Origin of the sequence: Massilia aquatica (assembly GCF_011682045.1) — a bacterium.
GTDB classification, from domain to species: Bacteria; Pseudomonadota; Gammaproteobacteria; order Burkholderiales; family Burkholderiaceae_D; genus Telluria_A; species Telluria_A aquatica.
Genome location: NZ_VVIW01000017.1, coordinates 1 through 110,460, shown reverse-complemented (window position 1 = coordinate 110,460; position 110,460 = coordinate 1). Strand labels below are relative to the sequence as shown.

General features: G+C 65.6%; 118 protein-coding genes, 1 tRNA gene and 1 pseudogene (1 of these 120 only partly in view). 51 read left to right on the top strand and 69 right to left on the bottom strand.

What is annotated here, in order from left to right:
• Positions 1-1,029, top strand: the 3' portion of a protein-coding gene (gene dacB / locus F1609_RS24135) for a D-alanyl-D-alanine carboxypeptidase/D-alanyl-D-alanine endopeptidase (RefSeq protein WP_229422028.1). Its footprint begins 441 nt before the window's first position; the window shows 1,029 of its 1,470 coding nt (coding positions 442-1,470); its start codon lies off the left edge, out of view; the stop codon is at positions 1,027-1,029.
• 127 nt (positions 1,030-1,156) lie between these two features.
• Entirely contained in the window at positions 1,157-2,377 is a 1,221-nt protein-coding gene (locus F1609_RS24130; protein WP_370661664.1) for a Fic family protein, read from the top strand.
• A 1-nt stretch (position 2,378) separates the two neighbouring features.
• Here F1609_RS24130 and F1609_RS24125 read toward each other — a convergent pair whose 3' ends face one another.
• The 10 genes from F1609_RS24125 to F1609_RS24080 all read right to left on the bottom strand — a co-directional run bounded on the left by F1609_RS24125 (position 2,379) and on the right by F1609_RS24080 (position 12,143).
• Positions 2,379-2,780 (bottom strand): GNAT family N-acetyltransferase, encoded by a 402-nt coding sequence (locus F1609_RS24125; protein ID WP_167079198.1) that lies wholly within the window; start codon positions 2,778-2,780, stop codon positions 2,379-2,381.
• Positions 2,781-2,849: 69 nt separating this feature from the next.
• Entirely contained in the window at positions 2,850-3,485 is a 636-nt protein-coding gene (locus F1609_RS24120; RefSeq protein WP_229422027.1) for a M15 family metallopeptidase, read from the bottom strand.
• The gene (locus F1609_RS24115; protein ID WP_167079197.1) at positions 3,458-4,366 is read right to left on the bottom strand and encodes a LysR family transcriptional regulator; all 909 of its coding nucleotides are present in this window, start codon (positions 4,364-4,366) and stop codon (positions 3,458-3,460) included. Before F1609_RS24115 ends, F1609_RS24120 begins: the two co-directional genes overlap by 28 nt.
• Positions 4,367-4,374: 8 nt before the next feature.
• Complete coding sequence (locus tag F1609_RS24110) at positions 4,375-5,220, bottom strand: N-acetylmuramoyl-L-alanine amidase (RefSeq protein WP_167079196.1); 846 nt, start codon at positions 5,218-5,220, stop codon at positions 4,375-4,377.
• A gap of 167 nt (positions 5,221-5,387) precedes the next feature.
• Positions 5,388-6,278, bottom strand: coding sequence for an N-acetylglucosamine kinase (locus tag F1609_RS24105; RefSeq protein ID WP_167079195.1), 891 nt, complete (start codon positions 6,276-6,278; stop codon positions 5,388-5,390).
• Positions 6,275-7,840, bottom strand: coding sequence for a glycoside hydrolase family 10-like protein (locus F1609_RS24100; protein WP_229422026.1), 1,566 nt, complete (start codon positions 7,838-7,840; stop codon positions 6,275-6,277). Before F1609_RS24100 ends, F1609_RS24105 begins: the two co-directional genes overlap by 4 nt.
• Positions 7,841-7,925: 85 nt before the next feature.
• Positions 7,926-9,050, bottom strand: coding sequence for an acyltransferase family protein (locus tag F1609_RS24095; RefSeq protein WP_167079194.1), 1,125 nt, complete (start codon positions 9,048-9,050; stop codon positions 7,926-7,928).
• 10 nt (positions 9,051-9,060) lie between these two features.
• Positions 9,061-10,335, bottom strand: a complete 1,275-nt coding sequence (locus F1609_RS24090) for an MFS transporter (protein WP_167079193.1) — start codon at positions 10,333-10,335, stop codon at positions 9,061-9,063.
• Between the two features lie 90 nt (positions 10,336-10,425).
• On the bottom strand, positions 10,426-11,307 hold the full coding sequence (locus F1609_RS24085; protein WP_167079192.1) for an N-acetylmuramic acid 6-phosphate etherase: 882 nt from the start codon (positions 11,305-11,307) through the stop codon (positions 10,426-10,428).
• A 95-nt stretch (positions 11,308-11,402) separates the two neighbouring features.
• Positions 11,403-12,143 carry a GntR family transcriptional regulator gene (locus tag F1609_RS24080; RefSeq protein WP_167079191.1) on the bottom strand — a complete coding sequence of 247 codons (741 nt, stop codon included), beginning with the start codon at positions 12,141-12,143 and terminating at the stop codon, positions 11,403-11,405.
• A 361-nt stretch (positions 12,144-12,504) separates the two neighbouring features.
• Between F1609_RS24080 and F1609_RS24075 the strand changes: the two genes are divergently transcribed.
• Positions 12,505-13,740, top strand: coding sequence for a D-amino acid dehydrogenase (locus F1609_RS24075; RefSeq protein WP_167079190.1), 1,236 nt, complete (start codon positions 12,505-12,507; stop codon positions 13,738-13,740).
• Here F1609_RS24075 and F1609_RS24070 read toward each other — a convergent pair.
• The 3 genes from F1609_RS24070 to F1609_RS24060 form a co-directional block, all read right to left on the bottom strand.
• The gene (locus tag F1609_RS24070; protein WP_167079189.1) at positions 13,737-14,054 is read right to left on the bottom strand and encodes a hypothetical protein; all 318 of its coding nucleotides are present in this window, start codon (positions 14,052-14,054) and stop codon (positions 13,737-13,739) included. The two genes, F1609_RS24075 and F1609_RS24070, sit on opposite strands and share 4 nt — an antisense overlap.
• Positions 14,051-15,004, bottom strand: a complete 954-nt coding sequence (locus tag F1609_RS24065) for a zeta toxin family protein (protein WP_167079188.1) — start codon at positions 15,002-15,004, stop codon at positions 14,051-14,053. Before F1609_RS24065 ends, F1609_RS24070 begins: the two co-directional genes overlap by 4 nt.
• Before the next feature lie 95 nt (positions 15,005-15,099).
• Positions 15,100-15,333 carry a DUF2283 domain-containing protein gene (locus tag F1609_RS24060; RefSeq protein WP_167079187.1) on the bottom strand — a complete coding sequence of 78 codons (234 nt, stop codon included), beginning with the start codon at positions 15,331-15,333 and terminating at the stop codon, positions 15,100-15,102.
• 172 nt (positions 15,334-15,505) lie between these two features.
• On the opposite strand from F1609_RS24060, the gene F1609_RS24055 reads away from it, so the two are divergent.
• From F1609_RS24055 to F1609_RS24010, 10 genes are read left to right on the top strand one after another with little or no spacing between them, the layout of a single operon-like run.
• On the top strand, positions 15,506-15,931 hold the full coding sequence (locus F1609_RS24055) for a YchJ family protein (RefSeq protein ID WP_167079186.1): 426 nt from the start codon (positions 15,506-15,508) through the stop codon (positions 15,929-15,931).
• 12 nt (positions 15,932-15,943) lie between these two features.
• Positions 15,944-17,551, top strand: coding sequence for a carboxyl transferase domain-containing protein (locus F1609_RS24050; RefSeq protein WP_167079185.1), 1,608 nt, complete (start codon positions 15,944-15,946; stop codon positions 17,549-17,551).
• A gap of 9 nt (positions 17,552-17,560) precedes the next feature.
• Positions 17,561-18,346: an enoyl-CoA hydratase/isomerase family protein gene (locus F1609_RS24045; RefSeq protein WP_167079184.1), complete on the top strand. Its 786-nt coding sequence runs from the start codon at positions 17,561-17,563 to the stop codon at positions 18,344-18,346.
• Positions 18,347-18,359: 13 nt separating this feature from the next.
• Entirely contained in the window at positions 18,360-19,691 is a 1,332-nt protein-coding gene (gene bioA / locus F1609_RS24040; RefSeq protein WP_229422025.1) for an adenosylmethionine--8-amino-7-oxononanoate transaminase, read from the top strand.
• The gene (gene bioF, locus F1609_RS24035; RefSeq protein WP_167079182.1) at positions 19,692-20,873 is read left to right on the top strand and encodes an 8-amino-7-oxononanoate synthase; all 1,182 of its coding nucleotides are present in this window, start codon (positions 19,692-19,694) and stop codon (positions 20,871-20,873) included.
• A gap of 1 nt (position 20,874) precedes the next feature.
• A complete protein-coding gene (gene bioD / locus F1609_RS24030; protein ID WP_167079181.1) occupies positions 20,875-21,681 on the top strand; it encodes a dethiobiotin synthase in 807 nt (268 codons plus the stop codon).
• A gap of 16 nt (positions 21,682-21,697) precedes the next feature.
• Positions 21,698-22,726 (top strand): biotin synthase BioB, encoded by a 1,029-nt coding sequence (bioB, locus tag F1609_RS24025; protein ID WP_167079180.1) that lies wholly within the window; start codon positions 21,698-21,700, stop codon positions 22,724-22,726.
• Positions 22,727-22,763: 37 nt separating this feature from the next.
• Positions 22,764-24,806 carry an acetyl/propionyl/methylcrotonyl-CoA carboxylase subunit alpha gene (locus tag F1609_RS24020; RefSeq protein WP_167079179.1) on the top strand — a complete coding sequence of 681 codons (2,043 nt, stop codon included), beginning with the start codon at positions 22,764-22,766 and terminating at the stop codon, positions 24,804-24,806.
• Positions 24,807-24,833: 27 nt separating this feature from the next.
• Positions 24,834-25,763 carry a 2-hydroxyacid dehydrogenase gene (locus F1609_RS24015; protein ID WP_167079178.1) on the top strand — a complete coding sequence of 310 codons (930 nt, stop codon included), beginning with the start codon at positions 24,834-24,836 and terminating at the stop codon, positions 25,761-25,763.
• 24 nt (positions 25,764-25,787) lie between these two features.
• Complete coding sequence (locus F1609_RS24010) at positions 25,788-26,699, top strand: hydroxymethylglutaryl-CoA lyase (RefSeq protein WP_167079177.1); 912 nt, start codon at positions 25,788-25,790, stop codon at positions 26,697-26,699.
• A 135-nt stretch (positions 26,700-26,834) separates the two neighbouring features.
• On the opposite strand, the gene F1609_RS24005 is transcribed toward F1609_RS24010, so the two are convergent.
• Both F1609_RS24005 and F1609_RS34765 read right to left on the bottom strand, forming a co-directional pair.
• On the bottom strand, positions 26,835-27,128 hold the full coding sequence (locus tag F1609_RS24005; protein ID WP_167079176.1) for a LysR substrate-binding domain-containing protein: 294 nt from the start codon (positions 27,126-27,128) through the stop codon (positions 26,835-26,837).
• 31 nt (positions 27,129-27,159) lie between these two features.
• Positions 27,160-27,309, bottom strand: coding sequence for a type 2 periplasmic-binding domain-containing protein (locus tag F1609_RS34765; protein ID WP_229422024.1), 150 nt, complete (start codon positions 27,307-27,309; stop codon positions 27,160-27,162).
• A 47-nt stretch (positions 27,310-27,356) separates the two neighbouring features.
• Between F1609_RS34765 and F1609_RS24000 the strand changes: the two genes are divergently transcribed.
• The gene (locus tag F1609_RS24000; RefSeq protein ID WP_229422023.1) at positions 27,357-27,827 is read left to right on the top strand and encodes a cupin domain-containing protein; all 471 of its coding nucleotides are present in this window, start codon (positions 27,357-27,359) and stop codon (positions 27,825-27,827) included.
• 76 nt (positions 27,828-27,903) lie between these two features.
• Here F1609_RS24000 and F1609_RS23995 read toward each other — a convergent pair.
• A tRNA-Pro gene (locus F1609_RS23995) sits at positions 27,904-27,980 on the bottom strand.
• A 76-nt stretch (positions 27,981-28,056) separates the two neighbouring features.
• On the opposite strand from F1609_RS23995, the gene F1609_RS23990 reads away from it, so the two are divergent.
• Complete coding sequence (locus tag F1609_RS23990; RefSeq protein WP_167079174.1) at positions 28,057-28,716, top strand: hypothetical protein; 660 nt, start codon at positions 28,057-28,059, stop codon at positions 28,714-28,716.
• Between the two features lie 42 nt (positions 28,717-28,758).
• Here the strand turns inward: F1609_RS23990 and F1609_RS23985 are convergent, their stop codons facing one another.
• The 4 genes from F1609_RS23985 to rsmI form a co-directional block, all read right to left on the bottom strand.
• Entirely contained in the window at positions 28,759-29,763 is a 1,005-nt protein-coding gene (locus F1609_RS23985; RefSeq protein ID WP_167079173.1) for an alpha/beta hydrolase, read from the bottom strand.
• Between the two features lie 64 nt (positions 29,764-29,827).
• Positions 29,828-30,625, bottom strand: a complete 798-nt coding sequence (locus F1609_RS23980; RefSeq protein ID WP_167079172.1) for an alpha/beta fold hydrolase — start codon at positions 30,623-30,625, stop codon at positions 29,828-29,830.
• 95 nt (positions 30,626-30,720) lie between these two features.
• Positions 30,721-31,176 carry a MarR family winged helix-turn-helix transcriptional regulator gene (locus F1609_RS23975; RefSeq protein ID WP_167079171.1) on the bottom strand — a complete coding sequence of 152 codons (456 nt, stop codon included), beginning with the start codon at positions 31,174-31,176 and terminating at the stop codon, positions 30,721-30,723.
• A 209-nt stretch (positions 31,177-31,385) separates the two neighbouring features.
• Positions 31,386-32,297, bottom strand: a complete 912-nt coding sequence (gene rsmI, locus F1609_RS23970; RefSeq protein WP_167079170.1) for a 16S rRNA (cytidine(1402)-2'-O)-methyltransferase — start codon at positions 32,295-32,297, stop codon at positions 31,386-31,388.
• A 12-nt stretch (positions 32,298-32,309) separates the two neighbouring features.
• Here rsmI and F1609_RS23965 point away from each other — a divergent pair, with 12 nt between their 5' ends.
• The 5 genes from F1609_RS23965 to F1609_RS23945 all read left to right on the top strand — a co-directional run bounded on the left by F1609_RS23965 (position 32,310) and on the right by F1609_RS23945 (position 35,867).
• Positions 32,310-33,587 carry a penicillin-binding protein activator gene (locus tag F1609_RS23965; protein WP_167079169.1) on the top strand — a complete coding sequence of 426 codons (1,278 nt, stop codon included), beginning with the start codon at positions 32,310-32,312 and terminating at the stop codon, positions 33,585-33,587.
• Position 33,588: 1 nt separating this feature from the next.
• Positions 33,589-33,948, top strand: a complete 360-nt coding sequence (locus tag F1609_RS23960; RefSeq protein WP_167079168.1) for a YraN family protein — start codon at positions 33,589-33,591, stop codon at positions 33,946-33,948.
• An 81-nt stretch (positions 33,949-34,029) separates the two neighbouring features.
• Positions 34,030-34,626, top strand: coding sequence for a phosphoheptose isomerase (locus F1609_RS23955; RefSeq protein WP_167079167.1), 597 nt, complete (start codon positions 34,030-34,032; stop codon positions 34,624-34,626).
• Positions 34,619-35,257 (top strand): BON domain-containing protein, encoded by a 639-nt coding sequence (locus F1609_RS23950; RefSeq protein WP_167079166.1) that lies wholly within the window; start codon positions 34,619-34,621, stop codon positions 35,255-35,257. The genes F1609_RS23955 and F1609_RS23950 overlap by 8 nt, the downstream gene beginning before the upstream one ends.
• Positions 35,258-35,345: 88 nt before the next feature.
• Positions 35,346-35,867 (top strand): peroxiredoxin family protein, encoded by a 522-nt coding sequence (locus tag F1609_RS23945; RefSeq protein ID WP_167079165.1) that lies wholly within the window; start codon positions 35,346-35,348, stop codon positions 35,865-35,867.
• 6 nt (positions 35,868-35,873) lie between these two features.
• Here the strand turns inward: F1609_RS23945 and F1609_RS23940 are convergent, their stop codons facing one another.
• Entirely contained in the window at positions 35,874-36,764 is an 891-nt protein-coding gene (locus tag F1609_RS23940; RefSeq protein WP_167079164.1) for a DUF3034 family protein, read from the bottom strand.
• A gap of 213 nt (positions 36,765-36,977) precedes the next feature.
• On the opposite strand from F1609_RS23940, the gene F1609_RS23935 reads away from it, so the two are divergent.
• Both F1609_RS23935 and F1609_RS23930 read left to right on the top strand, forming a co-directional pair.
• Positions 36,978-37,562 (top strand): sigma-70 family RNA polymerase sigma factor, encoded by a 585-nt coding sequence (locus F1609_RS23935; RefSeq protein WP_167079224.1) that lies wholly within the window; start codon positions 36,978-36,980, stop codon positions 37,560-37,562.
• Positions 37,559-38,263 (top strand): anti-sigma factor, encoded by a 705-nt coding sequence (locus tag F1609_RS23930; RefSeq protein ID WP_167079163.1) that lies wholly within the window; start codon positions 37,559-37,561, stop codon positions 38,261-38,263. Before F1609_RS23935 ends, F1609_RS23930 begins: the two co-directional genes overlap by 4 nt.
• A gap of 113 nt (positions 38,264-38,376) precedes the next feature.
• On the opposite strand, the gene F1609_RS23925 is transcribed toward F1609_RS23930, so the two are convergent.
• The 4 genes from F1609_RS23925 to F1609_RS23910 form a co-directional block, all read right to left on the bottom strand.
• A complete protein-coding gene (locus F1609_RS23925; protein ID WP_167079162.1) occupies positions 38,377-38,808 on the bottom strand; it encodes a group I truncated hemoglobin in 432 nt (143 codons plus the stop codon).
• A gap of 363 nt (positions 38,809-39,171) precedes the next feature.
• On the bottom strand, positions 39,172-40,329 hold the full coding sequence (locus F1609_RS23920) for a branched-chain amino acid ABC transporter substrate-binding protein (RefSeq protein WP_167079161.1): 1,158 nt from the start codon (positions 40,327-40,329) through the stop codon (positions 39,172-39,174).
• 177 nt (positions 40,330-40,506) lie between these two features.
• Positions 40,507-42,801 carry a PAS domain S-box protein gene (locus F1609_RS23915; RefSeq protein WP_167079160.1) on the bottom strand — a complete coding sequence of 765 codons (2,295 nt, stop codon included), beginning with the start codon at positions 42,799-42,801 and terminating at the stop codon, positions 40,507-40,509.
• A gap of 120 nt (positions 42,802-42,921) precedes the next feature.
• Positions 42,922-43,347 carry a PaaI family thioesterase gene (locus F1609_RS23910; RefSeq protein ID WP_167079159.1) on the bottom strand — a complete coding sequence of 142 codons (426 nt, stop codon included), beginning with the start codon at positions 43,345-43,347 and terminating at the stop codon, positions 42,922-42,924.
• A gap of 124 nt (positions 43,348-43,471) precedes the next feature.
• Here F1609_RS23910 and F1609_RS23905 point away from each other — a divergent pair, with 124 nt between their 5' ends.
• Entirely contained in the window at positions 43,472-44,068 is a 597-nt protein-coding gene (locus F1609_RS23905; protein ID WP_196785482.1) for a DUF1287 domain-containing protein, read from the top strand.
• Here F1609_RS23905 and F1609_RS23900 read toward each other — a convergent pair.
• Positions 44,052-45,647, bottom strand: a complete 1,596-nt coding sequence (locus F1609_RS23900) for a mucoidy inhibitor MuiA family protein (protein WP_167079157.1) — start codon at positions 45,645-45,647, stop codon at positions 44,052-44,054. The genes F1609_RS23905 and F1609_RS23900 overlap by 17 nt on opposite strands.
• 86 nt (positions 45,648-45,733) lie before the next feature.
• Positions 45,734-46,660 carry a LysR family transcriptional regulator gene (locus F1609_RS23895; RefSeq protein WP_167079156.1) on the bottom strand — a complete coding sequence of 309 codons (927 nt, stop codon included), beginning with the start codon at positions 46,658-46,660 and terminating at the stop codon, positions 45,734-45,736.
• A gap of 150 nt (positions 46,661-46,810) precedes the next feature.
• Here F1609_RS23895 and F1609_RS23890 point away from each other — a divergent pair, with 150 nt between their 5' ends.
• Positions 46,811-47,791: an MBL fold metallo-hydrolase gene (locus F1609_RS23890; RefSeq protein ID WP_167079155.1), complete on the top strand. Its 981-nt coding sequence runs from the start codon at positions 46,811-46,813 to the stop codon at positions 47,789-47,791.
• A 75-nt stretch (positions 47,792-47,866) separates the two neighbouring features.
• Here the strand turns inward: F1609_RS23890 and F1609_RS23885 are convergent, their stop codons facing one another.
• Together F1609_RS23885 and F1609_RS23880 are read right to left on the bottom strand one after the other, a co-directional pair.
• On the bottom strand, positions 47,867-48,139 hold the full coding sequence (locus F1609_RS23885) for a hypothetical protein (protein ID WP_167079154.1): 273 nt from the start codon (positions 48,137-48,139) through the stop codon (positions 47,867-47,869).
• Entirely contained in the window at positions 48,136-48,855 is a 720-nt protein-coding gene (locus F1609_RS23880; RefSeq protein ID WP_167079153.1) for an alpha/beta fold hydrolase, read from the bottom strand. The genes F1609_RS23885 and F1609_RS23880 overlap by 4 nt, the downstream gene beginning before the upstream one ends.
• Positions 48,856-49,111: 256 nt before the next feature.
• Between F1609_RS23880 and F1609_RS23875 the strand changes: the two genes are divergently transcribed.
• Positions 49,112-49,411, top strand: coding sequence for a hypothetical protein (locus F1609_RS23875; protein ID WP_196785481.1), 300 nt, complete (start codon positions 49,112-49,114; stop codon positions 49,409-49,411).
• Positions 49,392-50,039 (top strand): YqhG/Tai3 family protein, encoded by a 648-nt coding sequence (locus tag F1609_RS23870; RefSeq protein WP_167079152.1) that lies wholly within the window; start codon positions 49,392-49,394, stop codon positions 50,037-50,039. The genes F1609_RS23875 and F1609_RS23870 overlap by 20 nt, the downstream gene beginning before the upstream one ends.
• A 23-nt stretch (positions 50,040-50,062) precedes the next feature.
• Here F1609_RS23870 and lipA read toward each other — a convergent pair whose 3' ends face one another.
• The 3 genes from lipA to F1609_RS23855 all read right to left on the bottom strand — a co-directional run bounded on the left by lipA (position 50,063) and on the right by F1609_RS23855 (position 52,342).
• On the bottom strand, positions 50,063-51,055 hold the full coding sequence (lipA, locus tag F1609_RS23865) for a lipoyl synthase (protein ID WP_166882293.1): 993 nt from the start codon (positions 51,053-51,055) through the stop codon (positions 50,063-50,065).
• Positions 51,052-51,795, bottom strand: a complete 744-nt coding sequence (gene lipB, locus F1609_RS23860) for a lipoyl(octanoyl) transferase LipB (RefSeq protein ID WP_167079151.1) — start codon at positions 51,793-51,795, stop codon at positions 51,052-51,054. The genes lipA and lipB overlap by 4 nt, the downstream gene beginning before the upstream one ends.
• Before the next feature lie 91 nt (positions 51,796-51,886).
• Positions 51,887-52,342: a Tgi2PP family T6SS immunity protein gene (locus tag F1609_RS23855; protein ID WP_167079150.1), complete on the bottom strand. Its 456-nt coding sequence runs from the start codon at positions 52,340-52,342 to the stop codon at positions 51,887-51,889.
• 170 nt (positions 52,343-52,512) lie between these two features.
• Between F1609_RS23855 and F1609_RS23850 the strand changes: the two genes are divergently transcribed.
• Genes F1609_RS23850 through F1609_RS23835 form a run of 4 tightly spaced genes read left to right on the top strand, consistent with a single transcriptional unit; the run spans position 52,513 to position 56,232 of the window.
• Complete coding sequence (locus tag F1609_RS23850; protein ID WP_167079223.1) at positions 52,513-53,382, top strand: TauD/TfdA dioxygenase family protein; 870 nt, start codon at positions 52,513-52,515, stop codon at positions 53,380-53,382.
• A 24-nt stretch (positions 53,383-53,406) separates the two neighbouring features.
• A complete protein-coding gene (locus F1609_RS23845; protein WP_167079149.1) occupies positions 53,407-54,411 on the top strand; it encodes an ABC transporter substrate-binding protein in 1,005 nt (334 codons plus the stop codon).
• A 1-nt stretch (position 54,412) separates the two neighbouring features.
• Complete coding sequence (locus F1609_RS23840; protein WP_167079148.1) at positions 54,413-55,342, top strand: ABC transporter ATP-binding protein; 930 nt, start codon at positions 54,413-54,415, stop codon at positions 55,340-55,342.
• On the top strand, positions 55,339-56,232 hold the full coding sequence (locus tag F1609_RS23835; RefSeq protein ID WP_167079147.1) for an ABC transporter permease: 894 nt from the start codon (positions 55,339-55,341) through the stop codon (positions 56,230-56,232). Before F1609_RS23840 ends, F1609_RS23835 begins: the two co-directional genes overlap by 4 nt.
• Before the next feature lie 30 nt (positions 56,233-56,262).
• Here F1609_RS23835 and F1609_RS23830 read toward each other — a convergent pair whose 3' ends face one another.
• The 7 genes from F1609_RS23830 to F1609_RS23800 form a co-directional block, all read right to left on the bottom strand.
• On the bottom strand, positions 56,263-56,634 hold the full coding sequence (locus tag F1609_RS23830) for a hypothetical protein (RefSeq protein ID WP_167079146.1): 372 nt from the start codon (positions 56,632-56,634) through the stop codon (positions 56,263-56,265).
• Between the two features lie 44 nt (positions 56,635-56,678).
• Entirely contained in the window at positions 56,679-57,089 is a 411-nt protein-coding gene (locus F1609_RS23825) for a hypothetical protein (RefSeq protein ID WP_167079145.1), read from the bottom strand.
• A gap of 5 nt (positions 57,090-57,094) precedes the next feature.
• Positions 57,095-57,361, bottom strand: a complete 267-nt coding sequence (locus tag F1609_RS23820) for a DUF493 family protein (RefSeq protein WP_166889378.1) — start codon at positions 57,359-57,361, stop codon at positions 57,095-57,097.
• A 152-nt stretch (positions 57,362-57,513) separates the two neighbouring features.
• On the bottom strand, positions 57,514-59,742 hold the full coding sequence (locus F1609_RS23815) for a DUF6600 domain-containing protein (RefSeq protein WP_167079144.1): 2,229 nt from the start codon (positions 59,740-59,742) through the stop codon (positions 57,514-57,516).
• A 118-nt stretch (positions 59,743-59,860) separates the two neighbouring features.
• Positions 59,861-60,505: a LysE family transporter gene (locus tag F1609_RS23810; protein ID WP_167079143.1), complete on the bottom strand. Its 645-nt coding sequence runs from the start codon at positions 60,503-60,505 to the stop codon at positions 59,861-59,863.
• 197 nt (positions 60,506-60,702) lie between these two features.
• A complete protein-coding gene (locus F1609_RS23805) occupies positions 60,703-60,987 on the bottom strand; it encodes an HU family DNA-binding protein (RefSeq protein ID WP_126074928.1) in 285 nt (94 codons plus the stop codon).
• 157 nt (positions 60,988-61,144) lie between these two features.
• Positions 61,145-61,357 (bottom strand): BrnA antitoxin family protein, encoded by a 213-nt coding sequence (locus F1609_RS23800; RefSeq protein WP_167079142.1) that lies wholly within the window; start codon positions 61,355-61,357, stop codon positions 61,145-61,147.
• A gap of 235 nt (positions 61,358-61,592) precedes the next feature.
• On the opposite strand from F1609_RS23800, the gene F1609_RS23795 reads away from it, so the two are divergent.
• Together F1609_RS23795 and F1609_RS23790 are read left to right on the top strand one after the other, a co-directional pair.
• On the top strand, positions 61,593-62,540 hold the full coding sequence (locus F1609_RS23795) for a DUF808 domain-containing protein (protein ID WP_167079141.1): 948 nt from the start codon (positions 61,593-61,595) through the stop codon (positions 62,538-62,540).
• A gap of 273 nt (positions 62,541-62,813) precedes the next feature.
• On the top strand, positions 62,814-65,270 hold the full coding sequence (locus tag F1609_RS23790) for a TonB-dependent receptor plug domain-containing protein (RefSeq protein ID WP_229422022.1): 2,457 nt from the start codon (positions 62,814-62,816) through the stop codon (positions 65,268-65,270).
• A gap of 249 nt (positions 65,271-65,519) precedes the next feature.
• On the opposite strand, the gene F1609_RS23785 is transcribed toward F1609_RS23790, so the two are convergent.
• The gene (locus F1609_RS23785; protein ID WP_167079139.1) at positions 65,520-65,759 is read right to left on the bottom strand and encodes a hypothetical protein; all 240 of its coding nucleotides are present in this window, start codon (positions 65,757-65,759) and stop codon (positions 65,520-65,522) included.
• Positions 65,760-65,832: 73 nt separating this feature from the next.
• Between F1609_RS23785 and F1609_RS23780 the strand changes: the two genes are divergently transcribed.
• Positions 65,833-67,125 (top strand): SDR family oxidoreductase, encoded by a 1,293-nt coding sequence (locus F1609_RS23780; RefSeq protein ID WP_167079138.1) that lies wholly within the window; start codon positions 65,833-65,835, stop codon positions 67,123-67,125.
• 14 nt (positions 67,126-67,139) lie between these two features.
• The gene (locus F1609_RS23775; protein WP_167079137.1) at positions 67,140-67,604 is read left to right on the top strand and encodes a DUF2269 family protein; all 465 of its coding nucleotides are present in this window, start codon (positions 67,140-67,142) and stop codon (positions 67,602-67,604) included.
• 72 nt (positions 67,605-67,676) lie between these two features.
• Here the strand turns inward: F1609_RS23775 and F1609_RS23770 are convergent, their stop codons facing one another.
• The 3 genes from F1609_RS23770 to F1609_RS23760 all read right to left on the bottom strand — a co-directional run bounded on the left by F1609_RS23770 (position 67,677) and on the right by F1609_RS23760 (position 70,420).
• Positions 67,677-69,083, bottom strand: coding sequence for a sensor histidine kinase (locus F1609_RS23770; protein WP_167079136.1), 1,407 nt, complete (start codon positions 69,081-69,083; stop codon positions 67,677-67,679).
• Positions 69,076-69,780, bottom strand: coding sequence for a response regulator (locus tag F1609_RS23765; RefSeq protein WP_187363120.1), 705 nt, complete (start codon positions 69,778-69,780; stop codon positions 69,076-69,078). Before F1609_RS23765 ends, F1609_RS23770 begins: the two co-directional genes overlap by 8 nt.
• A gap of 70 nt (positions 69,781-69,850) precedes the next feature.
• On the bottom strand, positions 69,851-70,420 hold the full coding sequence (locus F1609_RS23760) for a periplasmic heavy metal sensor (protein WP_167079135.1): 570 nt from the start codon (positions 70,418-70,420) through the stop codon (positions 69,851-69,853).
• 165 nt (positions 70,421-70,585) lie between these two features.
• Between F1609_RS23760 and F1609_RS23755 the strand changes: the two genes are divergently transcribed.
• Both F1609_RS23755 and F1609_RS23750 read left to right on the top strand, forming a co-directional pair.
• Positions 70,586-70,915, top strand: coding sequence for an ArsR/SmtB family transcription factor (locus F1609_RS23755; RefSeq protein WP_167079134.1), 330 nt, complete (start codon positions 70,586-70,588; stop codon positions 70,913-70,915).
• 158 nt (positions 70,916-71,073) lie between these two features.
• The gene (locus tag F1609_RS23750) at positions 71,074-71,298 is read left to right on the top strand and encodes a hypothetical protein (RefSeq protein WP_167079133.1); all 225 of its coding nucleotides are present in this window, start codon (positions 71,074-71,076) and stop codon (positions 71,296-71,298) included.
• Between the two features lie 23 nt (positions 71,299-71,321).
• Here F1609_RS23750 and bla read toward each other — a convergent pair whose 3' ends face one another.
• A complete protein-coding gene (gene bla / locus F1609_RS23745; protein WP_167079221.1) occupies positions 71,322-72,215 on the bottom strand; it encodes a class A beta-lactamase in 894 nt (297 codons plus the stop codon).
• Positions 72,216-72,403: 188 nt separating this feature from the next.
• On the opposite strand from bla, the gene F1609_RS23740 reads away from it, so the two are divergent.
• The 4 genes from F1609_RS23740 (at position 72,404) to F1609_RS23725 (ending at position 77,444) form a co-directional block, all read left to right on the top strand.
• A complete protein-coding gene (locus F1609_RS23740; RefSeq protein ID WP_167079132.1) occupies positions 72,404-73,483 on the top strand; it encodes a cache domain-containing protein in 1,080 nt (359 codons plus the stop codon).
• Between the two features lie 19 nt (positions 73,484-73,502).
• Positions 73,503-74,090, top strand: a complete 588-nt coding sequence (locus F1609_RS23735; protein ID WP_167079131.1) for a DUF8082 domain-containing protein — start codon at positions 73,503-73,505, stop codon at positions 74,088-74,090.
• An 84-nt stretch (positions 74,091-74,174) separates the two neighbouring features.
• Positions 74,175-74,948, top strand: a complete 774-nt coding sequence (locus tag F1609_RS23730) for a hypothetical protein (protein ID WP_167079130.1) — start codon at positions 74,175-74,177, stop codon at positions 74,946-74,948.
• Between the two features lie 75 nt (positions 74,949-75,023).
• Positions 75,024-77,444, top strand: coding sequence for a hypothetical protein (locus F1609_RS23725; protein WP_167079129.1), 2,421 nt, complete (start codon positions 75,024-75,026; stop codon positions 77,442-77,444).
• Between the two features lie 9 nt (positions 77,445-77,453).
• Here F1609_RS23725 and F1609_RS23720 read toward each other — a convergent pair whose 3' ends face one another.
• Genes F1609_RS23720 through F1609_RS23710 form a run of 3 tightly spaced genes read right to left on the bottom strand, consistent with a single transcriptional unit; the run spans position 77,454 to position 81,093 of the window.
• Entirely contained in the window at positions 77,454-78,569 is a 1,116-nt protein-coding gene (locus F1609_RS23720) for a glycosyltransferase family 4 protein (RefSeq protein WP_167079128.1), read from the bottom strand.
• Positions 78,566-80,791, bottom strand: a complete 2,226-nt coding sequence (locus F1609_RS23715) for a glycosyltransferase (RefSeq protein WP_167079127.1) — start codon at positions 80,789-80,791, stop codon at positions 78,566-78,568. The genes F1609_RS23720 and F1609_RS23715 overlap by 4 nt, the downstream gene beginning before the upstream one ends.
• The gene (locus tag F1609_RS23710) at positions 80,788-81,093 is read right to left on the bottom strand and encodes a hypothetical protein (RefSeq protein ID WP_167079126.1); all 306 of its coding nucleotides are present in this window, start codon (positions 81,091-81,093) and stop codon (positions 80,788-80,790) included. The genes F1609_RS23715 and F1609_RS23710 overlap by 4 nt, the downstream gene beginning before the upstream one ends.
• Positions 81,094-81,216: 123 nt before the next feature.
• Between F1609_RS23710 and F1609_RS23705 the strand changes: the two genes are divergently transcribed.
• Together F1609_RS23705 and map are read left to right on the top strand one after the other, a co-directional pair.
• Positions 81,217-81,804: a TetR/AcrR family transcriptional regulator gene (locus F1609_RS23705; protein ID WP_167079125.1), complete on the top strand. Its 588-nt coding sequence runs from the start codon at positions 81,217-81,219 to the stop codon at positions 81,802-81,804.
• 8 nt (positions 81,805-81,812) lie between these two features.
• Entirely contained in the window at positions 81,813-82,607 is a 795-nt protein-coding gene (gene map / locus F1609_RS23700) for a type I methionyl aminopeptidase (protein WP_167079124.1), read from the top strand.
• Positions 82,608-82,755: 148 nt separating this feature from the next.
• On the opposite strand, the gene F1609_RS35415 is transcribed toward map, so the two are convergent.
• Positions 82,756-82,932: an endo-1,4-beta-xylanase gene (locus tag F1609_RS35415; protein ID WP_370661667.1), complete on the bottom strand. Its 177-nt coding sequence runs from the start codon at positions 82,930-82,932 to the stop codon at positions 82,756-82,758.
• A gap of 32 nt (positions 82,933-82,964) precedes the next feature.
• Between F1609_RS35415 and F1609_RS23690 the strand changes: the two genes are divergently transcribed.
• Positions 82,965-83,315: a hypothetical protein gene (locus F1609_RS23690; protein WP_167079098.1), complete on the top strand. Its 351-nt coding sequence runs from the start codon at positions 82,965-82,967 to the stop codon at positions 83,313-83,315.
• A 265-nt stretch (positions 83,316-83,580) separates the two neighbouring features.
• Entirely contained in the window at positions 83,581-84,996 is a 1,416-nt protein-coding gene (gene gbpA / locus F1609_RS23685; RefSeq protein ID WP_167079123.1) for an N-acetylglucosamine-binding protein GbpA, read from the top strand.
• A 4-nt stretch (positions 84,997-85,000) separates the two neighbouring features.
• On the opposite strand, the gene F1609_RS23680 is transcribed toward gbpA, so the two are convergent.
• The 4 genes from F1609_RS23680 to F1609_RS23665 form a co-directional block, all read right to left on the bottom strand.
• Positions 85,001-85,546, bottom strand: coding sequence for a DUF2939 domain-containing protein (locus F1609_RS23680; RefSeq protein ID WP_167079122.1), 546 nt, complete (start codon positions 85,544-85,546; stop codon positions 85,001-85,003).
• 74 nt (positions 85,547-85,620) lie between these two features.
• Complete coding sequence (locus tag F1609_RS23675; RefSeq protein WP_167079121.1) at positions 85,621-86,064, bottom strand: hypothetical protein; 444 nt, start codon at positions 86,062-86,064, stop codon at positions 85,621-85,623.
• A gap of 8 nt (positions 86,065-86,072) precedes the next feature.
• Positions 86,073-87,278 (bottom strand): sensor histidine kinase, encoded by a 1,206-nt coding sequence (locus F1609_RS23670; protein ID WP_167079120.1) that lies wholly within the window; start codon positions 87,276-87,278, stop codon positions 86,073-86,075.
• Entirely contained in the window at positions 87,268-88,614 is a 1,347-nt protein-coding gene (locus F1609_RS23665; protein ID WP_167079119.1) for a sigma-54-dependent transcriptional regulator, read from the bottom strand. Before F1609_RS23665 ends, F1609_RS23670 begins: the two co-directional genes overlap by 11 nt.
• 204 nt (positions 88,615-88,818) lie before the next feature.
• Here F1609_RS23665 and F1609_RS23660 point away from each other — a divergent pair, with 204 nt between their 5' ends.
• The 3 genes from F1609_RS23660 to F1609_RS23650 all read left to right on the top strand — a co-directional run bounded on the left by F1609_RS23660 (position 88,819) and on the right by F1609_RS23650 (position 93,315).
• Positions 88,819-90,111: an efflux RND transporter periplasmic adaptor subunit gene (locus tag F1609_RS23660; protein WP_229422021.1), complete on the top strand. Its 1,293-nt coding sequence runs from the start codon at positions 88,819-88,821 to the stop codon at positions 90,109-90,111.
• Between the two features lie 68 nt (positions 90,112-90,179).
• Positions 90,180-90,860: an ABC transporter ATP-binding protein gene (locus F1609_RS23655; protein WP_167079118.1), complete on the top strand. Its 681-nt coding sequence runs from the start codon at positions 90,180-90,182 to the stop codon at positions 90,858-90,860.
• A 7-nt stretch (positions 90,861-90,867) separates the two neighbouring features.
• On the top strand, positions 90,868-93,315 hold the full coding sequence (locus F1609_RS23650; protein WP_229422020.1) for an FtsX-like permease family protein: 2,448 nt from the start codon (positions 90,868-90,870) through the stop codon (positions 93,313-93,315).
• Between the two features lie 13 nt (positions 93,316-93,328).
• On the opposite strand, the gene F1609_RS23645 is transcribed toward F1609_RS23650, so the two are convergent.
• Both F1609_RS23645 and F1609_RS23640 read right to left on the bottom strand, forming a co-directional pair.
• On the bottom strand, positions 93,329-93,760 hold the full coding sequence (locus F1609_RS23645) for a DUF3592 domain-containing protein (RefSeq protein ID WP_167079117.1): 432 nt from the start codon (positions 93,758-93,760) through the stop codon (positions 93,329-93,331).
• 16 nt (positions 93,761-93,776) lie between these two features.
• Complete coding sequence (locus tag F1609_RS23640) at positions 93,777-94,043, bottom strand: hypothetical protein (RefSeq protein WP_167079116.1); 267 nt, start codon at positions 94,041-94,043, stop codon at positions 93,777-93,779.
• A 121-nt stretch (positions 94,044-94,164) separates the two neighbouring features.
• On the opposite strand from F1609_RS23640, the gene F1609_RS23635 reads away from it, so the two are divergent.
• Entirely contained in the window at positions 94,165-94,662 is a 498-nt protein-coding gene (locus tag F1609_RS23635; protein ID WP_167079115.1) for a hypothetical protein, read from the top strand.
• A gap of 13 nt (positions 94,663-94,675) precedes the next feature.
• On the opposite strand, the gene F1609_RS23630 is transcribed toward F1609_RS23635, so the two are convergent.
• Positions 94,676-95,185: a GNAT family N-acetyltransferase gene (locus F1609_RS23630; RefSeq protein ID WP_167079114.1), complete on the bottom strand. Its 510-nt coding sequence runs from the start codon at positions 95,183-95,185 to the stop codon at positions 94,676-94,678.
• Between the two features lie 149 nt (positions 95,186-95,334).
• On the opposite strand from F1609_RS23630, the gene F1609_RS23625 reads away from it, so the two are divergent.
• Entirely contained in the window at positions 95,335-95,946 is a 612-nt protein-coding gene (locus F1609_RS23625; protein WP_167079113.1) for a DUF2238 domain-containing protein, read from the top strand.
• A gap of 52 nt (positions 95,947-95,998) precedes the next feature.
• On the opposite strand, the gene F1609_RS23620 is transcribed toward F1609_RS23625, so the two are convergent.
• Both F1609_RS23620 and F1609_RS23615 read right to left on the bottom strand, forming a co-directional pair.
• The gene (locus F1609_RS23620; RefSeq protein ID WP_167079112.1) at positions 95,999-97,279 is read right to left on the bottom strand and encodes an arsenic transporter; all 1,281 of its coding nucleotides are present in this window, start codon (positions 97,277-97,279) and stop codon (positions 95,999-96,001) included.
• Positions 97,280-97,298: 19 nt separating this feature from the next.
• Positions 97,299-97,778: an arsenate reductase ArsC gene (locus tag F1609_RS23615; RefSeq protein ID WP_167079111.1), complete on the bottom strand. Its 480-nt coding sequence runs from the start codon at positions 97,776-97,778 to the stop codon at positions 97,299-97,301.
• A 197-nt stretch (positions 97,779-97,975) separates the two neighbouring features.
• Here F1609_RS23615 and F1609_RS23610 point away from each other — a divergent pair, with 197 nt between their 5' ends.
• On the top strand, positions 97,976-98,713 hold the full coding sequence (locus tag F1609_RS23610) for a DNA-binding protein (RefSeq protein WP_167079110.1): 738 nt from the start codon (positions 97,976-97,978) through the stop codon (positions 98,711-98,713).
• A 4-nt stretch (positions 98,714-98,717) separates the two neighbouring features.
• Here the strand turns inward: F1609_RS23610 and F1609_RS23605 are convergent, their stop codons facing one another.
• The 9 genes and pseudogenes from F1609_RS23605 to F1609_RS23570 all read right to left on the bottom strand — a co-directional run bounded on the left by F1609_RS23605 (position 98,718) and on the right by F1609_RS23570 (position 107,748).
• Positions 98,718-99,218: a DUF2199 domain-containing protein gene (locus tag F1609_RS23605; RefSeq protein ID WP_167079109.1), complete on the bottom strand. Its 501-nt coding sequence runs from the start codon at positions 99,216-99,218 to the stop codon at positions 98,718-98,720.
• A 78-nt stretch (positions 99,219-99,296) separates the two neighbouring features.
• Positions 99,297-100,061, bottom strand: coding sequence for an SDR family oxidoreductase (locus F1609_RS23600; protein WP_167079108.1), 765 nt, complete (start codon positions 100,059-100,061; stop codon positions 99,297-99,299).
• A gap of 62 nt (positions 100,062-100,123) precedes the next feature.
• Positions 100,124-100,423, bottom strand: coding sequence for a hypothetical protein (locus F1609_RS23595; protein WP_167079107.1), 300 nt, complete (start codon positions 100,421-100,423; stop codon positions 100,124-100,126).
• 141 nt (positions 100,424-100,564) lie between these two features.
• Positions 100,565-100,693, bottom strand: a pseudogene (locus F1609_RS34760) (IS5/IS1182 family transposase); the annotation flags it as partial.
• Between the two features lie 215 nt (positions 100,694-100,908).
• Positions 100,909-101,259 carry an antibiotic biosynthesis monooxygenase family protein gene (locus F1609_RS35410; protein ID WP_167079106.1) on the bottom strand — a complete coding sequence of 117 codons (351 nt, stop codon included), beginning with the start codon at positions 101,257-101,259 and terminating at the stop codon, positions 100,909-100,911.
• A 226-nt stretch (positions 101,260-101,485) separates the two neighbouring features.
• Positions 101,486-101,899: a hypothetical protein gene (locus F1609_RS23585; RefSeq protein ID WP_167079105.1), complete on the bottom strand. Its 414-nt coding sequence runs from the start codon at positions 101,897-101,899 to the stop codon at positions 101,486-101,488.
• A 74-nt stretch (positions 101,900-101,973) separates the two neighbouring features.
• Positions 101,974-103,950: a hypothetical protein gene (locus tag F1609_RS23580; protein WP_167079104.1), complete on the bottom strand. Its 1,977-nt coding sequence runs from the start codon at positions 103,948-103,950 to the stop codon at positions 101,974-101,976.
• Complete coding sequence (locus F1609_RS23575) at positions 103,950-106,691, bottom strand: hypothetical protein (RefSeq protein WP_167079103.1); 2,742 nt, start codon at positions 106,689-106,691, stop codon at positions 103,950-103,952. The genes F1609_RS23580 and F1609_RS23575 overlap by 1 nt, the downstream gene beginning before the upstream one ends.
• Positions 106,692-106,833: 142 nt before the next feature.
• A complete protein-coding gene (locus F1609_RS23570; protein WP_167079102.1) occupies positions 106,834-107,748 on the bottom strand; it encodes a LysR family transcriptional regulator in 915 nt (304 codons plus the stop codon).
• Positions 107,749-107,926: 178 nt separating this feature from the next.
• Here F1609_RS23570 and F1609_RS23565 point away from each other — a divergent pair, with 178 nt between their 5' ends.
• Positions 107,927-108,793 carry an oxidoreductase gene (locus F1609_RS23565; RefSeq protein WP_370661663.1) on the top strand — a complete coding sequence of 289 codons (867 nt, stop codon included), beginning with the start codon at positions 107,927-107,929 and terminating at the stop codon, positions 108,791-108,793.
• 22 nt (positions 108,794-108,815) lie between these two features.
• Here the strand turns inward: F1609_RS23565 and F1609_RS23560 are convergent, their stop codons facing one another.
• From F1609_RS23560 to F1609_RS23550, 3 genes are all read right to left on the bottom strand, one after another.
• Positions 108,816-109,196: a MerR family transcriptional regulator gene (locus F1609_RS23560; protein ID WP_167079100.1), complete on the bottom strand. Its 381-nt coding sequence runs from the start codon at positions 109,194-109,196 to the stop codon at positions 108,816-108,818.
• 67 nt (positions 109,197-109,263) lie between these two features.
• On the bottom strand, positions 109,264-109,728 hold the full coding sequence (locus tag F1609_RS23555) for a carboxymuconolactone decarboxylase family protein (protein WP_167079218.1): 465 nt from the start codon (positions 109,726-109,728) through the stop codon (positions 109,264-109,266).
• A 265-nt stretch (positions 109,729-109,993) separates the two neighbouring features.
• Positions 109,994-110,460: transposase (locus F1609_RS23550; protein WP_167079099.1), on the bottom strand; the 467-nt coding region annotated here is incomplete at its 5' end.

Genomic DNA, 110,460 nt, shown 5'->3' with positions numbered 1-110,460 from the left:
AACCCGGCCCGGCCCGATATCGGCGCGCCGCAGTTCGACGAATCGCCCGAGGCTTACACCAACGTGATTCCGGACGCCTTGATGGTCAACAAGAACATGCTCGAACTCGACCTGCGCTCGGGCGCCGGCACGGTGGCGGTGGTAGCCTATCCGGCGCTGGAAGGCGTGACGGTGAGTTCGGCCATGACCCTGGTCGAGGCCGACTGCGGCAGCTGGGCCAACGGCTGGAAACAGCCGGACGTGCAGCGCGACCGGACCGGCAAGATCACGGTGCTGCTCAAGGGCAGTTTTCCCAAGCACTGCGCCAGGTCGTACCGGGTGAACGTGCTCGACCGCCAGGATTACCTCGACCGCCTGTTCCGCGCCACCTGGACCCGGCTGGGCGGGGTGCTGGTGGGCGAGACGGTGGAAGCGGCTAGCCCGCCGGCCACGCGCCTGCTGGCCGAGCACGTCTCGCGCACCTTGCCCGACATCGTGCGCGACTACAACAAAAGCTCCGACAACACCCTGGCGCGCACCGTGTTCCTGACCCTGGGCAGCCTGGAAGCCGATCCGGTGGTGGGCAGCCGCGCGCTGGCCACCATTCCCGGCGAAACCACGGTGGCGCGCGCCGACCGTACCGTGCGCGAGTGGATGCGCGCACGCGCCATCGACGATACCGGGCTGGTGCTGGAAAATGGGTCGGGCCTGTCGCGCATCGAACGCATCAGCGCGGTGCAGATGGGCGGCGTGCTGCAAGCGGCGCTGCGCAGCAACTGGTCGCCGGAATTTGTCAGCAGCCTGCCGATCGCGGCGGTGGATGGCACCCTGCGCCGGCGCCTGGCCGACAGCCCGGCGGCCCAGCGCGCACGCCTGAAAACCGGCACCTTGCGCAATGTGGTGGCGGTGGCCGGGTATGTGCGCGATGCCGGCGGGCAGCAATGCGTGGTGGTGGCGATGATCAACAGCGAATTGATCGGCAACGGCAAGGGCCGCGCGGTGCTCGATGCGCTGGTCGATTGGGTGGCGCGCTTCGGGGCTGCGAATTGATCTGAAGGGACTGGCGCGATCGCACCGATACCCTGGAAGTGCACCGATACTCTGAAAAGTGCACCGATACTCTGAAAAGTGCACCGATACTCCGAAAAGTGCACCGATACTGGTATTGAGCGGGCATGTGGAAATTACGGGCAAGGCACGCGCAACGCGATATCGCCTGCTGGCAAGCAATGCCCCTGTTGTCCCTGAACAGCCGGCAACACCGAAGCCCACCAGCGCCATCTCAACCGACGCCGGTCCGCGCTGGAGCGCCGCCAGCCGGCAACTCCGGCAGCAACTCACACGGCCTGTGATGGCCCGCACCCCCGTCACCTATCGCCGGGAGTTTGTCGATAACTACAAGCCCAACGAAACTTTCTTGCTGACTCCTGAACTTGCGGAAGAACTGGCTGGGCTCGGCCACTTGACGGGCCGGTTTCCGGCGGGGACGTTTGCCCGTAAGGTGCTGGAGCAATTGCTGATCGACCTGTCATGGTCATCCTCTCATCTTGAAGGCAATCGCTACACCCTTCCGGATACGGAAAAACTGTTCAAAAGCGGCGCTGCCGCGACCGACAGCGACGCCATCATGCTGCTCAATCACAAAGCCGCCATTGAGTTCATTGTGGAGGCGGTTCCCCTGCAAGGACTCAACGCCCGCCTTGTGTGCAATGTTCACGCCATCCTCATGCACGACCTCCTGGTTGACGCTACGTCACTCGGCACGATCCGCACGCAAGTCGTCAACATCAGCGGCAGTACGTATATTCCGCCCCAAGTTCCGGCAGTGCTGGAAGAAATGTTCGAGCGCATCATCGTGAAAGCGCAGCGAATCAAGAACCCGTTGGAGGCCGCCTTTTTCCTCTGGGTCAACCTGGCATATCTGCAGACCTTCGAGGACGGCAACAAGCGCGTGAGCCGGATCGCCGCCAATATCCCGCTGATACTGTATAACCAGGCGCCACTGTCGTTTCTGGATGTGGACCGTGAGGATTATGCGCTGGCGATGATGGGGGTGTATGAGGCGTGCGATGTGTCGATGGCGATCGACCTCTTCGAATGGACCTATCGGCGCTCCCAGACCAAATACGCGGCCGTGGCGGGAGCGCTGGATGCGCCAGATCCGTTCCGCGTGAAGTATCGCGACGCACTCAGCGAAGCGGTGGGCGCGGTGGTCCGGCGCCGTCAACCGATAGAGGAGGCAATTGCGGCGCTGGACTTGCCCGCGGAGGACGCGCCAAGGTTCCAGGAATTGCTGGCGCAGAAACTGAACATCCTTGCCGATTTTAACTGCGCGCGCTACCGCCTCGGCATGAAGGAAACCCAGGCCTGGATTGACGAAGGCCGCCCCATCCGGTAACTCAGTGCTCGGTACCGGCGTAAATCCACATCGGCGCGGTGCGGCCGGCGCGGGTGAAACCGAGCGACTCGTAGAAGGCGATGGCGTCGCCGTCGGCCGTCAGCATCTGCTGGTGAAAACCGGCGTAGCGCTCGCACAAGGCTTGCATCATCAGGCGCCCGATACCCTTGCGCTGGTGCGCCGGGTCAACCAGGAAATGCGGATAGTAGACCACCAGATGCCCATCCGAAATCGCGTTGCCGATGCCGACCAGCACCCCATCCTCGCGCGCGGTTACCAGGCTGTGCGAGTTGCGCAGCGCCGCCATCAGCTGCTCGGGCTTGTCGGCGGAGGACCATTCGTTGGCGCGGTACAAGGCAATCACTTCGGCTTCGCCGATCTGGTCGTTCAGGCTGATGTTCATGGCAGGGGGACGGGCATTGTTGAGGGTGGTTTATGGTAACAGTCTCGAATGCAACACGCTGGCGACGCCTTACAGCACGCGCTGGAAGGTTTGCCGGACCCAATCCCGGTCGCCGCAATCGAAGTGCCACCATTCGCTGGCAATGCCCGTGAAACCGGCCTGCGCCATCGCAGCGCGCAGCAGTTGTCGGTTTTGCACATGCAGCGGCGCCAGCTCGCCGCGCGCCAGCAGCAGGTCTTCACGCGCCGGATGCGAACGCTCGCTCATGTCGTCAAAACCCGTGCCCATGTTGAGTTCGCGCCCGTGTTCGTCGAGAATGGTGATGTCGAGCGCCATGCCGAAGGAGTGGATCGAACCGCGTTCGGGCGCGGCCAGGTACATGCGCAGGCCGGTACCGTCGAGCGCGTCCCACAGCGCTTCCTGCACCCGCTGCGGGCGCAGGGCATCCAATATCAGCGCGGTGCAGCCGGGACGCTCGCGCGCCAGCCAGACCACCACTTGTTCCAGCGCGGCGGCGGCATCGACATGCAGCCAGGCGCAGTCGAACGGCGAATACAGGTCGCGCCCGGTGAAGTTATCCACACCCGCGTAGCGCAGGTCGATCGCAATCCCGCCAATGCCCGACAGATGGCGGAAGTCGGCGCACTGGCTGACCTGTTCAATCGGCAAGCCCTCGATCATGACGGCGCTCCACGCAGCAGGCATTGGCGCGCCGCCGCACCGATGCAAGCGACCAGGGCGCGGGCGCCGTGCGACAGTGGCGCATTGCTGGCGGTGAGCAAAAACAGCTGCACCGGAATCGGCGGGGTCCAGGCGCGCCGCTGCACCCTGGCGTCCTGCGCGGACGCCGCCGTGAACGGGTCGACCACCGCCATGCCAGCGCCAGCCTCGACCAGCGAGCGGGCGATCTGGTAAGTCTGCACCACCGTGTGGAATACCGGGTGCACACCCTGCGCCTCGCAGGCGGCCACCAGCTGTTCGCCAAGCGGATCGTTGTCGGCGTGGCCGATCAGTTCGCCGCTGAGGCCGTCGGGGCCGACCGGCTGGCCGCACAGGTCCTCGCTCCAGCTCCCTGGCGGGGCGATGACGGTCATCACGCCCTCGGCCAGCGCTTCGGCCACGATGCCGGGGTGGTGCGGGTCTTGCAGCGACAGCGCCAGGTCGGCTTCGCCCAGGCGCAGGGTCTGGACGATTTCGCTGGTGTGGTGCGTGCCGAGCTCGCAGCGCGTGTGGGGAAACTCCTTGCGCCACACCGTCATCGCCTGCGGCAGCACGCTGACGGCAATCGTCGGCGTGGCCACCAAGCGGATGGTGTCGACCGCGCCGCCCTTGAGGCTGGCGGCGAGGCGGCGGATGCCTTGCAGGTCGCGGTGCAGTTTTTCGGTTTCGGCGAACAGGCGGTGCGCTTCGGGCTTGGGGTAAAGCTTGCCGCGCACGCGCTCGAACAGGGGCATGCCCAGTTGCAGTTCGCAATGCTGCAACACCTTGGTCACAGCCGGCTGCGAAATGTGCAGCACCTGGGCCGCGCCGCTGATCGTGCCCACCTGCATGATGGCGTGGAAGACTTCGATGTGGCGCAGGCGCATGGTGCTGCCTATGCCACGGGCTGCGCGGGTGCTGGCGGCGTGGGCGCCGCAGGTAGCGCCGGTGCCGCCGGTTTCACGGCGGGCGTGGTGAGGGCGTCGAGCAGGGCCGCCGTTTCGGCGTCGGGTGCGCCGTCGATGGTGAGCGGGCGGTATTTCATCTGGAAGGCGGCGATGACGTTGCGGGTCGCGTCGTCCATCAGTCCGGTCTGCGGCACCGCGTAGCCGACCGTGGCCAGGCGCGCCTGGAACCAGGCGACGTCGGGCAGCATCAGGTCGTACACGGGGCGCGCGGCGGCGACTTTGGCGGCGTCGGGCCAGGCCACCAGGCCGTGCCGGGCCAGCTGGCCCCATGGGAACAGCGGACCAGGGTCCTGCTTGCGCTGGGGGGCGATGTCGCTGTGGCCGAGGATGTTCTCGGGCGGGATGTTGTGGCGCTTGACGATGTCTTGCAGCAGCACGATCAGGCGGTCGACCTGGGCTTGCGGGAACGGGTACCAGACCCGCCCGGCCGGGGATTCGGTGAAGCCGGGGTTGACGATTTCGATGCCGATCGAGCTGCCGTTGAGCAGAGTGTAGTTTTTCCAGTTCGATACACCGGCGTGGTTGGACTGGCGCGTTTCGTCGACCAGGCCGTAGACGACCGGAATCGCTTCATCAGTCAGCAGGTAGTGGCTGCTCACCGTTTGCTCGGTCAATACCTTGATCGATTGCGGCAGGTTGATGGCCGTGTAGTGCAGGACCACGAACTTGACGCGGCTGCTCTGGCCTTTGGCCGAGTAGGTGTGGTCGATCACGGGGCCGGTGGCGCAGCCGGTGAGCAGGGCGATCAGGAGGGCGGCGAGCAGGGTTTTCATTGGCGAGTAGAAGGAAGATGGTAAATGTTCAAATACCTCCGTCGTTCCCGCGCAGGCGGGAACCTATAGCACCTTGGTTGATCGAAGGTGCTATGGACTCCCGCCGAGTGCTGCCTTGGCACGGGAGCGACGGAGGTGGCGCGGGCAACGGAGGCGGGCGCGGACTCTTATGCCGCGGCTAAACGCGCCGCTGCATGATGAGCGCGGGCTGTCGTTTGCGTCAAGCTTATCGTATCCGGCAACTCGGCGCGCATCGTGTTCACAATCAGCGCATGCAGCGTTGCCGCGCGGCCGGCCAGCACCACCGGGCGCGCGCCAAAACGCGCCGTCAAGGCCCGCGCCAGGCGCGCCAGTTCGCGTCCCGCTTGCGTCAAGATTGCCGCCGCGACCGGATCTTCCCCGGCACTGGCAGCCACCGCCAGCGCCAGCCGCCCGACCTCGCCGCGTTCCTGTCCATACATGAACTGGCGCGACAGGGCCCAGTCGTCGCCGCCAATCTGCGCAAACACGGCCTGCGCCATCGGCGACGAACGCCAGCGGCCCGGTTCTTCATCCTCGTTGCGCCAGATGTGGCGCAATGCCTCGCGTGCGATCCAGAAACCGCCACCGCCGTCGTCCAGGATCACCCCGCGTCCGCCGGCGCGGTGGAACACGCCATCGGCATCGATAAAGGCGCCGATCGAGCCGGTCCCGGCGTACACCAGATAACCCTCGCCCGGCGTAAAACTGGCCAGGTAAGCGATTTCGATATCACTGCTCAGCACCACCGCGTCGGGCGCCAAGCCGAGCGGCGCGGCCAGCCACTGCCGCAACTGCGCGTCATCGCCGCCGAAACCGGTCAAGCCGGCGCGCACCGCCTGCGGCTGGCCGTGCACCAGCACGCTAGCCGCCAGCGCGGCAAAACTGGCCTGCACCCTGGCGCGGCCGTCGCTACTGCCCATCTGCAAGGCCGACAGGCCGGCCTGCTCGCCCTCGGCCACAATGATGCCGTCAAGCCCCGCCAGCGCCCAGCGCGTGCTGGTGCCGCCGGCGTCGATGCCCAGGCCCAGTCCACTCATGGCTTGAGGACCGTCACGCGTTCGCTTTCGTTGCCGAGGCGGTCGACCGCGCTGACGAACACCGCGCTGGCCGGGCCGTTTTTGGCGTCGTCAAGCACGGTCCAGTCGGCACGCGAAGCCGGCACGACGGCAAAGCGCCATTCGCCACCGTGACGCGACCAGATCGCGTACTGCGCGTTCGACTTGCCGGCGGTGAGCTTGAGCGCGACGCCGTTGCCCTCGCGCCGCGCCGTCACCGTCGGCAGGCCGGGCGTCTCGTTGCCCAGCCAAGGCGAGGCCGGCACCAGCGCCGGGGCGACGTAGTGGCCGGCCTTGAGCTGGTCGGTCAGGCCCTGGCGGTTTTCCATCAGCGCCACCATGCTGAAATGCACGTGGCCGCCAGCGCCGGCGCGGCTGCGCGTGACACCGATCTGCTGCACGATTTCCCTGGCCGGAAAACTTTTGGTGGCGGCGCCGATGCGGCTGGTGAGCAGTCCCGGCCAGATATGGCGCCGCTTGCCGTTCTGCGCCACCCAGTAGTCGAGCAGTACGTCGTAGGCCTGCTGCGGCTGGGCGATCGACCAGTACAGCTGCGGCGACAGATAATCGAGCCAGCCGTTGGCGAGCCACAGTTCGGCGTCGGCGTAGAGCTTGTCGTACTGGCTAAAACCCACGATGCCTTTCGGACGGCGGTCCGGACGGCCGATGCCGAACGGGCTGATGCCGACCCGCACCCAGCTTTTTTCGCGGTGGATGCCGGTGTACATCGCTTCGATCAGCTTGTTGACGTTCTGGCGCCGCCAGTTGGCGCGGTCAAGCTTGCCGCCGGACAGCAAATAGCGCTGCCAGGCCGGCTGGTCGGGAAACTCCAGCTCGGCCTTGGGCGCCCAGGCGCCGTCCAGCGCGGCTGTCTCGGCACCGCTGGCGCCGGGCGCTTCGATCGGATACGGATAAAAATAGTCGTCCAGGTGCACGCCGTCGATGTCGTAGCGGCGCACCACGTCGAGGATCACGTCCAGCGTATGTTTCGACGCCGATTCTTCGCCCGGGTCCATCCACAGAAAGCGCCCGTAGGTCTTTACGGCCGCCGGATTGGATCTGGAAATATGGTCGTGCGCGGGCGGCGACTTGGCGGTGGCGTGGCGCGCGCGGTAGGGGTTGAACCAGGCGTGCAGTTCCAGCCCGCGCGCATGGGCTTGCGTGACCCAGAACTTGAGCGGGTCGTACCACGGCTGCGGGGCCTGGCCCTGGGTGCCGCTCAGGTACTCGGTCCACGGTTCCAGCTTGGATGGATAAATGGCGTCGGCGCTCGGCCGCACCTGCAGCACGATGGCGTTCAGGTTCATGGCCTTGGCGCGGTCGAGGATGGCGATGGCCTCGGCCTGCTGTTTCTCGGCCGACAGGTTGGCGCGCGAGGGCCAGTCGATATTGGCCACCGTCGAGACCCAGGCGGCCCGGAACTCGCGCGGCGCCACCGGCGGCACGGTCTCGGTGCCGCCCTGGATGGTGGCCGGGCTGGGCGTGACGCCATAGGCCCCTCCTGTCACCGGCGCGGCCGGCTTGTCCGTGGTGCACGCTGTCATCAACCCGCTCAGCGCCATGGCGCCGGCTACTCCTGCTCGCGCCAATGCGCGTCTTGTCCTGTTCGGCTGCAAACCATTCCCCAATTTAAACTTTTACAAACCACTTCTTGCGCCACATGCCCCATGCGATCAAGAACATTGCCGCATTAAACAGCAGAGCATAAAGCAAAGAGCTGTTGACCGGCGACACACCAAGCGCGCTCACCTGTGCATACAGGCGCGCCGCCAGCGGCACGCCGCCGGGCGCGATAAAACCCAGCATTTTAGACACCAGCCCGGAAAACGCGAAAATAAAGAGTGCATTCATGCCATAAATGAGGAGCGGCGTGCTCCAGCGCGCCGCCGCGCTGCGGATCGCCGCATGGGGATTAGCGTCGAGCAGCCAGTAAAAACTGGAAAACACGATCAGCGCCCAGCCGGTCATGAACAGGCAGAACGACGGTGTCCACAGGCTTTTGTTGATCGGCATGAGGATGACGTCGAGCATGGCGCCGATCCACAGCAGCGCCAGGCCCGCCAGCAGCATCCAGACGGTCTGTTCGGTGCGCGGGTGGCCAGACAGCAGCCAGCGCCCCGCCAGCACGCCCAGCAGCTGGCTGCACAGGGCGGGAATGGTCGATAGCAAGCCTTCGGGGTCCCAGGTTTTCGACTGCGGCCACAGGTGGCCGTCCAGCAGCAGGCGGTCGACGTACGCGCCGAAGTCCTGGCCCGGTTCGAGCACGCCGGCGCCGATGCCGGGCACGGGTACCAGCAGCATCAGCACGCTGTACAGCGCCAGCAGGCCGATGATCCACAGCACTTGCGCTTGCCAGGTGAAATACAGCACGATCGGCGCGGCCAGCAGGGTGCAGATGGCGATCCGTTGCAGTACGCCGGGAATGCGCACGGTGGAGAGGTCGAAACCCGGGATCAGGTTGAGCGCCAGGCCGATCAGGAAGATGATGCCGGCGCGTACCGCCAGTTTGCGCAGCAGGGCCGGTTTGTCGGCGCCGGCGGCGGCCAGGCGGCCCAGCGAGAACGCCATCGAAACGCCGCCGATGAACAGAAAAAACGGAAAAATCCAGTCGGTGAAGGTCCAGCCATGCCAGTGCGCATGCGCCAGCTGGGAATACAGATGCGCCCAGTCGCCCGGGTTGTTGACCAGGGTCATGGCGGCAATGGTGAAGCCGCGAAAGGCATCCAGCGAGGCGAGGCGGGCCGGCGCCGTCATTGATCTGCCATCATTGATCGACCCGCTTGCCGAACTCAGGGTCGATCTTCACCAGCGCCGCCATGATGAACGCGGGAATCGTCATCACGCAGACGTAGATGAAGAAGTGCTGGTACCCCAGGAATTCCTGGATTTTGCCGCTGAACATGCCAGGCACCATCATGCCGAGCGCCATCAGCCCGGTGCAGAGGGCGTAGTGGGCCGTCTTGTGCTCGCCGTCCGAGACCATGATCATGTACAACATCATGGCGGTGAAACCGAAGCCGTAACCGAACTGTTCCAGTGCGATGCTCGCTGCGATCAACACAAAGTCCTGCGGCAGCGCGGTGGCGAGGTAGACGAACACGACGTCGGGCAGGTGCACCGCGAACACCATCAGCCACAGGCAGCGTTTCAGGCCCCAGCGCGAAATCAGCAAGCCGCCCAGCAGCCCGCCCAGGGTCAGCGCGATGATGCCGATGGTGCTGTAGGCCAGCCCGACCTGCGCGGTCGTCATGCCGAGGCCACCCTTGATGAGCGGGTCCTTCATGAAGGGAATCGCCAGTTTCAGCAACTGCGATTCGCCCAGGCGGAAGGTGAGGATGAAACCGAGGATCAGCCAAATGTCGCGCTTGCCAAAAAATGAGGCAAAGGTCGCGAAGAACTCGGCCAGCTTGTTCTCGCTGCCGACCACGGCCTTGTCTTCGGCCGGCCGTCCCAGCACCACGCTGTGATAGGCGAACAGGCCGCTGAATACCGCCGCCAGCACGAAGAACACCACCGACCAGGCAAAGCCGACGTCGCCCGTGCTGGTGGTCAGCTTACCGGCCAGCATGGCCATGGCGCCGCCGCCGGCAATCGTGGCCAGCCGGTAAAAGGTACTGCGCACGCCGACAAAGGCGGCTTGCTGGTATTGCTTCAGGCCCAGCATGTAGAAGCCATCGGCGGCGATGTCGTGGGTGGCGGAAAAGAAGGCCATCACCCACAGCACGGCCAGGCTCATCTGGAACCAGCCCGGCAGGTGCATCGTGAAGCCGACCGCGGCCAGCGCGGCGCCGATGGCCAGCTGCAGCGAAACAATCCACCAGCGCTTGGTGCGCACCATGTCCACCAGCGGCGACCAGAGCGGCTTGACGACCCAGGGCAGGTACAGCCAGCTCGTGTAAAAGGCAATATCGTCGTTGCCGACGCCGCGATCCTTGTACATCAGGACCGACAGGGTCATCACCACCACATACGGAATGGCCTGGCCGAAATACAGGGAAGGCACCCACAGCCAGGGGCTTCTGTCTTGCTTGGTTTGCATCGCAGTTTGCATCGGAGTTCTTGTTGTACTTTCGTGATCATGCAGGCAGGGCGGGCCGCCCGCGCCGCCCGCGCATGTCACGGGATGGCGTCAGGCGGCCAGTGCCTGGCGCACGCTGCCGCGCGCGCTGTCAAGCAGGGCCCTGGCCTGGCCGATACTGGTTTTTTTGGTCAGGGCCACGATGGCGACCTTGACATGGAAATCGCATTGTTCCAGCACCGCGCGGGCGGCGGCCTCGTCGGCGCCGGTGGCAAACATCGTCAGGCGGACCGCGCGCAGCACCAGCTTGGCATTGGTTGGTTTCAAGTCTACCATCAGGTTGCCGTAGACCTTGTGTAAACGCACCATCAAGGCGCTTGAAAAGGTGTTCAGGGCGATTTTCTGGGAAGTGCCGGCTTTCAGGCGGGTGCTACCGGAAATGACTTCGGGGCCGGTGTCGAGCGTGATGCCGATCTGCGCGCCGCGCACCACGGGCGCATCCGGATTGTTGGCAAAGCCGACCGTGAGGGCGCCGGCCTCGGTGGCCGCTTGCAGCGCGCCCAATACGTACGGGGTGGCGCCGGAGGCGGCCAGCAGCAGCACCACGTCGTCGCGCCCGGGATTCAAGGCGCGCAGGTCGGCCGCGCCCTGGGCGGCATCGTCCTCGGCCCCTTCGACGGCGACGAACATGGCGTCGATGCCGCCGGCCAGCAGCGCCAGCGCGCGTTCGTGTGGCCAGGAAAAAGTGGGATACAGTTCGACGCTGTCGAGCACGCCAAGGCGGCCGGAAGTGCCGGCGCCCACATACATCAGGCGTCCGCCGGCGTCGATGCGCGGCAGGGCGGCCGTGACGGCGGCGGCGATCTGGCCTGAGGCCGCCTGCACCGCGCGCACGGCATGGAACTGGTCGTCGACCAGCGCGTTGACCAGCTCGGCGGTCGGATACTGGTCGAGGGCCGCATGCTGCCGGTCCGGGGTTTCGGTATTCAACATGGCCGCTCCGCTGCTGGGGATGCGGCTAGTGTAATGCCAAACGACTGGCGTTCAGTATGAAAAGAATAGAAGTAGAAGCGGCATCACGCGATGCATCAGGCCACCCTGCGCATCTCCGCCACGAAGTCGTAATGGTCGCTGCGGCAATACGAATGGGTCAGCTCGACCGCCTGGCCCGATTCCAGGTAGCCCACGCGGGTGATGTACAGCACCGCCTGGCCTTCCGGCACGCCGAGCTGGCCGGCCAGGACGGCGCCGGCATTCATGGCGCGGATGTGCTGCAGCGCGCGCACCGGGGTGTGGCCGGTGGTGGCCAGGTGCTCGTACAGCGAGTTGCCGACCGCTTCAGGGCGCGCCAGCACGCTGGCGGGAATCACGCTGACCTCGTAGGCCATGACCACGTCGTCGGCCAGGCGCAGGCGCTCGAGGCGGGCCACGCGGGAGTTCGGCGACAAGCCGAGGCTCAGTTGTTCGTCGGCCGACGCCACCACTACCGAGCGGCTGAGCCACTGCGAACCGGGGCGGTAGCCGCGCTGCTGCAACTGCTCGGAAAAACTCGACAAATTCGACAGCGGCTGCTCGATACGCGGCGCCACGTAGTTGCCGGAGCCGCGGCGGCGCACCACCAGGCCCTGTTCGACCAGCTGGTCGATGGCCTTGCGGGCGGTCACGCGCGACACGTCGAGCTGTTCGGACAGCAGCCGTTCGGACGGCAGGGCCTGGTCGACCTGGTAGCGCCCGTCGCGCACATCCTGGATCAGCTTGCGCGCCACTTGCATGTACAGCGGGGAGTTGTCGTTCGAATCGACCTTGAAATCGGTGTGGGTAGTGCTCATTACGGTTCCGCTCATGGTCATGGTCCTGTGCTGCTCCGTCATGCCGGCGCGCGCGATAGTGTAGCCGCAATGGCGCTGCCGGTCAGTATGCGCCAGTATGAAATTATTCACCGCACGCATGTCAGCACGTTATAGCGGGCGGCAAAATAATGTGGCGCTGATCGACCATTCTAGCCTGATTGGGTGGCCGGCTCCCGCGCCGCTACGGAAATTTTATGCCGTACTGGCAAAGGCGCCAGAATTCTTATTTCATAGACAAGACTCATGAGCGGCGGTTATGGGCGCGGCTGCAAGATTCATTGGCGCAGGCGGCGCCCTGTCCGTAAGCTGGGGGCGTCAAGGTAGCGGGAGGTGCAGCGGCATGCGCGAGGTAATCGTGATCGGCGGCGGGGTGGTGGGACTGGCGTCGGCCTGGTGGCTGCTCGAGGCCGGCTTCGGCGTGACCCTGCTCGAAGCCGAGGCCACGCTCGGCGCGGGCGCCAGTTTCCGCAATGGCGGCCAGCTCAGCTATCGCTACGTGGCGCCGTTTGCGGACGTTGGGGTGCCGCTCAAGGCGCTGCGCTGGCTGTTGCAGAAAGATGGTCCGCTGCGCTTCCGGCCCGAGGCCGACCGCCGCCAGTGGCGCTGGCTGGCGCAGTTCGTGGCGCACTGCAATGCCGACACGCACCGCCGCACCACCATGCGCCTGCTCCAGCTTGGCGAGCTGAGCCGTACGGCGATGGCGCGGCTGGATGGCATCCTGCCTAAAGAAGAGTTCGCCTGGCGCGAGGCGGGCAAGCTGGTGGTGTACCGCTCGCCCAGGGCCTTCGCCGCGGCGGCGCGCGCGGCGGCGGGCGGCGAGGTGCTGTCGGCGGCCGAGTGCGTGGCGCGCGAACCGGCGCTGGCGGCGGCGCAAGGCGTGCTGGCGGGCGGCATGTTCAATCGCGGGGAGGCGGTGGCGGACTGCCATGCGTTTTGTGCCGGGCTGGGGCGGCGCCTGCGCGCGCATCCGCGTTTTCGCGGGGTGGTGCGCGCCAACGCGCGCGGCTTTCTGGTCGAGCACGGCAAGGTGCGCTGGCTCGATACCAGCGCCGGCATGCTGGTGTTTGATGACTTCGTGCTGGCGGCGGGCATCCGCAGCCGGACTTTGGCGGCCACGGCCGGCATATACCTGCCCTTGTATCCGCTCAAGGGCTACAGCCTGTCCGCGCCGGTGCGGCCGGGCGACCGCGCGCCCGACATCAGCGTGACCGACTTCGAGCGCAAGGTGCTGTATGCGCGCATCGGCGCGCAGTTGCGGGTGGCGGCCATGGTCGACCTGGTGGGCGAGGACGCCGCGCTCGACGCGGGCCGGATCGCCGGACTGCTGCGCCAGGCACGCGCGGTGATGCCGCTGGCGGCCGACTACGGGCAGGTGAGCGCGTGGGCGGGGCTGCGGCCGGCCACGCCTAGCAGCGCGCCCATCATCGGGGCTACGCCACTCGCCAACCTGTGGCTGAACGTGGGGCACGGGCCGCTGGGGTTTACGTTTGCGTGCGGGTCGGCCAGCGTGTTGGCCGATGTGATGCGGGGGGAGGCGCCGTCGATCAGCCTGGAAGGGCTGGGGTTGCGGGTTTAGGCAGCATCGCTGAGCGCGGCGGGTGTCTCGCCGCCCTCGCATGCGCTTGGGTGTGTCAGCGCGAACATGCGGTCATAGTATGCCTGCACCTCAGGCGAGATGCGCCTGACCACGCTAGCCGCCAAACGTTCGGCAATATCGTCGTCGTTGAAGGCCCATTGATCCATCAGCATATCGTGCAAGCTGGCCCCGGCGCCGCTTGCATCAGGGCCGGAACGTCGGCGCTTTGCGCTGCGTTCCAGCTCGAAGGAATTGCCGGGAAAGCGCATCGATTGATCGGAAAGACGATTCTTGCGCAGCGATGTCTTTTTCATGGTCTCTGCTCCCAGAGCGCAGCCGGGTTGGCTTGCGAACTATAGCTGTGAACACTTGCCGGTCGACTTCCCATTGCCAGCGCCCCCAGCGAAGCCCACTGCACATCGTCTCCGGTCCCCGCGTCCATCCACGCTTTATAGTAATTTAAAACAGGATCGTTGGCATATCCATCGAAGATCATGCTGGGTGGAATATATCTCCCGGTATCCAGGAAGCGTAAAAGCGCCTGCCTGGTTGCTTGAGCGCGGTCCAGTAGCATTGTCGTCAAGTGAACCTGATAGCCGTGTACAAGAAATGATTGGCGTACAGCTTTTAGACGGCCTTCATCATTGCCAATGAGCGGAACGACAACGTTTAGTTTGTTCGAGGTACAGTACTCAGACAAGGACGGCGTGTCGGAGTTCGATGTTGCGAAAATAAGCATGCGTGATTCCTCATGAACCAGCATGGGGCCGGCCAGGGCATGCGCGAATTCGGGTAGTTTTCGCTTGGCAAAATCCGAGTCGAGCACCATGGCCCCCAGACGATTTGAAATGGCACTCACCAGAGCCGACTTGCCAGATGCCGGCAAGCCAGTCACCAGATAAACGCATGCTCCGGGCTCAGCCGGTCGTCCACACGGTTTGGCACCGCCATAACCCAATCGGATTTGCTCGTCAGACTCAAGCCTCTCGTAGGAGATGAGTTCATCGATAATTTGCCGGTGCAGGAGATCACGCACGCCATCGCTGCGATATGACGGCACACGATTGCGCCTGCTCGCCATCGTGGAGTCCGCCTGTATCGATTCCACGGCACTTTGCGCATCGCGGACGCGCTTGCAGAGTTCCGGCAATGACAGCGTGCCGCCATTGCCGAGCCGGAGTTCATGCTTCATCCCAAGGCAACGTTCTAGAAACAGTTCGATGCTCTCATGGTCCAGCAAGGGCCTGGCATAGTTCCTGGTCATGGGTCGCCTGTCAACGCACAATGTCAATCGAAGACATCAAACTTAACAGCGCCGCGTGACCAGGATCTGCGCGCACGCAAATGTGCGCGCGGCTGCTATGGCAAGACTTCGATGCCGACCAGGCGCCCGTCAACGAAGTCCATGAACACATCCGCGCCTTCATACTCCATGAGGTCGGACAAGCGCACCATGCTTGTTCCACGCATACCTTTTCCCGGATGGTCGGGAAGACTCAGGTAGGCGACCGGGAGGTCGACTTCAGGATCGTACTCAGGGTCCTCGTCAGGATCGGAATCGCACACCGTCAGCTCGAATTTTCCATTTGGCATAACAATCTTTCCAGCTGCAAGTCACAAGGATGGGGAGCCAGGCGCGTCCACTGCGCGCTGACAGCTTGCCAGCATACAATATCCTTTGGCGTTCGCACGCCAAGGCGCACGCCGTCCCAACGCCGCCGGCAATATGGCGGATAATTGCAAGATTCTGTTTCTGCAAACAACCATGCCCTCTCCCTCCACCTGCCCTTGCGGCGGCGCAACCTTTGCCACCTGCTGCGCTCCTTTCCTGGCGGGCGACGCGGTGCCGCCGACGGCCGAAACCCTGATGCGCTCGCGCTACAGCGCCTACACCCTCGGTAACGAAGCCTACCTGCGCGCCACCTGGCACCCGAGCACCGTCCCAAGCGAGCGTATCGTGGGCGAAAACGAGCCAACCCGCTGGCTGGGACTGGAGATTAAATCTGCTTTACGTTTACGTAAACGTCAAGCAAACCTGCTAGAATCGCCGGACGCCGATACCGTAGAATTCGTCGCCCGCTACAAGATTGGCGGGCGCGCGCACCGCCTGCACGAAGTGAGCCGTTTCGTTCGCGAGACCCACGACGGCGTGGCGCGCTGGTACTACCTGGACGGCAGTTTCCCGGACTAAAAAAGGATCGCAATGCCCCACATCGACAGCAAACTCAATCCGCGCAGCGACGACTTCAAGGCCAACGCCGCAGCCATGCAACGCATCGTCGACGACCTGCGCGCCAAGGTCACCGCGGCCGCCGCCGGCGGTGGCGAGGCCGCCAGCGCCAAGCATGTCGCGCGCGGCAAGCTGCTGCCGCGCGACCGCGTGCAGATGCTGCTCGATCCCGGCACGCCCTTCCTCGAATTGTCGCAACTGGCCGCGTACGAGATGTACGACGGCGCCGCACCGGCCGCCGGCATCATCACCGGCATCGGGCGCGTGTCGGGCCAGGAGTGCGTGATCGTCTGTAACGATGCCACCGTCAAGGGCGGCACCTATTACCCGATGACGGTCAAGAAGCACCTGCGCGCGCAGGAAATCGCCGACCAGAACAAGCTGCCGTGCATCTACCTGGTCGACTCGGGCGGTGCCAACCTGCCGAACCAGGACGACGTGTTCCCCGACCGCGACCATTTCGGCCGCATCTTCTTCAACCAGGCCAATCTGTCGGCCAAGGGCATCCCGCAAATCGCCGTCGTCATGGGTTCCTGCACCGCCGGCGGCGCTTACGTGCCGGCCATGAGCGACGAGTCGATCATCGTCAAGGAACAGGGCACGATTTTCCTGGGCGGCCCGCCGCTGGTGAAAGCGGCCACCGGCGAAGTGGTCACGGCCGAAGACCTGGGCGGCGGCGACGTGCACACGCGCCTGTCGGGCGTGGTCGACCACCTGGCGCAGAACGACCTGCACGCGCTGTCGCTGGCGCGCACCATCGTGTCGAACCTGAACCGGGTCAAACCGGCCCAGATGGCGCTGCGCGAGTCAAGCGAACCGAAATACGCGCCCGAAGAACTGTACGGCGTGATCCCGGTCGATACGCGCAAACCGTTCGATGTGCGCGAAGTCATCGCCCGCATCGTCGACGGCAGCGACTTCGACGAATTCAAGGCGCGCTACGGCACCACCCTCATTTGCGGCTTCGCCCATATCTACGGCGTCAAGGTCGGCATCATCGCCAACAACGGCATCCTGTTCTCGGAGTCGGCGCTCAAGGGCACGCACTTCATCGAGCTATGCTGCCAGCGCAAGATCCCGCTGGTGTTCCTGCAAAATATCACCGGCTTCATGGTCGGGCGCAAATACGAAAACGAAGGCATCGCCCGCAACGGCGCCAAGATGGTCACGGCCGTCGCCACGGCGGCGGTGCCGAAGTTCACGGTCATCATCGGCGGCAGCTTCGGCGCCGGCAATTACGGCATGTGCGGCCGCGCGTTCTCGCCGCGCTTCTTGTGGATGTGGCCTAATGCGCGCATTTCGGTCATGGGCGGCGACCAGGCGGCGTCGGTGCTGGCCACGGTCAAGCGCGACGGCATCGAGAACAAGGGCGGCCAGTGGTCGCCGGAGGAAGAAGCCGCCTTCAAGCAGCCGATCAAGGACCAGTACGAACACCAGGGCCACCCTTACTACGCCACCGCGCGTCTGTGGGACGATGGCGTGATCGACCCGGCCGATACCCGCATGGTGCTCGGCCTGGGTTTGTCGGCCGCCCTCAACGCGGAGATTCCGGACACGAAGTTCGGCGTCTTCCGCATGTAAAGGAACAGTATGCAATATCAAACTCTCGCCGTTGCCATCGCCGACAAGGTCGCCACCGTCACCCTGAACCGCCCGGAGGTGCGCAACGCCTTCAACGAAATCACCATCGCCGAATTGTCGCTGGCCTTCGATGAACTGGGCCGCAGCGACGACATCCGCGCCATCGTGCTCGATGCGAACGGCCCGGCCTTCTGCGCCGGCGCGGACCTGAACTGGATGAAGAAAATGGCCGGCTATTCGCACGCCGAAAACAGCGAGGACGCGTCCAAGCTGGCCGAGATGCTGCGCGCAATCTACCTGTGCCCGATACCGGTGGTTGCGAAGATCCAGGGCGACTGCTACGCCGGCGGCATGGGCCTGGTGGCCGCGTGCGACATCGCGGTCACCGTCAACAGCGCCAGCTTTTGCCTGTCCGAAGTCAAACTGGGCCTGATCCCGGCGACCATTTCGCCCTACGTGATCCGCGCCATGGGCGAGAACGCGGCGCGCCGTTATTTCCTCACGGCCGAAAAATTCAGCGCACAAGAAGCGCACCGCATCGGCTTCGTGCACGACATCGTGCCGGCCGATGCGCTCGACGCGCATGTGGCGGCGATCGTCAACGCCATCGTCACCAGCAGCCCGAACGCCGTGCGCGAAGCCAAGGTGCTGGTGCGCGAGATTACCGGCAAGGCGGTCGACGCGGCCATGGTGGTCGATACCGCCGAACGCATCGCCAAGGTGCGCGCGTCGGACGAAGGCCGCGAAGGCGTGGCCTCCTTCCTCGAAAAACGCAAGCCGTCGTGGCTGGTGTAAGGCGATGGCGGACATGTCCCAGGATTGGGTAGCGCGCAGCCTGCGCAGCGTGTGGCACCCGTGCACGCAGATGCAGCACCACGAAACCGTACCCCTGATCCCGGTCAGCCACGGGCGCGGTGCATGGCTGTACGACCATGAGGGCAAGCGCTACATGGACGCCATCAGTTCATGGTGGGTCAACCTGTTCGGCCACGCCAACCCGGTCATCAACGCGGCCCTGAAGGACCAGCTGGACCGGCTGGAGCACGCCATGCTGGCCGGCTTCACGCACGAACCGGTGGTGCGCCTGTCGGAGCAGTTGTCCGAGATGACCGGCAAGGTGCTCGGCCACGCGTTCTACGCGTCGGACGGCGCCTCGGCGGTCGAAATCGCGCTGAAAATGAGTTTTCATGCGTGGCGCAACGCGGGCCTCTCCGACAAGCAGGAATTCGTGTGCCTGCAGGGCAGCTACCACGGCGAAACCATCGGCGCGCTGGCGGTGACCGACGTGGCCCTGTTCAAGGATGCCTACGGCCCGCTACTGCGCGCCGCGCGCGTGGTGGCGTCGCCGGATGCGCGCAACGCGCAGGAAGGCGAAAGCGCGCAGGACGTGGCGCGCCGCGCCGCAGCGGACGTGGAAAAGCTGTTCGAAGAACGCGCCGGCCGGATCGCCGCCATCATCATCGAACCGCTGGTGCAGTGCGCGACCGGCATGGCGATGCACGACCCGCTTTATCTGACGCTGGTGCGCGAACTGTGCGACCGCTTCCAGGTGCACATGATCCTCGATGAAATCGCGGTCGGCTGTGGACGCACCGGCACCTTTTTCGCCTGCGAGCAGGCCGCCATCTGGCCCGATTTTTTGTGCCTGTCCAAAGGCATCAGCGGCGGCTACCTGCCGTTATCCCTGGTGCTCACGCGCGACGAGGTGTACCAGGCTTTCTACAGCGAAGACGTCACACGCGGCTTTTTGCATTCGCACTCGTACACCGGCAATCCGCTGGCCTGCCGCGCGGCGCTGGCGACCCTGCAGATCTTCCAGGACGACGATGTGTTGAACCGCAACCGCGCACGCGCCACGCGCCTGACGATGGCCCTGGCGCCGCTGGCGGAACATGACCGTGTGCGCAATTTCCGCCAGCGCGGCATGATCTGGGCCTTCGATGCGGTCGAACCCGATAGCGCGCGCGCCGCCACCTTCTCGCGCCGCTTCTTTGCCAGCGCGCTGGACAACGAACTGCTGCTGCGCCCCATCGGCCGCACGGTGTACCTGATGCCGCCGTATATCCTCAGCGACGAGGAAAGCGACGGCCTGGCCGAGCGCACCCGCGCCGTGTTCGACACCGTGATCGCGAGCAGCTAGATGAAACTGATCGACGCCATCGAGAACCAGCTGCGCCAGCTGGACGAGCAAAGCCTGACGCGCGAACGGCGCGTGGTGGAAACCCCGTGCAAGCCGCGCCTGATGGTGGGCGGGCGCGCGCTGCTGGCCTTTGCCAGCAACGATTACCTGGGCCTGGCCGCGCATCCGCGCGTGGTCGATGCGCTGCGCGAAGGGGCAAGCCTGTACGGCGCCGGCAGCGGCGCCTCGCATCTGATCTCGGGCCACAGCGTAGCGCACCAGCGGCTGGAAGAGCGGCTGGCCCACTTCGTCGGCCCGCACCTGGAATCGGCGCGCGCGCTGAGCTTTTGCACCGGCTACATGGCCAACCTGGCGATCCTGACCGCACTCGGCGCCGACGGCGACGCCCAGATTTTTTCGGAATCGCTGAACCACGCCTCGCTGATCGACGGCGCCAGACTGGCGCGCGCCTCGGTCAAGGTGTACCCGCATGCGGACCTGGCGGCCCTGGGCGCCATGCTCGCCGCCAGCAATGCCACCGCCAAGCTGGTGGTGAGCGACAGCGTCTTCAGCATGGATGGCGACATCGCCCCCTTGCCTGAACTGCTGGCGCTGTGCGAACAGCACGACGCCTGGCTGGTGATCGACGACGCCCACGGCTTCGGCGTGCTGGGCGCGCACGGACGCGGCGCGCTGGAGCACTTCAAGCTGCGTTCGCCGAATATCGTCTACATGGGCACCCTGGGCAAGGCGGCCGGCGTCGGTGGTGCGTTCGTGGCGGCGCATGCCAGCGTGATCGAACTGATGATCCAGCGCGGCCGGCCTTACATCTACACCACCGCCGCGCCGCCGGCGCTGGCGCATGCGCTCCTGACCAGCATCGACATCATCGGCGGCGACGAAGGCGCTTCGCGCCGCGCGCACCTGGCGTCCCTGGTCCAGGCCTTCGACCAGCAGCTCGATCTGCAACGCTGGCAGCGGGTGGCATCAAACACCGCGATCCAGGCGATCGTGATCGGCACCAACGAAGAAGTCCTGCGCATCGGCGCCGGCCTGCATGGCCACGGCCTGTGGGTGCCGGCGATCCGACCTCCGACCGTGCCCGAAGGGACTGCGCGCCTGCGCGTGACCCTCTCGGCCGCGCACACGCATGAAGAAGTCGCGCAGCTCGCCGCTGTGCTCAACGACCTGGAAAGGACGTGAGATGAGCTTGAATGACCCTATCGTACCCGTGGTGACAGAACCGGTGATCGATGCCGAACCTGTGCTGGTGGCCGAGCCGCAGCCGTCGCTGGCGGCCGAAGGCCTGCCGTCGCGCTTCTGCTGTTTTGTCACCGGCACCGACACCGAAATCGGCAAGACGCTGGTTTCGGCCGCGATCCTGCACACCCTGGTGGCCGGGGGTGTGCGCGCCTGCGGCATGAAGCCGGTGGCCGCCGGCGCCACCCTGCGCGACGGCGAACTGCATAACGACGACGCCGACATGCTGGTCGCCGAGAGCAGCGTGCACCTGCCGGTCAACATCACCACCCCCTACATGCTGCGCGAAGCCTGCGCGCCGCACATCGCCGCCAGGCTCGATGGCGTGACCATCGAACCGGTGCCGATCATCGCCGCCTATGCCGAAATCGCGGCCGCCTCCGATGCGGTGGTGGTCGAAGGCGTGGGCGGTTTCCGGGTGCCGTTCTCGGATCTTTTCGACAGTGCCCAGCTGGCCGAACAACTCAACCTGCCGGTGATCCTGGTGGTGGGTTTGCGCCTTGGCTGCATCAGCCATGCGCTGCTGACGGTCGAAGCGATTATCGCGCGCGGCCTGGTGCTGGCCGGCTGGGTGGTCAACGAGATCGATCCGGACATGCGCTTCGGCGACGAGAATGTCGAGGCGCTGGCCGAACGCATTCCGGCGCGCCTGCTCGGGCGCATTCCGTACCTCGACCAGCCGACGGCTGCCGAAGCGGCCAAATTTATTGATCTCGCGGGACTGCCTGGCTGGCCGTCCGCGCGCGACTGAACCTGAAGGAACCACGATGTCCCAAACTCTCTCTTTCCACCCGCCTGCGGCGGCAATCACCCTGCTTGACACGGCCACCTGGCCGCTGGCGGACGTGCTGGCCCTGTTCGAGCTGCCCTTCAACGACCTGATGTTCAAGGCCCAGACCGTGCACCGCAAGCAGTTCCCGGCGGGCGACGTCGAACTGGCCACGCTGTTGTCGATCAAGACCGGCGGCTGCGAAGAAGACTGCGGCTACTGCCCGCAGGCGGCGCGCTACGACACCGGCGTTGAAGCCAAGAAGATCCTCGGTATCGAGACGGTGCTGGACGCCGCGCGCCAGGCCAAGGCCAACGGCGCCACGCGCTTTTGCATGGGCGCCGCCTGGCGCAGCCCGAAAGAGCGCGACATGGAAAAGGTCGAAGAGATGGTGCGCGAAGTCAAGGCGCTGGGCCTGGAAACCTGCGCCACCCTCGGCATGCTCGAAGAAGGCCAGGCCGACCGCCTGAAAGAAGCGGGCCTGGACTACTACAACCACAACCTCGATACCGCGCCCGAGTTCTACAGCAACGTGATCTCGACCCGCGAATACCAGGACCGCCTGGACACCCTGGGCCGCGTGCGCAGCGCCGGTCTGAAGGTCTGCTGCGGCGGCATCGTCGGCATGGGCGAATCGCGCCTGCAACGCGCCGGCCTGATCGCGCAGCTGGCAAATCTGAATCCGTATCCGGAATCGGTGCCGGTCAATCACCTGGTGCAGGTCGAAGGCACGCCGCTGCACGGCATGGACCCGCTCGACCCGTTCGAATTCGTGCGCACCATCGCGGTGGCGCGCATCACCATGCCGGAGGCGCGCGTGCGCTTGTCGGCGGGCCGCCGCCAGATGGGCGAAGCGGTGCAGGCAATGTGCTTCCTGGCCGGCGCGAATTCGATTTTCTATGGCGACAAGCTGCTCACGACCGACAACCCGGAAGCCGAAGACGACCGCGTGCTGCTGGCCAAACTGGGCCTGGTCACGCGCGCGTCGACGCTGGAATCGGCGCCCAAGGCCAGCTGCGGCGGCTGATCCAACTTTTAGAACAACAATCGATCGAGACCCACGCATGTTCACAAAAATCCTCATCGCCAACCGTGGCGAAATCGCTTGCCGTGTCGCCGCTACCGCGCGCCGCATGGGCATCAGGACTGTCGCCGTGTACTCCGAGGCCGACGCGAACGCCAAGCATGTCGCGGTATGCGATGAAGCTGTGCTGATCGGCCCCGCCGCCGCCAAAGAGAGCTACCTGTGCGGCGACAAGATCATCGCCGTGGCGCTGGCCACCGGCGCCGAAGCGATCCACCCCGGCTACGGCTTCCTGTCGGAGAACGCGGACTTCGCCGACGCCTGCGCCGAAGTCGGCCTGGTATTCATTGGCCCGCCGGGTTCGGCCATGCGCGCGATGGGGTCCAAGTCGGCCGCCAAGTCGCTGATGGAAAAGGCCAACGTGCCGCTGGTGCCGGGTTATCACGGCGACGAGCAGGACCCGGACTTCCTGCAGCAGCAGGGCGACCGCATCGGCTACCCGGTGCTGTTGAAAGCCAGTGCCGGCGGCGGCGGCAAGGGCATGCGCGTGATCGAAAAATCGGAAGACTTCAAGGCGGCGCTGGCGTCATGCAAGCGCGAGGCGATCAGTTCTTTCGGCGACGACAAGGTCCTCGCCGAAAAATACCTGCTGCGTCCACGCCACATCGAAATCCAGGTGTTCGCCGACACCCACGGCAATTGCGTCTACCTGCACGAGCGCGATTGCTCGGTGCAGCGGCGTCACCAGAAGGTGCTGGAAGAAGCGCCGGCGCCGGGCATGTCGCCTGAACGCCGCGCCGCCATGGGCGAGGCTGCCGTGGCCGCCGCGCGCGCGGTCGGCTACGTGGGTGCGGGCACGGTCGAATTCATCGCCAACCAGGATGGTTCGTTCTACTTCATGGAAATGAACACGCGCCTGCAGGTCGAGCATCCGGTGACCGAAATGATCACCGGGACCGACCTGGTGGAGTGGCAGCTGCGCGTGGCCAACGGCCAGCGGCTGCCGAAAACGCAGATGGAGCTGGGCATCCACGGCCATGCGATCGAAGCGCGCATCTACGCCGAGAATCCCGAAAAAGGCTTCCTGCCGTCGATCGGCACCCTGCGCCATATGGATACTCCAAGCGCGGTCAGTTTCGAATTGGGCGGAACACCGGGCGGCTCGCCGGCGGCAGTGCGCATCGATTCGGGCGTGCGTGAAGGCGACGCCATCTCGCCGTATTACGATCCGATGATCGCCAAGCTGATTGTCTGGGGCGCGGACCGCACGCAGGCGCTGGCGCGCATGTCGCAGGCGCTGGCCGAGTTCCAGATCGTTGGCCTGGCCACGAATATCGCCTTCCTCAAGCGCCTGGTCGAAGGCACCGCGTTTGCGACGGCCGACCTGGATACGGGCCTGATCGAACGCAATGCGGACACCCTGTTCCCGCCACCGAAATCGGCCCCGGTCGGCGCACTGGCGCTCGCTGCGGTGGCCTTGACCGGCGCCGAGAAGCAGGCGTCAAACGGCCAGTCGCACAACCCGGCCGACCCGTGGGGCAATGCGCTCGGCTGGCGCCTGAACAGCGCCTGCCAGCGCCAGCTCTCGTTCACCGACGAGTATTCGGCGGCGAAAGAGAGCAAGGCTTACAAGGTCGGATTGACGTACCGCCCGCACGGCTGGGATTTGTCGGTCAATGGCATCGACGCCGAACTGGCGCTGACCGCGCAAGCGGGCGCGGAACTGTCGATCAAGCTGGGGGCGACCTCGATCCACGGCGCCGTGCGGCGTGACGGCGACACCTTCCACGTGTTCACGGGAGGACGGCACTTTGTGCTGGTCTATAACGACCCGATGGCGCACGCCGGCGAAGCCGAAGCCGCAGGCGGGCGCCTGACCGCGCCGATGCCGGGCAAAGTGGTGGCGGTACTGGCCACCAAAGGACAGCAAGTCAAGAAGGGCGACCCGCTCGTCATCATGGAAGCGATGAAAATGGAACATACCATCGGCGCACCAGGCGACGGGCTGGTGGAAGAAATCCTGTATCAGGTAGGGGACCAGGTCGCCGACGGCGCCCCGCTGTTGGCGTTCAAGGCTGCATAAAAATACAAAAACATAGTGGAGACAAGCATGCGCATTCTTCTACACCGGGCAGACGGCGTTACCGAGCCGTGGGTCCGCGATTTCGCCAGCGTGCTGCCGCAAGCCGAGGTGGTGGTCTGGCAGGAAGGCGTGCATTGCGCGCCTTGCGATTACGCGGTCCTGTGGTCGCCGCCGGCGGCGCTGCTCGACCACTTGGCGAAGGTCAAGGCCATTTTTCTCACCGGCGCCGGCGTGGACGCCATTCTCAAGTTCGGCGACGCGCTGCCGCCGGTGCCGATCATCCGCCTCGGCGACGCCGGCATGGCGGTCCAGATGGCCGAATACGTGGCGCATGCGGTACTGCGCTACTACCGCCGTTTCGACGAATACGAACGCCAGGCGCGCCGTGGCGTGTGGGCGCCGCTGCCGCAGTTCGACAAGGCGCAGTTCACGGTCGGCGTGATGGGCATGGGGATGCTGGGCAAGCGCGTACTCGATTCGCTGGCGCAGTTCGGTTTTCCACTGCGCGGCTGGAGCCGCGGCCACAAGGAAATCGCCGGCGTCACCTGCTTTGCGGGCGAAGAAGGACTCGATGAATTCTTGCGCGGCACACGGGTGCTGGTGTGCATGCTGCCGCTCACGCCCGACACCACCAACCTGCTGGCGCGCGCCAACCTGTCCAAGCTGCCCGAAGGTGCCTTCGTGATCAACGTGGCGCGCGGCGCGCACCTGGCCGAGCCGGATTTGCTGACCTTGATCAAGTCGGGCCACATCGCCGGCGCCACGCTCGACGTGTTCCGCAACGAGCCGCTGCCAGGGCCGCACCCCTTCTGGGACGAGCCGCGCATCACCATCACGCCGCACATCTCGGCGCTGACCTTGCGCAGCGAGAGCGTGGCGCAGATCGCCGGCAAGATCGGCGCGCTCGAACGCGGCGAGGCGGTGGCCGACGTGGTCGACCGCGCCCGCGGGTATTAATCGTTACATGAACAAGGAAACGCCATGAGCACCCTGCCGCAACAAGTCAAAATCGTCGAAGTGGGGCCGCGCGACGGTCTGCAGAACGAAAAAGAGTCGGTGCCCGCCGACGTCAAGATCGAGCTGGTCGACCGCCTATCGCGCGCCGGCTTTGCCAATATCGAAGCGGCGTCGTTCGTCTCGCCCAAGTGGGTGCCGCAGATGGCGACCAGCACCGAAGTCATGGCACGGATCACGCGCCGCGCCGGCGCCATTTATTCGGCGCTCACGCCGAACATGCAGGGTTTTGACGCGGCGCTGGCCGCCAGGGCTGACGAAGTGGTGATTTTCGGATCGGCCTCGGAAGCGTTCTCGCAGAAGAACATCAACTGTTCGATTGCGGAGTCGATCGCGCGCTTCGAGAGCGTGGCCAGGGCGGCCAAGGAACACGGCCTGCGCCTGCGCGGCAGCATCAGCTGCGCGTTCGGCTGCCCGTACCAGGGTGAGGTGTCTCTGGACGCCGTGGCGGACGTTGTAGGCCGCATGCGCGAGCTGGGATGCGACGAGATCGACATTGCCGACACCATCGGCGTGTCGACCGCGCGCAAGACGCAGGCGGTGATGCTGCGCGCGGCGCAGGAGTTTCATCTGGACCGGATCTCGGGGCACTTTCATGACACCTACGGGCAGGCCCTGGCGAATATCTATGCCAGCCTGGAAGTGGGCGTGTCGATCTTTCATTCGTCGGTGTCGGGGCTGGGTGGCTGCCCCTACGCCAAGGGCGCGACCGGGAACGTGGCGACCGAGGATGTGCTGTATCTGATGCAGGGATTGGGGATTGAGACCGGGATCGATCTCGATATGGTGGTCGATGCGGGGCAGTTCATTTCGCAGCATTTGGGACGCAAGGGATCGAGCCGCGCGGGCAATGCGCTGGCGGCCAAGCGCGCGGGCTGATTCAGCGGTCAAGACCCCTACACTCAAAACCGTCCTTCCCGCGAAGGCGGGAACCCATACCATCTATACTCAAAGGTGCTATGGATCCCCGCCTTCGCGGGGACGACGGATCTATGTATAGCGGTTTTGACTTCATTAATTGCCGATGAACTCGCGCAAAAAGGCGATGAACATGCCGACCTTGGCCGGCAGGTGACGCATGTTCGGGTAGACCGCATACACGCCCTGTTCCGGCAGCGCGTACCCTGGCAGCAGCCGCAGCAAACGGCCCGCAGCCAGATCATCCCTTACCAGCGACTCCGGCAAAATCGCCACGCCCGCACCGGCCAGCGCAAAGCTGCGCATGCCGGCGGCGTTGTCGGTAACGATGCGCTGCCGTGAATGGGTGGTGGCGACGCTATCGCCACTGGCCGTCTGGGTCCAGCTCAAGGGCCCTTCAAAGCGCGCATGGAAGATGCCCTCAAACGCCTGCAACTGCGCTGGCGTTTCCCAAATGCAGCGCGAGGTCGAAGCGGTCCGACACCAAATCCGCCAATCCGGGCGAAGCCGAAAAATCCACCTTTAACCCGGCATGCTCGCGCGCGAACGCGGCCAGCGCGGGCACCACCATGTGCGCCCCATGCCGTCATCAACCTCGACCAACTGGAACCGCAAGCGTTGCCGCCGCAGCACACGGCCACCGGTGCGGCGGCAGAGCGGTTTGCGCCGCGCATGGCCATGATTGGCGAACTGATCGGCATGCGCGCGCTGGACTGCAACCTGACGGCGCTGGCGCCCGGCAAGCGCGCCTTCCCTTTTCATAACCATCGGGTGAACGAAGAGGTGTTCATCGTTGTCCAAGGAAGTGGAACGATCAGGATCGGGGCCGAAAGCTATGCGCTGCGGCAGGGCGATATTGTTGCGTGTCCGGCGGGCGGGCAGGAAACCGCACATCAGATTATTAATACAGGGGAGGGAGAGTTGCGCTATCTGGCGCTGAGTACAAACCAGTCGCCTGAAGTGGTGGAATTTCCCGATTCCGGGAAGTATGCGACACTGCTGCAGGGTGCAGGTGGCGGTGCAAACACCTTGCCACAACGGACAGTAGGCCACATTGGCCAATCGGTCGACTACTGGGAAGGAGAATGATGTTGCTGGAAGAGATGCTGCCGGGGGAGTATGACAGGCTGATGAGGTGTTCTTCATCAGCCTGCATATCAAATCATGGTCGGAGTACAAGGATTCGAACCTTGGACCCCCTGGTCCCAAACCAGGTGCGCTACCGGGCTGCGCCACACTCCGAGGACAAGAATCATAGCGGAGGGAATGCACTTGGTCAAGGGTCAGTATGATTTTTTCGCATTTTTCCAGGAAATAGATGAATTTTTACGCACCTGAGTACGGTCCGGCCGTGAATGACCGTGTTTTGCTGCGGATTGGCGCCGGCATCGCAGTGTCGCTTGTCTTACATGGCCTGTTGCTGTTCGCGTATCGGCACGGCGTGGCGGCGCCGTGGCGGGACAATGCCGACCAGCCGCGCGAGGCCATGGTCGTGATGCTGCGCGCGCCGACGCCCGAGGTATTGCCTGAACCGCCGCCGAAGGCTGAACCCGAGGTGAAACCGAAGCCCGATTCGACACCGAAGCCAGCGGTCAAATCGAAAATGGAGAAAACAGCGCAGGCGGGGCCGGCGACAAAGGCGCCAGCTAACAGGATCGTGGCGCCTGATGTAATTGCCTTACCGGAGACGGAAGCGGCTGCACCGGGAGCATTCACGGTGGGACCGCCGTCCGGTGCGCCGCAGTTCGATCTGGACGCGGCCCGCAAGTTTGCACGCGAGATCGCCACCAAACCGGACCCGGCGCGTGCCGGCATGGCGGTGGCGCAGATTCCGCCCAAGCCGTACGCCACCGACACCAAGGCGGCTCGCGTGATTGCCCAGGCCAAACGGGCGGACTGCAAAGATGGGATTCCCGGCGGACTGCTGGCCCCGCTCGTCCTCCTGCTCGACAAGAAGGACAGCGGGTGCAAGTGGTAACAAACGACAAGGCCTGCATTGCGCAGGCCCGGGAACAACTGCTTATTTGAGGCGCAGTTTCAGCTCCTGCGATGCCTGCTCAAGTGCGCTGCGGGTGGCTGGCAAGGTGGCCAGCGCATTGAGCAGCCCGAAGTCGTGGATCATGCCGTTGTAGCGCACGCTTTTCACATCCACCCCAGCCGCGTCGAGCTTGCGGGCATAGGCTTCGCCTTCATCGCGCAGCACGTCGAATTCGGCGGTCTGGATCAGGGTCGGCGGCAGGCCTTGCAGCTGCGCATTGCTCGCTTGCAGCGGCGACGCGTAGATCTCTTTACGGGCGCTGGCATCCCTGGTGTAGTGGTCCCAGAACCAGACCATCAGGTCGCGGGTCAAAAAGTGGCCGTCGGCGAACTGCTTGTACGACGGCGTATCGAAGTTGGCGTCGGTGACCGGCCACATCAGCACCTGGGCCCGCAGCTTGGGAGCGCCCTGGTCCTTGGCCATCAGGCTGACCACCGCCGCCATGTTGCCGCCTACGCTGTTGCCGGCCACCGCCAGGCGCTTGCCGTCGACGTTAATCGCGTCGCCGTTCTCGGACACCCAGCGCGTTGCCGCATACGCCTGCTTGACCGCCACCCCGTAGCCCGCTTCCGGCGACGGCGTGTAGTTGACGAACACCGCCGCCGCACCGGAACCGGCCACCAGGTCGCGCACCAGGCGCTCGTGGGTCGGATAGTCGCCCAGCACCCAGCCGCCGCCGTGGAAGAACATGAAAGCCGGGATCTTGCCCTTGACGCCAGCCGGACGCACGATGGTCAGCCTGACCGGCTTGCCGTCGAGGGTGACGGTTTTTTCGCTCACGTCGGCCGCCGCCAGCTTCACCTTGGACCCAGCCTGGGCACCGACCAGCACGGCGCGCGCTTCGTCAGGCGTCATCTGGTTGAGCGGCGTGCCGCCTTCGATCGCTTTCAGGAACTGCGCGGTGTTGCGTTCGACGCCGGGGAGGCTGGCGGCGTGGGCGGTCGAGAGGGAAGCGGCGAGCAGGGTCAGGGCGAGAGCGGATTTCATGATGGTTCCTTTAGTTTGATGTCTATTAAATAGCGCGCTATATATTGGATCGGCTTATTTGGTCTTATTTGCCCTGAGCGGCGTCTTCGATCAGGCGGGCAACGGCAGCCGGGTTCGAGGTCATCACGACGTGCGAAGCGCCTTTGATCTCGACCGTTTTATGCGACTTGGCGCGTTCCGCCATGAAGCCGAGGGCGGCGGCCGGAATGTTCTTGTCGCCGGTGCCGTAGATGAAGTACGACGGCAGGTTTTTCCACGCTGGGGCGCCGGACGCTTCGGTCAGCGCGGCTTCGGCGATCGGGCGCTGGGCCACGGCCATCAGCTGGGCATCGGCTTTTGGCACGTCCGCGGCGAACTGTTGATGAAACTTGTCTTGCTGGATGTAGAAATCCTTGCCGCCGCCAGCGATGGCAACCGGCTCGGCCAAGGCCTGGCCGAGGGTGCCGCCGGGGAAGCGGCCGGACAGTTCAAGCGCTGTCTCGCCCTGTTCCGGAGCGAACGCTGCGACGTAGACCAGGCTTTTGACGTTCGGGTTGCCGTTGGCGGCGGTCGAGATCACGGCGCCACCGTAGGAGTGACCGACCAGCACCACCGGCCCCTTGACGCTCTTGACGATCTCGGACACCACGTTGGCGTCGCCCTTGACGCTGCGCAGCGGGTTGGCCGCGCCGATCACGCTGTAGCCATCGGCGCGCAGCTTGGCGGCAACACCATTCCAGCTGCCTGCATCGGCAAAGGCGCCGTGCACCAGGATGACGGTTGGCTTGACCGCAGCTACCGACGCTGGCGCTGCCAGTGCCGGGGTTGCTGCGGCTGCTGCGGTGATCGACAGGGCGAGGGCGATGGTGTTGATGGCTTTCATGATGTTTCCTTTTAAGAGATTAACTTAGTGAGCGATTATATAGTGCACTACATTTTTATTCCACCGGGGCAGGCGGCACTTGTCCACCCCGTGCATTACGTATTCTTGTTCAGCTTACTGCGCAGTTCATCGAGCTGCTGCTTCAAGCTGACCACCTGGTCCAACTCACAACCGAAGGTACACAACATTTGCGACGGAAACTTCTTCGCTTCTTCCCGCAGAGCGCTGCCTGCTTCGGTCAGCGAAATGATCACCTGGCGCTCATCGCTGGCCGCACGGATGCGGGTCAGCAGTTCAGCCTGCTCCATCCGCTTGAGCAGGGGCGTCAGGGTTGCCGAGTCCAGGAACAGGCGCTCGCCAATCTCCGACACCGTCAACTCGTTCTGTTCCCACAGCACCATCAACACCAGATACTGCGAGTACGTCAGCCCCAGCTTGCGCAGCAATTTGCGGTACAGCTTGCTCATCGCCAGCGAAGTCGAGTACAGCGAGAAGCACAACTGGCCATCGAGCTGGGGAACCTGGTCATTCGGTGTTTGTTTCTCGTCCATGTGAAGAATTATAAGTAGTGCACTATCGAATAGCAAGCTATTTCTAAAAGAATTTGATCCGCCGGATTTGCGAGCGGTGCCGGTACGCGCGCTGCTCCGCGCCAGCCGCCGGGCATAGTCCCCCGATACGACTTGCACGACGAATAAGCCGAAGCAGCCCGCGTCACGCTTGGACAATGGCGATCACGCAAAAGTGCGATTGATGCAGATCAGTCCTGCTGACCCTTGATTTCGAGCGCGCGGTCGTACAGGGCATTCTTCTTGCGCCCGGTAATCTGCGCGGTCAGATTGGCGGCCTGCTTGACCGAACACTCGGCCAGCAAAATGTTGAGGATGCGCTCGGCCTCGGCTTCTTCCGCATCGCCCTCGGCCTGCGCGCCTTCGAGCAGCACCACGTACTCGCCCTTTTCGCGGTGCGGGTCGGCCCTGACCCATGCCAGCGCCTCGGACAAGGGGCAACGGTGGATTTCTTCGAACAGCTTGGTCAGCTCGCGCGCAAACACCACCTGGCGCGCCGGCTCGAACACGCCGGCCAGCGCTTCCACGCAGTCCAGGATGCGGTGCGGCGCTTCATAGAACACCATGGTCGCACCGACCGTCAGCAGTTTTTGCAGGGCGGTTTCGCGCTGCTTGGCCTTGGCCGGCAAGAAGCCCACGAAATAGAACTGGTCGTTGACCAGCCCGCTGGCCGAGAGCGCCGTCACCGCCGCCGAGGCGCCCGGCACCGGCACCACGCGCAGGCCGGCGGCGCGTACGGCGTCGACAATGCGCGCGCCCGGGTCGGACACCCCCGGCGTGCCCGCGTCCGACACCAGCGCGATGCGCTCGCCGGCCTGCAGGCGCGCGATCAGCTTGTCGGCCACTTCGCGTTCGTTGTGCTGGTGCGCGGCGATCATCGGGCGCGACAGGCCGAAGCGGGTCAGCAGATTGCCGGTGTTGCGCGTGTCTTCGCAAGCGACCGCGTCGACCAGCGAGAGCACGTGCAAAGCACGCACGCTGATGTCGGTGACGTTGCCGATGGGAGTAGCCACGATATACAGGGTTGCTGTAGGATAGGACTGATGCACGGCCTCGCCAATGACGGGAAGCTGGGCGATCGGACTGGTCTGGAATTCTGTCATTTGGGAGTGGTAATGCTGATTAAAAGTCTGAAGGGCCTGTTCGCCGTTAGCGCGCTCACGCTGTTGAGTGCGTGCAGCACGCCCTGCGACAGGCCGGGGGGATTGTGCGCGCCTATCGAGCCAAACACAAGCGTCGCACCGGTCCCGCAGCGCGCGCCGGACATCATCGCGCCGGTCATTCCCGAAGCCGAGGTCGAGACCATGCCGGTCGACGCCCCGCCCGGCGCCAGCGTTCCCGGCGCCAATCCACGCGCGGCCGACCTGGCCGTTGACAGCAAACCCGTCACCCGCATCGGCCTGCTGCTGCCCACCCGTTCCGACGCGCTCGGCCCGCCGGCTGGCGCACTGCGCGCCGGTTTCATGGCCGCGTACGAGCGCGACCGCACCGGCTTCGAAGTCAACCTGATCGACACCGGCGACAGCCCGCAAGACGTGCTGGCCGCCTACAGCACGGCCCTGGAGCAGAACGATATCGTGGTCGGCCCGTTGGCACGCTCGGCGGTGAGCGCGATCGCCGGCGCCGGCGTGGCCGTGAGCAAGCCGACCATCGCCCTGAACCATCCGGAAGGCCGCGGCACCGGCGGCGCGCTGCCGCACAAGCTGCTGGTGATGGGCTTGTCGATCGAAGACGAAGCGCGCCAGGTGGCGCAGTGGGCCGCCACGGAACATCCCGGCGCGCGCGCACTGGTGGTGTCGGGTTCCAGCGCCTGGCAGCGCCGCATCGCCAGCGCCTTTGCCGCCCAGTGGAAGCAGCTGGGCAACGAATCGCAGACGATGGAACTGGCCGCCTCGAACGGTTACCTGAGCGAATCGGGCATCTCGCAGCTGAGAAACCGGGTCGATGCGGAACAGCCGACCCTGCTCTTTACCGCGCTCGACGCCGACCAGCTGCGCCAGGTGCGCTCCTCGATCGGCACCAGTGTGCCGGCCTACGGCACCTCGTCGGTCAATCCGGGCACCGAACCGGGTAACGCCCTGGCCGAACTCGACGGCGTACGCCTGCTCGACCTGCCGTGGGAAGTGCAGCCCGACCATCCGGCCGTGATGGTGTATCCGCGCTGGAATGGCAGCCGCCGCACGCTCGACCTCGACCGCCTGTACGCGCTCGGCATCGACGCCTTCCGCGTGGCGCGCGAAATCACCCTGCATCCGGGCGCGCCGTTCACCATGGACGGCGTGACGGGACGGCTGTCGGTCAGTTTCGGCGACGGTCCGGCGCGCTTCGAGCGCATCCAGCCGACTGCGGTGTACCAGGGCGGCAGCTTCAAGCCGTCTGGCGGCGGGCAGTAACATGTGGCCGGCCCGGCTGAGCGGCAAGCAGCGCCAGGGCCAGCTGTGGGAACAGAAAGCACGCGACTATCTGCAAATCCAGGGCCTGCGCCTGGTGCAAGCGAACTACCGCTGCCGGGGCGGCGAAATCGACCTGATCATGCGCCACGGCGATGAACTGGTGTTCGTCGAAGTACGCCAGCGCGCAAGCAGAAGCCACGGCGGCGCGGCCGCCAGCATTACCCCCGCCAAAATCGGCCGCATGGTGCGCGCGGCCCAGACTTACCTGCTGCGCTTTCCACAGGTGCCGCCGTGCCGCTTCGACGTGGTCGCCATCGACGGCGAACGCATGGAATGGCTGCGCAACGCGATCCAGTTGTAAGAACGAGCCATAACAGCGCGGCTGAGCAAATTTCGTCGTACTTTGCCGGGTTCGCGATCTGCTGCACTATAATCCCCCACTATGAATACTCAACGCATCCTCGCCCACTTCCACGAAAGCGCCGAACTCAAGATTCAGGCGGCTTCTGCCCTGGCTCAACCTATTTCACAGGCGATCGAACTGATGTTCTTCGCTTTGTCGAACGGCAACAAGATTCTTGCTTGCGGTAATGGCGGTTCTGCTGCCGACTGCCAGCACTTCGCGGCCGAGCTGGTGGGCCGTTTCGAGCGCGAGCGCTTTCCGCTGCCGGCGATGTCGCTGACCACCGATACCTCGATCATGACGGCGGTGGGCAACGATTACAGCTACCGCGAGATTTTCTCGAAGCAGGTGCAGGCCTTCGGCCAGGCTGGCGACGTGCTGCTGGCCATTTCCACCTCGGGCAACTCGGCCAACGTGATTGCCGCGGTCGAAGCGGCGCTCGAGCGTGAAATGCGCGTCGTGGCGCTGACCGGCAAGGACGGCGGCGCGCTCGGCAAGCTGCTCACCGACGCCGACGTACATATCTGCGTACCGCACGCGCGCACCGCGCGCATCCAGGAAGTCCACCTGGTGACCATACACTGCATTTGCGACGGGATCGACGTCGCGCTGTTCGGAGGAGATGTGAATGAATGATTCATTACGCGTGATGCGGCCGCTGGCCAAGGCCATTGTCGCGGTAGCCCTGCTGGGCAGCCTGCAGGGCTGCGTGGGCCTGTTCGTGGGCGGCGCCGTGGCCGGCGCGGTGGCCACGGCCGACCGCCGCACGCTCGGGGCGCAAGCCGACGACAAGGCCATTGCGCTCAAGGCCGACATGCGCTTGCCGAAAATTACCGGTGAAGACGTGCACATCAACGTCAACAGCTTCAACCGCAAGGTGCTGCTGACCGGCGAAGTGCGCGACGACGCCATGAAGGCGGCGGTCGAGCGCGAAGTGGCCAACATCGATGGCGTGGCGATCGTCATCAACGAACTGGAAATCGGTTCGCCGGCCACCTACACCTCGCGTTCGAGCGATTCGCTGATCACCACCAAGGTCAAGGCCAGCCTGGTCGACATGAAGACCATTTCGGCCACCTCGTTCAAGGTCATCACCGAGCGCGGCACCGTCTTCCTGATGGGCCGCGTGACCCAGCGCGAAGGCCAGGTCGCCGCCGATGTGGCGCGCGGCGTGTCGGGCGTGAAAAAAGTCGTCAAAGTGCTGGAATACATCAGCGACGACGAGCTCAAGGCGATCTCGCCACGCTCGTCGTCGGTCCAGTTGTAGTCGACGGCACCCCGGGAACGGCCGCGCGGGCAGTGTTTTTGCAGCGCGGCTATAATGACTTTCTGTTCCATTCCCCGCGTCCACTGTCATGTCCACCCAGACTCCGCCCCGTACTTCCTGGCTCAAACCGGCGCTTATCGGCGCGGCGGTGGTGGCCATTGCCGCCATCGGCTACTCCTCGCTGGCGCGCAGCACGCCCGCGCCGGACGTGACCTTCATCGACATCAAGGGCCAGAAGATCAGCTCGCAAAGCTTGCGCGGCAAGGTGTTCATGGTCAATTTCTGGGCCACCTCGTGCGCAACCTGCGTCAAGGAAATGCCGCAAATGGTCGATACGTACAACAAGTTCAAGGGCCAGGGCATGGAGTTCGTGGCCGTGGCGATGAAGTACGACGCGCCGAATTACGTGCTCAATTACGCCGAGACCAACCGCTTGCCCTTCACCGTGGCGCTCGATAGCGGCGGGGATATTGCCAGGGCATTCGGGGATGTAACCTTGACGCCAACCACGTTCTTGATCGACAAGGACGGCAAGATCATCAAGCGCTATGTGGGGGAGCCGGATTTCCCGGCCTTGCATAAGCTGCTGGAAAAAACGATCGCCGGGTAAGCACCCTCAAAACCCCGTCTGCACCGACAGATACGCGCCGCGCTGGCGCGTCGGGTTGAACACCGTGATGTCCCCCAGCACCGCGTACGCCGCCGTCACCGACACATGCTTGCTCGGGAACCAGGCCACGAACACGTCGTAATACGCCTTCTCATTGTCCACTCCCAGATTGTGCGGCTTGCGGCGGTATTCCACGCCGGCCACCAGCTGGCGGTCGATCATGTACGCGGCCGATACTTCCAGCATCGCCTTGTAAGAATCGCCCTTGTCGCCGCCAAACCCCAGCAAACCCATCTGATTGGCCTTGGTCGCGCGCACGGTGGCGTTGAGCAATAAACTCTGCTGCAACAGCAGCTTGGTGGCGGCCACGTACACATCGGTCCCGCTGTCATCTTTCGCGCCCAGCTGCGTCACGCGGGTCACGCCCAGCGCACCCAGTCCGCCCACGCCCTTGTTGCGTTTATACATGGCGCCGACGGCGATCTGCGGCATCAGTTCATCCTGCCCGTACACGGCGTCGCCCGCCAGCTTCACCTTCAGGCCCAGGATATCCTGCTTGATGCTGAGCTGATCCAGCGGCGCCAGGCTGCCCTTGAAGTGCTGCTGCGCCAGCGACAGTTCGACCCGGTCGGCCAGCCCGAGCGCCACCCCGGCCGTATCCAAGGTGTAATCCTGGGTGCGCACGCCGGTGTAGTGCGCGTTCGCGCCCCAGCTGTCGCGGCTGCCGTAACCGGTGATCAATGCCCACGGCGCCAGGCCGCCGCCGCCGGCGCCTTCGAGCTGGCTTACGCCCCCGGTCGCAGTCAGCTTGCCCAGGTCGGGCCGGCCCTGTGCGTACGCCGAACCGGCGGCCAAACTTGCCGCCAAGAACAAGCCGCCCACGCGCAATATCTGCATATTGTCTCCTCGTTAAGGTGATACGTGCTGCACGAACAAAGTAAGCCGTCTCTACAATACTGCGTACGCAAGCGGCGCCCGATTGGATTCAACTATTTTGCTGTATTTTGCAAATAAGTTTGTTGTATTCCAGTATGCCTTTGGGATAACCTCACCGAGCACACCGCGCCACGCCGCGGCCACCCGAACCCACTTTCAAGGCGCTCAGTGTCCATCGACGTCAACCCGCTCGACCCGCAGCAACTACGCATCTGGCTCCTGGCAGCCGGCAAACGCGATGGCGGCGCCTTCCGTTCCCTCTACGATGCAACTTCGCCGAAACTGTTTGGCTTCGCGCTGCGTATATTGCACAAGCGCGAGCTCGCTGAAGAGGTTTTACAAGAGAGCTATGTTGCGATCTGGAATAATGCCGCCAACTATCAGAGTCATCTCGCAGCGCCGATGACCTGGATGGCGACCATTGTCCGGAACAAGGCTTTCGACCACCTCCGGCGCAGCGACGTCTCGGTTGAAATCGATGCGGAACAGTTTGATAGTGAAGTCATGAATGCTCTACAGGATCCGCAGGCGACGCCAATCGAAGCGTTGCAGATGAGTGGCGATGCGAAAGCGCTGGCGTGGTGCATGTCCGCGCTCGAAGGCATGCATCGCCAGGTTGTCGCGCTGGCCTATTACCACGACCTGTCGCACAGTGAAGTGGCCGAGCAGATGAAGCTACCAGTCGGAACCGTGAAAACCTGGATCAGGCGCAGTCTTGAAAAGCTGCGCACCTGCCTCGCAAAACGGGAGCAAACATGAACATCCGACATAACATCGTCCTGCGCCAGAAACTGGCGGCGGAATACGTGCTGGGCACGCTCAGGGGCGGCGCGCGGCGCCGTTTCGAGGGCTGGCTGCACCAGGACGCCGACTTGCGCAACATCACCGCCGAATGGCAGCAGCGCCTGGCGCCCATGGCCGAGTTTGCCGGTGACGTAAAGCCGCCGAAAAGCGTGTGGACCGGCATCGAACGGCGCCTCGATCTCAAGGCCAAGGAGGCCGGCGGCTGGCGCTTCTGGCTGAACGACAACCTGGCCTTCTGGCGCAACCTGGGCATGGTCTCGACCGCCATGGCGGCCTTGCTGCTGGTGGTGGTCATGACGAATCGTCCGGTCGATGCGCCGGTCATTTCGTACGTGGCGACCCTGAGCGACGACAAGGCCCGGACCGCCATGGTGCTGACCGCCGACCGCAAGCACCACGCACTCGAAGCGCGGGTGGTGGGCGGCGACCAGCTTGCGGCAGACAAGAGCCTGCATCTGTGGGCAGTGCCGAAGTCGGGCAAGCCGCGTTCGCTGGGGGTGTTGGCCGACAACCGCGGCCGCTTCGCGTTGACGGAAAACGCGATCAGCGACGATGTGGCGGTGCTGGCGGTGACCCTGGAGCCGAAGGGCGGCTCGCCGGACCCGAATGGACCGACCGGGCCGATTGTGTATAAGGGTAACTGGGTGAGGTTGTAAGCGTGCTTGACTGGCGAACCGTTCATTGCCAATTCCACGGCACTTAAGACCGTCGTCCCCGCAAAGGCGCGCAAAGGCGGGGACGACGTTTAAGTGGCGACGGCAAATGCACCTTACTTCGTCACAATATCCTTCTGCATCGGCGCCAGCCTGGCCACCAGCTTGTTCTGCACCGCCGGGGCTACGCCGTGCTTGTCCATGGCCGCCTGCAAATCCTCGGCCAGGGCATTGAACTGGGCGTTGGTGATGTTCAGGCCGTCATGGATATCCTTCATGTCCTTGCCCTTGTACTTGCACGGGCCGCCCGAGAGCTCGCAAAACTGCTCTTCCAGCCGCATCGACAGGTTCTTCAGGTCGGTATCCTGGAACGATTCCTTGATGCGCGCGTCCGCCATGATCATCGGCACGAAGGTGTCCACGATCTTCTTGATCCCGCCCTGCCCGCCCAGCCCCTGGTAGGTGCTGTCGTCGGTGGCGGGACCGTGCGCGCAGCCGGCGGCCAGCGCCAGCGTGCCGATGCAAACAAGCTGAGACAGCGTTTTCATTCTCTATCCGATCAGGGTTGAAACGAGTATCAAACTTAACAACGAATCGCCTCCGCCGCAACCGATGTGCCGTAAAACCACACGCGACGAGCTGGACGTCCGCTCCCGCCCCTAAGAGGACCTCGACAATCGCTGCCGCTCCAGTTGCATCCAACGAAGAAAACGCGAAAGTCGAGTTTTGCACTGCATTACTGCGGTATCTGGCTCCCTGGCTTAGGCATGCGAAAAATGCTCGAAGGCTGTTCTAAACGCTCAAAAGAGCGGTCGACAGCATCTGCGTCTGGCGCATGCGCAGGGCAAACATGCAGAACACGATGATCACAACTGCCATTGTCAGCATGGCCGTCGTCTGGGCTGTGCGCGTTAGCGCAGGACTGCCAGCTTGGCTTTCTTGCCATTGCGGAAGGTATAGATCGTCATCGCCGCGTCGCGCAAATCTCCCTTCTGATCGAAGGCGATGCTGCCAGTAATGCCCTCGTGCCTGACCGCAGCCAACGCCGGCAGGAATCTGGCTGGATCGCTTGAATTTGCTGTCTGCATCGCTTTGGCGAACACCATCACCGCATCGTAGGCGTAGGGCGCATACGACTGCAGCGGGATCTTGTAGCGCTGCTGGTACCGCTGTGTGAACGCATTCAGGCCCGCTTCCTGCACAGCGCCGACGCCGCCCGCCACCACGCAGTACACCTTGTCGTCGACCAGCGCGTCGCCGGCCAGCTGCGGCATTTTTTCCGAGCAGACGCCGTCGCCCGAAATGAGTTTGGCGCGCAGCCCGAGCGCCTTCATTTGTTTGAGCATCGGGCCGGCCACCGCGTCCATGCCACCATAAAAAATCACGTCCGGATCGCGCGCACGGATCTGGGTCAGGATGGCGCTGAAATCGGTTGCCTTGTCGTTGGTGAACTGGCGGCTGACGACACTCCCGCCCGCCCCCGCCTTCTTGACGCCGCTGACGAATTCGTCCGCCAGCCCCTGGCCGAAGGCAGTGCGGTCGTCGATCACGGCAATCTTCCTAGCGTTAAGGGTGCCGATCGAATAAGTGGCCAGCGTGCGTCCGATCAGGTTGTCGTTGGCGACCACGCGGAAGGCCGTCTTGAAACCTTGGTTGGTGTAGGCGGGCGTTGTGGCCGCTGGCGAAATCTGCGGAATGCCGGCGTTGGCGTAGATTTTCGAGGCCGGCACTGTCGTGCCCGAATTCAGGTGCCCCACCACGGCCGCCACCTTCGCATCGACCAGTTTTTGCGCAACCGCTGCGCCGGTCCTTGGATCGGCGCCGTCGTCCTCGGCTTGCAAGACCCATTGCACCTTGCTGCCGCCAAGCACGATGCCTTTCGTGTTGAGTTCATCTATCGCCATGCGGGCGCCGTTTTCGATGTCTTTGCCCGCATGGGCGCCGGGGCCGGACAGCGGAGATACAGTGCCGATTCTGACTTGCAAAACCTTGCCTGCCGGCTGGGCCTGGACAAGCGGCACCGCGGCAAAGACGAGGGGGGACACAGCGGCGATGACAAGAAAATGCATGGCGGTTCTTTCAGAAACGGGCGTTCAATTGTACTGTCACGCCGCGTCATGACGGAAAAGCAATCGTACACACACCTTCAGGCGGCCCTGATCGACTGGTATGAGCAGCCTCAGGCAGGGCGGTTAGCGTACGAGGTTGTTGCCATTGTAGTAAGGAAGTGGTGTTGCCAGGTCTACTTAATCGGGCGCGGCCGCAGGCGCCAGCGCCCGGTCCACCGCCGCCGTGAAGGCGTCGATGTCGATCGGCTTGGTCAGGTACGCAAAAAAACCGGCGGCAATGCTGCGCTTGACGTCGCGTTCCATCGCATTCGCACTCAGTGCAATGACCGGAATATGCGCTGTGCGCGGGTCGTCGCGCAGCAGGCGCTGCGCTTCGTGCCCATCCATGCCGGGCAGGTTGATGTCCATCAGGATCACGTGCGGCAGGTAACTCTGCGCCAGTGCGATGCCAAGCTCGGCGCTGGGCGCGGTAATCAGCGCCAGGTCGGGCCGGAAGCCCACGATTTCTTCGACCAGCATCAGGTTGGCCGGATTGTCTTCCACGTACAGCAGGGTTGATACCGCCGGTTCGCCCTCGGGCACGGGCGGCAGGGTGCGCGGCGCCGGCGCGGCGGGCACGCCCTGGGCCAGGTGGGCATTGCCGCTCAGTTCCAGCTCGATCCAGAACACGCTGCCGATACCGGCCGTGCTGGACACGCCCATGGTGCCGCCCATCAGCTCCACCAGGCGCTTGGTCACCACCAGCCCGATGCCGGTGCCTTCTTCGCTGCCGCCTTCCTGGCCGAGCCGGTTGAACGGCTGGAACAGCGCGCTCAACTGGTCCGGACGCAAGCCCTTGCCGGTATCCTGCACCGAAATGCGCACCCGCGCCGGGCCGATCAGGTTGACGTTGACCACCACCACGCCCTGTTCGCGGTTGTACTTGATGGCGTTCGACAGCAGGTTCAGCATGATCTGCTTGAGGCGCGTGTGGTCGGCCACCACCATCAGCGGCTCGGGTTTCGGAAACACCATGCGGATGCCGCGCTGGACCGCGCTGTCGCCCACCATGGACTGCACTTCGTCGAGTACGCTCGACAGAATCACCGCTTCGAGCGACACACTCAGGGTGCCCGATTCGATCTTGGCGAGGTCGAGGATTTCGTTGATCAGGGTCAGCAGGTGCTCGCCGGCCGTCAGGATGTTGCGCACGAAGTTGCGCTTTTGCTGGACGGTCGAGGGCAGCGATTCGTTGGCCAGCAACTGGGCGAAGCCGAGAATGGCGTTGAGCGGGGTGCGCAGCTCGTGCGACATGCTGGTCAGGAACAAATCCTTGGCCTGGTTGGCGCGTTCGAGCTCGACCTTCTTGTCGTTAAGGGCGCGTTCGATGCGCTTGCGGTCGGTGATGTCGCGGATGGCCGACGAGACCAGCACGCCGTCTTCGGTTTCCAGCGGCGAGAGGCTGATTTCGACCGGAAACTCGGTGCCGTCGCGGCGCAAGCCGTACAGTTCCAGCCCGGCCCCCATCGAGCGCGGACGCGGGCCGGCCGAAAAGCTGGTGCGGAAATGCGGATGCTGGCCGGCAAAGCGCTGCGGAATCAGGATCTCGACTTTTCTGCCAAGCAGCTCGCTACGCGGGTAGCCGAACAGGTTTTCGGTCTGCGAATTGACCAGCACGATTTCGCCGTCACGGTTGACGATCACGATCGCGTCCGGCGCCGATTCGAGCAGGCCGCGAAACTTCTGTTCGGCCTTCTTGCGCTCGCCCACATCGCGAATCGCACTGATGACAAAGGCGCCGGCATCGGTGCTGATCGGCGAAAGGCTGATTTCGACCGGAAACTCGATCGCGTCCTTGCGCACGCCGTACAGCTCCAGCCCGGCGCCCATGGTGCGCGTGCGCGATTGCTCGAAGTAGCGCGAGCGGTGCCCCACGTGGCCGTGCTGGAAGCGGGCCGGCAGCAGGACTTCGATCAGCTTGCCGTTCAGTTCGCCCCGTTCGTAGCCGAACAGACGCTCGGCCTGGGCATTCGCCAGCACGATGGTGCCGGTCGGGTTGGCCATGATGATGCTGTCCGGAGTCGATTCGAGCAGGTCGCGGAACTTCGCTTCAATCAGCAGGGTGTCGCGCGCGGCCTTCGCTTGCGTCATGTCGCGCTGGGTCGAGACGATGTAGGCGATCCTGCCATCCTCGCCGTACACCGCCTTGCTGGAGGCGTCGACGTAGATCAGCGCGCCGTCCTTGCGCCGGCGCAAGCCTTCATGATCGGAGACGCCGCGCTCGTGCACGCGGCGCGCATTGGATTCGTCGAGATCGCGCTGGCCGGGCAGCGCGATCAGCTCGCGCAGGTCGTGACCCAGCGCTTCCTCGCTGGTATAGCCGAAGATACGCTCGGCGCCGTTGGTCCACCGCAATACGGTATGGCCGGGCGTAGTGACGATCACCCCGCCAGGGGCTTCGCTAAGTATGAGCTGATCGAAGTCGATGGGCATCCGGCGTTCTCTGGCTGGTGGACAAGACGTCAAGCCATGATGCGCTTTTCCATACAATTGTCAAACGGAAGGTGTTGTATGTAAAACATAAAAAAACGCGCTGCGCTGCGCTCCCGGCGCTTATTTCGGGTACAAAATCATCTGGGTGCAGCGGAACAGGGCGATGGTCTTGCCGTTCGCTTCGTTGGTGACCACCACGTCCCACACCTGGGTGGTTTTGCCGAGGTGGGCGGCCTTGGCCACGCAGGCGATCGCGCCATCGCGCGCGGTGCCCAGGTGGTTCGACTTGATTTCGATGGTGGTGAAGCTGTTCGCCCCTTGCGGCAGGTTGGCCACGCAGGCATAGCCGGCGGCGGTGTCGGCCAGGGTGATGACGCTGCCGGCATGCAGGAAGCCGTTCGGCGCGAGCAAGTGCGGCTTGACTTCCAGGCGCGCGGCCACTTCGCCATCGGCCACTTTGGTGATTTCCACACCCAGGTAGCCGGGCAGGGTGCCGGCGCCGAAACTGTTCATCGATTCAGGGGTAAACTGCTGTTGCGTGGTCATGGTGTGCCCGTTCGTGTTGTAGAAATAAGCACGATTGTACGTTTTTATTCCCAGCCCGGTTACCAGAGGTCAGATCGTGAAAAAACTTGCTTTAACACTGCTGTGCTTGACGGCATTGCTGCCCGTGACGAACGCCCTGGCCCAGGACACCGCCCCGGCGCGCCTGGTCGATGCGGCACGCTCCCAGATCGGCGTGACCACCAAATACGACCCGCGCTACGAGCGCCTGGCCTTCCCCGGCGGCGACGTGCCGGCCGAGCGCGGCGTATGCACCGACGTGGTGGTGCGCGCCTACCGCAAGGTCGGGGTCGACTTGCAGGAACTGGTGCATCGCGACATGAAGGCGGCCTGGAGCGCCTATCCGAAACTGTGGCAGCTGAAACGCCCCGATCCGAATATCGACCACCGGCGCGTGCCCAACCTGGCCACCTTCTTTACGCGCCACGGCAGGTCGATGACGCCGGCGCGCGAGGCCGCCGCCTACCAGGCGGGCGATGTGGTCACCTGGATGCTGCCGGGTAACCTGCCGCACATCGGCATCGTTGCCGACAAGCGTACTGCGGCCGGGGTGCCGCTGGTGATCCACAACATCGGCAACGGCACCCAGATCGAAGACATGCTGTTCGCCTATACGCTGACCGGGCATTACCGCTTCAATCCGGCCGACAAGGCGCCGGTCAAGACAGCGGCGGCCAAGCCAGCCGTCAGCGCAAGCCGCTGACCGAGCCTTCCTTCGGATAGTCGATCTTGTACTCGACCTGGAATGTGGCGGTCGCGCCGGCGGCCAGGGTCTTTTTCCAGGCCACCACGCCACGGCGCTGCTCCCAGGTATCGGTGAACGGCTTCGGATCGAACGTGGCCTCGACCTTGACCTCCTCGGAGGTGCTGACCGGGGACGAATCGAACACCAGCAGCTCGACCGGCGTCTTGTGGCGGTTGACCAGGGTGAACACATCGGCGCGCACGCTGCTGGCGCGCCCGCCGAAGATGCCCTTGCTGCCGGTCTTGCCGGCCACCGGGTCGAGCGAGACCTTGACAAGGTCGTCGCGCCCGAACGAGAACAGGGCCTTGTCGCCATCTTGCAGGTTCCACTGGGTGGCGCCGATGTAGCCGCCGTCGCGGAACAGTTGCATGTTACCCGACGGCCAGACGCCGTCGGGACGGGCCGCTTCGGCCATGACGATGGCAAACTTTTCCAGGCGCGGCGTCACGCGCAGATGCTGGGTAACCGGCAGCGCCAGGGTCGACAGGGTGACCGAGATGGCGCGTCCGTCGGAAGCCAGGTTGACCCGGCCCGGCACCTCGAATTCGGTGGCGAACACGCCCTGCAGTTCGGCGATATCGTACTCGTTGACACGCTTGATCGAACTGCCGGTGACTTCGACGCGCTGGTACCCGTCCTTGAGCATGTTCATGGGCGCGGCCGCCACTGGCGCCGGGGCTGGTCGTGGCGGCTGCGGCGGGCGGTACGCCAGCAGCCACGGCTGCGGCTCGCGTCCGGTCGGCGACAGGCGCGGCTGGCTGGTCGAAAGCGTCAGCTTGACGTTGCTCCAGTCTTCCCCGGTGCTCTGCGACATGGTGGCAAGGCGCTCAAGGTCGACCCTGGACGCGGCCGAGTCGAGACTGGCGCGGTAGCCAGGCTTCCATCCGGCATTGTCGCGCTGGTAGCTGATGGTCAGGGTGCCGGCCCTGGCCGCCGCCAGGCGCACCACCATGCTGCGCACATCCTTTTCATTGGAATCGAGGCCGGCCAGGTCGCTCTCGAGCGCGGCGATTTTCTTGTCGAGCTCGCGCTGCTGCACGGCCAGTTTCTGGATCTTGATCAGCGCCTCGCTGGCGCCGCGCCCCAGGGTGTCGATCACGCCGGCCAGCGCCTTGCCATTGTCCGGCCCCTGCGCCCTCGCGCCCTCGGCCGCGCCGCCGTTGTAGCGCTCCAGGTAGCCCTTGACGATGGCGGCCGACCTGGACTCGGCGTCGAGCACCGCCTTCTGGTCCTTGAGGCGCTCGATCTCGCCCGCCAGCCTGGCCTCGGCGGGGTTGACCGCTTCGCTGCCGGCCTTGTCGCGCGAGACCACGTCAGCCACGCGGATGCCGGGTGCGGCCTGCACCCGTACGCTTTCCAGGTTGAAATTGGCCGGCAAGCCATCGATGACGACCTCGGTGGCGCCAGCGGCGACCTGGGCGGTGCGCACCACGGTGGCGCTGCCGGGATACAGGGTGACGGCCGTGACCGGGGCAATGGTGCTGGCCAGGCAGAGCGGACTGGACAGGGCCAGCACAGTGAACAAAGTAGGGTGCATGGTGTTCTTTCGGGTGTGGACGAGGATGGTTTGTTATTGAAACGGACGCTGGCGCAAAACGGGGTTAAACACCGTCCTGCCAGTCGTCACAAGGCCGCCAGCGCGCTTTCCCAGTAGGGCGGGGTGCCCACATGCTCGCGCAGGTAAGCGGTGAACAATTGCGCCTTGACCGGATGCGAACGCCCCGGCAGACGCACCGCGTGGATGCCGTCGGTGACCACCGACAGCCCCTGGCTGGCCGGTCCGAACAGCGCCACCAGTTGCCCGGCGACCAGCGCCTCGCTCGCGAGCCAGCTCGGCAGGTGCGCCACGCCGGCGCCGCCGATGGCCGCGTCGAGCATGAAATCGACATCGTCGCTGCGCAAGGCGCCGCTCACCTGCAAGGGTTTGTTGCGGTTGACGCCCTCGAAGGTCCACCAGCACGCCAGCGCGCTGCGGCTGACGTAGCTCATGCAATGATGGTCGAGCAAATCGAGCGGGGTGGCCGGGGTGCCGTGCCGTTCCAGGTAAGTGGGGCTGGCGCAGGCGATGCGGCGGCGCGGCGCCAGCCAGGTGGCCAGCAGGTCGCTGTCGGGCAGGGGGCCGAGGCGGATCGCCACGTCGACGCGCTGGGCCGCCAGGTCGACCACGTCGTCGTTCAGTTGCAGCTCCAGTTCCAGCAGCGGATAGCGGTGCAGGAACTCGCCCAATACCGGGGCGATGTGGCGCCGCCCGAATGCGCGCGGGGCGGTGACGGTGAGCACGCCGCGCGGCTCCGGGTCGACCGCCGTGACGGCCGCCTTGGCCTCGGCCAGCTCGGCCACCAGATGGCGCGCACGCGGCACGAAGCGCTCGCCGGCATCGGTCAGCAGCACCACGCGCGAACCGCGCACGAAGAGTTTGGCGCCGACCTCGGCTTCGAGCCAGTCGATCCGGCGCGACACCGACGACACCGCCAACTGCAAGGTCTTGGCGGCGCGCGACAGGTTGCCGCTGTCGACGACGGCGAGAAAACAATGCAGGGCATCGAACATGGGAACGGCTCCGGTGAGGTTTGCGCCTGGAAGGTTTGCACACAGCGCAAAGATAGTTTGCACATTGCCATATTGTTCCGCGCGGCGCAACGCTGCATACTGCTGTTGCTGCCACTTGGCATTTTCCCATCCCCCTGACCGAAAGACGCCATGACCTCACTTTTCCGCACCCCGCGCACCCTGATCCTGGCGGCCGCCCTTGGCGTCGCCGCGTTTTCCGCCCTTACCGCCGCCAGCGCCGTCCACGCCGCCGCGCCGATGGCCAAGGTGTCGGCCCCCGGCTACTTCCGCATGATGCTGGGCGAATTCGAAGTAACGGCGCTGTCGGACGGCACCACCGAGCTGCCGGTCAACAAATTGCTCAAGACCGCGCCGGCCAAAGTCGACAAGGCGCTGGCCAGGTCCTTCCTGGCCAGCCCGCTCGAAACCTCGTTCAACGCCTACCTGATCAACACCGGCAGCAAGCTGGTGCTGGTCGACAGCGGCGCGGGCGGCCTGTTCGGACCGAACCTGGGCAAGCTGGTGGCGAACCTGAAGGCGTCCGGCTACCAGCCGGAGCAGGTCGATGAAATCTACATCACCCACCTGCATCCGGACCACGTGGGCGGGATTGCGAAAGACGGCGCGGCGACGTTCGCCAATGCGGTGGTGCGGGCAGACAAGCGCGACGCCGACTTCTGGCTGAGCCAGGCCAATATGGAAAAAGCCCCGGCCGACGCCAAAGGCTTCTTCCAGGGTGCGATGGCCTCGCTCAAGCCATACATCGACGCCAAGCGCTTCCAGCCGTTTGAGGGCGATACGCAACTGGTGCCGGGCGTAAAATCGAGCGCGACCTATGGCCATACGGCAGGGCATACCAGCTACGTGGTCGAAAGCGGCGGCAAGAAGCTGCTGCTGGTGGGCGACCTGATCCACGTGGGTGCGGTGCAGTTCGACGAGCCGGGCGTGACGATTGCGTTCGATTCGGATGAAAAAGCCGCGCTGGCCCAGCGCATGAAGGCATTCAGCGCCGCCGCAAAAGACGGTACCTGGGTGGGGGCATCGCACTTGCAGTTCCCGGGCATCGGGCACGTGCGCAGCGCCGGCAAGTCGTATCAGTGGGTGCCGGTCAATTACACGCAGATGCGTTAAGGCGCAGGGAGGTTGCCGGCTTGTGCCGGCCGCCTTACCTGGGAAGCTGTGGCGTTGCCAGACGCCGCAGGAAGATCAGCCGGTGCGTCCGGCTTTTTTCACGAGTTCGAATTCGTGTGCGAGCAAGTACAGACCGGTGCACGCAGATTGCCCAGGCGCTTCTTGCCACCAGTGCGTCACGCTGGCCTTGCCGTCCTCAGGAAATTCCTCAATGAGATACTCGTTGTTGAGCATCGCCAGCGTATGCGGCAACTCATCGGCGGGGAGCCAATCAAGCAGTCCCTGGTCGATTTCCAGTACGCGCACCATATCGCCAATCGCAACCTCATTGCCGTGCCGGTCTTTCATCGTGTTCTTTCCGCAGCCAGTCGGGCCACAAATGTATTAACAGTGCTTGCTGCTTGTTCGGGAGCCCTTTGCAGCAGCAGGTGCGGCCCCGGTATTGCCACCAGGCGCCAGTCCGGGCACAGCGTGGACAGCAGACGCGAGGCGGACGCAGGCACGATCCAGTCGCGCGTTGCTTGCAGGTACAGTACCGGGACCGCAACGGAGTGCGCGTGCGCCGTGTAGTCGACCGCCATCACTTCCTTCAACCGCAGGCGCAGGCGCGCGGGCGGCGCCTTGTCGAGCGCGCGGCGCAATGCGTGCCGCAATGCCGCCGGCGCACCGAAGCCGAGCAGGAACGGGGCGATCAGGGGAGTCAAAACGGGCCACATGGGCAGCATGCCGACCAGTGGTTTGAGCGGCGCCAGCAGCGGGCGCGGATTGCGCGCAAAGGTGCAGCACAGCGCCAGGCCGATCAGTCCTGGCGGCTTTGAGGCAGCCAGCGCAATGGCCACCGGCCCGGAGAACGACTCGCCGATCAGCACGAACGGACGGTCAAGCGGCAACTGCATGCGTGCATAGTCGGTCAGCCCGGCATAACCGAGCGCTGGAGAGGACGGATAGGAGACGACGATCGTCTCCACCCCGGGTCCGAGCGCGGCAATGAAGCCGGCGGACAGGTCGCCGCTTCCGTCCATTCCCGAAAGCAGAACCACAGTCACCACCGGCGCAGAATTCAAGTTTTGATCCCTACTGTGAGCATGCAAAACATAACGGGACTATTCATCCATCTTCACGTGTATTCGAGCAGCAACTATAACAGGACGGGTTAATGCCTTCCGGCAAGCTGACCGAAGTCAACAATCCAAGCGGCAAATAAAGCGGCCATTGGTGTTCCATATACAGAGAGCCACCATGCCATACGATTCGACCAAATTCGCGACCCATTTACGCAAAAGTGCGGCCAAGCATAGCCAGGCAAGATGCGCGAAGTAGGTGCGCCGTGCGCTGGAGGCGGGTGGCGCAGATACGAAAGGCCATCCAGTAGCAGCCAAGCTGTACGGACCTACCCTGAAGAAAAATGGATTTCATGCTATCACCGTCAAGAAACCCGAAACCTTCGTTTTCGTGGCAGGCGACAGCGTCGTGATTGCGCCAACCAAGCGTGGCAATCAGGCCGGACACATCGCCGGCTACGACGGTAAGAACTGGAGATCCGATTTTGTTCAACGCGGCTTCTGGCCGGGCACTGCTTACGAAAAGGAGGCACCGAGCTATGTTGTCTATCGCCGCTAACCGCATCATGATGATGGCCTCGCTGGCCCTGCTGCTTGGGTGGAGCAGCGCTGCCATGGCCGCGAAGCCGGAATCGGAAGCGTCCGTGGTCGCCAGGCTCTACAAGGATTTTGCCTGGCAGGCGATCGCCAGCCAATCGGACCTGTTTGGAGAAAACCTGGCGCATCAGCCCAGAACCACGCTTGAACGGTATTTCTCGCCGACGCTCGCTGCCTTGCTGGTGCGCGATGCGGCCTGCCAGGTCAGGTCCCAGGGGGTTTGCCATCTCGAGGGCGACCTTCTTTTCGACTCGCAGGACCCGAGGGTCATTGATCTGGACGTGCAGACTGTCGCGTCGGGCAGGGTCTCCGTTGCGTTCAAAGACCCTGTGACGGATGAGCAAACGAGGATCGCGTTTCATCTTTCCCAAGTGGGCGGGAAATGGAAGATTGCTGACATCAGCTATGGAAATGAACGGCAGCCATCGCTGCTGAAGGTCTTATCGCGCAAAGATCATTTATGCGTGAGCATCGGGCCGGAAACGCATGGCAAGCGTCGGGGAACACGCTATCGTCCGGCGCAGCCGGGATCGAAGGCAAGTGGTGCTGAACTTCGATCCCGGCTCGCGCGGTCGTTACTGCCGCACTAGCTATTGGCTTGTTGCAATATCGTCTACGCGCTGATCGCCACACCCGCGTTATGCGCCTGCTCGTCCGCATGGTACGAGCTGCGCACCATGGCGCCGACGGCCGCATGCACAAAGCCCATCTTGTAGGCTTCTTCTTCAAACATCTTGAACACGTCCGGGTGCACATAGCGGCGCACCGGCAGGTGGTCGCCCGACGGCGACAGGTACTGGCCGATGGTCAGCATGTCGACATTGTGGCTGCGCAAATCGCGCATCACTTGCAGGATTTCTTCGTCGGTTTCGCCCAGGCCGACCATGATGCCGGACTTGGTCACCGCGTTCGGATACAGCGCCTTGAAGTCGCGCAGCAGTTCCAGCGAGTGGGTGTAGTCGGAACCGGGACGGGCTTCCTTGTACAGGCGCGGCACGGTTTCCAGATTATGGTTCATCACGTCCGGCAAGCCGTCGGCGAAGATCGCCAGCGCCTTGGCCAGGCGGCCGCGGAAGTCGGGCACCAGCACTTCGATGCGGGTATTCGGCGACAGCGCGCGCGTCTGCTTGATGCACTCGACAAAGTGGCCGGCGCCGCCGTCGCGCAGGTCGTCGCGGTCGACCGAGGTGATCACCACGTACGACAGGCGCAGCTCGGCGATGGTCTTGGACAGGTTGTGCGGCTCGTTGACGTCGAGCGGATCGGGACGGCCGTGGCCGACGTCGCAGAACGGGCAGCGGCGGGTGCACTTGTCGCCCATGATCATGAAGGTGGCCGTGCCCTTGCCGAAGCATTCGCCGATGTTCGGGCAGCTCGCTTCTTCGCACACGGTGACCAGGTTGTTGGCGCGCAGGATGTCCTTGATTTCGTAGAAACGCGACGATGCCGAAGCGGCCTTGACGCGAATCCAGTCCGGCTTTTTCAGGCGCTCGACTTGACCGATCGGGATGATCTTGATCGGAATGCGCGAGGTCTTGCTGGCGCCTTTTTGCTTGTCGCTGGCGTTGTAGACTGGGGCGATGCTGGTGTCGGTGTCAGAAGTCATTTGGCTGCTTGCCCGTGGGGCTCTGTGGTGTTGTTCGATGCGGTATGCATTTCGTCCTGCGCTACGCTGCCGGCGCCAAGCTGGCGCACCAGTTCCTGCGCCAGGGCTTGTTGCACGTCGGCCAGCGCGGCCGCGCTGCCCATGCTGCGCATATCGACCGTTTCCAGGCCCGCGTAACCACACGGGTTGATCCAGGAAAACGGCGCCAGGTCCATCGCCACATTCAGCGACACGCCATGGTAGGTGCAGCCGTTGCCGCGCACCTTGAGGCCGAGCGCAGCGATCTTGGCGCCCTTGCGCGGCCCGCCGGCGATATAAATGCCAGGCGCGCCCGCGATGCGCTCGCCAGCAAGATTATACGCCTCCAGCACATTGATGATCGCCTGCTCGATTTTTTCGACGAATTGCCGTGCGTACAACTTGCCGCCGGGCTTGTTGCGGCGCAGGTCCATCAGCAGGTAAATCACCACCTGGCCGGGTCCGTGGAAGGTGACTTCGCCGCCGCGGTCGGTCTGGACCACGGGAATGCCGTGGGCCGGCGTGCCCTCGGCGGCCAGCAGGTGGGCGCGGTCGGCGCCCAGGCCCAGCGTGAATACGGGAGGGTGCTCGACGATCCACAGTTCGTCGGTGGTGTCAGGCGCGCGCGCGTCGGTAAAGGCGCGCATGGCGGCAAACACCGGCTCGTAGTCGGCACGGCCGAGGTCGCGGATGATCGCCTGCGCAGGGCGGATGGAGGGCATGGGTCGTCGATCGGGGTAAGAGGGGCACGTCATTATATGCCAGTGCGCGCGCCCGGCGGGCAGGGCGGCGCCGGCAGCCGCCGGGGAACGCTTAATTCAAGCAGAGCTCGTCGCGCACCTTCTCTTCGTCCGGCGCGCGCTGGCCGGTGCGGGCGGAAACCCGTTGCTGGATGGCCGACAAGGCTGGAAAACTGTAGCGTTTGCAACTCATGAAGTCCCACACCTCGGCAGTGAACCTATTGACCGAGAAATGTCCCAGGGTGAACATCATCGCCACCTTGGGCGGGCTGTGGTACAGCTGCAGGGAAAAGTAGCCGTGCGCATCCGGCGCATCCCTGGAGGGTCCCTCGACAAACAGATGGGCGTCCTTGCGCTTCATCTGGAATTTTTCGTGTTTCAGCACCACGGACAGCACCTGCTCGGCCTGCCGCAAGGTCAGACCGGATGGCCGGATGTGCTGCGCATCGAGCGGCGCCGCAAGCGCCGGCATGCCCGCCAGCAGGGCGCCAGCGAGCAGCAGGGCGCCAGACCTGCGCGGAAACTGCATTTCCATATCCATCCGACTCCCGTAATGTGGTTTTTTCAATAACGCCATTGTACGCCGCCAGCGGGGCGCGCTGGGCCGCCGCGCGCCGCATTAGCATAGTTGAAATGCTTCGTTGCCGCGCCAAACGCGCGCCGATAAGCTGGGTGCTCGATCATCACCCGTTCACCGCCATGGCCGCCGTCCTCGACACCCGTTTCGACATCGCCCCCTTCGACGCCCCGCTGGGCGCGGCCATTACCGGGCTCGACCTCTCAAGCCCGCTCAGCCGCGAGGACGTCGCCCTGATCCACCGCGCCCACCTGGAGCACCATGTGCTGGTGTTTCGCGACCAGCACATCACGCCGGCGCAGCAGGTCGCTTTCAGCCGCCTTTTCGGTCCGCTGCAAATCCATGTGCTGCGCCAGTTCCAGCTGCCGACCCAGCCGGAAGTGCTGCGCATTTCCAACATCAAGGAAAACGGCCAGCCGATCGGCCTGGGCGACGCCGGCCATTTCTGGCATTCCGACCTGTCGTACAAGAGCGTCCCCAGCCTGGGCTCGATGCTGCACGCGCAGGAGTTGCCGCAAGACGGGGGCGACACCCTGTTCGCCAACCAGCACCTGGCCTGGGACCAGTTGCCGGGCTACCTGCGGCGCGCCATCGACGGGCGCAGCGCCGAACACAGCTACCTGGCCAAGTATGCCGAACTGCAAAAGCGCAGCCCGTGGCGTCCCAACCTGACCCGCGCCCAGATCGAGGAAGTGGCGCCGGTCACCCATCCCATCGTGCGCACCCATCCGGAAACCGGACGCCGCGCGCTGTTTGTCAGCGAGCATTTCACCACCCGCGTGATCGGCTTGCCCGACAGCGACAGCCGCGCCCTGCTCGATGAGCTGTTCGCCTTCAGCACCCGGCCCGCATTCATTTACCGCCACCAATGGCAGGCGCGCGACATGGTGTTCTGGGATAACCGCTCGGTCATGCACCTGGCCGCTGGTTGCCCGGAAGACCAGCGCCGCTTGCTGTACCGCACCACCATTGAAGGCAATCCGCCGTTCTGAGTTGCGCCAACCAAGGAAACCACCATGAAGCTGTTGAACAAGGCCGCCATTGCCCTCGCCTGCGCCACCGCGCTGGCGGCCCAACCGGCGCGGGCCGAAGGACGCATCCGCATCGCCGGGCAGTTCGGCATCGTGTACCTGCTGCTGAACGTAGCGCAGGACCAGAAACTGATCGAAAAGCATGGCCGCAAGCAGGGCGTGGAGATCGATGTGGACTGGGTCAAGCTGTCGGGCGGGGCGGTGATCAACGATGCGCTGCTGTCGGGCTCGATCGACATCGCCAGCGCCGGCATCGGGCCCTTGCTGACCGTCTGGGACCGCACCGCCGGCAAGCAGAACGTCAAGGGTGTGGCGTCGCTCGGCAACTTTCCGTATTACCTGATCAGCACCAATCCGAACGTCAAGACCATCGCCGACTTCAGCGACAAGGACCGCATCGCACTGCCGGCGGTGACGGTGTCGGTGCAGGCGCGGATTTTGCAGATGGCGGCGGCCAAACAGTGGGGCACGGCCGAGTTCAAGAAACTCGACCGTCTGACCCAGGCGCTGCCGCATCCGGACGCGGCCGCCGCCATCATTGCCGGCCAGACCGAGATCAATGCCCATTTCGCCACGCCGCCTTACCAGGAGCAGGAACTGGCGGCCAATCCGAAGGCGCATATCGTGCTCGATTCCTACGAGGTGCAGGGCGGGCCGGGTTCGTCCACGGTGTTGTACGCCACCGAAAAATACCTGAAGGACAATCCGAAAACCTACCGCGCCTTTGTCGATGCGCTGGCCGAGGCGGCGCAGTTCATCAGCGCCAGCCCGGAGGCGGCGGCTGACGCGTATCTGCGCGTAAACAAGAGCAGCATCGACCGCGCCCTGCTCTTGAAAGTGATCAAGAACCCGAAAGTGCAGTTCCAGGTGGCGCCGCAAAACACCTTCGGCCTCGCGCAGTTCCTGTTCCAGGCCGGCGCGCTGAAAAAACAGCCGACCAGCTGGCGCGATTACTTTTTCCAGAGCCCGGCTGTGGCCTCGGGTAGCTGACATGGACGCGCAGCGCTTCCCTATCGGCCCGCATGAGGCGCTGCTGCGCGCCGAGGGCGTGACGCTCGAGTACCGCAGCGGCGCCGCCAGCGTGCGCGCCACGGAGAATGTGAGCTTCGAGGTGTACCGGGGCGACCGCCTGGTGCTGCTGGGGCCGTCCGGCTGCGGCAAGTCGACATTGCTCAAGGCTATCGCGGGCTTCATCACCCCGCGCGCCGGCAGCCTGACCCTGGACGGCCAGCCTATCGTGCGCCCCGGCCCGGACCGGATCGTGGTGTTCCAGGAATTCGACCAGTTGCCGCCCTGGAAAACGGTCAAGGGCAATGTCATGTTTCCGCTGTTGGCGGGCGGCATGGCCAGGGCCGAGGCGCAGGCGCGCGCGCTGCACTGGATCGGCAAGGTCGGGCTGTCGCCGTTCGTCGATGCCTTTCCGCACACCTTGTCGGGCGGCATGAAGGCGAGGGTGGCGATTGCGCGGGCGCTGGCGATGCAGCCGGCCATCCTGCTGATGGACGAGCCCTTCGCCGCGCTCGACGCGCTTACGCGCCGCAGCATGCAGGAGGAACTGCAAACCTTATGGGAGGAAAACCGCTTCACGATGCTGTTCGTCACCCATTCGATCGAGGAAGCGTTAGTGGTCGGCAACCGCATCGTGCTGCTGTCGCCCCATCCGGGCCGCGTGCGCGCTGAACTGAACAGTCACCAATTCGACCTCGGCAGCGCCGGCGGCGAGGCGTTCCAGGCGGCCGCGCAGCGGATTCACCGCCTGCTGTTCGACGACGATACCGTGGCCGCCCCAGCGCCGGCGGCCTTGTCCACGAAGTTGTGCACCAGCTTGCCCACAGCCTTATCCATACCCTTATCCACCCGCTTGCCCACACCCTTGCCCACAGAGTTATCCACCCAGTTATCCACCGGGCTGCACGCATGAGCGGGCAGCCATTGCCGCCGATCCGGCCGGAATACGTGGTCCCCCTGAGCGCGCCCGCGCTCGTCGCGCCGGCTGCCGCACGGGCCCCGCTGCGGCGCGCACTGCAACACGCCTGGCTGCGCAAGTCGCTCCTGCTGCTGGTTCTGGCCGTGCTGTGGGAAGCGCTGGCGCGCTGGCAGGATAACGACTTGCTGCTGCCGGGCGCGCTGCAGACGGCGCGCGCGTTTGCGTCAGGCATGGTCTCGGGCGAATTGCCCGGCTACGTGGCGGCCTCGCTGGCGGTGCTGGTGCAGGGTTACGCGCTGGGCGTGACCGCGGCGTTGCTGCTGACCTCGCTGGCGATCGGCACCCGCTTCGGGCGCGACCTGCTGGAAACCCTGACCGCGATGTTCAATCCGCTGCCGGCCATCGCGCTGCTTCCGCTGGCGCTGCTGTGGTTCGGACTGGGCCGCGCCAGCCTGGTATTCGTGCTGGTCCATTCGGTGATGTGGCCGCTGGCGCTGAACGCCTACGCCGGTTTTGGCAGCGTGCCGGAAACCCTGCGCATGGCTGGGCGCAATTACGGCCTGAACGGGACAAGGCTGGTGTTCCAGGTGATGATTCCGGCGGCGCTACCGGCCATTTTGTCGGGACTGAAAATCGGCTGGGCATTTGCCTGGCGCACCCTGATCGCGGCCGAGCTGGTGTTCGGGACCACCTCGGGCAAGGGCGGACTCGGCTGGTATATCTTCCAGAGCCGCAATGAGTTGTTCACCGACAAGGTATTTGCCGGGCTGGCGGCGGTGATCGTGATCGGCTTGCTGGTCGAGGGGCTGGTGTTTCAGACCCTGGAACGCCTGACGGTGCGGCGCTGGGGGATGCAGCGCCAGGCGCTGGGCACGGCGGCCTAGCTCGCGGTGCGGCCGCCCAAGCCAGATAAGTCAGTCCAGGCCGGACAACTCGCTCTTTGCGTTCTTGTCGACATAGTAATAAGGCCTATCGCCTTTGTTGATAATGCCCACGCTGCCAACTCCCACCAGAAATTCCTTGCCCTGTTCGCTCGCTTTGAAGTAGCAGGCACCAAAAGAATAGTCGTGAAAGTCGGAAGCGAATATCGGCCTGACGTTTTTCCAATAAGTGCAGAATTGCTCCGGAGTCATGGTGAACGCCGCACAATAAGCGACCTCCTCCAGATCCTTTATCTCACTGGACGTTACTTTGACAATATGCGCTGGCACTGGCGGCGTTGTCCGCACAGTTATCCACCCGCTTGCCCACAGCCTTTCCACGTGCTTATCCACGCGCTCGCCCACACCTTGTCCACAGGCTTATCCACCGGGCGGCGCGGGAGATGGCATCAATCGATGCCGTTCAGGCCCGATTTCGCGTCCTTGTTGACGTAGTAATAAATCGTATCGCCTTTGGTCACGCTGCCAAGTCCGCCGTCCCCGACCAGGTATTCCGTGCCGTTTTCCATTGTTTTGAATTGGCAGGGGCTGTAGTTGTACTCATGCACTTCGATGTCGAAGATCGGCCTGGCGTTTTTCCAGTACGTGCGAAATTGTTCGGCAGTCATGCTGGCGAACTTGCAGTTCCCATGATGCTCAGCCGCGCCGTCCCCGATCACCTTGACGATATTGTTGCCGTCCACCCGCACCGGCGCATACCACCACAGGGCGCCAGCGCCGATGACGGCGGCCAATGTCAGCACAATCACCGCGATTGCTTGCGCTATTGTTTTCAGAAGATTGATGACAGCGCGCGCCAAGACAATCACATCACGATCTTGACCATGTGGTGAGCGTGCAGCGCGCGGTACAAGTCGTCGAGCTGCTCGCGGCTGATGGCGCGCACGGTGACGGTCAGTCCGGTGTAGTTGCCTTGCGGCGAAGGGCGCACTTCCATGCGGCCGATGTGGAAGGTGGGGTCGAATTCAAGCACCACGTCGACGATGGTCGCTGCGAAATCGTCATGCGTGGCGCCCATCACCTTGATCGGGAAGTCGCTCGGGTATTCAATGAGGGATTCAGTCGGTTCCATACACAATCCAGTTCTAAAGATGTCGACACAGGCGCCCCCCGTATGGGAACGCGCTATTGCGACATTGTAGCCAAAAAAAGGCCAGCGCTAGGCTGGCCTTGAACTATTCCCTTGGGGGGGAACAGGTGAGACGGGTAAGGCGAGCCTGCGGCTCAACGAATCTGCTGCTGCACGTTTTCGCGGCGATCCTGGCGTTGCTCACGTTGCTCGCGCGCGCGTTCGCGCTTGTCGGCCTCTTCGGCCTGCTTCTGATGCTGGGCCTGGACTTGCTGCGCCTGTGCTTGCTGCGCTTGCTGGGCTTGGGCTTGCTGTGCTTGCTGCGCCTGGCGCGCCTGGGCCTGCGCCACCTCGCGCTGGGCATCGCGTTGCTGCGCCTCACGTTGCTGGGCGTCACGCTGCTGGCGCTCTGCCTGCTGGCGTTCAGCTTGTTGGCGGCGCGCATTTTCGGCATCCTGCTGCCCACGCTCGGCCTGCTGGCGGCGCGCGCTATCGGCGTCGCGCTGCTGGCGCTCTTGCTGCTGGCGCTCGGCCTGCTGCTGGCGCTCGACCTGGCGCAAGCGTTCCTGGTCGCCCTGCTGCTGGCGTTCGAGCTGGCGCAGGCGATCCTGGTCGGCGTCGCGCTGCAGCCGCTCGGCCAGCTGGCGGTTGTTGCTCTCGCGCTGCTGGCGCTCGGCCTGCTGGCGGTTGAGGGCGTCGCGTTGTCCCTGCAACTGCGCTTCGGCCTCGCGCTGGCGCCGCGCGTTCTCGATCGCGCTCAGGCGGTCGGCCTGGGCGCCGCGCTGGCCCGCGGCATCAAGCTCGCGCCGGCGTTCGGCCAGCTCGGCTTCGCGCAGGCGTTGCTGGCCGTCCGCAGTGCGGCGGTTGTCCGCTTCCAGCTCGCGCAGGCGGCGTTCGTTGGCCTGGTCGCGCTCGCGCCGCTCGATCTCGGCTTCGCGCTGGCGCCTGTCCTTCTCGGCCAGGCTGCGCTGCGGTTCATTGGTGGTGAGCACTTGCGGCGGCGTGCGTACGAAGCGTTCGTTGTCGCCTGGCCGGCCGTCGCGCCGGCTGAACGGCTGGCCGTCGGACGGCGCCGTGATCAGGCGGCCAATGGCGTTGCGGTCGGGCTTGCCATCGCCATCGCGGTCGAAGCGATTCGGCCAGTTGCCCTGCGGACGCGGCGGCGCGCCGAACGGAATGTTCTGGGTCGCCAGCGGCGTGAGCACCGGGCGCGGCGCGCGCGGCACCAGAATTGGGTTGCGCCCGACGAACTGGTTCAGCCCGACCACGGTCAGGCCGTCATGCCGGCCCGGACGATAGTCGGGACGCGCGTGGCGGTTGTGGTGGCGCAGGTGCTCGGGCCGCAGGTGGTAGCCGGGCACGTAGGATTCGCCCGGATTGAGTGGATACCAGCCCTGCGCGGGCGCGTTGCGGCGCGCGCCATTGTCGTTGAAGCTGAGATTCCAGTTACTCCCGCCGACCCAGCCGACCAACGCCGGCGCCCACACCGGACGCCCGATATTGCGCCCCGGCGCCCACGACCAGCGCTGCCTGACCATCACCCAGCGCCCGTAGTGCGAGGGCGCGTAGCCCCACGGGGCGTTGTCGACCCAGGTCCAGCCCCACGGGGCCAGATAGGTCCAGCGGCCGTCGCGGTACGGCACCCAGTCGGCCGCCACGCTGCGCGGCGTCCACAGGGGGCCGTAGTCGCTGTCCTCGCGCCAGACGCCGTGCTGGTCGAGTTCTTCGTAGCCGGTCATCTCGGTCGTCACGTAGCGATCCGAGGTGGTGCGTTCGTCGCGCGCGTCGCGCTGCAGCGACCAGTCGTCGAAACTGTCGCGTACCGCCAGCGCCGTGCGCACATCGTCGTTGTGCACATCGACGCGCTTGCCGGCGCGCACCGAGAGACTGGAACCGCCGCCGTCGACCTGGGCCGTGCCCTCGAACACCGAGACATTGGTGGTGTCGCGCACGCGTTCGGCGTCGATGCGCAGGCGGCCGACTTCTTTCATGCGCACCATGCCCTGCGGGGTGGAAATGTCGAGCCCGCGCAGCATGTCGGCGTTGCGTACCCGCAAGCTCAGGCTGCCGTAATGCAAGTGCAGGCGCAGCTTGTCGTCGTCGAGTTCGATGACGTCGAGCGAGGAGTCGCCGTCGAGCCGCACCGAGGTCGAGCCGATCCGGATTTCGGTGCGGCCGTTGCGCTGCGTGACGATCTGGTTGCTGGTCGTCACCGGCCAGTTGACCAGCGCCGCCGTGGCTTCCTCGCCGACCTCGGTGCTGATGTTCACCGGTCCCTGGCTGTGTGCAATGCGGCCCACGCGCGCCGGCGTCTCGGCCAGCGCCAGGGTCGACAGGGCGGAAAACGCCAACACCATCACGGTTTTACGGAAAGGAATAGTCATACAGGCTCCAGGAGGGCGCACAAGGGACGTCGTCCACGTGTAACGCGCGAGCGCGCCAGTGGAGGACAGGGGTTACAAACAGTTGCACATTCTGCGCTAGTGTTACTTTAAGAGCAACTCAGGCCGGGTTGCCGCCGCGCTTCACAAAAAACAGGGCGCCGCCGATGCAGGCCAGCACGGCGCCGAAGAAACGGTTCTGCTTGCGCAGCGCGCCGGCATCGCGGAAATAATGCTGCATGGACGAGGCCAGCAAGGCGTAGCCGTGCATGACGATGGTATCGATGGTCACCATGGTGGCGCCCAGGATCGCCAGCTGCGGCAACAGCGGCAGGGAGTTCGAAATAAAGGTCGGCAGCACCGCGACCATGAAAATGATCCCTTTCGGGTTGGTCGCGTTGGTCAGGAAACCGGTGAGCACGCGCTTTTGCCAGCCTGGATGCGCCACGACCGGCGCGTCGGCGCGGCCGGCGTCGGCGTTGACCGGCGCGCGCCATTGCTGCACGCCGAGATAAATCAGGTACAGGGCGCCGAGCGTCTTGACGATATTAAATGCCAGTTCCGAGGCCAGCAGCAGCGAGCCGACGCCGGCGCCGGCGATGGCGAACACCAGCAGCAGCCCGCATTGCAGGCCGGCCACGGTGGCGCTGGCTTTCCTGAAGCCGTAGGCCAGGCCATGCGACATCGACAGCACCGCGCCGGAACCGGGCGAGATGGCGATCAGCGAGCCGGCGATGACGAAGGCGATCCAGTTGGCAAGCGACATGGGAAGTCGGGGAAGAGGGTGATCGGGATGGCGGGGGTCGAGCTGGGTACTGCAAGGTACAACATGCGCGTGGCCAGGGCGGGGCGCCAAGGCGGGGCGCCAAGGCGAGGCCAGAAACACGCGGCAGCTGAAGCGGCGAAGCCGGTCCGGGACCGACGTCGCCGCTTCAGGCCGCGCGCAGGGCCTTGCTGCTTCGCTTACTTCTTCTTCGGGTTGACCGCAGCCTTCAGGGTCGCGCCAGCCGAGAACTTAGGCGACTTCGACGCAGCGATCTTGATCGCTTCGCCAGTCGATGGATTGCGGCCCTTGCGCGCAGCGCGCTTGGCAACGGAGAACGTACCGAAACCGGTGATCCCTACCGTGTCGCCTTTTTTCAGACGCTCGGTAATGATCTCGATGATCGTGTTTACCGCGCTGTTGGCAGCTGCGCCGGACATTTCTGTACGCTTCGCAAATTCCGCAATCAGTTCGCCTTTTTTCATAAAGAATCCTCCCGTGTTAAAAGAGCGGGAAGATTAGCATAATTATTGCCTAGTGTAATAAATTCTAAAGTGTACGCACAAAAGTAACCCCCGCTGTGACTGGATCACGACGATATCGGGCACGTTCGTGCGGGCCCGAAAAAGGGCCGCGCACAGCTTACTCGGCCAGTGCGGTCTCGGGTCGCGCCTGCGGCAGGCGCATGCGCAGGGCCGCGTTGATCAGGGTCTGGTAGCCCTTGCCGCTCTGTTCGGAGAGCGAGCGGAACTGCTGCAGCACTTCGTCGTCGAGGTAGATGGTGATGCGCGTCTTGCGCTTGACCGGGCGGCCGGCGGCAGGGGTTGCGTTGGAAAAATCGTACTCGGATTTCATGGTGGCCTCGCTTTACATCATCTGGTTGGCTTGCGTCGCTTGGAATCGATCAGGACAGGCCCGGGCTGGCGTGGTCAATGGCCGGGCTTGGCACTGATGTCACTATACGTACATGCCATCGCGACAAGGCGCGGAAAGCGACGGATTGCAGATTTTGGGGGGTGAAACGCAAAATGCAGGGCTGGACGGACTCGGGTTAAGATGCATCCTTTCGACCAACTTTGGAGCAGGACAGATGGCTGCAAGCAGTTTACTGGCATTAATCGACGATATCGCGACCATCCTCGACGATGTCGCCGTGATGAGCAAAGTGGCGGCCAAAAAGACCGCCGGCGTGCTCGGCGACGACCTGGCGCTCAACGCCCAGCAGGTCACCGGCGTGAAAGCGGACCGCGAACTGCCGGTGGTATGGGCGGTGGCCAAGGGCTCGTTCCTCAACAAGGCGATCCTGGTGCCGGCCGCGCTGGCGATCAGCGCCTTTTTACCGTCGGCAATTACGCCGCTGCTGATGATCGGCGGCGCGTACCTGTGCTTCGAGGGCTTCGAAAAAATCGCCCACAAATACCTGCACAGCCCCGATGAAGACGCCGCCCACCACGAGCAACTGGTCAAGGCGCTGACGGACGAATCGGTCGACCTGGTCGCGCTCGAGAAAGAAAAGATCAAGGGCGCGGTGCGCACCGACTTTATCCTGTCGGCGGAAATTATCGTCATTTCGCTGGGCACGGTGGAAGGTGTGGCGTTCGGGCAGCAGGTGGCGGTGTTGACCACGATTGCAATCGTGATGACGGTCGGCGTGTACGGGCTGGTGGCCGGGATCGTCAAGCTCGACGATGCCGGGCTGTACCTGAGCAACCGCGCCAACAGCGCCGCGCAGGCCTTCGGGCGCCTGCTGCTGGCAGCCGCACCCAAGCTGATGAAGACCTTGTCGGTGGTCGGCACGGCGGCCATGTTCATGGTCGGCGGCGGCATCCTGGAGCACGGCTTCCCGGTGCTGCACCATTTCACGGAAAATGCGGCGGCGGCCGCTGGCGCGGTGGGCGGCATCGGTCCGGTGCTCAAGGCGATCGTGCCGACCCTGATCGACGCCATCATCGGCGTGATCGCCGGCGCCCTGGTGCTGGGCGTGGTGCTGGGCGCCAAGCGCCTGTTCAAAGGCAAGAAGGCCGCCGGCCACGCCTGACCATCGTTTAACCCCTCGGTGTCAGGTCTGACACCGGCGGGGGGCTGGCATATCGCCGCGTTCCTTACGCGGAACTGACGAATATATTCAAACTGTTGTTATCAGATCTGCATATTCCTTTTCGGAATTGACATTACTTTCTCTTCGTTCCAGTATGGATTCGCAAGTTTTCAGCTATTCACATGAATGAGTCGATAGGTTAAGTCAAAAGAATATTCTTATTTCACCGAGGGAGCAGGTATGCAGAAACGATTCGCACCGCAGAAGCACGTATTGGCATTATCGATTGCAACGTTGTTTTCCACCGGCGCCGCGCTGGCCCAGGACGCAGCCCCGAATGACACTTCCAATACCGTGGTCGTCACCGGTACCCGCGTCGCCAACCGCACCGCCCTCGACACCGCCTCCCCGGTCGATATCATCTCGGCCGAATCGCTCAAGAACTCCGGCACCACCGAAATCAACCAGGCCCTGGCCGTGGCCCTGCCGTCGCTGAACTTCCCGCGCCCGGGCCTGGCCGACGGCACCGATACCATCCGTCCCGCCACCCTGCGCGGCATGGCGCCCGACCAGACCCTGGTGCTGGTGAACTCGAAACGCCGCCACGCGTCGTCCCTGGTGAATGTGAACGGCACCATCGGGCGCGGCTCGGCCGCCGTCGACCTGAACACGATCCCGACCGCGATCGTCAAGAACATCGAAGTGCTGCGCGATGGCGCCGCCGCCCAGTACGGCTCGGACGCGATCTCCGGCGTGGTCAACCTGCGCCTGCGCAGCAACCGCGACGGCGGCGAAGCGACCGTCAATTACGGCGCGCGCCTGACCGAATACGACTTCCTGACCGGCCCCGCGCCCGCCAACGCCACCTGGCAAGCCCAGAACTCGCGCAAGCGCACCGACGGCCACACCGGCACCGTCAGCCTGTGGAAGGGCCTGGCGCTGGGCGAAACCGGCTACCTGACCATCGCCGGCGAATTCAAGGACCAGAAGCACACCGAACGCAGCGGCTACGACATGCGCCAGCAGTACGCGCTGGTTAATGGCGCCTTCGATCCGCGCGAAAACACCATCAACCGCTTCAACACCTGGTATGGCGAACCGGAAATGAAACAGTCGACCGTGTTCGCCAACGCCGGCGACACGCTCGGCAACGGCGTCAAGGTGTACGGCTGGGCCAGCTACCAGAAGCGCGAGGCCAGCTCGGCCGGCTTCTTCCGCTGGTCCAACGATCCGCGCAACATCCCGTCGATCTTCCCGGACGGCTTCATGCCGATCATCTCGCCCGTGGTCGACGACTTCGCCGCCACCGCCGGCGCCAGCTGGACCATGGGCGACTGGGAAATGGACAGCTCGCTCGGCTATGGCAAGAACAAGATGGCCTTCACCATCGAAAACACGCTGAACCGCTCGATCGGGCCGACCAGCAAGACGTCTTTTGATGCCGGCGGCTTCGAATACGACCAGCTGGTGTTCAACCTGACCGGGGTGCGCTCGATGGCGATGTCCGCCTTGTCCTCGCCGCTGAACGTGGCGGTCGGGGCCGAAGCGCGGCGCGAAGGCTACAGCCTGTTCGCGGGCGAACCCGATTCCTACCGCTTCGGCGGCCAGATGCTGCCGAACGGCCAGCCGACCGCGCCGGGCGCGCAAGTGTTTTCGGGCTTTCGTCCGCAGAATGAATCGGACACGCACCGCACCGCGATCGGCGCCTTTGTCGACGTGGAAGCGAACATCACCCCGCAACTGCTGACCTCGTTCGCCCTGCGCGCCGAGCGCTATTCCGACTTCGGCAACAGCCTGGCCGGCAAGCTGGCGGGCCGCTACGATTTCAGCAAAGCGTTCGCGCTGCGCGCGTCGGTGCAGAACGGCTTCCGCGCGCCCTCGCCGCAGCAGCAGAACTTCACCTCGACGGCCACCAACTTCATCACCGGCGTGCCGTTCGAAATCACCACCTTCCGCCCGACCGATCCGGTCGCCGTGGCGCTCGGCGCCAAGCCGCTCGACGCCGAAAAATCGGTCAACGCCTCGCTCGGCGCCGTGCTGCGCCTGGGCGGCGCGAATGTGACCATCGACGCCTACCGCATCAAGGTGCGCGACCGCATCGTGCTGTCGGAAAACCTGACCTCCGCCGATGTGCGCAACTTCCTGACCAAGCAGGGCTTCATCGGGGTCGGCGGCGGGCGCTTCTTCATCAACGGCGTCGATACCACCACCGACGGCGTGGACGTGGTGGTGAACTGGGCGGCCAATGGCGGCGATATCGGCAAGTTCGACTTCACGGTGGCGGGCAACTTCACCAGCACCGATGTAACCAAAGTACCGGCCACGGCGCAGCTGGCGGCGCTGCCGAGCCCGACGCCGCTGTTCGACCGCCTCAACGTGCTGTCGCTGGAACAGGGCCAGCCGAAGAACAAGTTCAACGCCAGCACCAACTGGAAGCTGGGCCAGATGGGCGCTACCCTGCGCGCCACGCGCTACGGCAAGGTGCTCTCGCCGAACGCCTCGCCGGCGCTGGACGTGACCCTGGCCGCGAAAACCGTGATCGACCTGGAAGGGCGCTACGCGCTCAACTCCAGGCTGAACCTGGCGCTGGGTGCGGAGAATCTGTTCGACAAGTATCCTGAGTCGGTCGGCAATGCGCTCAATCCGAGCGGCAATGCGCCATTCCCGAACTACGCCCCGTTCGGGCGTGGCGGGCGTTACGTGTACGCACGGGCAACCTACGCATTCTGATGTTCTGATTAGTACGGCATCGCGCTGGTCCGGTAGTGATCAGCGCGCTGTTCGTGTTGCACAGCATTCATCCCAATCAGCATGCATCACGCTGACACGCAAGTCCATCTTGCGGCAGCAGGTCCGGCCTGCCTTTCCCTATGCCGAAGGTCCCTTTGAGGATGTTCAGCCTTCTGGCGCGCCCAGTCAAAATCAATCTCTGCGACGCCAATCACGTCCTGCCCATGAGCGCGGGCGCAAAACCCGCTATCATCCCGACTCACGCCGTTTAGCTCCCGCTTGGCCGCGCCGGCACAGCAGCGCGCCCGCCGCCAGGCCCAGCCCGAACGCGCCGTACACCAGCGCCAGCGACGGTCGCGACAGGCGTTGTTCGTAGCCGGACTTGAGACGGTCGGGCGTCATCCGGTAGTCGACGAAGCAGGCCACGGCCGAGGCGGCGCTGGCCCCCGAAACAAGGCCGCGCTGGGTTGCAGATTTCCAGGTATCCATGATGTCCTCGTGGAATGAAAGTGAACGTGTTGCTTGATACAGGCTCTATGGGTATGAACGGTAAGGAGGTCGGATGCGCATTTTGCTGACAGGAGCGAGCGGGTTTATCGGCAGGCATGTGCTGAACGTGTTGCTTGCCGAGGGTTACTACGTGGTGGCGGCCGTACGCAAGCCACCCGCCGCCAGCACGCGAGCGCGCCTGAGCTACATCGAGGCCGACTTCGCCAGGGATACCGATAAATCGGTCTGGCTGGCGCGCCTGGACGGCATCGATGTGGTCATCAACACGGTCGGGATTTTTCGCGAGCATGGCACGCAGACCTTCGCCACGATTCACAGCGATACGCCGCGCGTGCTGTTCGCCGCCTGCGTCGAGTCGGACGATGTGCGCATGGTGATCCAGCTGTCCGCGCTGGGCGCCGACCAGCAGGCCGACACCGCCTATCACCTGAGCAAGAAAGCCGCCGACGATTACCTGGCGCTGCTGCCGCTGCGCTCGGCCATCCTGCAGCCGTCTTTGGTGTACGGCAAAGATGGCGTGAGCGCGCGCGTGTTCCGCACCCTGGCCAGCATGCCCTTCTGCGCCCGCTTCGGCGACGCGCCGCAGCTGGTGCAGCCGATCCACGTGGACGACGTGGCCTGCGCCATCGCCAGCCTGGTGCGGCGTCCGCTGCCGGTCGGCCCGGCCGGCGCCACCGCCCAGCGCATTGCCCTGGTGGGCCAGACCGCCTTGCCGTTCACCGATTATCTGGCGGCATTGCGCAGCGGCCTGGGCCTGGGCAAGCTGCGCGTGCTGCATTTGCCGGCCTGGTGCGGCAAGCTGCTGGCCGGACTTGGGCGGCTGGTGCCGGGCAGCCTGCTCAACCGCGATTCGCTGCGCATGCTCGACCGCGGCAGCAGCGCCGACCCCGGCATGACGGTGCGCCTGATCGGGCGCCTGCCGCGCGCGCTTGCCAGCTTCATCGACGACCCCGCTTGCGAGCGCATGCAGGCCAAGCTGCACTGGCTGATGCCGGTGCTGCGCGTGTCGATCGCGGCGGTGTGGATTGCCACGGCGGCAGTGTCGGCCGGGCTGTATCCGGTCGAGCAGAGTTATCAGTTGCTGGAACGGACCGGCGTGCCGCCCGCGCTGGCGCCCTTCATGCTGTACGGCGCCTGCGCGCTCGACTTGCTGATCGGGATCGGCATCCTGACCTTGAAGCGGCGCCGCTGGCTGTGGGCCGCGCAATTGCTGCTGATCGGCTTGTACACGCTGGTGATCGCCTTCATGCTGCCGGAATTCCTGCTCCATCCCTACGGTCCGCTGACCAAGAACCTGCCAATGCTGGCGGCCATCTGGCTGCTGTTCGAACTCGAAGAGAAGTAAAGCAAGGAAAAGTAATGGACTACATGATCGTCAAATGGGTGCACATCCTGTCGTCGACTTTTCTGTTCGGCACCGGCATCGGCTCGGCCTTTTACATGCTGTTCACCAGCCTGAGCCGCGACGTGCGGGCGATTGCCGTGGTCAGCCGCCATGTGGTGCTGGCCGACTGGATTTTCACCACCACCACCATCATCGTCCAGCCCGTCACGGGCCTGTACATGATCCACCTGGCCGGCTATCCGTGGACCAGCGCCTGGATCATGTGGTCGATCGGCCTGTACTTTTTTGCCGGCGCCTGCTGGCTGCCGGTGGTGTGGATGCAGCTGCGCATGCGCGACATGGCCCAGGTGGCCGCGCGCGAGAATACCGAACTGCCGGCGCTGTACTGGCGCTATCTGCGCTTCTGGGTGGTGCTGGGGATTCCGGCGTTTTTTGCGCTGGTGATCGTGTTCTGGCTGATGGTGGCCAAGCCCGCATGATGCAGAACGTCTTTCCCGCGCGGGAAGTCTTTTCTGCCAGTGGCAGAAAAGACGGTTCTTCAGCCGGCGCTCTCAAGCATGACCGCCCGGCAACGGTACTGGCAAATTCACGCGGAAGCAGCAGCCGCCCGGTTCGCCCGGCAGGCAGCGCACGTCGCCGCCGTGATGACGCGCAATCTGGCGCACCAGCGACAGGCCCAGGCCGACGCCGCCGGCCGACTCGCTCGCGCCCGGCACCCGGTAAAAAGGTTCGAAGATGCGTTCGCGCTGGGCTTCGGGCACGCCGGGGCCGCTGTCGCAGATGTCGAGCACGATCGCGTCTTTCCCTTCCAGGCGCAGGCTGGCATGCACTTCGGTGCCGGCGCCATGGCGCGCCGCATTTTCCAGCAGGTTGCGCACCAGCCGCCGCAGCAGCCTGGCGTCGCCCGCCAGGTTCAAGGCTTGCGCGTCGAAGCTGGCGTTGACGCGCGTGCACTCCTCGGCCACGATGGCGGCCAGGTCGACCTGCTCGTCGCTGCGCGCCAGCTCGGCGGTGGCGTCGAGCCGGCTGGCCAGCAGGACTTCGTCGATTAACTGGTCGAGTTCGCCGATGTTGCGATTGAGCTCGTCGCGAATCGCCGGTGGCGCCTGTTCCTGCATCAGTTCGACCGCCATGCGGATGCGCGCCAGCGGCGAACGCAGTTCGTGCGAGGCGTTCGCCAGCAGGCTTTTCTGCGAACCGACCAGCGCTTCGATGCGCGCCGCCGCCTGGTTGAAGCTGGTCGCCAGGCGCGCCACTTCATCCTTGCCTTCGACCGCCACGCGGGTGCCGAGCTGGCCGCCGCCCCAGGTTTCCACGCTCGATTGCAGACGTTCCAGGCGGCGCGTGAGGCGCCGCACCACCGGGTAGGCGGCGGCCGCGACCATCAGCGCGATCAGCAGCAGGATCGCCAGCAGGCCGTATGAGGCGCTCTTGCCGTAGGCGCGCTGGCCGACCAGCCAGCGGCCGTCCGGCAACTGCAGGGTGAACACGGCCATCGGCCCCAGCAGCCTGCTGTTGCGCTGCGCTTGGGCCAGCGCCGGCAAGGGTTCGCCAGCGGCCGCAATCGGCACGCCCGCCGCCGTGTGCAGCGCCAGGTCGGTTTGCAGGCGCTTGCTCCAGCGGCTCAGCACGGCCTGCTGGTCGGCGCGCGATGCGTCCGCCGGCGGAATGATGCTGGCCGCCAGCTCGGCAACGGCCTCGTTGCCCGAGTTCATGTGTTCCGGATCGTAGGCCCAGTGCACCAGTCCGAACAGGCAGACCGCCAGTCCCAGGCTGACCAGCAGTGCCAGGTAGATGCGCAGGTACAGATGATGCGCCACCGAAAAGCGCCGCTTGCGTCCGCGGTCCCCGCGTTCCCACGGCGGCGCGCAGTCGCGTTCTTCCCTGCGCTTCCTGGCGCGTGCGCGCCACGCGTCCGGCGCCTGCTCGCGCTCCCCGCCGCGCGCGTGCCTACGCATCCTGCACCTTGGCGAACACGTAGCCGGCGCCGCGCACGGTGATGATGCGCCTGGGCTGCTTGGGATCGTCCTCCAGCGCCTGGCGCAGGCGCCCGATGTGCACGTCGATCGAGCGGTCGAAGGGTTCCAGCGACTCGCCCTTGACGGCGTCGACCAGGTGTTCGCGCGAGAGCACGCGCCCGGCGCTGCCGGACAGCGCCAGCAGCAGGTCGAACTGGTAGGAGGTGAGCGTGCGCGGCTGGCCGTCGATGCTGACCCGGCGCGCGCCGCTGTCGATGGCCAGGCGGCCGAACTGGCGCAGGCCGCTGTCGGGCGCGGCCAGTTGCGGGCGGCGCAGCACGGCGCGCAGGCGCGCCAGCAGTTCGCGCGGCTCGAACGGCTTGGGCAGGTAATCGTCGGCGCCCAGTTCCAGGCCGACCACGCGGTCGAACGGGTCGCCCTTGGCGGTGAGCATGACGATCGGCACCGAGGCCAGCGGCGCGCCGAGCGCGCGGATGCGGCGGCAGACATCAAGGCCGTCGGCGTCGGGCAGCATGAGGTCGAGCAGGACCAGCGCCGGGGCGCTCGCCTCCAGCTCGGCCAGGCCGGCGGCAGCCGTGGCGGCGTGCGCCACCTCGTAGCCGTTTTGCTGCAAGTAGGTGACGACCATGCCGGCCAGGCGCTGGTCGTCTTCAATCATCAAGATACGCGGAAGCATGGTGGCGCTGACGTGTCGTCCAAAGTGTCGGAAGGCCCAAGGATACATGGCTGGGATTCGGCGCAGGCGCTCATTGCATGCGTTTTTTCATGTGCGCGGCGAAACGCACGCGCTGGTCAAGCGTGAGCACCTCGGCCGCGTCTTCCACCGCCGCCAGGATGCGCTTGCTGATCTGGTCGACCCGCTCGACTTCCCGCACCCGCAACTGTTCCAGCGCGACCCGGTCGATGGCGGGGGCCGTCAAGAGGTCGTGGGCTTGTTCGTGGCCGGCCTTGAAGTCGCGATGCAAGGGTTGCAGGTCGGCGAAGGCGGCCTTGGCGATGGCCGACACACGCGCCTTTTGCTCGTCCGTGCCGTCGCTCAGCAGGTGCGCGACCATCTTGTCGATGTGCTTGCCGGCGGTGGCGGGGTCCATCGTGGCCAGGTGGGCGCGATGGCCGTGCATGCCGCGCCCTTCGTTGGCGAAGCTGGCGCCGGCCAGGCTCAGCGCCCCGGCGGCCAGGCCGAGGGCGGCGCCGACCAGCCAGCGGCGGCCGCGCCGCTGCGGGCCGTGGCCGTGGCCGCGATCGCCTTGATGATCGTGATCGTGATCGTGGTGATGGTGATGGTGATGGTGATGCCCGTGCTGGTTCGGATTCATGGTCGTGCCTTTCGTAGGGGCGGTTCCAGACTGGCTCCGCATGCTTGTACTGTAGGCGGCGCGCCTGTCCGCTTCATGTGTGGGCGGTAAAGTTTTGTAAAGCGGGTGCTTGCGTGCCTTCGATATTCCCAATACGATGGAAAGCTCGACGACGGAGGTTAGACCATGGAAAACAAGAACGCACTGGCGGCATTGGCCGCGCTGGCCCAGGAATCGCGCCTGGCGGTGTTCCGCCTGTTGATCGAGGCTGGCCCGGGCGGCATGTCGCCGGGCCAGATCAGCGAGAAGCTGGGCATGCCGCCGTCGTCGCTGTCGTTTCATCTGAAGGAACTGACCCACGCGGAACTGATCGCGCCGACCCAGAACGGGCGTTACCTGATCTATGCGGCGCACATGCCGACCATGCAGGCGCTGATCGGGTTTTTAACCGAAAATTGCTGCGGCGGCAATCCGTGCGGTCCGGTGAGCGCACCGCTGGCGGCAGCCACGGCCTGAGCTTGGCGCGCGGCTGGCTTGCCGGTCCGGCAACGCTACCGTAGTAACATTTGCTTACATATTGACATTCAGTTAAAAAACCGGAAGGTGAGATGGCGAACAGTGTTGCCTAATATATAGGCATACTCTGAATGCAAGCATGTTAATACGGGCAGCCCATGAAATACCGGGGAAAGAAAGATCGCAAAGGGTATGGCTTGTCGCGCATGGCCAAGGCGATCGACCGCGCCATCGACGCCTCCTCGGATGAAGAGAAGGCGCGGGCGGCGCGCTGGGTCTCGGCCTGGGGCGCGATCAGCGGGATTTACACGCCCGGCATCCGGCTGCGCCGCACCGACCTGTTCAAGCAGCTGCCGCGCCGGAAGACCACCTCGAACGCCTGACCCTGGCGCACTCCCGCGCGCCCTTAAACCCGTCCGAACGCCCCCATCACAATCCGCGTCGCCGCCGCCAGGATCTCGCTGTTGGCCTTGGCCTGCGGATCGGCCTGGGTGTAGTACAGCGCCAGCACCACCGGCGCGCCCCTGGGCGGGAACACGATGCCGATGTCATTGCTCGACCCGTAGGCCCCGGTCCCGGTCTTGTCCGCCACCGCCCAGCCGGCCGGCACGCCCGCGCGGATGCGGGTGTCGCCGGTGGTGTTGCCACGCATCCAATTTTGCAGCTGGTCGCGCTGGGCCGGCGGCAAGCCGTCGTCCAGCGCCACGCGGCGCAGCAGCGCCGCCATCGCGGCCGGGGTGCTGGTGTCGCGCGGATCGCCCGGAATTGCCGTATTGAGCTCGGTTTCCCAGCGGTCCAGCCGGAACACCGTGTCGCCCACGCTGCGCGCAAAACCGGTCACGCCGCCCGGGCCGCCAATCTTCGCCATCAGCAGGTTGGCGGCGGCGTTGTCGCTGTAGGCGATGGTGGCCGCGCACAGCTCGCCGACCGTCATGCCATCGTCCAGGTGTTTTTCGGTGATCGGCGAATAGGTCACCAGATCGGCCTTGGTGTAGCGCACGCGCTGCTCCAGCCAGCCCGGCACGTTCTTGCCGTGCGCGAGGATGGCGGCCGCCGCGATCGCCTTGAAGGTGCTGCACATGGGGAAGCGCTCATCGGCGCGGTGACCGAGCCGGCGCCCGTCGCCGGTGTCGAGCGCGCCCACGCCCAGGCGCCCGCCGTAGGCCACTTCCAGCGCGGCCAGGCGCGCCTGGGCTTCGGCCAGGGCAGTGCTGGCGCCCGGTGCGCTGGCGCAGGCCGCCAGCAGCGGCGTGCAGGCGCCGGCAATCAAAAGGGTACGGCGGCGTGGGGAAAATGGCATCGAGGAAGTCATGGCGGCTTTCGGTTGAAGGGTGGGCGAGAGGGTGTTGTATAGCCGCCATTCTCCACCATGCATTGTCCCACCTCAACCATTGTCGAGTGGAAATATGGTCTTCTGTGGATACCCCAACTTCGCTTGCGCACAGTGCGCAGGGCCGCCGGGCTGTCCATACGAAAAGGAAACTCCCGATGAAAACAGAACCGTTCCGCCTGAACATTTTTCACAAGCTGGTGATGACTTTGCTGGCGGTGTCCCTGATTCCGCTGATCGGCGTGTGGTACGCGGGCAGCAGCCAGGCGCGCTCCGACGCCACGGCCAACATTTCGCAGCATCTGATCATGACCGCCAGCGGCATCGCCACCGGCATCACCAGCTGGGACGAGGCCAACGTGCGCGCATTGCACCAGAGCGCCAGGCTGGAGGATATCCGCAGCATGGAGGCGACGCGCCAGACCCCGATCCTGCGCGCCCTGGGCGAGACCTACGAATGGGCCTTCCTGGTGTTTACGATCGAGCCGGGCGGCGAAAACATCGCGCGCAGCGACGACAAGCCGCTCACCCGCTTCGGCGAGCGCAGCTATTTCCAGGGCGCGCTGAAAGGCGCGCCGTCGAGCCGCCAGGTGCTGATCAGCAAGTCGACCGGACGCCCCGCGCTCACCATCGCCGTGCCGATCCGCAATGCCATGGGCGGCACGGTCGGCGTGCTGGCGATGGCCATGAAACTGGACGATATTTCCAAGGTCATCAAGGACACCCGCATCGGCGAGACCGGCTACGCCATCCTGCTCGACGCCGACAACAAGGTGATCGCCTCGGGCCGTCCCGACCAGGCCACCGACGCGGTGCAGGACATGAGCAGCTACCCGGCCCTGAAAGTGGACGGCATCGCCGAACAGCCGACCGTGTACGAAGCTGGCGAGAAGCGCATGGTCGGCTACGCGCGCAAGCTGCCGCAGGGCTGGACCTTGCTGGTGGAACAGGACTACGCCGAAGCCTACGCCTCGCTCGACCGCCTGGAAACCGGCGCGCGCGCCCTGATCGTGCTGACCGCCGCGCTGGTAGTGGGGGTGGCGGCGTTCCTGGCCAAGCAGCTGACCATGCCGATCAACCAGCTGATCGTGGTCGCCGAACAATTGAGCAAGGGCGAATTCGCCGCATCGATTCCCGGCATTGCGCGCGGCGACGAGATCGGCTCGCTGGCGCGCGCCATCGAGCGGCTGGGAATCAGCATCCAGATGGCCATCACGCGGCTCAGCCGCAGAGCCTGACGCATCCAGGGAGAACGCCATGACATACCAGGAGTTGATGCCGTTCGGGGCTATCGTGGAGCAATTGCGGCAATTCTGCATCCAGCGCCGCACCGGCACGGCGTTCATCGTCAGCGACGACAACCGCATGGCCCAGGTCCACCTGGACAGCGGCAACATCGTCATGCTGTTGTGCCGCGGGACGCGCGGGGCCGAAGCGCTGGCGGCGATGCGCACCATGCTGCGCGCCAGCCTGCGCTTCGACGACAACTACGTGGCCAAGCCCGATAATCTCACCACCTCGGGCGTGAGCCTGGCTGACCTGCTGGCCGACCCGGCGCCGCTGCGCGCGCACACGCCGTTGGTGGCGGGGGCGGGGGCGGGGCCGCAGCCGCTGCGTCCGCGTCCGGCCCCGGCCGCCTTCGCGAAGGCCGACCTGCTCAAGCTCGAACGCATGCTGGCCGGGCACATCGGGCCGATCGCGACCATCGTCTGCGCCGAGCACGCCAGCGAAGCGAGCAACCTGCGCGAGCTGGTGATGGCGCTGGCAGCCGACATTCCGGACCGCAAGCAGGCCGCCGACTTCCGCCTGGAAGCGGGGCGCGCGCTGGGGCTGGGGGCCGTGTAGGCCGGCTGCGGCTTCACATTGAGCGCATTCCCACTGCACAGGCGCTTGCTACGCTGGCTGCCTGTTCAGTTTCCTTGGAATGCCATGAGTGCCCAGCCAGCCTGCATCACCCCGTCCGCCGTCCTGCCAACAGCGTCCGCCGTCGTCCATGTTTCCATGCGCGCCGCGCTCTGGTTTGCCGGCGTGATCCTGCCGCTCCTTGCGCTCGCGGTGGCGCTGTTTTTCCTGCTGGTGGTGGGCTTCGACCTGCCGCCGGGCATGATCATCCCGGTCTTGTCGATTGCCGCCGTACCGTTGGCCAATGCCCTGCTGCTGCGCGCCCTGGGCAATGCGCGCCCCGGCGTGTCGCGCCGGCTCGGGCACCTGCACGGTTTTGCGACCGGCGTCAGCATCCTGCTGACCCTGTTGCTGCTGCCGCACACAGCAGCCGGCGTGGCCGGCCTGCGCTACTTCGGCGGCGGCCTGCTGCTGCTGGCACCGCTGCTGGCGCTGATGGCGGCCCTGGCCATGCGCCGCCTGCTCACAGCGCACGCGCCGCTGCCGGCCATATGGCCCGGGGTGCTGCTGGCGCTGGCCATGGTCGCCGTGCCCGAACTGCCGCAGGCGCTCACCCAGGCCGGCGTGCACATGGCCACCCGCGACGCACCGGCCACGCGCGCGAATGGCATACGCCTGCTGCGCGCCGCCGGCAGCCAGGAAATCCTGCTGCGCCTGTGCGATACCGGCAACGACCGCCTCGCCAGCCTGACCGACCTGGTCATGGTCAGCAGCGCCGCCGATGCGCGCGAGGCGTTTTACCGCCTCACCGGCAAGCGCTTCGACGACATGCCCGATGCAATGAGGGAAGGGGCCGACTGACTTCACATTGAGCACATTCCCACTGCACACGTGCTTGCTACGCTGATGGCTTGTCAAAGTTTCCTGCGGAACGCCATGATCGAGCATCACAACACCACCAGTCCCTCCCTTGCGCCTGCGCCGGCGCCGGCAGCACCTGCCGCGCTCGGTTTTTTCATGTACGCCGCGCTCTGGGTCACCGGCGTGATCGTGCCCCTGATCGCGCTGATGATGCTGATCTCCGGCGTGTGGCAGACGCAGACGGCCATGTCGGGCAGCGTGATCGTCCACCTGTTCCTGGTCGCCCTCGTCGCGCTGGCCAATGCGGTGCTGGTCAGCATCATGCGGCACGGGCGCTCGGCGCCGTCGCGTCCCCTGGCGCTGCTGCACGCGCTGGCTACCGGCGCCAGCGCCGCCTACGCCGTGCTGTTCCTGCCGCTGATGCTGGCCGGGGTGGTTGTGCTGGCCTATTGCGGCTTCAGTTCCCTCCTGCTGGCCGCGCTGGCGCCACTGGTGACGCTGAGCGCGACCCTGGCCGCGCGCCGCCAGCACGGCTGGCGCGTGCGGCAAGCCGACGGCACGCCGCTGCCGCGCGCCTGGCCCGCCGTGCTGCTGGCGCTGACCCTCATCGGCGCGCTGGAACTGCCGTCCCTCTTCACCCACATCGGCATGCGCATGGCGGCCGACAAGGCGCCGGCCACCAGCGCGCACGGAATACGCCTGCTGCGCTATCTGGGCAACGAGCGCACCATCCTGCGCGCGTGCTACGCGCGCCCCGGCGAAGCGGCCGACCTGAGCACCATCATCCTGAAAATGACCGGTCCGACCAGCATGGAGGACGCGCGCGCGATCTACTACCGCCTCACCGGCACGCCGTTCAGCGCCATGCCGCGCCCGCCCATCCACACCCGCCAGACAGGGCAAAGCGACGATCGCGACAGCGACAGCCCGGTGGTCGGCGCGCCCCTGGCCAACCTGCACCTGATCGCATCGCGCATCGACGGCGCCATCGACGCCCGGGCGGCCTTGGGCTCGCTGGAGTGGCGCATGGTGTTTCACAACGACGCGGACAATTTTGAGGAAGCACGCGCGCGCGTGATCGTGCCGGCCGGCGCGGTGGTAACGCGCGTGACGCTCTGGGACGACGACGGCGAGCACACCGCGCCCGCCGCCGGCGGCGCCGCCGCGCGCGCGTTCGAATTCGGCCTGCCCGACAACCAGCGCGCTGCGGTGCTGGTGACCAGCGCAGGCAGGGACCGCATCATGCTCCATCTGCCGGTGGTGCCAGGCGGAGGCGAGGCGACAGTGCGGATCGCGCTGAGCGTGCCGCTGGTGCTCAATGAACCGGGACTGGGCTATCTGCAACTGCCCGCGTTCAGCGAGCGCAATTTCGGGATCGCCCCGTCCGTGCGCCACGCGGTGTCGGTGGAATCGGCCAGTGCGCTGCGCGGCGCGCCCGCCATGCGCGAGGAGTCCGGCGACATGCTGGCCTTCGCGGTGCGCGGCGAACTGGCCGAGCCGCTGCCTGGCATGGGCGCGCCCATCATCGGCGCCTTGCGCGCTCCAGCCGACACGCATGCGTGGAACCCTGATCCGACCACGCCGGGCGGCGCGATCGTGCAGGTCATCGGCCAGCAGGCGGCGCGCATTCCGCGCCGGGTGGCGCTGGTGGTGGACGGCTCGACCGCGCTGGCGGCGCAACGGGAACAGCTGGCGCGCGCCGCCACCTCCTTTCCCGGCAACGTGGAACTGGGCGTGATCGTGGCCGGCGCCCAGGCCCCGCAGGTGTTCCTGCACGATACCTCCGATTCGCTGGCCAGCGTGCGCTATCTTCAAGACATCAGCTTCGAAGGAGGCCACGACAACAGCGCCGCGCTGTTGATGGCGTGGGAATGGGCGGGGGCCAGCAGCGATGGTGCGCTGGTGTGGATCCATGGCCCGCAGCCGCTCCTGCCCGGTTCGGCCGACGCGCTGCTGCAGCACTTCCGGCAGCGTCCCGACCGGGTGCGCATGGTCGGCCTGGAAGCGGTGACCGGTCCCAACGTCCTGTGGGAAAAGATGGATGGCGTCGCCGCGCTGGCGAGCGTGCCGCGCATCGGATCGCTGCACGACGACCTGGTGCGCCTGCTCACGGGCTGGAAGCCGGCGGCGCAGCAGGTCGTGGTCGCGCGCAGCCGCGCCAGCGCAGCGCAGCCGGTCCACGAACAGGCCTCGCCGCACCTGGCGCGCCTGTGGGCGGGCGAACGCGCCGCGCTACTGCGCGCCAACAGCGCGCAAGCCACGCCGGCCCAGACCGACGAACTGCGGCAGCTCGACCAGCTGCTGACCGGCACGGCCGACGCGCCGTCGCCCGCGCCGGCAGCGCAGGCCGGCGCCATGCCGCAAACGGCGCCGGCCGACGAAGACAATGCGGTGTCGGTATCGGCAACCTGGCTGATGCTGGGCGTGGCGCTGGCCGTATTGGGCTGGCGCATGCACTTTCACCGGCATACGCCGTATCCGGCCTCGCCCGAGTAACGCCGATGGTCAGTGATCGAGCACGCCGTTGACGGCGTCGAGCACCCATGCGCTCAGGCGGTGCCGCGCGCGGGTTGGCGCGAAGCTGTGCGCGTAGCGCCATGCCTGGCCGGCGAAGTTGGCAAAGCCGTCCTGGCGCCACGCCGGCGCACGGGCCAGCGCCAGCTCGGCGCCGATGGCTTGCGCCAGCAGGGCAATGTCGGCGGTCGGCACCAGCCGCGCCAGGCCGCCCGCGATGGCCGGCGTATTCGAATTGTCGTAGCAGACCACGCGGCAGCCGGCCGACAGCGCTTCGACGATCGGCACGCAAAATCCTTCGTGGTAGGTGGGCAGCACGAACACATCGGCCTCGGCCAGCAGGCGCTGTTTGAGTTGGTCCGGAGCGTCGCCGTGCAGGCGCAGCGACACGCGCGGCCCGTACCGGCGCGGCCACTCGTCGGCCGCGGCGCGCACCGCCCCGACCAGCGCCGCATCGGAAAAGCCCAGGTTGGCCACCAGGTCGAGCGCAATCCGGACGCCGCTGTCGGCCTGCAGGCAGCGTTCCACGGCATCGAGCAGGTCGGCCACGCCTTTCGAGCGCACCAGGCGGCCGATGAAGAGCAGGCGCACGATGCCGTCCGCATGCCCGGGCTTGGCGGCGCAGGGCTGCGCCTGGCCGTGCACCGCCAGCGGCAGCACGCTCGCCGGCGTACTCACGCGCGCCGCGCGCAGCACCGCCAGGTTGCTGGCGCTGTCGCAGGCCACGTGATCGGCGAACATCATGTTGGCCATCTGCGCGAACGATTTGTCGATGGTGGCGTGATGCTCGGCGCCGACGAACTGCTTGGGCGTGATGTTATGAAACACCACCAGGCGCCGCGCACGCTCCGGCACCAGCAGGATCAGGTCGAACAGCGGATAGTAAATCCCGAAATGGAAAATGACCGCGTCGCTGGCCTGGAAATGCGCGTCGGTCATGATGTCGGTCACATCGCGCACCAGCCGGTGCGGCACGGCGTGCTCGCAGGCGTAGGTGAACAAGACGACTTCATGGCCGGCTTCGATCAGCCAGCCGATGTTGTCGGCGATGGCGTTCGAGATGGCGTCGTTCCTGACGCAGATGCCGTGGATGACCGAAATCTTCATCCCGGCGCCTGTGCGAAACGGGCCAGCGCAATGGCGTACAGGGGCATGCTGTCCTTTGCCATGCGGCGCGAGATGAATTTGTCTTCGAACAGGGCGCGTCCGGCGCGGCCCATGCGCTCGCGCAGTTCGGGCGAGGCGGCCAGCCGGTTGATGGCGCCGGCCAGCGCGGCGTTGTCGCCGGGCGCCACCAGTAAACCATTGACGCCGTCGCTGACCACTTCGGGCATGCCGCCGGCGGCGCAGCCGATCACCGGGCGCGACTCGCGCATGGCTTCGACGAACACCAGGCCGAACGACTCGTAGCGGCTGGGAGCGACGAAAATATCGCAGTCGCGGTAGGCGGCGCGCAGGGTGGCGTCGTCGACGCGGCCTTCGAAGCTCACGCGCTCGCCCCAGCGCGCCAGCTGGCCGCCCTGGCGGCAGTGTTCCCTGTAGCTGAGCTGCGCGCCCTGCATGAGCAGCGTATCGTCGCCGAGGATGCGAAAGCGCACCTGCGGATGCTGCGCCAGCACCGGATCGATCGCCGCCAGCAAGACGTCGATGCCCTTGCGCGCTTCCAGCCGGCCGACGAACAGCACGGTGATGGCGCCGTCGGCGCGCGCCGGCGGCGGCGCGCTTGCCGGCGCCACGTCGGGCATCCCCAGCGGCACCAGGCGCAGGCTGGCGTCGTCGAAGCGGAAATCGTACGCCTGTTCGATGTCGCGCCGGATCGCGGCGCTGTTGGCGCGGATCGCCTGCGCACGCTGCATGAGTTCTTTTTCGAGCGCCAGCATGGGCGTACCGAAGCGCGCCATCCAGGCCGGATCGTCGCGCAGCTCGCTGCGGCCCTGCAGCGAAAAATGCAGGGTCGTATGCAGGCTGGTGACCAGCGGCCATTGGCCATCGAGCAAAAAGGCCGCGCCTTCGGCATCCCAGATCGGCGCTTCGACCAGGTCGAGCGGACGCCGGCTGGCGATGCGGCGCGCTTCCGCCAGCGCGGTGGCGCACCAGTTCCAGATCTCTTGCGGGATGGCGCGCTCAAACGCCTCGTACGGGAGCGCGTGCTGGCCCAGCGCAACCCGGTGCACCCACACGCCACCGACCAGCTCGACCCGGCTGTAGGTGGCGCTTTCGGCGATCACATGCACCTGGTGGCCTTCGGCGGCCAGCGCTTCGGCCAAGTCGCGGCTGAAGGTGGCGATGCCGCCGCGGTGATTCGGCGGGTAGTCGCGCGAGACCAGCGCCACGGTCATGGGCTGCGCGGCGCCGATGGTGGCGAACGGCAGGAACGCGCCCTGCCAGCGCGCGAGTTTGTCGGCATCGATGCCGCCGGCGACCGGCGCCAGGCCGTGCCGCGTGCCGGTGTTCCAGGCGCGCGCGCATTCGGTCTCGAAAACGGCGCGCCGTTCTTCGGGCACGCTGCCGTTGGCGATCAGGTAGTCGAGGTGGCGCCGGTGCGAGTCGGCCTTGTCGCGGTTACGGGCGTCGATGTGCTCGCGCGTGTCGTAGTCCAGGCCGTGCTTGAGCGAGAAGTAGATGGTGTTCTTGATGATCGGGTAGATCGCGCGCGGCATCTGGGCGGCATCGCGCACGCCGTTGGGCGCGGTCTTGTGGTGCACGTAGGCGTGCTCCAGTTGCCTGAGCAGGTAGCCGGCGTCGACCAGGCGGCAGCAGACGTCGGTCTCGTCGAGAAAATACTCGATCTCCTCGTCGAAGCCGCCCACTTCCAGCAGCGCCGAGCGGCGGAACGAGGCGTTGGTCCCCTGCAGATACGGGAACTGGCGCGAGCCCGGAAAACACAGCTGCGGGGTGTCCGCGCGGTGGCTGATGTCGACATCGCCCACCCGGTTGGCGCTGGCGTAGTGGTACTGGTAGGTGGTGCCGCTGCTGTCGAGCACGCGTCCGCCGGCGCCGCCCACGCCATCGTCGTCATAGGCGGCGGCCAGCTGGGTGAGCCACTCGGGTTCGGGAATGGCGTCGTCGTCGATGAACGCGACCACGTCGCCGGCGGCCATGCAGATGCCGATATTGCGCGACACCGACAGGTTGGGAATCGGGCAGCGCGCCGCCCGGATGCGCCCCAGCCAGGCGGCGATCACCTGTTCCGAATGGTCGGCCGACGGGCCGTTGACGACAATGACTTCGAACTGCCCGGCGTAGCGCAGGCGGCACAGGCTCTCGAGCGTTTCCTGCAGCAGGCCGGCGCGGTCGAGGGTGTTGATCACGATCGAAAAGGTGATCATGAACGCAGCCCGGCCTCCAGCTGGTCGATACGCTCGCGCAGCGCCGCCAGTTCGCGCGCCATCATGCGCAGGGCGACCGGAGTCGATTCGGCCAGGTTGGCGGGATCGCGCTCGACGGCCAGCACGCGGGCGTTCAAGTCGGCAATGTTCTTGAGCAGCATCGGCAGCTGTTCGCGCGCAAAGGCGTCGCGCCGCTCGTTTTCGTAGGGCAGGCGCGCCACGGCCACGGCGATCCGGATCAAGCGCCCCAGCACGGGCAATCCCGCCATGCTGCGCACCACACGTTTGATCAGCATTTTCATCGGGAGCTGCCTATTCACCTGTACAAGACTGCGGATTTTGCGGGCTCATTAAATATCTGTCAATAGTGCTCCCGTTGAAACGGGCTGCTTGACGAACTCAAATAGAATCTATATTCTATTTGAATGGTCAGACTAGCTAAATACAACGCACACACCTTCATCGACGGCGCCATCTGCATTGCCGCCGCCTGCGGCATCGGCTCGGTGTCGATGTCGGCCATCGCCGTCAAGGCCGGCGCGCCGATCGGATCGGTGTATCACCGCTTCGATTCGCGCAGCACCTTGCTGGCGCATGCCTGGCTGACGGTCAAGGCCGATTTCCGCGAGCAGGTGGCGCGCCACTGGGATGAAGAAGACACCTGGATACCGGTGGCGGCGCTGCTCGACTGGTGCCGCAGCAAGCCGGTGTACGCGCGCTTCCTGCTGCAGTACGAAGACTGCCCGGACCTGGGCGCGCCGCTCTCGCCCGAACTGTCCGAGCTGCTCGAAGCCGAGCAGGCGCGCCTGGACGCCTGTTTCGAGCGCTGCCTGCTGCGCCGCCGCGCCGACGGCGACGATGCGGCGCACACGCTGCGCTTCATGCTGATCGACGCTCCGATCGCCATCGTCAAACCCTACCTGGCCCAGAACAAGGCGATTCCCGCCACGCTCGACGCGATCCTGCGCGCCGCGCACGACGCCGTCGATGCGCTGGCCGCCACACCTCACTGAGAAACCCCATGCGCTACTCCACCCAGACAGAACACGGCAAACCGATTCCCCTGTACGACGAGGCGGGCTTCGAAGCCATGCGCGCGGCCGGCCGCGTGGCCGCCGACACGCTCGACTTCATCGCGCCGCACGTGCGGGCCGGCGTCTCGACCGCCAAACTCGACGCCCTGTGCGAAGAATTCATGCGCGCCGCCGGCAGCATTCCGGCCACCATCGACTACCACGGCTACAAGCACGCCAGCTGTATTTCGGTGAACCACGTGGTCACGCACGGCATCCCGTCCGACAAAAAAATCCTGCGCGAGGGCGACATCGTCAACATCGACGTCACGCCCAAGCTCAATGGCTGGTTCGGCGACACCAGCCGCACCTTCGAAGTGGGCGCGGTCTCGATTTTGGCCAAGCGCCTGGTCAGCTCGGCCTACGAGGCGATGATGACGGGCGTGCGCACGGTGCGTCCGGGCGCCACCCTGGGCGACGTCGGCTCGGCCATCGACACCTATATCAAGGCGCAGGGCTTTTCGTCGGTACGCGATTTTTGCGGGCACGGCATCGGCCAGGTGTTCCACGATACGCCGCAGGTGACCCACTACGGCCGCCCCGGCACCGGCATCGTGCTCGAACCGGGCATGATCTTCACGATCGAACCGATGGTCAACGTCGGCACCCACCAGGTGACGGTGCTGCCCGACAAATGGACCACCGTGACCAAGGACCGCAAATGGTCGGCCCAGTTCGAGCACTCGGTGGCGGTGACCGCGAGCGGCGTCGAGATCTTTACCCTCTCGGCCACCGAGCGCTAAGCGCGCCGCGGCAAAAATGTCGGCAAAAACCGCGCCAGCCGCGCCGGCGAGGCTAATACCACTTTTTTGGCCAAAAAAATTGGTATGCATAAAATGCGGGGGCGGCGCGCCAAAAGCCCGGACTGCGCCTACCTTCCTGGGCATCTGTTCAGGTATTGGTGCAAGCTTTGTCGGCCAAGTCAGCAGTTACGCCGCCGCGCGCTCTGGCCGGCACCTGATAATCGGCATGCCAGATCAGGGCGTGCGCGTGCAGGGTTTTGCCATTGTTCCTGGCGAACTTCACAACGTCGTCGGCCTGGGTGAAGGTATCGGTATCCGGCCGGATGCAGATAACTCATCTTCATGAGATTGCCCGCCGTGAGCTGGCTGAAACAGGTCTTGATGACCGCCTGCCGCGCCGGGCAGGCGAGCAAGACCCCGAACGGGAACCTGGCCAGCTTGCTCAATTGGCTCACATCGGTACCGCTGGTTTTTTCGGACCAGCCGGAATCAGTGCCGGTGCCGCTCATGCTCGCGTCCACCTGGTTCGCCAACGGCGGCGCGGGAATGACATCGACGGCGGCGGCGGGCGCAGCAGGGCCGGCATCGCCGCCGCAGGCGGATCAAGCCAGGCAAACGCTGAACGTGGCAGAAAATAATGTCATCGGCTCTCCAGGGTGGTTTTTATCGGTTGCAACATTCAAGGCACGCGATTATGAAACCATTTAATTAATAAATTTATAACTTTTCTTGCGCCGATCGTGCGGCAGACACAGGCCCAGGTCAAGCTGTCCGCGTCCTGGGCCTTACCCTTGCAACATAAGCTTCCATTACGCACTGGTATTGCCTACAGGGGCAATTTCGAAAACCAGTTGACTACCAATTTGACGGCCATCATCCTGACGCCTTTTGCACCGCAAGCGAGCGCGCACTATCGGCTGGTCCGCCTACCTGCGTGCTTCCCGATGTCGTCCCGCCCGAAAGGTACCTCAACATGAAAACTCTTACCACCATCGCCGGCGCCTGCGCGCTGTTATGCAGCGCCAGTGCCATCGCCCACGGCTACATCACCCAGCCGGAGTCGCGCAACCTGCTGTGCAAGCAAGGCGGCAACAGCGCCTGCGGCGCCATTCAATGGGAACCGCAAAGCCTGGAAGCGCCCTCCGGTTTTCCGGCGCAGGGACCGGCCGACGGCGTGATCGCCTCGGCCGCGCTGGCGCAGTTCGGCGAACTCAATGAACAGACCAGCAGCCGCTGGACCAAGCGCCCGATGACGGCCGGCGCCAACGTCTTCAAGTGGCAGTTCACGGCCAACCACGCCACCCGCAACTGGCGCTACTACATCACAAAAAGCGGCTGGAACCCGAACCAGAAGCTCACGCGCGCCTCGTTCGACCTGACCCCGTTCTGCGTGATTGACGGCGGCAACCGCCAGCCGCCGGCGCAGGTCAGCCACAACTGCACGGTGCCTGCGCGCACTGGCTACCAGGTGATCCTGGGGGTATGGGAAATCGGCGATACGCCGAACAGTTTCTACAATATGGTCGACGTGCTGTTCAAGGATGGCCCGACGGTGCCGGTGCCGGAATGGACCGACCGCGGGGCGATCTATCCATCGGTCGACCTGGCCGTGGGCGACAGCGTGGCCACGCGCGTGTTCGACGCCGCCGGCGAAAAACCGGAGCTGCAAACCAAGGTCACCATCAACAGCGCCAGCGACGGCTTGCGCAACAATTGGGCCTACCTGCTGGCCACGCGCGTGAACGCCGAACAGCCGCTGCTGCATGCGGGCCAGCTGGGCCCGGACGGCAAGATCACCCCGGTGTACGGGCAGAACACGGTGTACGCAAAAACGAGTAGCGCGCTGACCCGGGTCGAAGTCCAGATCAACAAGGACCAGACGCCGCCGCCGGCGGAATTTACCGTGAGCGACCTGCGCACCTCGTATGCGATCAAGGGCGGCGAGCTGGCGATCAACTTCAGCGTCAGCGCCAATGCCGACATGGAAGTCAGCGCCTATGTATACGACCAGGCGGGCGTATCGAAAGGCTTTGCCACGGCGCCGCTGAACAACAACAGCGCGGCGCTGGCCGTCAACCTGAATGCGCCCAAGGCGGGTGCGCACCAGCTGGTGCTCAAGGCGGTGGTCAAGGATGGCGGCGCGGTGCTGCAGAAGACCTTCCCGCTGACCTTGACGGAAGACGGCGGCAACGCGGCCTACGAGCACGTGTTCCCGGCATCGCTGGCGAGCTACAAGGCCGGCACCCGCGTGCTGCAGCCGAAGAACGGCAAGGTCTACACCTGCAAGCCGTTCCCGTACAGCGGCTGGTGTGCGCAGTGGACGGCGGCGTCGACCCACTACGAGCCGGGCGTGGGCGCCAACTGGCAGGACGCCTGGATCGCGCCGTAAGCGGCTAGTCGGGCGCGGCGGCGGGTGTGGGCAAGCGCACCTCCGCCAGCTTCCACGATGCGAAGCCGTGCCGTTCCATCACCAGCGACAGGCCGCGCTCGCCGCGCTCGTTCTCCACGTGCATGATGTATTTGTTCAAGCCGACGCGCTCGGACGTGTACTTGGGGTCGGGCTTGGCCGGTTCGTCCTTGTCCGCGCCGGGGCGGCGTGGCTCGATCGAGCCCCGCTTCATTGCCCCCATGACGAATTCGGGAGTGACCATGGCATCGACCATCTTGTCGGCGAAAGCCATGCCCAGCATCTTGCCGAAATCCGCACCGCCGCCGCTGTCTTTTGGCTTGGCCTGCTCGTTCATGACGGCGTTCAGCTGCGTCTTGACGCTCTCGCGCAGGCGTGGATAGTCGACACGCGCGTTGAAGCTCTCGGCATTGTAATCGTGGGCCGCCGTGCGCATCTGGTGCAGCGCGATCAGCGGGGAGTAGTACCAGTACGCCGCGCCGGCGCTGACGCACAGGGCGGCGATGCCCAGTTTGAGGTGAATAGACTTCACGATTTCCTTGTGTGGTTGATGCGTGCCGATCGCACAAGCCGGATTCTACACGGGGCCGGCGACGCTGCGCGCCATCAGGACAGCCAGAGGTCCGCCACCCATGCGAGCGCGCCGGCCTGCGCATCGTAGCGGTAATGCGATCCTTGTCCCCACAAGCCTCCCCACATGACATGCAGGGTAATGAGATCGGTCCCGGCGACCGGCGCAAAGCCCGCCAGGCCAATCGGACGCCGCCCCGTGTTGCTGAAGATACCGGGCGGCGGCGCTCCCCACGCCCAATGCCGCCCCGATTGCACCGTCATGAAACGGACGTACTCCTGCGGGTCGCGCCTTGTCACGCCATGGTCATCGAGCAGCCATGCGTTGAGCACAGGAGAAGGGTAGTTGTATTCCGAGTAGGGAAGCGCAACGGCCCCGTGCTCGGCGATCCAGACGCTGGGCGGGCGAGACGCGTCGCCGGCCCGCTTCCAGGTTTGCAGTAGCTCGCCGATGCATGCCTGGCGCTGCGAATCGTTCATAGCGACAGTCAAAAAGTGATGATAAAGCGCGCGCCGCCGCCGATCGACTTGGCATACCGCACCGCGCCGCCATTGCGGTGCACCAGCTGGCGCACCATCGCCAGGCCGATCCCGCTGCCCTTGCTTTTGGTGGAAAAAAAGGGCGTGAAGATATCGGCGATGACCTCGTCCGGCACGCCGGGGCCATTGTCGCAGACCTCGATGCGCAGGCGCCCGCCACGCGCCAGTCTGGCGCTCACCGTGACCTGCTGCGCGCTCGCTTCGGCCGCGTTCTGCAACAGGTTCACCAGCGCCTGCTCCAGCTGGCCCGCATCGGCCATCAGTTCGAGCGATCCGGGCTCCACCCGGAAATCGGCGCTGCCGCCACGCGCCTGCCACGCCGGGGCGATCAGGGCCGACAGCCGCGCAAACATCTCCTGCACCACCACCCGCTGCGGGGCCGCTTGCGGCACGCTGGCCAGCGCCCGGTAGCCGCTGACGAAATGGGTCAGGCTGGCGGCGCGGCGGCCGATGGCGTCGAGCGCGGTCGCCAGGTCGTCCGCCACATCGGGCGGCAGGCTGGCGCGCACCCCCTGCACCATGTCGCGTGCACTGTGCGAGAGCGAAGCGACCGGCGTGAGCGAGTTCATGATCTCGTGCGTGAGCACGTGCACCAGCCTTTGCCAGGCCTGCATGGCCTCGGCGGCGAGTTCGTTTTCCATCGGCGTGAGCGCCACCAGCCGTTGCGGCTGGCCTTCGATGCTCAAGGTGCTGGCCGTGGCCAGCGCGCGCTCGACGCCCCGTTCGGTGTCGACGTCGATCATGCTGCGCCGCCCTGGCGCAAGGGCGGCCAAAGTGCGGCGCAAGGCATCGAGGTCGCTGGCGCGCCCAGGCGCGAGCAGGCGGCGCGCATTGGCGTTAAGAGGCTCGGCACTGTGGACACTATCAATGCGAAACAGGGCGATCGGCGCATGCTCGAGCTGCGATTCGAGCGCCAGCACGCGCGCTGCCAGCAGTTGCTGGTCGTGCGGCGCGCCGACCGCGACTTCCAGCGGCGCCACCACGCTTGACGACAGGCCGTGCCGGATCAGGCCCACGGCCAGCAGCGCCGCAGCCGCGCTGGCCGCCGTCGCCAGCGACAGCACCGCCCCCTGCGCGCCGGCGCCGGCGGCGGCGGCGCCGAGCAGCGCCGCCCCGGCCCAGACCATGCGGCGCGTTGCGGCGTCACAGGCCATGCTTGCTGCGCTTGCGGTACAGGGCGGCGCGGCTGATGCCGAGCAGGATGGCGGCATGGCTGATGTTGCCGCGCGCCTGCGCCATGGCGGCGGCCACCGCGTCGCGCTCGATGGTGTCCAGGGCCAGCATGTCGGTGCCCGCCGCGCGTACGCTCGCCACGCTGGCCGGCTCGCCGCCGTGCAGGCCGAAATCGGCCAGTGCGTAATTGCCCGGCTGGCCCAGGATCACCGCGCGCTCGCAGGCGTGGCGCAGCGCGCGCACATTGCCCGGCCAGTGGTGCGCGCACAGCGCGTCGAACGCATCGGGCGCGATGCTGCCTTGCGCCTTGCCGTACAAGGCGCGGTAGTGCGCCAGGTAGTGGCGCAGCAGGGCCGGGATGTCGGCGCGCCGTTCGCGCAGGGGCGGCACGCGCAGGACGATGGTGTTGAGCCGGAACAGCAGGTCGGGCCGGAACATCTGCGCGTCATACAGCCTGGCCTCATCGAGATTGGTGGCGCTGACGATGCGCACGTCGATCGCTTGCGGACGGTCGGCGCCGAGCGGGGTGACTTCGCGCCGCTCCAGCGCCGTCAGCAGCTTCGATTGCGCGCCCAGCGCCAGGTTGCCGATTTCATCCAAAAACAGCGTGCCGCCGGACGCCGCCTGGAAGCGCCCCGCGCGGTCGCTACGGGCATCGGTGAACGAGCCTTTGCGGTGGCCGAACAATTCGCTCTCGAGCGTCGCTTCGGGCAGGCTGCCCATGTCGACCGCGAGGAACTGGCCGGCGGCGCGGCGCGAGGCCAGGTGGATCGCGCGCGCGGCCAGTTCCTTGCCCACGCCATTCTCGCCGAGCACCATGACGTTCGCCTGCGTCGGGCCGACGCTGGCGATGAGGGCGCGCAGCTGGCGCATGGGCAGCGAGTCGCCCATCAGCGGATCGCCTGGGGCGGCCGGGGCGGCCGGCGATGCGCGTTGCGCCAGCGCGCCTTGCACCACCGCCAGCAGGCGTGCGTTATCCCACGGCTTGGTTAAAAAATCGCTGGCGCCGCGCTTCATCGCCTCGACCGCCAGCGCCACATCGGCGTACGCGGTCATGACGATCACCAGCGGCGGGTCGGGCAGCGCGCGCAACTGGTCGAGCACCGCCAGGCCTTCGGCGCCGTCGGTGCGGCCGGGCGTGAAATTGAAGTCGAGCAGCACCACCTCGGGCACGCCGTCCTGCAGGTGGCGCGCCAGCTGGCGCGGATCAGCCAGCGTGGCTGCCTTGCCCGCGCAGCCGCGCAGCACCAGGGCGGCGGCGTAGGCCACGTCGGCGTCGTCGTCGAGGATCAGGATGCGGGCGGGGTGGTCGGCCATGGCGGGATGGATGAAAGCGGGTGCGCCGATTCTAGCAGCAGCATGCCGGCGCCACCAACCGAAACGGACAAGGTGTCCGGAATCGAACACCTGTGCTGTGCGATTGCGCACGCTTGCACCGAGGCGCACGTTCATCCGCCCCTGCGGTGCGCATGGCACGGATGTTGCGATCAGTTCCCGCATTACGTCACAAGCCGAGTCGCCATGATTGTTCCGATCGCCCCAGAACCCGAACGCAGCAGCGGCGCCGCCATGGACCAGCCGCAGCCACGGCGGCGCGCCAGGCGCTGGCTGCCCGCTGCCGCCGTCGCACTGGCGCTGGCGGCAGGGGCGGCGGCGCTATGGCAGCAGATCCCGCGCGGCTTGCAGGTGGCGCGTGCCGACGCCCGCATCGCCACCGTGGCGCGCGGCGTGTTCCGCGACGACGTGGCCCTGCGCGCCACCGCCGCGCCGCTGCATTCGGTGATGCTCGACGCGGTCGAATCGGGGCGGGTGGAAGAAATCTTCGCGCGCGACGGCGCACTGGTGGACAAGGGCGAGGTGCTGTTCCGGCTGTCGAACCCGCAGCGCCGGCTGGACCTGCTGGCGCGCGAGGCCGAGCACGCGCAGCAGATTTCGAACCTGACCAACCTGCGCATCGCCCTCGAAGCGAGCCGCATGGAACGCGAACGGCGCGGCGCCGAGCTGGCGTTCGCGTTGGCGCTGGCCGAAAAGCAGCACGCGCGCAGCGCGGCGCTGGCGCAGCAGGGCTTCGTCTCGCCCACCGCGCTGGAAGATTCGCTGGACCGCGTGGCGCAGCAGCGCCGCCTGTACCAGAGCGACAAGGCCGGCTACAGGAGCGAGGCTACGACCCAGCGCGACGCGGTGCGCCAGATGGAACAGGCCATCGGCCGCCTGGAAGCGGGCCTGCAACTGGTCAACGCCACCATCGACGCGCTGGCGGTGCGCGCGCCGGTGTCGGGCCGCCTGACCGATTTTCATCTGCAGGTGGGCGAGACCGTGAAACCGGACCAGCACCTGGGCCGCATCGACGACGTGGACCGGTTCAAGCTGACGGCCCAGGTGGACGAGTATTACCTGAACCGGGTAGCCGTGGGGCGCCAGGGCACGGCCACCATCGACGGGCGCGCGCATGCGCTGACGGTGAGCCGCATCTACCCGCAGATCAAGGAGGGCCGCTTTACGCTGGAACTGGCGTTCGCCGGCGGCCAGGGCGCAACGCTCGCTCCCGGCCAGGCGGCCGACGCGCTGGTGACCCTGGGCGGCGCCAGCGACGCGCTGCTGCTGCCGAACGACGCGTATATCAACGACAGCGGCGGCGTGGCGGTGTATGTGCTGGACCAGGATGGCAAGACGGCCACCCGGCGCGCCCTGCGCAGCGGGCGCCGCAGCCACAGCCAGGTCGAGGTGCTGGGCGGCCTGGCGCCCGGGGAGCGGGTGATCGTCTCGTCGTATGCGGCATACGGCAAGGCGGCTCGGCTGCAATTGACGGAATAGACTTTTTCACATGGGATCGACGCGGAGATGACACAATGAACCACCCCACACCACACCGGAAGGACGGCATGCTCAAGCTGCAAAACGTCAGCAAAACGTTCCAGGGCGGCGACGTGCGCACCACGGCACTCGACCGCATTACGCTCGATATCGATGCCGGCGAATACGTGTCCATCACCGGGCCGTCCGGTTGCGGCAAATCGACCCTGCTGTCGGTGCTGGGATTGCTCGACACGCCCGACAGCGGCGAGTACTGGTTCGACGGCCAGGACGTAGCCGGCTGGCGCGAAGCGCAGCTCAACAAGCTGCGGCGCGGGCGCATCGGCTTCATCTTCCAGAGCTTTAACCTGATCGAAGAATTGTCGGTGGCCGAGAACGTGGAACTGGCGCTCGACTACATGAACGTGCCGGCCAGGGAACGGCGCGAGCGCGTCGGCGCGATGCTCGACAAGCTGGGCGTGGCGCACCGCGCCAGGCACCGGCCGTCGCAATTGTCGGGCGGGCAGCAGCAGCGCGTGGCGATCGCGCGCGCGCTGGTGGCCAACCCGGCGCTGCTGCTGGCCGATGAACCGACCGGCAACCTCGATAGCGCGCATGGCGACGACGTGATGCGCCTGCTGCGCCAGATTAACGCCGAAGGCACCACCATCGTGATGGTCACGCACTCGCCGGCGCACGCGGCGCAGGCCTCGCGCAGCTTGCGCCTGCTGGACGGGCGCATCCTGGTCGATGCCATGCAGACGGCGTGAGGCGGCCATGATGACACTGAGAGATTTTCGCATCGGCTGGCGCACCTTGCTCAAGGACCCGGCGTATTCGCTGGTTGTCATTGCCGGACTGGGGGTGGGCTCTGCGGCCGCCCTGCTGCTGCTCGGCTTCGTGCGCTATTCGTGGCAGTACAACGCCGGCGTGCCGGGCGCCGATCATGTCTACATCGTCAAGCAGCGCTTCAACGTCGATCCCAAGTCGCCGTGGTTCGACCAGGCGCCGATGCTGCTGCGCCTGGCCGCCGCGCGCGCTCCCGGCGTGCTGGCCTCGACCGCCTACATTCCGACCCGGCCGCGCATCATGGGCCTGACGGCGCGCATCGACGGCCAGCTGCATGCAATGGACGGGCTGACCGTGATGCCGGGCTTCGCCGAGATCCTGGGTTTGCAGGCGCTGCGCGGCAACCTCACGCTGGCACTGGAGCAGCCGGAAGGTTTTGCCATCACCGAAGAAGCGGCGCTGCGCCACTTCGGCACGGCCGATGCCATCGGACGCACCATGCTGGTCGAGGGCAATCTACTGCGTGTAGCGGCGGTGCTGCGCACTCCCGGCGCCAACACCACCATTCCGTTCGAGGTGCTGGTGGGCGTGCGCTCGGTGCTGGCCGAGGCGCATGTGAAAGAGGAGATGGCGACCGGTAAAGCCGGCTGGTGGGGCAAGGTATTGGTGCGGGTCGATCCGGGCGCCTCGGTGCCAGCCTTGACCGCCGCGCTGCAGCAGGCGGTGGACCAGTCGCCGGGAGTGCAGGACATACCGCCCGAAACCAGGCAGCGCCTCGGCAAGCGCAAGGTGATGGATGTGGCACTGTCGCCGCTGCGCGACGCTTACTTCGACCGCGACGTCGGCCAGAACGAGATCAGCGCCGCCGGCGAGCGTGGCAGCCGGGTGGTGATCGCCGCGCTGGGCGCGATGGCGGCGCTGATCCTGGCCATGGCCGCCATCAATTACGTGAACCTGGCGGTGGTGCGCGTGCTGGGGCGCCAGCGCGAGGTGGCCATGCGCAAGGTGCTGGGCGCGGGCATGCGCCAGATCGTGCTGCAGATGCTGGCCGAGTCGATGCTGGTGGCGCTGCTGGCGACCGGCCTCGGGCTGCTGCTGGCGTGGCTGGCGCTGCCGCTGTTCGCGCAGCTGGTCGAGCGCAAGCTCGATGGCATGCTCTCGGCCGCCAATATCGGCGCGGCGCTGGTGCTGGGCGTGGCGCTGGGTGCGCTGACGGCGGTTTATCCCGCGTCGATTGCGCTGCGCGTGCGCCCGGGCGTGGTGCTGGCCGGGCGCGGCGACAGCGAATCGGTGCGCGGCATGCAGCTGCGGCGCGTGCTGACGGTGGTGCAGGTGGCCACTGCGATGGGCCTGGCCAGCATCACCCTGGCCATCGCCTGGCAAACCGCGTTCGCCATGCGCGTCTCGCCGGGCTTCGATCCGGCCCCGCTCTTGATCGTCGACCTGCCGGACACGGTGCGCGAGAGCGCGCGGGCGCGCAGCTTCATCGCGGCCCTGTCGGCCCAGCCGGGGGTGGCCGGCAGCGCCATCTCGGAAGACGCGGTCGGGCGCCACCAGGTGTCGTGGCTGCGCGACCTCAAGCGCCCGGGCGGGATCAGCGCGTCGATGCAAATGAAGTCGGTCAGCGCGGCGTTTTTCGAGCAGTACGGCATTGCGCCGCGCGCGGGACGGCTGTTTTCGGCGCGCACCGACAAGGAAGACGACCCGGTGCCGCTGGTGCTCAACGCGATCGCCGCGCGCGAGCTGGGATTTGCCACGCCCGAAGCGGCGCTGGGACAAACGCTGTTGTTTACCGGCTTCGATAACAAGACCATCGAAAAGCGCGTGGTCGGCATTGCGCCGGAGCTGCGCTTCCAGTCGCTGCGCGAAACCCCGCATGCGATGGCGTACGAACTGTGGACCGCCGGGATGACGCTTTCCGTGCGCGCCAGCGGCGAGATGGCGCCGGTGGAGGCGGCGGTGCGGCGCCTTTGGCCGGCGTATTTTCCGGACGCGATGATCAGGACGCAGCGGGCCGGCGCAATCCTGGCGCTCAATTACGCGGAAGACGCGCGCGTGGCCAAGCTGCTTGCCATCGGCACCTGCATCGCGCTGGCGATTGCCGCTTTCGGTACCTATGTGCTGTCGGCGCACACGGTGCAGCGGCGCGCGAAAGAGATCGTGCTGCGCAAACTGCATGGCGCAAGGCCGGCCGCCATTGGCCTGCTGGTGGTGCGCGAGATCGGCGCCCTGATGCTGGTGGCGGCGGCAATCGGGCTGCCGCTGGCGGCGCTCGCGATAGAGCGCTACCTGGCCACCTACGTCGAACACGCGCCGATCGGCTACTGGACCTTGCTGTTCGCGCTGGCGTCGACCGTGGCGGTGGCGCTGGCGGCCGTGGCGCGCCATGCGTGGCTGGCGATGCGCATGATGGCGTCGGATGCGCTGCGGGTGTAGCGAAGCGGCGCATTCACCGCAACTGATGCCATGCAAGCCCGGTCAACATGATGAGCCAGAACAGGGGCCAGAGGAGGCTCCACGTGAAGCCCGGTTCCAGTACCGATTCGCCGGGTCTTGCAGGGCTGTAGTAGACATGGACGACCGCGTGCGGGGCGTATTTGCGGGTCAGCTTCGTGAGGCTGCGCTGGGAAAGTACGTTCGTGCCCGTAAAGCGCATGCGGGTGCCGACATGATCGCAGCCGGCGACGCGGTATGCGTAAGTGACGGCAAGGTCGTAGCTATCGTCTTCGTCGAGTTTCGTCGTCCTGGACGTAAGAATCACGGCCACCGCCGATGGCCACGATAGCGACCGCCAGCACTGGCGCAGCTGGAACGCGAACACGACGGCCATGAGGACGGCGAGGGCGGCCAGAAAATAGCCGATGAACGTGACGGTATCCATGCTGTGGCGCGGCGCTTCAGGCGTAGGAGAACAGGTACCGGAAGCCGGTGAACAGCGCCATCCCGACGCAGATGCCTAGCACCAGGATCACGGCCGGATACACGGACGTTACCAGCACCGCTTCTTCCGGCCGCTCGGGGCAATAGGACGCGGGCATGTGACTGCCAGGCGCGTAGGTTTGCAGCATCGACTCGGGCTTTGGCTGCCAGCGGTCGGCGAACAGGCCGGTGGCGGCGATGGCGGCCCCCAGTGAGACGATCGCGCCGTTCAGTGGATCGAACATGGTGCTTCTTTCATGAGCGGGAAGGGTTGGCCGCCATCTTACCGCGTGGCGCGATGCCGCTCCGGAAAAGGAAGGCCATGCGCTAGAATCGCATCACACATTCATCCATGGCGGACCGCGCGTGCAGACACTGATCCAGGTAATCGACACAGTATGGAGCGGCGCCTCGCGTGGTGCGCCCGGATCAAGCGCGCGCAATGCCGTGCCGGAGCGGGTGCCGGTGCCCGACTGCGCGCTGGACGATGCGCTGCTGCTGCACCTGGCGACGTTCCACGAGTCCCAGCAATTCGCCATGCGGCGCGCGGCGCCGGTGGTGCGGTTCGCCCAGCAGTATCAGGAGCGCTTTCCACTGGCGATAGAGCTCGATGATGCGGGCGCGCACGTCGATTTCTTTGGATATGCGGCGCAGCGCAGGCCGAGGAAAGCCGTCTCCAGCGTGCTGCTGGAAGCGAACAACTGGGTACGCATCGTCGCCAATTTTCGCGTGGCGCAGGAGGAGACCTGGGTCTATCACAAGCTGGTCTTCAACATTTTTCATGGGCCGCCGTACCGGGCCAATGAACTCATGGCCAGCAAGGCGCCGCTGGCGCGCATCGATCTTCAAACGCACCTGTGGTGAAACGGTGCGGCGCTCAGGGCGCGCCGGCCTCGCGCAGCATGTAGATGGTGTCGTAAAAAACGCCGTCGACGCACAGCGCGCGCGGCTCCTGCCCGAATACGCGAAATCCCATGGAGGCATACAGCGCCAGCGCCGCGGCGTTACCGGCGGTGATGGTCAGCGTGACTTGGCGCACGCCTGGCATGGCGTCGGCGAAGGCCAGCGCGTGCGCCAGCAGCTGGCGGCCGACGCCCTTGTTGCGCCACGCCGGGGCCACCACCATGCCGCCCACGAAGGCCTTGTGACGCAGCTTGGCCGCGCCCTCGCGCCCCACGCCGACGACGCCGACCAGGGCCTCGCCGTCAAAGGCGCCGAAGCGGTTGCGACCGGAGTCCGGCGCCATGTGCGCTTCAATCGTGGACAGCGGCGTATCGCACTCGTCCTCGTAACTGGAACTGAACGCGGTGGGGCTTTCGCGCAGGGCGGCCAGGCGCAGCGACTGGTACGCGGATGCATCGGAAGGAGTCAGGCGGCGCAGATGCATGGTCGGGTCGATGGGTGAAGATGGAAAACGATCATAACCGAAGCGCCGGGAAAATATTCTCGACAAGAAGTGCCGCCGCATCGCATACCATAGCGTCGGTAGCGAACCGCCGGCACGGGCTGGTTCTTGTTCAATTCCTTCTCACGCCTATGATTCCGTCCAAGCGCATCTCCACCTTCATCATGCTGCTCATCTTCGCCGCCAGCTGGATCAATCCGCCGTGGCCGATGGAACAGGCGCTGCACAGTTCCCTCACGGTGATCGGCTTTGCGCTGCTGTGGAGGTTTTCCGCGCGCTGGGGCATCACCAGGCGCGACTTCCTGCTCATTGCCGTGTTCCTGTCGGTGCATTCGATCGCGGCGCGCTGGCTGTATTCGAATGTGCCCTACGATGCGTGGGGACGGGCGCTGTTCGACGTGTCCATCGACCAGGCTTTCGGCTGGACCCGCAATCACGCCGACCGGCTGGTGCACTTCCTGTACGGCCTGTGCCTGACCCCGGCGGCGATTTCGTACCTGACGGCGCGGCGCGGCCTGTCGACGCGCCTGGCGTTCTATATTGCGGTGTCGGCCGTCATGGTCACCAGCCTCTGGTACGAATGGTTCGAGTTCGCCATCGCGATGAGCTTGTCCGACAACGATGCCGAGGCCTACAACGGCCAGCAGGGCGATATATGGGATGCGCACAAGGACATGATGCTGGCGACCGTGGGCAGCCTGCTGTGGGCCTGGCCGGCCCTGCGGGCCCCAAGGCGGGCCTGAGGGCGTCGGGATTGGTCGCGCAGGCGCGTCGCGCGGCCAGCAGCGCTTGGATTTACGACAGGCGCAGCGCCAGCGCGGCCAGGCTGAGCAGCAGCACAGGCAAGGTCAGCACGATGCCAACGCGGAAATAATACACCCACGAGATACGAATATCCTTGCTGGCCAGGACATGCAGCCACAGCAAGGTGGCGAGACTGCCGATCGGGGTGATTTTCGGCCCCAGGTCGCTACCGATGATGTTGGCGTAGATCATCGCTTCGCGCACCGCGCCGCTGCTGGCGGTGGCGTCGATCGAGAGGGCGCCGATCAGCACGGTCGGCATGTTGTTCATGATCGACGAGAGGAAGGCGGTGATCAAGCCGGTACCCACCGCGGCGCCCCACACGCCGTACTGCGCACACTGATTCAAGAGCGCCGTCAGGTAGCTGGTCAGGCCGGCATTGCGCAGCCCGTAGACCACCAGGTACATCCCCAGCGAGAACACGACGACCTGCCACGGCGCGTTGCCGATCACCTCGCGCGTGGAAATCTTGTGGCCGCGCGCGGCCACCACCAGCAACAGCAGGGCGCCGGCGGCGGCCACCGCGCTGATCGGCACGCCGAGGCGTTCAAGCCAGAAGAAGCCCGCCAGCAGCGCGCCCAGCACCCACCAGCCGGTGATGAAGGTGGCGCGGTCGTGGATGGCTTCTTGCGGGCGCTTCAATTGCGCCAGGTCGTAATCGGCCGGGATGTCCTTGCGGAAGAACCAGAGCAGTACGCCCAGGGTGGCCGCCACCGAGACCAGGTTGACCGGCACCATCACCGCCGCGTAGCGCGCGAAGCCGATGCCGAAGTAATCGGCCGAAACGATGTTGACCAGGTTCGAGACCACCAGCGGCAGGCTGGCTGTGTCGGCGATGAAGCCGGCCGCCATCACATACGCCAGGGTAGCGCGCGCCGAGAAGCGCAGCACGCGCAGCATGGCGATGACGATCGGGGTGAGGATCAGCGCGGCGCCGTCGTTGGCGAACAGCGCGGCCACGGCGGCCCCAAGCAGCACCAGCAGGATGAACAGGCGGCGGCCATTGCCCTTGCCCCAGCGCGCCACGTGCAGGGCGGCCCATTCGAAGAAGCCGGCTTTGTCCAGCAGCAGGCTGATGATGATGACGGCGACAAACGTGCCGGTGGCGTTCCACACCATGTGCCAGACCACGGGAATGTCCGCAAGCTGGACCACGCCGGCCAGCAGGGCGGCAAGCGCCCCGGCGGCGGCGCTCCAGCCGATGCCGAGCCCGCGCGGCTGCCAGATGACGAGGACCAGGGTGGCGAGGAAAATCAGGGAAGCGGCGAGCACGGCATGATCCTTGCGGCGTTCAGGCGTGCAGGGCGCCGATGCGGTCGAGCTCGGTTTTGAAGCGGACCGGATCGCGTTGCAACTGCTCCAGCGGCAAGCGCAAGAAGGCCTCGATGCGGGAACGGATGAGGGCGTAGGCCGCTTCGAAGGCGGCGTCGATCTGCGCGTCGCTGCCGCTGACATGGCTGGGGTCGTCCACGCCCCAGTGGCAGCGCAATACCGGGCCAAGGTAGGCCGGGCAGGTTTCGCCGGCGGCGCTGCCGCAGACGGTGACGACGATGTCCGGCGCGACGGGCAAGCCGTCCCACGATTTGCTGCTGTAGCCTTCGGTGGAGATGCCCTTGCGCGCCAGCAGGGCGACGGCCAGCGGATGCAGCCGCCCGGCCGGCCTGCTGCCGGCGCTGATGGCGCGCAGCCCCTCGGGCGCGAGGTGATTGAAGATCGCCTCGCTCAGGATCGAGCGGCACGAGTTGCCGGTGCAGAGAAACAGGATGTTCATGCCAGAGTCCGATGTCGGTGGGTTGGGAGCCGAATGCGCGCTCGCGCAGCTTCATTTCGATTTTACTGGAAACGTCAAAACAATGGAAGCGCTGGCGCGAATGTGGGGAATGCGCTACAAGGAGAAGGGTGCGCGTCGGATGAGGCGGGCAGCGTATGATGTTAGCTATCGACAACGAGATCTATACCGGAGATGCCATGGCACGTCAGGAAGTTACCTACGAGGAGGTTGCAGCGGCAGCCATCAGCTTGCAGGAAGACGGTACGCGGGCCAGCATCGACGCGGTGCGCGCGGCGCTCGGCACCGGTTCGCCCAACGTGATTCACCAGCATCTGATCGAATGGCGCGCCAGCGAGGCCACGCCGCCGGCGCCGCCCTCGGCTGAGATTCCGCCCTCGGTGGCCAGCGCCCTGGGCAACTGGGCGCAGCAGTTCGCGCATGAGGCTGGCGCTGGCGTGCGCGAAGCGCTGGCGCAGTCCGAGAGCGACATGGCGGACCTGCTGGCGTCGAGCCAGCAGCTCGAAGCCGAGCGCGACGAGCTGCGTTCGCAGCTGACCGGCATGACCATCGCGCGCGACCAGGCGCTGGCGACCGTGACCGAGCGCGACGAGGATATCCAGCGCCTGACGATGGAGCTGCGCAATGCGCGTCTGGTGGCCACCGAGGCGCTGGTCGGCAAGGCGAAGGATCAGCTGGCCATCGAAGGCAAGAACGAGCAGCTGGTGGACTTGCGCGCGCAAATCGAGCGCAATGTGGCGTCGCAGGCAAGCGTGTCGGATGCGCGCCTGACGGCCGAGATGGAACTGATCGGCGCGGTGACCGCGCGCGACAATTTCGAGGCCGAAATCAAGGAACTGCGGGCGCGCTTCGACGCCTCGAACGCCGAACGCAGCGCCTTGCGCGCCGAGCTGGAAGTGCTGCGCGCCAGGCAGTAAGCGTCTACTGGCCGTGCCTCATCAAGGTGAGGATCTCGGCCAGGCGCGCGCGGCTGATGCCGTCGCGCTGCTCGATCGAGAGCACACGCTCGGTATGATCAAGCTCGATGATCGGACGCATGCCGTTGTCGCGCAGGTGCACATGGGTCTTGAAATTGCCCAGATCCGGATACGGCGCCAGGCTGGTATTGAGCCAGCCGAAAAAGGGGCCGATGTGTGCGCGCTTGTCGAGTTCGTAAGCGTCCACCCATGCCTGGTAGCTTGCCGCGCTCAGCGACACCCACACGCCCCACACGAACGGTTCTTCTTCGCCCTCGACCGCAATCTCGATGCAGCCGCGCACGAAGAAACTGCTGCCGTCGATCACGCAATCGTCGCTGCCCAGCTGGCAACGCGCCGCGCGTTCGCTTTCGGGAACGTGTTCGTAACTGAGCGGGGCCATTGCGGCATAGCTGGGAATGCCTTCGTGAAGCTCGCCGCATGCGCTGCATTGATAAAAAAACATGGCGGGACGCGCCTTTCGATGGAGGAAGTGGACAGTCATCTTGTCACGGCGCGCCCGCGTTGGCAATCCTGCAATATGTTACGTCCGGTTGATCGATACTCCGCCATCGACGATCAGGCTCGATCCGGTCGTGAAACTGGCGGCGTCGGAAGCGAGATACAGCGCCGAGCGCGCGATTTCCTGCGGCTGCGCCAGGCGCTTGAGGACATACAGGCCTTCGACAAAGGCGCGCGCTTCGGGCGTATTGGCGAACGCGCGCCCCATCGGCGTATCGGTGCCGCCCGGCAGCAGCGCGTTGGCGCGGATGCCCTGCGCGCCATATTCGACGGCAATCACCTGCATCAAGCCGATCAGGCCCGACTTGCTTGCCGCATAGGCGGCCATGCCCGGAAAGCCCACCGTGTGGCCAACGAAGGTCGAGGTGAAAATGAGGGAACCGCCGCCGCGCTTGAGCATGGCCGGAATCTGGTATTTGGCGTTGAGAAAAGCGCTGCTCAGGTTGGTAGCCAGGATGGTGTTCCAGTCGGCGACAGAGAGTTCGGTCAGCGGCGTGGCCTGGCCCGTCATGCCGGCGTTATTGAAGGCAATATCGAGCCCGCCAAAGCTGCCGACGGCCACTTCCACCAGGGCGCGGGCGGTGTCTTCATGCGCGATGTCGCCGGCCACGGCAATCGCTTCGCCGCCGCCGCCGGCGATTTCGGCGACCAAGGCGTCCAATTCGGCCTGGCGGCGCGCGCTGACCACCACTTTGGCGCCCTCGCGCGCGAACAACTTGGCCGTCTCGTAACCGATACCGGAACTTGCCCCGGTCACAATCGCCACTTTTCCTGATAATGCGTTCATTTGCCGATTCCTTTGCTGGTTGTCGTTCGGAGTTCCAGCATAGGCAAGGCGGGGGTGGCGATCTATCCGTTTCTTGCTGTTGTGTCCACGGCGGGGCTGGCGTCGGGATGGCCGGCACAGGCTTTTTTGAAAATGCCGCGCAGTTCCAGGATGTGGCGCTGCTCGAAGTAGACGCCGATCAATGCGCCGCCCAGGCCGCCGACCGCGAGGTGCGCAAAGCTCTCGGGGAACATCCAGATAAACAGGGCGATAACGATGGCGCCGACGAGGCCGTTCACCGTCGTCAGATGCCTGGGACGGCGGTACAGGAAGTCATGCAGCAGGCGTTTTTCGTGGGCGGACATGGGTGCATCAGCTTGCATGAGGGGTTTCCTTTGGAGTGGTGCGTGGCGAGTTTCGCTTGCAGGGACGCCACGATGGTTGCCGATCAAATGTTACCTATGATCAATACTATGACGCCGAGAAATACGCGTCAAAAATAGAGGGCAACAGTTTGATCTGCCTCAGAACGCCTGACAAAACCGTTCGACATACCGCCAACCGATGAGCGGGCAGGCAAGCGAAAGGAACGCTTAATGGATGTCTGCTCGTCGCGCATATCGAATGCGCAGTCTTCGGAAGCGCTGAAGCCACCCACGAATAGGATCCCGGGCCGGGTTGCGCGATCGCTGATGCGCGGTCTGCGCCTTTCAGCGATGGGCTACGGGTCGGGAGATGATCTGCTACAAGCGACCAGGGGGTCTTCAGACAGAAGTGCCTGGGCCATGGCATCAGTTCGTCTGCGAGCACGGGCGCTATCTTGGTGCCAGGATGTGGGTCGTGTACGTCCGCTATCGCCCCAAAGCGGTCACTCGGGCCTGTCAATGCTATCGCCAGCCTGTTCCCCTTGGTCGGCAGCTCCTGATATCAGGAGGTCGGCAACGACGTCACCCCGAAGTGGGCCATCTACAAGTTCAGCGAATTCTCGCATCTGGTTTCGCAGCTCGACCATGCGTGCAGTAGGCTCGGGTTGTGTAGCCCAGAAGAGTTCGGACGGCCATTGGGCATACGCAAAATAGTGGCCGTCGGCGCACCGATGCAAACGCGACCCTAGACCGCCTCGCTCATCGCGTATAAGTTCGGTGAGTTCCAGCCAGGCGTGCTCGAAGTCTCGCTCACGACCAGAGACTACTTTCCATTTAAAGTAAATCGCGTGCATAACATCCTTTCGGGTTGTGGCCGATTGTGTCCCTTCGTGCCGGTCTTCGTGTGAGGGCGGTCTCTAAAATTTCCGCATTCCCACGTTGTGTCTATGGCCGCTTCTGGCCGGTAGCGGACTGCCGGAACGGCTCAGTGTACGCGGTTGTTGCTGCTGAGGTAACTACAGGGTTTTATCAGGCGCTCTTAAGCACGTGGAAACAGAAGACCTCCCGACGAACCAAGCCTTATTGCGGCACGGCTTGCCTGCGTTCATCGGCCGAGACGCGCTGCAAAATATACGGTACGATCTCGGCCGGCCACGATCCCCACGGACCGAAGCCGCCCCCGCGCAGATCGCCAAACTCCGGCACGTTTTGCACTGAGCGAAGCAGTCCGTGAATGCGCACGCGCTTGCCTTCCCAGCGCCTGAGCGCCGCAAGATTCGGCTGCAGGCTGCCTGCGCCAAAGGCGATCCAGATGTCCGGCGGGTAGTCGCTTCCCCCCTTGAAAAACCTGGGCTGCCGCTCGGATTTGGGATAGTGCATGAGCGCATAACCGCCCTGGTCATCGGCCCACAGGATGCCGTCGATTTCCACCGGCTGCCCCTCCAATGCCGCCAGCCGGTCGAGAACCTGGTTAATGCTCAACGGATTGGTCATCGTCGCTTTCGGAAGGTTGTCATAGCCGAATATTACCTCTGCGATGGAACGCGCGCCAACAACCGCTTGCCACCTCAAGGCCAGCCCAGCGAAAACAGCCCCTCCCTGGCCGAGCCGATCAGCACTTCGCCCGAGCCGGGCACATACAGCAGGCGCCGGCTTGACGGCGGGATGCCGGATCGCTCGTCGAGCGTGGCCACATGGCGCAGCTGGACATCGAGCAGCACCAGCTGGCCTCCCGAAAACAGAATCACCCAGCGGCCCGCATCGTCGATCACCAGGTCGACCGGATGCCCGAGCGCGCGCGCCGGCTTGGGCTCGATTGCAAACAGCACCGGCACCATCCGTTCGCCGTCCCAGCGCTGCACGCTGGCGCCCACCGCGCCGATGATATTGCGCGCGTTATTGCGGAACAAGGCTTCGACCCGGTCCGTCGACACCCGTCGCGCCACGCCCTTGGGATCGGCCTCGATGATGCCAATGCGGGTACCGGCCCAAACGCGGCCGTCGGGCCAGGCCAGCAGCCGTCCGCTCGGCTGCGCCTGGCGGTCGGGCAGGGCCACGAAGCGCGCGCCGCCCTCGTTGGCCAGGTAGTGCAGGCCGGCCGCGCCGCCGAACGGCGTGCTGCCGGCCGCGACCCATATTCCGCCTGGCGTGACCGCCACATCGAGCGGCAACGCGCCCGCCTCGAGCGGCACCGCTTGCACCTGCCCTTGCCGCAGGCGCAGCAGGCCCTGCGACAGTTGCACCGCCAGCACCTGGTCCGGCCCGGCGTAGGCGGCCGGCCCGTACACGGCGGACGGCAGGTCGATCCCGGCGCGCCACTGGCGCACCACGCGCCAGCCGCCCGGGGTGCGCGCCAGTTCGAGCGGTCCGTCAATGGGCGAACTGAGCAGCACCAGCGCGCCGCCCGCCTTCGCTTCCATCGGCAGGGCGTCGACGGGAATCTCGCGCCCGGACGCAGGCGTCATGGCCAGCGGCGCGCCGCCGGCGCCGAGCTGCCAGACAGCGGCGTCGGTGGCCACCAGCAGGCCCAGGCGGGCATCGTGGGTCAAGGCGGTGACGTTGCCCACGCGCGCATCGTCGGACAGCGCCCTGGGCTCGCCGCAGCCCAGCGCATGCACGCCGGCGCCGGCGCGGGCGACGATCAGCTCGGGGCCAGCATGCACCAGCCCGGTCACCGGCTCCCTGAAACTGGCCTGCGAGCAGTGCGGCGCCAGGCGGCCGTCTTCGTCCAGGGTCATCAGGACGTGGCGGCGCGAAGCCGGATCGGCCGACGGCTGGGTCACCATCACCAGGGTGGTGGAGCGGCCGTCGGGCGCGCGCGCCAGGGCGGCAATGCCGACCGTGGCGGCCGGTACGCCCTCGGCCAGGGGAAAGGTGCGCAGCGCGGCGCCACACTGGCGCGCGTACCAGGGCTGTTGCGCGGCGCCATCGACGCGCATGCCGGCCACGTGGAAACAGCCGTCGCTGCGCTCCACCGTGCCCGCCGTGGCCACCAGCGCCCCGCCCAGGCCCGGGTTCCAGGCCTGCACGCGCGCGCCGTCCCAGTGCCACAGCGAGGCGCTAGCCTGGCCTTCGGCGCCGTCGGGCTCGCGGGCGCTGAGCTGGAACAACAGCGAGCTGCCCCGGCTGGACGCCAGCACCAGGTCAGCGGCCATGCCGTGGCCCTCCGTGCCGGGCGGCGCGATGGCGGTACTGCTGCCGGTGCGCGGGTCGAGCAGGACCAGCCCGGCCTGGGTGCCGGCGGCCAGGCGGCCGTCGGGCAGGCTGGCCAGTTCCTGCACCACGGCCGAGGGCAAGCCCTGGCCCAGATCGAAGCGCATGCTGCGCGCGCCGCGCTCGAAACCGATCAGGCCGCCGCCACGGCTGGCCACCCACAGGCGGCCGTCGACCACCGTCATGGCGGCGCCCGCCAAGGGTGGATCGAGCACCCGGCGCGCCGCCGGCAAAGGAGCAGCGGCGGCGGCCTGGCCACAGGCAAGAGTGGCGAGCAGGGCGGCGACCAGGCGTCCGATCAGGCGCCCGGTACGGTTCGATGGAATGCGCATCAGTAGTCCGATCCTCCCGTGGTGGTAATGACGGCGTACGGCGGCGGCACGGTCCACAGGCCGGCGCCGGGCGAGGTCGACACCCTTTCGTTGGCGTCCAGCGCATCGCGCGTGCGGGTGCGGTAGTACAGGCGCGTCAGGTGGCCGCCGGCCTGCAGGGTGGTCCACTGGGCCGCGTTCGGGGTCCAGGTGCCGGAGCATTCGGGCGACGCCGGCGTGGCGGTGTTGAGGTCGACGTTGAGCCAGCCGCTGTTGACGGTCGAGGCCGGCGAGAAGGCCTGGTCGGTGGAGGCTTCGACTATGAACTTGGCGTTGCAGATCGCGGTGCCGCTGACCGGGCGCGCGCTGGTGCCGGTGAAGCGGAAGCGCGGGCCGGTCCAGACCTGGAAGGTGGGTGCGGCGCCGCCCAGCTTGAGGAAGTCGGTTTCGCGGTGGGTAATGCCGTCCACCACCATGTCGTCGCCGGGATCGTTGTCGTTCATGTCGATCACGGCGTCGCCGCCATTTTCACCGCTGGGGCAGATGGCCGCGTCGGACGTTCCCGGATCGCCGTCGATGCAGGCCGAGGGCACGGCGAACACCCCGCCCTTGGCAAACCCGGCCAGCACCTTGTTGGTGGTGTGGTTGCCGTTGTGGGCAAAGGCCGGCGGCCCGCCCGGCAATCCGGAGGTGGCCCATTGCTCGACCATTTCGAGTTCGAGGTCGCGCAACAGGTTATAGATGCCGCGGTCGCCCGCGCCCACCGGACCGGACAGGCCGGCGTTCTTGAGCGCGCGCGTAAAGCGCACGAAATACTGCGGATGCCCGGACGGGCGGCACTTGCTGCGCATGCCCTCGCGCACCTGCCACAGGATCGCCGAACCGATCTGCATGTCGGCGTAGGGGCCGCTGGCGAGGTCGCGGTGCTCGGGGAAATGGTCGCCCGGGGTGGCGGGGTTGAACGGCGTGGTGACCTCGTGCAGGCGCGGCAGGCCGCCGCCCTCGTGGTGGCCGCGGCTGCCCTGGCAGTTGTTGCTGGCGTTGACGCCGCCCAGGTTCTTGGCGGTCCAGCCGGCGGTGCAGTTGGTGTTATCGAAATGGTCGGCCCAGGCGTCGGCCAGGTCGTGCATCAACCCCATGCCCACCGGCATGGCGCACGGCGCCACGCCGCACCAGTTGGCGGGGCGGCCGTCGGTGAAGCGCTGCACCGCGTTGTGCGCCAGTTCGTGGCCGACGATGGTGTTGTCGTGGGCGAAGTTCATGTAGTTGGGGGCGTTCGCGGTGCCATCCGAAAAGTTCGGGCAGGCGGCGTCGAAGTAGCCCTGGCAGGCGCCGAAGTCCATGCTGGACCAGGCGTTGCAGCCGGCCGAGACCGATTCGAGGCGCGGGTTCCAGGGGTTGGTCGGGAAGGGCGTGAAGATGCCGTGGGAAATCGATTGCTTCCAGTTCAGGTGGAACACACCAAAATAGTTTACTTGCTGGAAGCCCGGGTTGCCGCCGCTGGAACAGATGCCACCGGCGCCGTTGTTGATCGGTGCCTGGTTGAAGTTGGCCAGGGTGGCGCTGCTGCCGCCCAGGGTGCTCGAGACCGACACGTCCTGGGCGTCGAAGCCGTCGTTCTGGTGGTCCACGCGCGAGGCCACGCCGGCCAGCTTGAGCGTGTACTGTCCGCCGACGGCGGGATCGACCGCGAAGCTGCGCACCTGGTTGGCCCCGGTGCCGGGATCGCGCCGCCACACCGTACCGGTGGCGGTGACGTCCGAGACGAGCGGGCGCATTTTGAGGATGGCGCCGCTGGCGGCGTCGGACCAGACCCGGAACGGCACCGGGCGCCCGAAGCTGACGCCCTCGACCACCATGCGCCAGGCGTAGCGCAGCGAGACGCCGCCGGCGGCGTCGTTACCATATGGCAGCAGCACCAGGTCGGGACCGTCGGTCACGCGGCGCCCGTCCACGCTGTCGATGCCGCGCACGCCTTTCAGGGCGGCATAGGCGCGCAGCTCGGCCCCTTCGGCGCTTTGCGGACGGGCGTTGGCGAGCGTGTAGCGGTTGATGAGCGAACCGCGCACGCTGGTGATGCCCTGGCCTTCCCAGCGCGAGGCCAGCAGCATGGTGTGCTCGATCGGCACGCCGCCTTCGACCTGCATGAAGGGATAGACGATTTCCTGGCGTTCGATGTCGGCCTTGAACTGGGCGAAGGTCAGGCCGCGCGCGATGAGCAGGTTGCGTTCGACATCGTCGGTGGGGGGGCGCTTGCCGAGGAAGGCGTCGACCATGTCGAGGGTGCGCGGGCGGGTGGATTTTTCGTTGCCCTGGTATTCGGTGGCGAGCAGCTCGGCCATGCCGGCCAGCTGCGGGCGCACCTGCGCCAGGCCGGCTTCGGGGGCGCGTCCGAGACGGCGCAAGCCGCCTTCAAACTTGAGCGCGGCCAGCAGCGGCGCGATGACTTTATCGGCCACCTCGGTGGAGGATTGGGTGCCGGCCAGGGTGGGCGGCACGCGCATGAAAATGTGGCCCATGTCCTGGCTGGGCAAGGATACCTGCGCGCCCTTCGGCAAGGCGCGCAGGTCGACCTGCGGCGCGCGGGCGGGCTTGATGCCGGGCGGATCAATCGATGGGAACACGATTTCCGACGGACCGGGCCCGCGCGGGGGCGCCGTTTGCGCGGCGGCGAGGGTGGTGCAGCCGAGTAGCAGCAGGGAAATGGCGGTGAGTACCGGGCGCGGCTGAAAGCGGGGTGGGAGCGGGCGTAGAGAGTCCATGTTGCATCCTTCCAGGGAACATCGAACAAGTGACTCACTGAGTATAGGAGGTGTATTTACGTGGAAATCTCACACATTGTCACTGTGGCGGAAATGGTAAAAAAATGCTAACGCGGCTGGCATTGGCCGAATGCGGCCGAGCTTAACGGGCGCTTGCCGGCGACTGGACGAAGTCGATGAAAGCGCGCAAGGGTGCGGGCAGTTGGCGCCGCCCCGCGTAGTACAAGAACGGGCCCGGAAAACTCACCCACCACGCTTGCAGCACCGGCTGCAACTGGCCCGCCGCGAGGTAGGGCGCGAGCCAGTCTTCGAACAGGTACACCAGGCCATGTCCCTCGACGGCGGCCTGGACCGCCAGGTCGGCCACGGTGGGCGTGAAGATCAGCGGCCCGGCGGGATCGAGCGTGAGGCGTTGGCCGTCGCGCTCGAACTCCCATGGATACACCAGGCCGCTGAGGAACTTGCCGCGCAGGCAGGCATGCTGCAACAGGTCGCGCGGGTGCTGCGGCACGCCGCGCCGCGCCAGGTAGGCGGGCGCGGCGGCCAGGGCGAAGCGCTCGCTGCGCGGGCCGATCGGCAGCGCGATCATGTCCTGTTCCAGGCGCTCGCCGTAGCGGATGCCGGCGTCGCAGCCGCTGGCGACCAGGTCGACAAAATTGTTGTCGACCACGATGTCGAGCATGATGTCCGGATACAGCGCCATGAAGCGGTTCAGCATCGGTTGCAGGAAAAGGCGCGCCGCGCTCACCGGCACGTTCAGGCGCAAGGTGCCGCGCGGGCTGTCGCGCAGCTCGTTGAGCACGTCGAGCGCGCTGCTCACCTGGGCCAGGGCCGGTTGCAGGCGGCTCAACAGCAGTGCGCCGGCTTCGGTCGGCGCCACGCTGCGGGTGGTGCGTTCCAGCAAGCGGATACCGAGCCGGGTTTCCAGCCGCCGCACCGCCTGGCTCAGGCTGGATGCCGACTGTCCGCTGATGCGCGCGGCCTGGCGAAAGCCGCGCTGCTGCGCGACCAGCGCAAAGGTCGACAAATCGGCCATGGAAGGGGGTTCAGTGCTCATCGGTGCCATCCTTATTGTGCGCAATTGTGTACAGCCCGTGCGCGATTACCCCGATTATCACATGCACCGATCCCCGCTAGACTTTGTCCATGCTTTGTCCATGCTTTGTCCATGTAACGGCCGGCACCCGCTGCGCCGGCCGCACGCTCACCTGTCCAACCCCAGCAAAGGATTTTTCGTGAACACTTATTCGCCTTCCCAGGACCAATTTACCCCGGCCCATTGCGACCGTCATTTCAACCGCATCGGTTACGGCGCCATGCAGCTGGCCGGCCCGCATGTGTGGGGCCCGCCGCAAGACCGCGCCGCCGCCGTGGCCGTGCTGCGCGAGGCGGTCGAACTGGGCATCAACCATATCGACACCTCGGACTTTTACGGGCCGCATGCGACCAACCAGATTATCCGGGAAGCGCTGCATCCGTACCGCGACGGGCTGACCATCGTGACCAAGATCGGTTTCCTGCGCGGGGCGGACCAGTCGTGGCTGCCGGCGGCGGCGCCGCAGCAACTGCTTGACGCCGTGCACAGCAACCTGCGCAACCTGGGACTCGATGCGCTCGACGTGGTCAATTTTCGCGCGCCGGGTCTGGAAGGCGCCGATGGATCGTCGATCGGCGCAGCGGTCGAGGTGCTGGCGGAATTGAAAAAGGATGGGCTGGTGCGGCATATCGGCCTGAGTAATGTCGATGCGGGCCAGGTGGCCGAGGCGCAGGCCATTACCGGGATCGTCTGCGTGCAGAATCACTACAACCTGGTGCATCGGGGCGACGATGCGCTGATCGACACGCTGGCGGCGCAGGGCATCGCCTACGTGCCGTTTTTCCCCTTGGGCGGATTTTCGCCCTTGCAGTCAAACACCTTGAACGAGGTGGCGGCCGGCATGGATGCCAAGCCGATGCAGGTGGCGCTGGCCTGGCTGCTGCAACGCGCGCCGAATATCCTGGTGATCCCGGGCACGTCGTCGGTGGCGCATCTGCGCGAGAACGTGGCGGCCGGCGCGCTGCGGCTCGATGCTGCGGCCTTGCAGGCGCTGGACGCGCTGTAAGGCCGCCAGCGCAGCGCTGGCGCTATGCGGGCGCCAGCGATTGCGCGAACACGCGGTAGTACTCGATCTTTTCCTTCAAGGCGTCGGCGGACTGGCGCATCGCTTCGATTTCTGCAAGAACATCGGCCAGGTGTTCCTCCAGCATCCGGCGCCGATCGGGCACGGTGGCGTCGCCCGCGCTGCGCAGTCGCGCGAAGGCCTGCATTTTGCCGATTGGCATGCGTGTGGTTCGCAAGCGCAGCAGGAATCCGATCCAGGCCATGTCGGATGCGGCGTAGCGCCGCTGGCCGCCGGCGGCGCGCCCGACCGGCGCGAGCAGGCCAATCCGCTCGTAGTAGCGCAGCGTGTAAGCCGTCAAGCCGGTGCGCCTGGACGCTTCGTCGATGCTCAGATGGGATTCCATGGTCGTGTCCTCACAAGGTAAGTGCGTCCAGGCACTATAGAGGCATCGGCAAGAAGGCACAAGCTGGCTAGCCTGGCGGGATTTTACGCTGCGCCGGGTCGCTGAAAGCGGGGCCGACACGGCGCTTCTCGAACACGTCCCTGGCTGCGGCGATGCCGTTCAAGGCAGCCGGAAAACCCGCGTAGACAGCCATCTGGTTAATCACCTGGATGATCTCCTCGGGCTTGCAGCCCACGTTCAGGGCACCGTCGATGTGCACCTTGAGCTGCGGCTGCGCGTTGCCCAGCGCGGTCAGCGCGGAAATGGTGGTCAGTTCGCGGGTACACAGGGACAAACCGGGCTGGGAGAACACATCGCCATAGGCGAAATCGACGATCCAGTCGCCCAGTTCGGGCGAGATGCGCCGGAGCGAATCGACCACTTGCCTGCCTTCGGCCCCGGTGGTCTTCAGCATGGTGTCTTCGCCACGCTGCCTTCTGCTGTCGGGCTGCGCGCTCCAGGCGCTGGCGCCCGTGAATGCCGCCGCCACCATCCATACCGCCGTCATTGCCAACCTTGTCGTCGTCATCGCGCTCTCCTTCACCACTGCCGTTGCCGTGCGCGAAAGCGCGTCACGGATGCACGGCGTTGATGCGCCGTGCAAGCACAGGCTAGGAGTCTGCGCGGCAGACAGTTTTTTCGCTGAGCATGCCAGGCGCGTCTTCGCCGCCGTCGATAGCGATTCACTTTCGCGTGCGAAAGTCGAATGAAATAGAAGCTTCCGGCCTCGAATTGGGCGATTTTCGCCCTTTCCAGGTCTACGCGTACATCATTTTTGCCATTCGTCGCAAGTTCAGCGCGGTGCAGACGAGTTTCCACTCGGCCTGCGCTTTGGCCAGTCCTCGCATGCTAAATTGGCGGAAACCCAGTACGCTTTTCACCCAGGCGTTGGGCGGTTCCGAGATCCACTTGCGTTTTCGGTAAGCCGCCTGCGTTGTCACGGATTTGAACTTCTCTGCCATGGCAGCGCACAGAGGCCGTTTTTTCGGATCGATCACCACTTCCTGCTTGCCAATCCGGCCGAGTGCCACAATCAGTTCGGACGGGTGGTCGCGTAGTTGCTCGAGCATTGCTTCCGAGCGGTAGCCTGCATCGGCGAGCACCAGCTCAGCATCGTCACCGACGTTGCGCTTTACCGCCGCCAGCACCGTCGCCAATTGACCACTATCGGCGGCACTGTTGACGAGTTCTGCCGCCACGACGATGTGGGCAGTCTCATCGACTG

Coding starts and splice junctions, on each gene's coding strand:
- F1609_RS23625 (WP_167079113.1), top strand. CDS start 95,335: ATGATTCCGTCCAAGCGCATCTCCACCTTCATCATGCTGCTCATCTTC.
- lipA (WP_166882293.1), bottom strand. CDS start 51,055: ATGACTTCTGACACCGACACCAGCATCGCCCCAGTCTACAACGCCAGC.
- lipB (WP_167079151.1), bottom strand. CDS start 51,795: ATGCCCTCCATCCGCCCTGCGCAGGCGATCATCCGCGACCTCGGCCGT.
- bioA (WP_229422025.1), top strand. CDS start 18,360: ATGTCCCAGGATTGGGTAGCGCGCAGCCTGCGCAGCGTGTGGCACCCG.
- F1609_RS23845 (WP_167079149.1), top strand. CDS start 53,407: ATGAAGCTGTTGAACAAGGCCGCCATTGCCCTCGCCTGCGCCACCGCG.
- F1609_RS23770 (WP_167079136.1), bottom strand. CDS start 69,083: ATGCGTAGGCACGCGCGCGGCGGGGAGCGCGAGCAGGCGCCGGACGCG.
- F1609_RS23840 (WP_167079148.1), top strand. CDS start 54,413: ATGGACGCGCAGCGCTTCCCTATCGGCCCGCATGAGGCGCTGCTGCGC.
- F1609_RS23895 (WP_167079156.1), bottom strand. CDS start 46,660: ATGTTCGATGCCCTGCATTGTTTTCTCGCCGTCGTCGACAGCGGCAAC.
- F1609_RS23610 (WP_167079110.1), top strand. CDS start 97,976: ATGGCACGTCAGGAAGTTACCTACGAGGAGGTTGCAGCGGCAGCCATC.
- F1609_RS23820 (WP_166889378.1), bottom strand. CDS start 57,361: ATGGAACCGACTGAATCCCTCATTGAATACCCGAGCGACTTCCCGATC.
- F1609_RS24100 (WP_229422026.1), bottom strand. CDS start 7,840: ATGACAGCGTGCACCACGGACAAGCCGGCCGCGCCGGTGACAGGAGGG.
- F1609_RS24120 (WP_229422027.1), bottom strand. CDS start 3,485: ATGCCTGCTGCGTGGAGCGCCGTCATGATCGAGGGCTTGCCGATTGAA.
- F1609_RS23735 (WP_167079131.1), top strand. CDS start 73,503: ATGACATACCAGGAGTTGATGCCGTTCGGGGCTATCGTGGAGCAATTG.
- F1609_RS23605 (WP_167079109.1), bottom strand. CDS start 99,218: ATGTTTTTTTATCAATGCAGCGCATGCGGCGAGCTTCACGAAGGCATT.
- F1609_RS23835 (WP_167079147.1), top strand. CDS start 55,339: ATGAGCGGGCAGCCATTGCCGCCGATCCGGCCGGAATACGTGGTCCCC.
- F1609_RS24105 (WP_167079195.1), bottom strand. CDS start 6,278: ATGAGTGGACTGGGCCTGGGCATCGACGCCGGCGGCACCAGCACGCGC.
- F1609_RS24055 (WP_167079186.1), top strand. CDS start 15,506: ATGCCCTCTCCCTCCACCTGCCCTTGCGGCGGCGCAACCTTTGCCACC.
- F1609_RS23980 (WP_167079172.1), bottom strand. CDS start 30,625: ATGAAAGCCATCAACACCATCGCCCTCGCCCTGTCGATCACCGCAGCA.
- F1609_RS24010 (WP_167079177.1), top strand. CDS start 25,788: ATGAGCACCCTGCCGCAACAAGTCAAAATCGTCGAAGTGGGGCCGCGC.
- F1609_RS23910 (WP_167079159.1), bottom strand. CDS start 43,347: ATGACCACGCAACAGCAGTTTACCCCTGAATCGATGAACAGTTTCGGC.
- F1609_RS23885 (WP_167079154.1), bottom strand. CDS start 48,139: ATGAAAGACCGGCACGGCAATGAGGTTGCGATTGGCGATATGGTGCGC.
- F1609_RS24050 (WP_167079185.1), top strand. CDS start 15,944: ATGCCCCACATCGACAGCAAACTCAATCCGCGCAGCGACGACTTCAAG.
- F1609_RS24125 (WP_167079198.1), bottom strand. CDS start 2,780: ATGAACATCAGCCTGAACGACCAGATCGGCGAAGCCGAAGTGATTGCC.
- F1609_RS23930 (WP_167079163.1), top strand. CDS start 37,559: ATGAACATCCGACATAACATCGTCCTGCGCCAGAAACTGGCGGCGGAA.
- F1609_RS23585 (WP_167079105.1), bottom strand. CDS start 101,899: ATGACCAATCCGTTGAGCATTAACCAGGTTCTCGACCGGCTGGCGGCA.
- bioF (WP_167079182.1), top strand. CDS start 19,692: ATGAAACTGATCGACGCCATCGAGAACCAGCTGCGCCAGCTGGACGAG.
- F1609_RS24070 (WP_167079189.1), bottom strand. CDS start 14,054: ATGAAAAAGACATCGCTGCGCAAGAATCGTCTTTCCGATCAATCGATG.
- F1609_RS23755 (WP_167079134.1), top strand. CDS start 70,586: ATGGAAAACAAGAACGCACTGGCGGCATTGGCCGCGCTGGCCCAGGAA.
- F1609_RS23650 (WP_229422020.1), top strand. CDS start 90,868: ATGATGACACTGAGAGATTTTCGCATCGGCTGGCGCACCTTGCTCAAG.
- F1609_RS23800 (WP_167079142.1), bottom strand. CDS start 61,357: ATGAAATCCGAGTACGATTTTTCCAACGCAACCCCTGCCGCCGGCCGC.
- F1609_RS24060 (WP_167079187.1), bottom strand. CDS start 15,333: ATGCCAAATGGAAAATTCGAGCTGACGGTGTGCGATTCCGATCCTGAC.
- bioB (WP_167079180.1), top strand. CDS start 21,698: ATGTCCCAAACTCTCTCTTTCCACCCGCCTGCGGCGGCAATCACCCTG.
- F1609_RS23710 (WP_167079126.1), bottom strand. CDS start 81,093: ATGAAAATGCTGATCAAACGTGTGGTGCGCAGCATGGCGGGATTGCCC.
- F1609_RS23580 (WP_167079104.1), bottom strand. CDS start 103,950: ATGCGCATTCCATCGAACCGTACCGGGCGCCTGATCGGACGCCTGGTC.
- F1609_RS23645 (WP_167079117.1), bottom strand. CDS start 93,760: ATGGATACCGTCACGTTCATCGGCTATTTTCTGGCCGCCCTCGCCGTC.
- F1609_RS23600 (WP_167079108.1), bottom strand. CDS start 100,061: ATGAACGCATTATCAGGAAAAGTGGCGATTGTGACCGGGGCAAGTTCC.
- F1609_RS23570 (WP_167079102.1), bottom strand. CDS start 107,748: ATGAGCACTGAACCCCCTTCCATGGCCGATTTGTCGACCTTTGCGCTG.
- F1609_RS23870 (WP_167079152.1), top strand. CDS start 49,392: ATGTTGTCTATCGCCGCTAACCGCATCATGATGATGGCCTCGCTGGCC.
- F1609_RS23575 (WP_167079103.1), bottom strand. CDS start 106,691: ATGGACTCTCTACGCCCGCTCCCACCCCGCTTTCAGCCGCGCCCGGTA.
- F1609_RS23855 (WP_167079150.1), bottom strand. CDS start 52,342: ATGCAGTTTCCGCGCAGGTCTGGCGCCCTGCTGCTCGCTGGCGCCCTG.
- F1609_RS23900 (WP_167079157.1), bottom strand. CDS start 45,647: ATGCACCCTACTTTGTTCACTGTGCTGGCCCTGTCCAGTCCGCTCTGC.
- F1609_RS23595 (WP_167079107.1), bottom strand. CDS start 100,423: ATGCAAGCTGATGCACCCATGTCCGCCCACGAAAAACGCCTGCTGCAT.
- F1609_RS24020 (WP_167079179.1), top strand. CDS start 22,764: ATGTTCACAAAAATCCTCATCGCCAACCGTGGCGAAATCGCTTGCCGT.
- F1609_RS23965 (WP_167079169.1), top strand. CDS start 32,310: ATGCTGATTAAAAGTCTGAAGGGCCTGTTCGCCGTTAGCGCGCTCACG.
- F1609_RS23955 (WP_167079167.1), top strand. CDS start 34,030: ATGAATACTCAACGCATCCTCGCCCACTTCCACGAAAGCGCCGAACTC.
- F1609_RS23945 (WP_167079165.1), top strand. CDS start 35,346: ATGTCCACCCAGACTCCGCCCCGTACTTCCTGGCTCAAACCGGCGCTT.
- F1609_RS24065 (WP_167079188.1), bottom strand. CDS start 15,004: ATGACCAGGAACTATGCCAGGCCCTTGCTGGACCATGAGAGCATCGAA.
- F1609_RS24095 (WP_167079194.1), bottom strand. CDS start 9,050: ATGACGGCGCCGGCCCGCCTCGCCTCGCTGGATGCCTTTCGCGGCTTC.
- F1609_RS23750 (WP_167079133.1), top strand. CDS start 71,074: ATGAAATACCGGGGAAAGAAAGATCGCAAAGGGTATGGCTTGTCGCGC.
- F1609_RS23805 (WP_126074928.1), bottom strand. CDS start 60,987: ATGAAAAAAGGCGAACTGATTGCGGAATTTGCGAAGCGTACAGAAATG.
- F1609_RS23850 (WP_167079223.1), top strand. CDS start 52,513: ATGGCCGCCGTCCTCGACACCCGTTTCGACATCGCCCCCTTCGACGCC.
- F1609_RS24015 (WP_167079178.1), top strand. CDS start 24,834: ATGCGCATTCTTCTACACCGGGCAGACGGCGTTACCGAGCCGTGGGTC.
- bla (WP_167079221.1), bottom strand. CDS start 72,215: ATGCCATTTTCCCCACGCCGCCGTACCCTTTTGATTGCCGGCGCCTGC.
- F1609_RS23760 (WP_167079135.1), bottom strand. CDS start 70,420: ATGAATCCGAACCAGCACGGGCATCACCATCACCATCACCATCACCAC.
- F1609_RS23715 (WP_167079127.1), bottom strand. CDS start 80,791: ATGATCACCTTTTCGATCGTGATCAACACCCTCGACCGCGCCGGCCTG.
- F1609_RS23725 (WP_167079129.1), top strand. CDS start 75,024: ATGATCGAGCATCACAACACCACCAGTCCCTCCCTTGCGCCTGCGCCG.
- F1609_RS23555 (WP_167079218.1), bottom strand. CDS start 109,728: ATGGTGGCGGCGGCATTCACGGGCGCCAGCGCCTGGAGCGCGCAGCCC.
- F1609_RS23810 (WP_167079143.1), bottom strand. CDS start 60,505: ATGTCGCTTGCCAACTGGATCGCCTTCGTCATCGCCGGCTCGCTGATC.
- F1609_RS23990 (WP_167079174.1), top strand. CDS start 28,057: ATGAATTTTTACGCACCTGAGTACGGTCCGGCCGTGAATGACCGTGTT.
- F1609_RS34765 (WP_229422024.1), bottom strand. CDS start 27,309: ATGGTGGTGCCCGCGCTGGCCGCGTTCGCGCGCGAGCATGCCGGGTTA.
- F1609_RS23720 (WP_167079128.1), bottom strand. CDS start 78,569: ATGAAGATTTCGGTCATCCACGGCATCTGCGTCAGGAACGACGCCATC.
- F1609_RS23915 (WP_167079160.1), bottom strand. CDS start 42,801: ATGCCCATCGACTTCGATCAGCTCATACTTAGCGAAGCCCCTGGCGGG.
- F1609_RS23940 (WP_167079164.1), bottom strand. CDS start 36,764: ATGCAGATATTGCGCGTGGGCGGCTTGTTCTTGGCGGCAAGTTTGGCC.
- F1609_RS24080 (WP_167079191.1), bottom strand. CDS start 12,143: ATGAGCACTACCCACACCGATTTCAAGGTCGATTCGAACGACAACTCC.
- F1609_RS23560 (WP_167079100.1), bottom strand. CDS start 109,196: ATGGAATCCCATCTGAGCATCGACGAAGCGTCCAGGCGCACCGGCTTG.
- F1609_RS24075 (WP_167079190.1), top strand. CDS start 12,505: ATGCGCGAGGTAATCGTGATCGGCGGCGGGGTGGTGGGACTGGCGTCG.
- F1609_RS23780 (WP_167079138.1), top strand. CDS start 65,833: ATGCGCATTTTGCTGACAGGAGCGAGCGGGTTTATCGGCAGGCATGTG.
- F1609_RS23775 (WP_167079137.1), top strand. CDS start 67,140: ATGGACTACATGATCGTCAAATGGGTGCACATCCTGTCGTCGACTTTT.
- F1609_RS23925 (WP_167079162.1), bottom strand. CDS start 38,808: ATGAAAACGCTGTCTCAGCTTGTTTGCATCGGCACGCTGGCGCTGGCC.
- F1609_RS23705 (WP_167079125.1), top strand. CDS start 81,217: ATGGTCAGACTAGCTAAATACAACGCACACACCTTCATCGACGGCGCC.
- F1609_RS23630 (WP_167079114.1), bottom strand. CDS start 95,185: ATGCATCTGCGCCGCCTGACTCCTTCCGATGCATCCGCGTACCAGTCG.
- gbpA (WP_167079123.1), top strand. CDS start 83,581: ATGAAAACTCTTACCACCATCGCCGGCGCCTGCGCGCTGTTATGCAGC.
- F1609_RS23960 (WP_167079168.1), top strand. CDS start 33,589: ATGTGGCCGGCCCGGCTGAGCGGCAAGCAGCGCCAGGGCCAGCTGTGG.
- F1609_RS23665 (WP_167079119.1), bottom strand. CDS start 88,614: ATGGCCGACCACCCCGCCCGCATCCTGATCCTCGACGACGACGCCGAC.
- F1609_RS23675 (WP_167079121.1), bottom strand. CDS start 86,064: ATGAACGATTCGCAGCGCCAGGCATGCATCGGCGAGCTACTGCAAACC.
- F1609_RS23890 (WP_167079155.1), top strand. CDS start 46,811: ATGACCTCACTTTTCCGCACCCCGCGCACCCTGATCCTGGCGGCCGCC.
- F1609_RS24085 (WP_167079192.1), bottom strand. CDS start 11,307: ATGTTGAATACCGAAACCCCGGACCGGCAGCATGCGGCCCTCGACCAG.
- F1609_RS23640 (WP_167079116.1), bottom strand. CDS start 94,043: ATGTTCGATCCACTGAACGGCGCGATCGTCTCACTGGGGGCCGCCATC.
- rsmI (WP_167079170.1), bottom strand. CDS start 32,297: ATGACAGAATTCCAGACCAGTCCGATCGCCCAGCTTCCCGTCATTGGC.
- F1609_RS24110 (WP_167079196.1), bottom strand. CDS start 5,220: ATGAAAACCCTGCTCGCCGCCCTCCTGATCGCCCTGCTCACCGGCTGC.
- F1609_RS23615 (WP_167079111.1), bottom strand. CDS start 97,778: ATGAACATCCTGTTTCTCTGCACCGGCAACTCGTGCCGCTCGATCCTG.
- F1609_RS23670 (WP_167079120.1), bottom strand. CDS start 87,278: ATGGCCTGTGACGCCGCAACGCGCCGCATGGTCTGGGCCGGGGCGGCG.
- F1609_RS23765 (WP_187363120.1), bottom strand. CDS start 69,780: ATGCTTCCGCGTATCTTGATGATTGAAGACGACCAGCGCCTGGCCGGC.
- F1609_RS23660 (WP_229422021.1), top strand. CDS start 88,819: ATGATTGTTCCGATCGCCCCAGAACCCGAACGCAGCAGCGGCGCCGCC.
- F1609_RS23950 (WP_167079166.1), top strand. CDS start 34,619: ATGAATGATTCATTACGCGTGATGCGGCCGCTGGCCAAGGCCATTGTC.
- F1609_RS23730 (WP_167079130.1), top strand. CDS start 74,175: ATGAGTGCCCAGCCAGCCTGCATCACCCCGTCCGCCGTCCTGCCAACA.
- F1609_RS23795 (WP_167079141.1), top strand. CDS start 61,593: ATGGCTGCAAGCAGTTTACTGGCATTAATCGACGATATCGCGACCATC.
- map (WP_167079124.1), top strand. CDS start 81,813: ATGCGCTACTCCACCCAGACAGAACACGGCAAACCGATTCCCCTGTAC.
- F1609_RS23985 (WP_167079173.1), bottom strand. CDS start 29,763: ATGAAATCCGCTCTCGCCCTGACCCTGCTCGCCGCTTCCCTCTCGACC.
- F1609_RS23785 (WP_167079139.1), bottom strand. CDS start 65,759: ATGGATACCTGGAAATCTGCAACCCAGCGCGGCCTTGTTTCGGGGGCC.
- bioD (WP_167079181.1), top strand. CDS start 20,875: ATGAGCTTGAATGACCCTATCGTACCCGTGGTGACAGAACCGGTGATC.
- F1609_RS23920 (WP_167079161.1), bottom strand. CDS start 40,329: ATGCATTTTCTTGTCATCGCCGCTGTGTCCCCCCTCGTCTTTGCCGCG.
- F1609_RS23740 (WP_167079132.1), top strand. CDS start 72,404: ATGAAAACAGAACCGTTCCGCCTGAACATTTTTCACAAGCTGGTGATG.
- F1609_RS23815 (WP_167079144.1), bottom strand. CDS start 59,742: ATGACTATTCCTTTCCGTAAAACCGTGATGGTGTTGGCGTTTTCCGCC.
- F1609_RS23975 (WP_167079171.1), bottom strand. CDS start 31,176: ATGGACGAGAAACAAACACCGAATGACCAGGTTCCCCAGCTCGATGGC.
- F1609_RS24115 (WP_167079197.1), bottom strand. CDS start 4,366: ATGCGCCTGCGCCACATCGAAGTCTTCCACGCCATCATGCAGGTGGGC.
- F1609_RS35410 (WP_167079106.1), bottom strand. CDS start 101,259: ATGCACGCGATTTACTTTAAATGGAAAGTAGTCTCTGGTCGTGAGCGA.
- F1609_RS24090 (WP_167079193.1), bottom strand. CDS start 10,335: ATGCAAACCAAGCAAGACAGAAGCCCCTGGCTGTGGGTGCCTTCCCTG.
- F1609_RS24045 (WP_167079184.1), top strand. CDS start 17,561: ATGCAATATCAAACTCTCGCCGTTGCCATCGCCGACAAGGTCGCCACC.
- F1609_RS23655 (WP_167079118.1), top strand. CDS start 90,180: ATGCTCAAGCTGCAAAACGTCAGCAAAACGTTCCAGGGCGGCGACGTG.